The organism is Burkholderia sp. 22088 (assembly GCF_052045915.1).
Lineage (GTDB): Bacteria > Pseudomonadota > Gammaproteobacteria > Burkholderiales > Burkholderiaceae > Burkholderia > Burkholderia cepacia.
The window spans coordinates 56,594-170,812 of the sequence record NZ_JBQEPY010000016.1 but is presented as its reverse complement, the minus strand read 5'-3'; the positions used below and the strand labels follow the sequence as shown (position 1 = coordinate 170,812).

102 protein-coding genes (2 of these 102 only partly in view) are annotated in these 114,219 nt (G+C 67.7%); 51 read left to right on the top strand and 51 right to left on the bottom strand.

Annotated elements, in window-relative coordinates; all coding sequences use genetic code 11:
* The 7 genes from glnH to ACTJLD_RS28480 form a co-directional block, all read left to right on the top strand.
* Positions 1-392: the 3' portion of a glutamine ABC transporter substrate-binding protein GlnH gene (glnH, locus tag ACTJLD_RS28510; RefSeq protein ID WP_027791282.1), read on the top strand. 361 nt of this gene lie to the left of the window's left edge; the window shows 392 of its 753 coding nt (coding positions 362-753); its start codon lies beyond the left edge, outside the window; it ends in the stop codon at positions 390-392.
* A gap of 15 nt (positions 393-407) precedes the next feature.
* Entirely contained in the window at positions 408-1,115 is a 708-nt protein-coding gene (glnP, locus tag ACTJLD_RS28505; protein ID WP_021160890.1) for a glutamine ABC transporter permease GlnP, read from the top strand.
* On the top strand, positions 1,112-1,840 hold the full coding sequence (gene glnQ, locus ACTJLD_RS28500; RefSeq protein WP_440660134.1) for a glutamine ABC transporter ATP-binding protein GlnQ: 729 nt from the start codon (positions 1,112-1,114) through the stop codon (positions 1,838-1,840). Before glnP ends, glnQ begins: the two co-directional genes overlap by 4 nt.
* 20 nt (positions 1,841-1,860) lie before the next feature.
* The gene (locus tag ACTJLD_RS28495) at positions 1,861-2,910 is read left to right on the top strand and encodes a C45 family autoproteolytic acyltransferase/hydolase (RefSeq protein WP_440660193.1); all 1,050 of its coding nucleotides are present in this window, start codon (positions 1,861-1,863) and stop codon (positions 2,908-2,910) included.
* A gap of 15 nt (positions 2,911-2,925) precedes the next feature.
* Complete coding sequence (locus tag ACTJLD_RS28490; RefSeq protein WP_440660132.1) at positions 2,926-4,260, top strand: aspartate aminotransferase family protein; 1,335 nt, start codon at positions 2,926-2,928, stop codon at positions 4,258-4,260.
* A gap of 32 nt (positions 4,261-4,292) precedes the next feature.
* Positions 4,293-4,847: a carboxymuconolactone decarboxylase family protein gene (locus ACTJLD_RS28485; protein WP_440660130.1), complete on the top strand. Its 555-nt coding sequence runs from the start codon at positions 4,293-4,295 to the stop codon at positions 4,845-4,847.
* Positions 4,848-5,007: 160 nt separating this feature from the next.
* Positions 5,008-5,793: an extensin gene (locus ACTJLD_RS28480; protein ID WP_334065906.1), complete on the top strand. Its 786-nt coding sequence runs from the start codon at positions 5,008-5,010 to the stop codon at positions 5,791-5,793.
* Between the two features lie 94 nt (positions 5,794-5,887).
* Here the strand turns inward: ACTJLD_RS28480 and ahpF are convergent, their stop codons facing one another.
* The 5 genes from ahpF to ACTJLD_RS28455 all read right to left on the bottom strand — a co-directional run bounded on the left by ahpF (position 5,888) and on the right by ACTJLD_RS28455 (position 10,079).
* The gene (gene ahpF, locus ACTJLD_RS28475) at positions 5,888-7,486 is read right to left on the bottom strand and encodes an alkyl hydroperoxide reductase subunit F (protein ID WP_440660128.1); all 1,599 of its coding nucleotides are present in this window, start codon (positions 7,484-7,486) and stop codon (positions 5,888-5,890) included.
* A 128-nt stretch (positions 7,487-7,614) separates the two neighbouring features.
* A complete protein-coding gene (gene ahpC, locus ACTJLD_RS28470; protein ID WP_006488685.1) occupies positions 7,615-8,178 on the bottom strand; it encodes an alkyl hydroperoxide reductase subunit C in 564 nt (187 codons plus the stop codon).
* Positions 8,179-8,514: 336 nt separating this feature from the next.
* A complete protein-coding gene (locus ACTJLD_RS28465) occupies positions 8,515-8,880 on the bottom strand; it encodes a type II toxin-antitoxin system VapC family toxin (protein WP_333974240.1) in 366 nt (121 codons plus the stop codon).
* A complete protein-coding gene (locus ACTJLD_RS28460) occupies positions 8,874-9,092 on the bottom strand; it encodes a hypothetical protein (RefSeq protein WP_021160898.1) in 219 nt (72 codons plus the stop codon). Before ACTJLD_RS28460 ends, ACTJLD_RS28465 begins: the two co-directional genes overlap by 7 nt.
* 90 nt (positions 9,093-9,182) lie before the next feature.
* Complete coding sequence (locus tag ACTJLD_RS28455; RefSeq protein ID WP_060219579.1) at positions 9,183-10,079, bottom strand: LysR substrate-binding domain-containing protein; 897 nt, start codon at positions 10,077-10,079, stop codon at positions 9,183-9,185.
* A gap of 177 nt (positions 10,080-10,256) precedes the next feature.
* Here ACTJLD_RS28455 and ACTJLD_RS28450 point away from each other — a divergent pair, with 177 nt between their 5' ends.
* Genes ACTJLD_RS28450 through ACTJLD_RS28440 form a run of 3 tightly spaced genes read left to right on the top strand, consistent with a single transcriptional unit; the run spans position 10,257 to position 13,260 of the window.
* On the top strand, positions 10,257-11,423 hold the full coding sequence (locus tag ACTJLD_RS28450; RefSeq protein WP_440660126.1) for a branched-chain amino acid ABC transporter substrate-binding protein: 1,167 nt from the start codon (positions 10,257-10,259) through the stop codon (positions 11,421-11,423).
* 54 nt (positions 11,424-11,477) lie between these two features.
* Complete coding sequence (locus ACTJLD_RS28445; protein ID WP_021160901.1) at positions 11,478-12,002, top strand: L-2-amino-thiazoline-4-carboxylic acid hydrolase; 525 nt, start codon at positions 11,478-11,480, stop codon at positions 12,000-12,002.
* Complete coding sequence (locus ACTJLD_RS28440; RefSeq protein WP_124838299.1) at positions 11,995-13,260, top strand: Zn-dependent hydrolase; 1,266 nt, start codon at positions 11,995-11,997, stop codon at positions 13,258-13,260. The genes ACTJLD_RS28445 and ACTJLD_RS28440 overlap by 8 nt, the downstream gene beginning before the upstream one ends.
* A gap of 87 nt (positions 13,261-13,347) precedes the next feature.
* On the opposite strand, the gene ACTJLD_RS28435 is transcribed toward ACTJLD_RS28440, so the two are convergent.
* Positions 13,348-13,830, bottom strand: coding sequence for a GNAT family N-acetyltransferase (locus ACTJLD_RS28435; protein ID WP_440660124.1), 483 nt, complete (start codon positions 13,828-13,830; stop codon positions 13,348-13,350).
* Between the two features lie 29 nt (positions 13,831-13,859).
* Positions 13,860-14,696: a c-type cytochrome gene (locus ACTJLD_RS28430; protein WP_440660122.1), complete on the bottom strand. Its 837-nt coding sequence runs from the start codon at positions 14,694-14,696 to the stop codon at positions 13,860-13,862.
* A gap of 303 nt (positions 14,697-14,999) precedes the next feature.
* On the opposite strand from ACTJLD_RS28430, the gene ACTJLD_RS28425 reads away from it, so the two are divergent.
* Complete coding sequence (locus tag ACTJLD_RS28425) at positions 15,000-15,155, top strand: hypothetical protein (RefSeq protein WP_155637429.1); 156 nt, start codon at positions 15,000-15,002, stop codon at positions 15,153-15,155.
* A 46-nt stretch (positions 15,156-15,201) separates the two neighbouring features.
* Here the strand turns inward: ACTJLD_RS28425 and ACTJLD_RS28420 are convergent, their stop codons facing one another.
* The 9 genes from ACTJLD_RS28420 to ACTJLD_RS28380 form a co-directional block, all read right to left on the bottom strand.
* Entirely contained in the window at positions 15,202-16,467 is a 1,266-nt protein-coding gene (locus ACTJLD_RS28420; RefSeq protein WP_440660120.1) for a hypothetical protein, read from the bottom strand.
* A complete protein-coding gene (gene glmS / locus ACTJLD_RS28415; RefSeq protein ID WP_027791295.1) occupies positions 16,464-18,287 on the bottom strand; it encodes a glutamine--fructose-6-phosphate transaminase (isomerizing) in 1,824 nt (607 codons plus the stop codon). The genes ACTJLD_RS28420 and glmS overlap by 4 nt, the downstream gene beginning before the upstream one ends.
* Before the next feature lie 128 nt (positions 18,288-18,415).
* Positions 18,416-18,904 carry a hypothetical protein gene (locus ACTJLD_RS28410; protein ID WP_027791296.1) on the bottom strand — a complete coding sequence of 163 codons (489 nt, stop codon included), beginning with the start codon at positions 18,902-18,904 and terminating at the stop codon, positions 18,416-18,418.
* Positions 18,882-20,153, bottom strand: a complete 1,272-nt coding sequence (gene pgaC / locus ACTJLD_RS28405) for a poly-beta-1,6-N-acetyl-D-glucosamine synthase (RefSeq protein ID WP_440660118.1) — start codon at positions 20,151-20,153, stop codon at positions 18,882-18,884. The genes ACTJLD_RS28410 and pgaC overlap by 23 nt, the downstream gene beginning before the upstream one ends.
* On the bottom strand, positions 20,150-22,240 hold the full coding sequence (pgaB, locus tag ACTJLD_RS28400; protein WP_027791298.1) for a poly-beta-1,6-N-acetyl-D-glucosamine N-deacetylase PgaB: 2,091 nt from the start codon (positions 22,238-22,240) through the stop codon (positions 20,150-20,152). The genes pgaC and pgaB overlap by 4 nt, the downstream gene beginning before the upstream one ends.
* Before the next feature lie 15 nt (positions 22,241-22,255).
* Positions 22,256-24,610 carry a poly-beta-1,6 N-acetyl-D-glucosamine export porin PgaA gene (gene pgaA / locus ACTJLD_RS28395; RefSeq protein ID WP_440660115.1) on the bottom strand — a complete coding sequence of 785 codons (2,355 nt, stop codon included), beginning with the start codon at positions 24,608-24,610 and terminating at the stop codon, positions 22,256-22,258.
* Between the two features lie 105 nt (positions 24,611-24,715).
* Positions 24,716-25,513 (bottom strand): hypothetical protein, encoded by a 798-nt coding sequence (locus ACTJLD_RS28390; RefSeq protein WP_440660113.1) that lies wholly within the window; start codon positions 25,511-25,513, stop codon positions 24,716-24,718.
* Between the two features lie 63 nt (positions 25,514-25,576).
* On the bottom strand, positions 25,577-25,987 hold the full coding sequence (locus tag ACTJLD_RS28385; protein WP_027791301.1) for a hypothetical protein: 411 nt from the start codon (positions 25,985-25,987) through the stop codon (positions 25,577-25,579).
* A gap of 727 nt (positions 25,988-26,714) precedes the next feature.
* Complete coding sequence (locus ACTJLD_RS28380; RefSeq protein ID WP_027791302.1) at positions 26,715-27,713, bottom strand: LysR substrate-binding domain-containing protein; 999 nt, start codon at positions 27,711-27,713, stop codon at positions 26,715-26,717.
* Positions 27,714-28,300: 587 nt separating this feature from the next.
* On the opposite strand from ACTJLD_RS28380, the gene ACTJLD_RS28375 reads away from it, so the two are divergent.
* The 7 genes from ACTJLD_RS28375 to ACTJLD_RS28345 all read left to right on the top strand — a co-directional run bounded on the left by ACTJLD_RS28375 (position 28,301) and on the right by ACTJLD_RS28345 (position 39,539).
* Entirely contained in the window at positions 28,301-29,716 is a 1,416-nt protein-coding gene (locus tag ACTJLD_RS28375; protein WP_021162097.1) for a circularly permuted type 2 ATP-grasp protein, read from the top strand.
* A gap of 64 nt (positions 29,717-29,780) precedes the next feature.
* The gene (locus ACTJLD_RS28370) at positions 29,781-30,722 is read left to right on the top strand and encodes an alpha-E domain-containing protein (protein ID WP_021162096.1); all 942 of its coding nucleotides are present in this window, start codon (positions 29,781-29,783) and stop codon (positions 30,720-30,722) included.
* A gap of 8 nt (positions 30,723-30,730) precedes the next feature.
* Positions 30,731-31,708 (top strand): transglutaminase family protein, encoded by a 978-nt coding sequence (locus ACTJLD_RS28365; protein WP_059696489.1) that lies wholly within the window; start codon positions 30,731-30,733, stop codon positions 31,706-31,708.
* Positions 31,709-31,804: 96 nt separating this feature from the next.
* Positions 31,805-35,218: a transglutaminase family protein gene (locus tag ACTJLD_RS28360; RefSeq protein ID WP_321909490.1), complete on the top strand. Its 3,414-nt coding sequence runs from the start codon at positions 31,805-31,807 to the stop codon at positions 35,216-35,218.
* 214 nt (positions 35,219-35,432) lie between these two features.
* Entirely contained in the window at positions 35,433-38,039 is a 2,607-nt protein-coding gene (locus ACTJLD_RS28355; RefSeq protein WP_124545816.1) for a circularly permuted type 2 ATP-grasp protein, read from the top strand.
* Positions 38,033-39,082: a transglutaminase family protein gene (locus tag ACTJLD_RS28350; protein ID WP_174394264.1), complete on the top strand. Its 1,050-nt coding sequence runs from the start codon at positions 38,033-38,035 to the stop codon at positions 39,080-39,082. The genes ACTJLD_RS28355 and ACTJLD_RS28350 overlap by 7 nt, the downstream gene beginning before the upstream one ends.
* Before the next feature lie 184 nt (positions 39,083-39,266).
* Positions 39,267-39,539, top strand: a complete 273-nt coding sequence (locus ACTJLD_RS28345) for a hypothetical protein (RefSeq protein WP_440660109.1) — start codon at positions 39,267-39,269, stop codon at positions 39,537-39,539.
* Between the two features lie 72 nt (positions 39,540-39,611).
* Here the strand turns inward: ACTJLD_RS28345 and ACTJLD_RS28340 are convergent, their stop codons facing one another.
* Together ACTJLD_RS28340 and pip are read right to left on the bottom strand one after the other, a co-directional pair.
* Entirely contained in the window at positions 39,612-40,382 is a 771-nt protein-coding gene (locus ACTJLD_RS28340) for an alpha/beta fold hydrolase (protein ID WP_196486083.1), read from the bottom strand.
* A 300-nt stretch (positions 40,383-40,682) separates the two neighbouring features.
* Positions 40,683-41,615, bottom strand: a complete 933-nt coding sequence (gene pip / locus ACTJLD_RS28335) for a prolyl aminopeptidase (protein ID WP_440660107.1) — start codon at positions 41,613-41,615, stop codon at positions 40,683-40,685.
* Between the two features lie 289 nt (positions 41,616-41,904).
* Between pip and ACTJLD_RS28330 the strand changes: the two genes are divergently transcribed.
* The 8 genes from ACTJLD_RS28330 to ACTJLD_RS28295 all read left to right on the top strand — a co-directional run bounded on the left by ACTJLD_RS28330 (position 41,905) and on the right by ACTJLD_RS28295 (position 47,439).
* Complete coding sequence (locus ACTJLD_RS28330; protein WP_059696484.1) at positions 41,905-42,153, top strand: response regulator transcription factor; 249 nt, start codon at positions 41,905-41,907, stop codon at positions 42,151-42,153.
* A 7-nt stretch (positions 42,154-42,160) separates the two neighbouring features.
* Positions 42,161-42,316, top strand: coding sequence for a LuxR C-terminal-related transcriptional regulator (locus ACTJLD_RS28325; RefSeq protein ID WP_230942755.1), 156 nt, complete (start codon positions 42,161-42,163; stop codon positions 42,314-42,316).
* Between the two features lie 168 nt (positions 42,317-42,484).
* The gene (locus tag ACTJLD_RS28320) at positions 42,485-42,847 is read left to right on the top strand and encodes a hypothetical protein (protein ID WP_059696483.1); all 363 of its coding nucleotides are present in this window, start codon (positions 42,485-42,487) and stop codon (positions 42,845-42,847) included.
* A 110-nt stretch (positions 42,848-42,957) separates the two neighbouring features.
* Positions 42,958-44,268 (top strand): DUF2589 domain-containing protein, encoded by a 1,311-nt coding sequence (locus tag ACTJLD_RS28315; protein WP_081073670.1) that lies wholly within the window; start codon positions 42,958-42,960, stop codon positions 44,266-44,268.
* Positions 44,269-44,329: 61 nt separating this feature from the next.
* Positions 44,330-45,172 carry a hypothetical protein gene (locus ACTJLD_RS28310; protein WP_440660103.1) on the top strand — a complete coding sequence of 281 codons (843 nt, stop codon included), beginning with the start codon at positions 44,330-44,332 and terminating at the stop codon, positions 45,170-45,172.
* A 4-nt stretch (positions 45,173-45,176) separates the two neighbouring features.
* On the top strand, positions 45,177-45,818 hold the full coding sequence (locus ACTJLD_RS28305; protein ID WP_060194712.1) for a DUF2589 domain-containing protein: 642 nt from the start codon (positions 45,177-45,179) through the stop codon (positions 45,816-45,818).
* A complete protein-coding gene (locus ACTJLD_RS28300; RefSeq protein WP_059696476.1) occupies positions 45,815-46,054 on the top strand; it encodes a hypothetical protein in 240 nt (79 codons plus the stop codon). The genes ACTJLD_RS28305 and ACTJLD_RS28300 overlap by 4 nt, the downstream gene beginning before the upstream one ends.
* A 233-nt stretch (positions 46,055-46,287) precedes the next feature.
* On the top strand, positions 46,288-47,439 hold the full coding sequence (locus tag ACTJLD_RS28295) for an acyltransferase family protein (protein ID WP_027791315.1): 1,152 nt from the start codon (positions 46,288-46,290) through the stop codon (positions 47,437-47,439).
* 25 nt (positions 47,440-47,464) lie between these two features.
* Here the strand turns inward: ACTJLD_RS28295 and ACTJLD_RS28290 are convergent, their stop codons facing one another.
* The 14 genes from ACTJLD_RS28290 to ACTJLD_RS28225 form a co-directional block, all read right to left on the bottom strand.
* Positions 47,465-48,283: a multidrug ABC transporter ATPase gene (locus ACTJLD_RS28290; protein WP_134257695.1), complete on the bottom strand. Its 819-nt coding sequence runs from the start codon at positions 48,281-48,283 to the stop codon at positions 47,465-47,467.
* 112 nt (positions 48,284-48,395) lie between these two features.
* The gene (locus tag ACTJLD_RS28285) at positions 48,396-48,737 is read right to left on the bottom strand and encodes a hypothetical protein (protein ID WP_440660102.1); all 342 of its coding nucleotides are present in this window, start codon (positions 48,735-48,737) and stop codon (positions 48,396-48,398) included.
* Between the two features lie 356 nt (positions 48,738-49,093).
* On the bottom strand, positions 49,094-50,413 hold the full coding sequence (locus ACTJLD_RS28280) for an MFS transporter (protein WP_440660192.1): 1,320 nt from the start codon (positions 50,411-50,413) through the stop codon (positions 49,094-49,096).
* Positions 50,414-50,471: 58 nt separating this feature from the next.
* On the bottom strand, positions 50,472-51,680 hold the full coding sequence (gene tcuB / locus ACTJLD_RS28275; RefSeq protein WP_319000796.1) for a tricarballylate utilization 4Fe-4S protein TcuB: 1,209 nt from the start codon (positions 51,678-51,680) through the stop codon (positions 50,472-50,474).
* Positions 51,667-53,076: an FAD-dependent tricarballylate dehydrogenase TcuA gene (gene tcuA, locus ACTJLD_RS28270; RefSeq protein ID WP_440660100.1), complete on the bottom strand. Its 1,410-nt coding sequence runs from the start codon at positions 53,074-53,076 to the stop codon at positions 51,667-51,669. The genes tcuB and tcuA overlap by 14 nt, the downstream gene beginning before the upstream one ends.
* Positions 53,077-53,139: 63 nt before the next feature.
* Positions 53,140-54,093, bottom strand: coding sequence for a LysR family transcriptional regulator (locus ACTJLD_RS28265; RefSeq protein WP_059485101.1), 954 nt, complete (start codon positions 54,091-54,093; stop codon positions 53,140-53,142).
* Between the two features lie 973 nt (positions 54,094-55,066).
* A complete protein-coding gene (locus ACTJLD_RS28260) occupies positions 55,067-55,531 on the bottom strand; it encodes a lysozyme inhibitor LprI family protein (RefSeq protein ID WP_240439998.1) in 465 nt (154 codons plus the stop codon).
* Positions 55,532-55,775: 244 nt separating this feature from the next.
* Complete coding sequence (locus tag ACTJLD_RS28255; RefSeq protein ID WP_440660098.1) at positions 55,776-56,840, bottom strand: 2-aminoethylphosphonate aminotransferase; 1,065 nt, start codon at positions 56,838-56,840, stop codon at positions 55,776-55,778.
* Positions 56,840-58,021 carry a phosphonopyruvate decarboxylase gene (aepY, locus tag ACTJLD_RS28250; RefSeq protein ID WP_440660097.1) on the bottom strand — a complete coding sequence of 394 codons (1,182 nt, stop codon included), beginning with the start codon at positions 58,019-58,021 and terminating at the stop codon, positions 56,840-56,842. The genes ACTJLD_RS28255 and aepY overlap by 1 nt, the downstream gene beginning before the upstream one ends.
* Positions 58,018-59,703 (bottom strand): phosphoenolpyruvate mutase, encoded by a 1,686-nt coding sequence (gene aepX / locus ACTJLD_RS28245; RefSeq protein WP_060315171.1) that lies wholly within the window; start codon positions 59,701-59,703, stop codon positions 58,018-58,020. Before aepX ends, aepY begins: the two co-directional genes overlap by 4 nt.
* Positions 59,700-60,467, bottom strand: a complete 768-nt coding sequence (locus ACTJLD_RS28240; protein ID WP_027791322.1) for an NTP transferase domain-containing protein — start codon at positions 60,465-60,467, stop codon at positions 59,700-59,702. The genes aepX and ACTJLD_RS28240 overlap by 4 nt, the downstream gene beginning before the upstream one ends.
* A 36-nt stretch (positions 60,468-60,503) precedes the next feature.
* Positions 60,504-61,505 carry an HpnL family protein gene (locus ACTJLD_RS28235; protein WP_027791323.1) on the bottom strand — a complete coding sequence of 334 codons (1,002 nt, stop codon included), beginning with the start codon at positions 61,503-61,505 and terminating at the stop codon, positions 60,504-60,506.
* Positions 61,502-62,311: a HalD/BesD family halogenase gene (locus ACTJLD_RS28230; RefSeq protein WP_059485097.1), complete on the bottom strand. Its 810-nt coding sequence runs from the start codon at positions 62,309-62,311 to the stop codon at positions 61,502-61,504. Before ACTJLD_RS28230 ends, ACTJLD_RS28235 begins: the two co-directional genes overlap by 4 nt.
* A complete protein-coding gene (locus ACTJLD_RS28225) occupies positions 62,308-62,988 on the bottom strand; it encodes a CDP-alcohol phosphatidyltransferase family protein (protein WP_021162080.1) in 681 nt (226 codons plus the stop codon). The genes ACTJLD_RS28230 and ACTJLD_RS28225 overlap by 4 nt, the downstream gene beginning before the upstream one ends.
* Before the next feature lie 654 nt (positions 62,989-63,642).
* On the opposite strand from ACTJLD_RS28225, the gene ACTJLD_RS28220 reads away from it, so the two are divergent.
* On the top strand, positions 63,643-65,157 hold the full coding sequence (locus tag ACTJLD_RS28220) for an acetyl-CoA hydrolase/transferase family protein (RefSeq protein WP_027791325.1): 1,515 nt from the start codon (positions 63,643-63,645) through the stop codon (positions 65,155-65,157).
* A 37-nt stretch (positions 65,158-65,194) separates the two neighbouring features.
* Here ACTJLD_RS28220 and ACTJLD_RS28215 read toward each other — a convergent pair whose 3' ends face one another.
* On the bottom strand, positions 65,195-66,724 hold the full coding sequence (locus ACTJLD_RS28215) for a DHA2 family efflux MFS transporter permease subunit (protein WP_060315168.1): 1,530 nt from the start codon (positions 66,722-66,724) through the stop codon (positions 65,195-65,197).
* Between the two features lie 135 nt (positions 66,725-66,859).
* On the opposite strand from ACTJLD_RS28215, the gene ACTJLD_RS28210 reads away from it, so the two are divergent.
* Positions 66,860-67,300 (top strand): MarR family winged helix-turn-helix transcriptional regulator, encoded by a 441-nt coding sequence (locus ACTJLD_RS28210; protein ID WP_021162076.1) that lies wholly within the window; start codon positions 66,860-66,862, stop codon positions 67,298-67,300.
* Between the two features lie 257 nt (positions 67,301-67,557).
* Here the strand turns inward: ACTJLD_RS28210 and ACTJLD_RS28205 are convergent, their stop codons facing one another.
* Positions 67,558-68,055 carry a DUF2938 domain-containing protein gene (locus ACTJLD_RS28205; RefSeq protein WP_124917854.1) on the bottom strand — a complete coding sequence of 166 codons (498 nt, stop codon included), beginning with the start codon at positions 68,053-68,055 and terminating at the stop codon, positions 67,558-67,560.
* Between the two features lie 140 nt (positions 68,056-68,195).
* Here ACTJLD_RS28205 and ACTJLD_RS28200 point away from each other — a divergent pair, with 140 nt between their 5' ends.
* Both ACTJLD_RS28200 and ACTJLD_RS28195 read left to right on the top strand, forming a co-directional pair.
* Positions 68,196-68,621: a helix-turn-helix domain-containing protein gene (locus tag ACTJLD_RS28200; RefSeq protein ID WP_021162074.1), complete on the top strand. Its 426-nt coding sequence runs from the start codon at positions 68,196-68,198 to the stop codon at positions 68,619-68,621.
* 111 nt (positions 68,622-68,732) lie between these two features.
* Positions 68,733-69,560, top strand: coding sequence for a hypothetical protein (locus tag ACTJLD_RS28195; RefSeq protein ID WP_440660092.1), 828 nt, complete (start codon positions 68,733-68,735; stop codon positions 69,558-69,560).
* Between the two features lies 1 nt (position 69,561).
* On the opposite strand, the gene ACTJLD_RS28190 is transcribed toward ACTJLD_RS28195, so the two are convergent.
* The gene (locus tag ACTJLD_RS28190; protein ID WP_021162072.1) at positions 69,562-70,443 is read right to left on the bottom strand and encodes a helix-hairpin-helix domain-containing protein; all 882 of its coding nucleotides are present in this window, start codon (positions 70,441-70,443) and stop codon (positions 69,562-69,564) included.
* A gap of 180 nt (positions 70,444-70,623) precedes the next feature.
* Entirely contained in the window at positions 70,624-72,165 is a 1,542-nt protein-coding gene (locus ACTJLD_RS28185; RefSeq protein ID WP_440660090.1) for a sigma-70 family RNA polymerase sigma factor, read from the bottom strand.
* A 298-nt stretch (positions 72,166-72,463) separates the two neighbouring features.
* On the opposite strand from ACTJLD_RS28185, the gene ACTJLD_RS28180 reads away from it, so the two are divergent.
* Together ACTJLD_RS28180 and ACTJLD_RS28175 are read left to right on the top strand one after the other, a co-directional pair.
* Entirely contained in the window at positions 72,464-72,919 is a 456-nt protein-coding gene (locus ACTJLD_RS28180) for a hypothetical protein (RefSeq protein ID WP_440660089.1), read from the top strand.
* 33 nt (positions 72,920-72,952) lie between these two features.
* Positions 72,953-73,834, top strand: coding sequence for an SH3 domain-containing protein (locus ACTJLD_RS28175; protein WP_440660088.1), 882 nt, complete (start codon positions 72,953-72,955; stop codon positions 73,832-73,834).
* Positions 73,835-73,974: 140 nt separating this feature from the next.
* On the opposite strand, the gene ilvD is transcribed toward ACTJLD_RS28175, so the two are convergent.
* The 5 genes from ilvD to ACTJLD_RS28150 all read right to left on the bottom strand — a co-directional run bounded on the left by ilvD (position 73,975) and on the right by ACTJLD_RS28150 (position 81,580).
* On the bottom strand, positions 73,975-75,834 hold the full coding sequence (ilvD, locus tag ACTJLD_RS28170; protein ID WP_027791333.1) for a dihydroxy-acid dehydratase: 1,860 nt from the start codon (positions 75,832-75,834) through the stop codon (positions 73,975-73,977).
* A 283-nt stretch (positions 75,835-76,117) separates the two neighbouring features.
* A complete protein-coding gene (locus ACTJLD_RS28165; protein WP_060207533.1) occupies positions 76,118-77,140 on the bottom strand; it encodes an Ldh family oxidoreductase in 1,023 nt (340 codons plus the stop codon).
* Entirely contained in the window at positions 77,133-78,725 is a 1,593-nt protein-coding gene (locus ACTJLD_RS28160) for an aldehyde dehydrogenase (NADP(+)) (protein WP_440660086.1), read from the bottom strand. The genes ACTJLD_RS28165 and ACTJLD_RS28160 overlap by 8 nt, the downstream gene beginning before the upstream one ends.
* Before the next feature lie 75 nt (positions 78,726-78,800).
* Complete coding sequence (locus ACTJLD_RS28155; RefSeq protein WP_440660085.1) at positions 78,801-80,426, bottom strand: APC family permease; 1,626 nt, start codon at positions 80,424-80,426, stop codon at positions 78,801-78,803.
* 233 nt (positions 80,427-80,659) lie between these two features.
* Positions 80,660-81,580, bottom strand: a complete 921-nt coding sequence (locus tag ACTJLD_RS28150; RefSeq protein ID WP_011547925.1) for a dihydrodipicolinate synthase family protein — start codon at positions 81,578-81,580, stop codon at positions 80,660-80,662.
* A gap of 251 nt (positions 81,581-81,831) precedes the next feature.
* Between ACTJLD_RS28150 and ACTJLD_RS28145 the strand changes: the two genes are divergently transcribed.
* The 4 genes from ACTJLD_RS28145 to ACTJLD_RS28130 all read left to right on the top strand — a co-directional run bounded on the left by ACTJLD_RS28145 (position 81,832) and on the right by ACTJLD_RS28130 (position 85,466).
* Positions 81,832-82,764: a 4-hydroxyproline epimerase gene (locus ACTJLD_RS28145; RefSeq protein ID WP_440660190.1), complete on the top strand. Its 933-nt coding sequence runs from the start codon at positions 81,832-81,834 to the stop codon at positions 82,762-82,764.
* Positions 82,761-83,888, top strand: a complete 1,128-nt coding sequence (locus ACTJLD_RS28140; RefSeq protein WP_059696426.1) for an NAD(P)/FAD-dependent oxidoreductase — start codon at positions 82,761-82,763, stop codon at positions 83,886-83,888. The genes ACTJLD_RS28145 and ACTJLD_RS28140 overlap by 4 nt, the downstream gene beginning before the upstream one ends.
* A 79-nt stretch (positions 83,889-83,967) precedes the next feature.
* On the top strand, positions 83,968-84,201 hold the full coding sequence (locus ACTJLD_RS28135; protein WP_226180752.1) for a 2Fe-2S iron-sulfur cluster-binding protein: 234 nt from the start codon (positions 83,968-83,970) through the stop codon (positions 84,199-84,201).
* The gene (locus tag ACTJLD_RS28130) at positions 84,198-85,466 is read left to right on the top strand and encodes an FAD-dependent oxidoreductase (RefSeq protein WP_440660084.1); all 1,269 of its coding nucleotides are present in this window, start codon (positions 84,198-84,200) and stop codon (positions 85,464-85,466) included. The genes ACTJLD_RS28135 and ACTJLD_RS28130 overlap by 4 nt, the downstream gene beginning before the upstream one ends.
* Before the next feature lie 131 nt (positions 85,467-85,597).
* Here the strand turns inward: ACTJLD_RS28130 and ACTJLD_RS28125 are convergent, their stop codons facing one another.
* Positions 85,598-86,542, bottom strand: coding sequence for a LysR family transcriptional regulator (locus ACTJLD_RS28125; RefSeq protein ID WP_059696422.1), 945 nt, complete (start codon positions 86,540-86,542; stop codon positions 85,598-85,600).
* A 164-nt stretch (positions 86,543-86,706) separates the two neighbouring features.
* On the opposite strand from ACTJLD_RS28125, the gene gtdA reads away from it, so the two are divergent.
* From gtdA to ACTJLD_RS28085, 8 genes are all read left to right on the top strand, one after another.
* Entirely contained in the window at positions 86,707-87,750 is a 1,044-nt protein-coding gene (gene gtdA / locus ACTJLD_RS28120) for a gentisate 1,2-dioxygenase (RefSeq protein WP_440660083.1), read from the top strand.
* A gap of 84 nt (positions 87,751-87,834) precedes the next feature.
* Positions 87,835-88,533: a fumarylacetoacetate hydrolase family protein gene (locus tag ACTJLD_RS28115; protein ID WP_059696418.1), complete on the top strand. Its 699-nt coding sequence runs from the start codon at positions 87,835-87,837 to the stop codon at positions 88,531-88,533.
* A gap of 25 nt (positions 88,534-88,558) precedes the next feature.
* Entirely contained in the window at positions 88,559-89,200 is a 642-nt protein-coding gene (maiA, locus tag ACTJLD_RS28110) for a maleylacetoacetate isomerase (RefSeq protein WP_124838343.1), read from the top strand.
* Between the two features lie 19 nt (positions 89,201-89,219).
* Positions 89,220-90,428 (top strand): 3-hydroxybenzoate 6-monooxygenase, encoded by a 1,209-nt coding sequence (locus tag ACTJLD_RS28105; protein ID WP_060085121.1) that lies wholly within the window; start codon positions 89,220-89,222, stop codon positions 90,426-90,428.
* An 80-nt stretch (positions 90,429-90,508) separates the two neighbouring features.
* Positions 90,509-91,870 carry an MFS transporter gene (locus tag ACTJLD_RS28100; RefSeq protein WP_440660082.1) on the top strand — a complete coding sequence of 454 codons (1,362 nt, stop codon included), beginning with the start codon at positions 90,509-90,511 and terminating at the stop codon, positions 91,868-91,870.
* A gap of 96 nt (positions 91,871-91,966) precedes the next feature.
* Positions 91,967-92,317 (top strand): ArsR/SmtB family transcription factor, encoded by a 351-nt coding sequence (locus ACTJLD_RS28095; RefSeq protein ID WP_027791347.1) that lies wholly within the window; start codon positions 91,967-91,969, stop codon positions 92,315-92,317.
* On the top strand, positions 92,307-92,741 hold the full coding sequence (locus ACTJLD_RS28090) for a YeeE/YedE family protein (RefSeq protein WP_021156656.1): 435 nt from the start codon (positions 92,307-92,309) through the stop codon (positions 92,739-92,741). The genes ACTJLD_RS28095 and ACTJLD_RS28090 overlap by 11 nt, the downstream gene beginning before the upstream one ends.
* A 1-nt stretch (position 92,742) precedes the next feature.
* On the top strand, positions 92,743-93,165 hold the full coding sequence (locus ACTJLD_RS28085) for a DUF6691 family protein (RefSeq protein ID WP_059696413.1): 423 nt from the start codon (positions 92,743-92,745) through the stop codon (positions 93,163-93,165).
* 158 nt (positions 93,166-93,323) lie between these two features.
* Here ACTJLD_RS28085 and ACTJLD_RS28080 read toward each other — a convergent pair whose 3' ends face one another.
* Positions 93,324-93,674, bottom strand: a complete 351-nt coding sequence (locus tag ACTJLD_RS28080) for a hypothetical protein (RefSeq protein ID WP_440660081.1) — start codon at positions 93,672-93,674, stop codon at positions 93,324-93,326.
* A gap of 202 nt (positions 93,675-93,876) precedes the next feature.
* On the opposite strand from ACTJLD_RS28080, the gene ACTJLD_RS28075 reads away from it, so the two are divergent.
* Entirely contained in the window at positions 93,877-95,361 is a 1,485-nt protein-coding gene (locus tag ACTJLD_RS28075; RefSeq protein ID WP_440660080.1) for a PLP-dependent aminotransferase family protein, read from the top strand.
* A gap of 81 nt (positions 95,362-95,442) precedes the next feature.
* Here the strand turns inward: ACTJLD_RS28075 and ACTJLD_RS28070 are convergent, their stop codons facing one another.
* The 3 genes from ACTJLD_RS28070 to ACTJLD_RS28060 form a co-directional block, all read right to left on the bottom strand.
* Positions 95,443-95,718: a hypothetical protein gene (locus ACTJLD_RS28070; RefSeq protein WP_027791352.1), complete on the bottom strand. Its 276-nt coding sequence runs from the start codon at positions 95,716-95,718 to the stop codon at positions 95,443-95,445.
* Between the two features lie 97 nt (positions 95,719-95,815).
* Positions 95,816-97,204 carry a cytochrome-c peroxidase gene (locus ACTJLD_RS28065; RefSeq protein ID WP_440660078.1) on the bottom strand — a complete coding sequence of 463 codons (1,389 nt, stop codon included), beginning with the start codon at positions 97,202-97,204 and terminating at the stop codon, positions 95,816-95,818.
* Positions 97,201-98,664 (bottom strand): metallophosphoesterase family protein, encoded by a 1,464-nt coding sequence (locus ACTJLD_RS28060; protein ID WP_134255715.1) that lies wholly within the window; start codon positions 98,662-98,664, stop codon positions 97,201-97,203. The genes ACTJLD_RS28065 and ACTJLD_RS28060 overlap by 4 nt, the downstream gene beginning before the upstream one ends.
* Before the next feature lie 202 nt (positions 98,665-98,866).
* Here ACTJLD_RS28060 and ACTJLD_RS28055 point away from each other — a divergent pair, with 202 nt between their 5' ends.
* Positions 98,867-99,715, top strand: a complete 849-nt coding sequence (locus tag ACTJLD_RS28055) for a methyltransferase domain-containing protein (protein ID WP_440660077.1) — start codon at positions 98,867-98,869, stop codon at positions 99,713-99,715.
* Positions 99,716-99,814: 99 nt separating this feature from the next.
* Here the strand turns inward: ACTJLD_RS28055 and ACTJLD_RS28050 are convergent, their stop codons facing one another.
* The 5 genes from ACTJLD_RS28050 to ACTJLD_RS28030 all read right to left on the bottom strand — a co-directional run bounded on the left by ACTJLD_RS28050 (position 99,815) and on the right by ACTJLD_RS28030 (position 107,539).
* On the bottom strand, positions 99,815-100,126 hold the full coding sequence (locus ACTJLD_RS28050; RefSeq protein WP_440660076.1) for a hypothetical protein: 312 nt from the start codon (positions 100,124-100,126) through the stop codon (positions 99,815-99,817).
* A 58-nt stretch (positions 100,127-100,184) separates the two neighbouring features.
* On the bottom strand, positions 100,185-102,206 hold the full coding sequence (locus ACTJLD_RS28045) for a BCCT family transporter (protein WP_027791357.1): 2,022 nt from the start codon (positions 102,204-102,206) through the stop codon (positions 100,185-100,187).
* Between the two features lie 318 nt (positions 102,207-102,524).
* Positions 102,525-103,712 (bottom strand): porin, encoded by a 1,188-nt coding sequence (locus tag ACTJLD_RS28040; RefSeq protein ID WP_301825567.1) that lies wholly within the window; start codon positions 103,710-103,712, stop codon positions 102,525-102,527.
* Positions 103,713-103,819: 107 nt separating this feature from the next.
* The gene (locus tag ACTJLD_RS28035) at positions 103,820-106,240 is read right to left on the bottom strand and encodes a TIM-barrel domain-containing protein (protein ID WP_440660075.1); all 2,421 of its coding nucleotides are present in this window, start codon (positions 106,238-106,240) and stop codon (positions 103,820-103,822) included.
* Between the two features lie 27 nt (positions 106,241-106,267).
* A complete protein-coding gene (locus ACTJLD_RS28030; protein ID WP_021156644.1) occupies positions 106,268-107,539 on the bottom strand; it encodes an MFS transporter in 1,272 nt (423 codons plus the stop codon).
* 472 nt (positions 107,540-108,011) lie between these two features.
* Between ACTJLD_RS28030 and ACTJLD_RS28025 the strand changes: the two genes are divergently transcribed.
* The 5 genes from ACTJLD_RS28025 to gsiC all read left to right on the top strand — a co-directional run.
* On the top strand, positions 108,012-108,956 hold the full coding sequence (locus ACTJLD_RS28025; protein ID WP_027791360.1) for a MurR/RpiR family transcriptional regulator: 945 nt from the start codon (positions 108,012-108,014) through the stop codon (positions 108,954-108,956).
* Positions 108,953-109,954 carry an isoaspartyl peptidase/L-asparaginase family protein gene (locus ACTJLD_RS28020; RefSeq protein WP_440660074.1) on the top strand — a complete coding sequence of 334 codons (1,002 nt, stop codon included), beginning with the start codon at positions 108,953-108,955 and terminating at the stop codon, positions 109,952-109,954. Before ACTJLD_RS28025 ends, ACTJLD_RS28020 begins: the two co-directional genes overlap by 4 nt.
* A 29-nt stretch (positions 109,955-109,983) precedes the next feature.
* Positions 109,984-111,897, top strand: coding sequence for a dipeptide ABC transporter ATP-binding protein (locus ACTJLD_RS28015; protein WP_175757416.1), 1,914 nt, complete (start codon positions 109,984-109,986; stop codon positions 111,895-111,897).
* 127 nt (positions 111,898-112,024) lie between these two features.
* Positions 112,025-113,587, top strand: coding sequence for a glutathione ABC transporter substrate-binding protein GsiB (gene gsiB, locus ACTJLD_RS28010; protein WP_027791363.1), 1,563 nt, complete (start codon positions 112,025-112,027; stop codon positions 113,585-113,587).
* 79 nt (positions 113,588-113,666) lie between these two features.
* Positions 113,667-114,219 carry the 5' portion of a glutathione ABC transporter permease GsiC gene (gene gsiC, locus ACTJLD_RS28005; RefSeq protein ID WP_042972832.1) on the top strand. It continues 368 nt past the right edge of the window, so only the first 553 of its 921 coding nucleotides appear in the window; its start codon is at positions 113,667-113,669; the stop codon falls past the right edge of the window.

Sequence of the window (114,219 nt, the reverse complement as noted above, 5' to 3'; positions counted from 1 at the left end):
ACACGACGGTCAAGTCGATCGACGACCTGAACGGCAAGGTGATCGCCGCGAAGACGGGCACCGCGACGATCGACTGGATCAAGGCGCACCTGAAGCCGAAGGAGATCCGCCAGTTCCCGAACATCGACCAGGCCTACCTCGCGCTCGAAGCCGGCCGGGTCGACGCGGCGATGCACGACACGCCGAACGTGCTGTTCTTCGTGAACAACGAAGGCAAGGGCAAGGTGAAGGTCGCGGGCCAGCCGGTCAGCGGCGACAAGTACGGGATGGGTTTCCCGAAGGGCAGCCCGCTCGTGCCGAAGGTCAACGCGTCGCTCGTGAAGATCAAGGCCGACGGCCGCTACGCGCAGATCTACAAGAAGTGGTTCGGCGCCGAGCCGCCGAAGATGTAAGCGCGACGGCGCACCATGGCGCGGCCGGGCGGCCGCGCCGGTCTTGAATCGAACGGGGAGCGACAAGTGAATTTCGATTGGTCGGCGATCTGGGCGGCGTTGCCGGACCTGATGGACGGGGTCCGGTTGACGGTGTTCATCGCATTTTTCGGGCTGGTGGGCGGCTTCATCGTCGGGATGATCGCGGGCATGTTCCGCGCATACGGACCGAAGGCGATGAACGTGCTCGCCCAGGTCTATATCGAGTTGATTCGCGGCACGCCGATCGTCGTGCAGGTGATGTTCCTGTACTTCGCGCTGCCGCTGCTCGCGCATATCCGCATCGACGGCCTGACGGCCGCGATCATCGCGATCACGGTGAATTCCGGCGCGTATCTCGCGGAAGTGGTGCGCGGCGCGCTGCTGTCGATCCCGAAGGGGCTGACGGAAGCGGGGCTCGCGATGGGGTTGTCGATGCCGCGCGTGCTGCTGAAGGTGGTCGGGCCGCTGGCGTTCCGGCGGCTGATTCCGCCGCTCGGCAACCAGTGCATCGTGAGCCTGAAGGACACGTCGCTGTTCATCGTGATCGGCGTCGGCGAACTGACGCGCAAGGGGCAGGAAATCATCGCGGGCAATTTCCAGGCGGTCGAGATCTGGAGCGCCGTGGCCGTCATCTACCTGCTGCTGACCGGCGCGATGACGCTGACGCTGCGGCTCGTCGAAAAGAGGATGAGAATTCTATGAGCATGATCGAATTCCAGAACGTGTCGAAGAGTTTTGGCCACGTGCCGGTGCTGAAGCACATCGACCTGAAGATCGACGCGGGCGAAGTGGTCGTCGTGATCGGCCCGTCCGGCTCGGGCAAGTCGACGATGCTGCGCTGTATCAACGCGCTCGAGAAAATCACCGGCGGCGAGCTGCTCGTCGACGGCCAGAGCGTGCGCGGCAATGCGACGACGATCCGCAACATCCGGCTCGAAGCCGGCATGGTGTTCCAGCAGTTCAACCTGTTTCCGCAAATGACCGCGCTCGAGAACGTGATGTTCGGGCCGATCCAGGTGCGCGGCGCGTCACGCGCCGACGCACGCGACCAGGCGATGGCGCTGTTCGACAAGGTCGGCCTCGAATCGCGCGCGAATCATTACCCGTCGGAGCTGTCGGGCGGCCAGCAGCAGCGCGTCGCGATCGCGCGTGCGCTCGCGATCCGGCCGCGGCTGATGCTGTTCGACGAGCCGACGTCGGCGCTCGATCCGGAATTGCGCCACGAAGTGCTGAAAGTGATGCAGGATCTCGCCAACGAAGGGATGACGATGATCGTCGTCACGCACGAGATCGGCTTCGCGAAACGGGTCGGCACGCGCCTGCTGTTCATGGATCAGGGCGGCATTGCCGAGGACGGCCATCCGGTCGACCTGATCGACCGGCCGCCGACCCCGCGCCTGAAGGAATTCCTGAAACACGTGTCCTGAACGAAACCGAAATGGCCGACATGCCGCTTTCCCTTTCCCCCGTCATCGCCGGCGCGCCGTTCGACATCGGCGTGCGCCTCGGCGAGCTCGCCCGTCCCGTGTTCGACGCCTACATGCGGCAGAGCAGCGCGTGGCAGGCCGTGCGCCGCTGGCGCGGCCATCCGTTCGTCGATGCGCTGCGGCAGGCGGCGCTGGCCGCGTACCCCGATCTCGTCGCGGAACTGGACGGGATCGCGGCGGGTGTCGGCTGGCCGGCCGGGGATATCTTCCTGTGGAACTGCCGCGGCGAGCTGATCCACAACGCGCCGGACGGCTGCACGACGCTTGCCGCGCGCGACGCGGCCGGCACGCGCTGGATCGCGCACAACGAGGACGGCGATCCGTTCCTGCGCGAGCGCTGCCTGCTCGTCGACGTGCAGCCCGTGGGCAAGCCGGGCTTCGTCAGTTTCTACTACCCGGGCTCGCTGCCGGGGCACACCTTTGCCGCGAACCGGGCCGGGATCGTGCAGGCGATCAACAACCTGCGGATCAGGCCGCCCGCGCCGGGCGTGCCGCGCATGATCCTGGCGCGCGCCGTGCTCGATGCGGCGTCGCTCGACGAGGCCGCCGACGTGCTGCGCGTGAATGCGCGCGCGAGCGGCTTTCACCATACGCTCGGCGCGACCGGCGACACGCGGCTGCTGAGCATCGAGGCGAGTGCTGCGCGCTGCTCGGTCGTCGACGTGGCGACGCTCGCCGGGCACGCGAATCATCTCGTGCATCCGGGCTGTGGAGCAGAGGCGCAGATCGTCACGCAATCGTCGGCCGACCGCCAGCGCCGCGTCGACGCGCTCGTTCCCGGGATCGACGCGATCGATGAAGCCGCGCTGCTGCGCGTGCTTGGCGATCGCGCACCGGCAGGGCTGCCGATCTACCGCGACGATCCTGCGGACCCGGACGACGAAAATACGCTGGCCACGGCCGTGTTCACGATCGGCGCGGCGTCGATCGACGTCACCATTCACCAACAAGGCACGCAGCGTTTCGCGACGCGCATCGTGCCGTCCGGACGCGCGCACGACGCATCCTGATCCATGAGGCAACGCATGACGACCGTTTTCCATCGCGCTCCGCGCGCCACCTTGCCCGTCGCCGTCGCAGGCGACGGCATCGAGATCATCGATTCGACCGGCAAACGCTATATCGACGCGTGCGGCGGCGCGGCCGTTTCGTGTCTCGGCCACAGCAACCAGCGCGTGATCGACGCGATCAAGCGGCAGGCGCAGCAACTGGCCTACGCGCACACGTCGTTCTTCACGACCGACGCGGCCGAGGAACTTGCCGACCGGCTCGTCGAAGCGGCGCCGGCCGGCCTCGAACACGTGTATTTCGTGTCGGGCGGCTCCGAGGCGGTCGAGGCTGCGCTGAAGCTCGCGCGCCAGTATTTCGTCGAGAAGGGCGAGCCGCAGCGCCGCCATTTCATCGCGCGACGCCAGAGCTATCACGGCAACACGCTCGGCGCGCTCGCGATCGGCGGAAATGCGTGGCGGCGCGAGCCGTTCCTGCCGCTGCTGATCGAGGCGCACCACGTGAGCCCGTGTTTTGCCTATCGCGACCAGCTGGCGGGCGAAACCGACGAAGCGTATGCGCAGCGCCTCGCGGACGAGCTTGAGCAGAAGATCGTCGAGCTCGGCGCGGACAACGTCGCGGCGTTCGTCGCGGAGACGGTGGTGGGCGCAACGGCCGGCGCGGTGCCGCCGGTGCGCACGTACCTGAAGAAGATTCGCGCGGTGTGCGACAAGTACGGCGTGCTGCTGATCCTCGACGAGATCATGTCGGGGATGGGCCGCACGGGCTACCTGTACGCGTGCGACGAAGACGGCGTCGCGCCCGATCTGCTGACGATCGCGAAAGGGCTCGGCGCGGGCTACCAGCCGATCGGCGCGACGCTGGTGAGCGACCGCATCTACCGGACGATCGTCGACGGCTCGGGTTTCTTCCAGCACGGCCACACGTACCTCGGCCATGCGACCGCGTGCGCGGCCGCGCTCGAAGTGCAGCGCGTGATCGCCGAAGAGAAGCTGCTCGACAACGTGAAGGCGCGCGGCGAGCAGTTGCGCGCGTCGCTGCGCGAGCATTACGGCGCGCATCCGCATGTGGGCGACGTGCGCGGCCGCGGGCTGTTCGTCGGCGTCGAGCTCGTGCGCGATCGCGACACGAAGGCGACGTTCGATCCCGCGCTGAAGCTGCACGCGGCGGTCAAGCGCGAAGCGATGCAGCGCGGGTTGATGGTGTATCCGATGGGCGGGACGATCGACGGCGTTCACGGCGATCACATCCTCATTGCGCCGCCTTTCATTTGCACCACGCAGCAGATCGACGCGATCGTCGAGCGGCTGTCGGGCGCGATCGACGCTGCGCTCGCGTCGGCCGGCGCGTGAGCGCATTCGTTGAACGTTCTCCGGAGATCGCCATGACCAACAGATTGCCTCCGTTCGATCCCGCATCGGCCACCGATGAGCAGAAGGCCGTGCTGGCCGACATCCTCAGCGGCCCGCGCGGCAACCTGAACGGGCCGTTTCTCGGCTGGATCGCGAGCCCCGAGCTGGCCCAGCACGCGCAGAAGCTCGGCGCGTTCTGCCGTTATCGCACGGGCCTGCCGCTGCGGTTGTCGGAACTCGCGATTCTCGTGACGGCCGCGCGCTGGCGCTCGCAGGCCGAGTGGCACATCCACCATCCGATCGCGCTCGAAGCGGGGGTGCCGGCCGCGACGGCCGACGCCATTCGGCTCGGCGTCGCGCCCGCATTCGAATCGGACGACGATGCGCTGATTCATGCATTCGCGAGCGAGTTGTACGACACGCGGCGCGTGAGCGACGCGACGTTCGAACGGGCGCAAGCGCGCTTCGGCCACGAAACCGTCGTGAATCTCGTTGCATTGCTCGGCTACTACGCGCTCGTCGCGATGACGCTGAACACGTTCGGCATGCGCGCGGACGGGCAGACCGAATTGCCGTTTCCGGAGTAAGGGCGGCGTTCCGGTCGTGCCGGAGCGGGGTGGCGATACGTCTGACGAACATCGTGACGACCTGCTGCCGGCACAATGCAACCAAATGTATTCATGCGGGATCGGCGGCCGATCGCCGCGTATGATGGCTTGTTCACGTCGACATGATCGGTGAGCAAGCATGACGAGTACCCGCAAGACCTTGATGATCGCCGGTGGGCTCCTGGTAGCCGCGGCCGGCACTGCCTACGTGATGCTCCTGCGCGCGGACCACCGTGCGATCGAAGACGCCGGCATCGGCGATTCGGCCGCACCGGCGGCCGTGGCACCCGCGAACAACGATCACGCGGTGCAGGGCGCCATCGCGCCGCCGGCCCCGGCGGCCCGGGCCGATACCGCATCGAAGCAGGCAGCCGTTTCCCCGCAGCCACCCGCCCCGGCAACGCCCGCACCCGCACCTGCACCCGCGCGTGTCAGTGCCGCACCCGCATCCGTCCCCGCCGTTCCTGTCGTCAGCGAGAAAGCGCAGCCGAGCGCGCCGCCGCCGAAGGTCAATGTCGTGACCATCGACGCGCAGGATTCGACCCCGCCGGCCGCAGCGCCGGCTGCGAAACCTGCCCGGGCGGTTGCCCCCGCGCAGGTCACGGAACGCGCGCCGCGCAAGCGCGACGGTCTCGAACGCCACGCGGCCGCCGCGCCTTCCGCAACGAAATCCGAAACGCCGGAGACGGCCGCGCTCGTGAGGGAATCGGCGAAGCTCGATCCGTCGTTGCCGCCGCCGCCTGCGTCGTCGATGTCGTCGACATCATCGATATCGTCGAGCGCCGGTTCGTACCGGCAGGGCGGTTCGTCGTCGGGCGCGAATCCGGTTGCCGCTGCGATGACCGAGCAACTGGTCAGGCAGTCGAGCAGTGTCAAGCCGCCGTCACCGGCGCCGGTGAACGACGCCCCGACCACGACCAAGTAACCGCGATCGCACTTGGAATAAAAAGGGCCCCGCACGCCGACCAAAGCATGCGGGGCCAAGAGAGACAAACCGTTATGCCGATGTGCGGCGCGCGTTACGCGGCGACCGCTTCCTCGGCCTGCGGTTGCGCGGCGGCAACCGGTGCAACGTCCTGCCGGATCAGGTGGTCGAACGCGCCGAGCGATGCCTTCGCGCCTTCACCCACCGCGATCACGATCTGCTTGAATGGCACCGTCGTCACGTCGCCGGCCGCGAACACGCCCGGCACCGACGTCGCGCCGCGCGCATCGACGACGATCTCGCCGTGCTTCGACAGTTCGACCGTACCTTTCAGCCATTCGGTGTTCGGCACGAGGCCGATCTGCACGAACACGCCTTCCAGATCGATGCGCTGCGTGTCGCCCGAGCGCAGATCCTTGTAGACGAGGCCGTTCAGCTTGCTGCCGTCGCCGGTCAGCTCGATCGTTTGCGCCTGCGTGACGATCGTGACGTTCGGCAGGCTGCGCAGCTTGCGCTGCAGCACTTCGTCCGCGCGCAGTTGCGCGCCGTATTCGATCAGCGTGACGGCCTTCACGATGCCGGCGAGGTCGATCGCGGCCTCGACGCCCGAGTTGCCGCCGCCGACCACCGCGACGCGCTTGCCCTTGAACAGCGGGCCGTCGCAGTGCGGGCAGTACGCGACACCGCGGTTGCGGTATTCGCGCTCGCCGGGCACGTTGATTTCGCGCCAGCGCGCGCCGGTCGCGAGGACGATCGTCTTCGCCTTCAGCACCGCGCCGTTCGCGAGGCGGATCTGGTGCACGTCGCCCGGAATCAGCGCATCGGCACGCTGCACGTCCATGATGTCGACGTCGTACTGCTTCACGTGCTGCTCGAGCGCGGTCGCGAACTTCGGCCCTTCGGTTTCCTGCACCGACACGAAGTTTTCGATTGCCATCGTGTCGAGCACCTGGCCGCCGAAACGCTCGGCGACGACGCCCGTCGCAATGCCCTTGCGTGCCGAGTAGATGGCGGCTGCCGCACCTGCCGGGCCGCCGCCGACGATCAGCGTATCGAACACCGGCTTGTTCTCGAGCGACTTCGCGGCACGTGCGCTGGCACCCGTATCGAGTTTCGCGAGGATTTCCTTCACGCTGCTGCGGCCCTGGCCGAACGACGCGCCGTTCAGGAACATCGTCGGCACGGCCATGATCTGGCGCGACTCGACTTCATCCTGGAACAGCGCGCCGTCGATCGCGACGTGGCGGATGCTCGGGTTGATCAGCGACATCACGTTCAGCGCCTGCACGACTTCCGGGCAGTTCTGGCACGACAGCGAGAAATACGTTTCGAACGCGTAGTCGCCGTCGAGCGCGCGGATCTGTTCGATCACGTCGTCGTCGAGCTTGATCGGGTGGCCGCCGGTCTGCAGCAGCGCGAGCACGAGCGACGTGAATTCATGGCCCATCGGGATGCCGGCGAAGCGGATGCCGGCCGGCTTGCCGGGCTCGCCGATCGAGAACGACGGCTTGCGCTCGGCGTCGTCGCGGCGTTCGGTCACGGTCACGCGATCCGTCAGCGACGCAATCTCGTTCAGCAGCGCCAGCAGTTCCTGCGATTTCGCGCCGTCGTCGAGCGAAGCGACGAGTTCGATCGGGCGCGTGATTTTTTCGAGGTACGCTTTCAGTTGGTTCTTGAGATTGGCATCGAGCATGGCGTTTCGGATTCCGTATTGATGATTCTGGTCGGGCACGTCGTGCCGGAGGAGGGCGCGGGCCGCATGCGGCGGCGGCCCGTCTTCGTGTGTCTCGCGCGCCTCGTGCGAGGCGCGCGGAGCGATCGTCAGATCTTGCCGATCAGGTCGAGCGACGGGGTCAGCGTTTCCGCGCCCGGCGTCCACTTGGCCGGGCACACTTCACCCGGGTGCGCCGCGATGTATTGCGCAGCCTGCACCTTGCGCAGCAGTTCGCCTGCGTCGCGGCCGATGCCGTTGTCGTGGATTTCGCACAGCTTGATCTCGCCTTCCGGGTTGATCACGAACGTGCCGCGCAGTGCCATCCCTTCTTCCTCGATCAGCACGTCGAAGTTGCGCGACAGCGTGAGGGTCGGGTCGCCGATCATCGGGTACTTGATCTTGCCGATCGTGTCCGACGTGTCGTGCCATGCCTTGTGCGTGAAGTGCGTGTCGGTCGACACGCCGTAGATTTCGACACCCAGCTTCTGGAATTCCGCGTAACGGTCGGCGAGGTCGCCCAGCTCGGTCGGGCAGACGAACGTGAAGTCGGCCGGGTAGAACACGACGACGGACCACTTGCCCTTGAAGTTCTCTTCCGAGACGGGCACGAAGTCGCCGTTGTGGTAAGCGGTTGCCTTGAACGGCTTGATTTGGGTGTTGATGATCGGCATCTGGTGAGTTCCTTTGCTTCAGTGGTGAGTGGAGTGTTGCCAGTATCCGGGTTCACCCTGAGCTTGTGAAATTGCTTGTTTCAATCCGGGGCATCGGGAATTTCTATCTGCTTCCGGCCCTTGATTGGGTGGGGCTTGGGGGGCTTGCGAGGCGGTGGGCGGATAGCCGATGAATGCGGGTTGACAGCGGGGCAGTTTGGCGTGACGTGCCGGCGCGAGTAGCTGGCACATTGCGTGCGCAGGATGGTCGTTTCGCGCGTTCGTATCAGGTGCTGCGGGAGGGCCGAGTTCCGGCGCATACAACGGGCTCGGACTCGGAGGTGACTTGGCGCTGACTCAGAGCTTGTAGGGCACGCGAACGCCGGGTTCGGTGGCAGGGAAGTTCTTCGTGTTGCGCGACACGAGCAGTAGACCGTTCACTTGTGCCGATGCCCAGACGATTGCATCGGGAAGGCGTATGCGGCGTTCCTTGCGGATTGTCACGGCACGATTCGCAACCGGGCTGTCCAGTGCGATGACATCGAACGACGACAGCCACGCGCGGATGGGTGCCTCGTCCTGTGCGGACGTGCCGACCAGGACCTCCATCCACGAGATCGTGCTGATCGCCCGATAGTCGTAGCGGCCCAGCTCCGCACGAGCGGATTCCACGCCGCCCAGATAGTCGATCAGGATGTTGGTATCGAAGAGAGCTTTTACCATTCCGAGCGCAGTTCTTCCTGATAGGTGAGCCCGTCGACCTTGCGATCTTTCCAGAGACCGAAGACGTCGTCGGCAAGCCGGTGCTTGTGCAAGGCAATATAGGCATCGATCGCGTCGCGGATGATTGCGGCGCGGGGACGATGTTGAGTCTCGACGATGACGGCCAACTCGTCGAGTTGGCCGTCCGACAGATCGACCAGAATTCGGCTCATGATAGCCTCCGATATATGATATGCATATCATATATACTAAATCTTTCGGCCGCAAGACGGTAGCAAGCGAATCGGCGCAGCGTACCCCGCTCACATCCCCGCCATCTTCCTCAACCACTCCGCCAGCCGCCGCGCCCCGTCCGGCATGTCCGCGTCCTCGCGCGTGCACAGGTAGTAATCGCGCCCGTCGTCGAGCGCGTGATCGAACAGTTTCACGAGCTCGCCATTCGCCAGTTCGCGTTCGACCAGCGGCGCGCGCAGCAATGCCGCGCCGAGATCCGCGCGCGCGGCGCTCAGCGTCAACTGGCCGTCCTCGAACATCGGCCCCACCGCATGCGACACATGCCGCACCCCGGCGCCCTGCAGCCAGTTGACCCACGTGCTGCGATCCTCGTCGTGCACGAGCGGCGCGCGCGAGAGATCGGCCGGCGTGCGGAACGGCCCGTGGCGCTTCAGGAACGACGGGCTGCACATCGGCACCATCGCGCCCGGCAGCAGGCGTTCGCAGCGATAGCCGGGCCAGTCGCCGGTGCCGAAGCGGATCGACAGGTCCGACGCATCGCTGCGGTAGTTGCGGTGATGCGCATACAACACCGTGACGTCGACGTCCGTGTTGTCGGCCAGGAACGCATGCAGCCGCGGAATGAACCAGCCGATGCCGAGCAACGGAATCAGGCTGACGGTGATCTGCCGCAGCGACGAGCGGTCGCGCACGAAGCGCGTCGCGCTGCGCAGCACCGAGAACGCGGCGCTGATCGAGCGGTAGTAATCGCGGCCTTCGTCGGTGAGCGCGAGCAGCCGGCCCTCGCGCACCGTCAGCGGCGTCTGGATGAACGCCTCGAGCAGCTGCAGCTGATGGCTGACCGCCGATGGCGTGATGTCGAGCTCGCCCGCGGCGGCGGTCACCGACCCGAGGCGCGCGAAGGCTTCGAACGCACGCACCGCGCGCAGCGGTGGATCGTGCGGCAATTGTTCGATATTTTTCATGTGTCGAATTTTATCGAAAAATCAGGGTAAGCGACAACACAAAAATATCCTGCATTTACAGTGATATAGGTTAATGTGTCGCCAACGGTATAAGCATCCAACAATTGGATATTTGGGGTTTGGGTGCTCAATATTTAATATTTTTCATGTTTTGATTCGATCCACCGATCCCCGCACATGAAAATCGCTTTCCTCCACGCCAGCCTCGCATTCTCGGCGGCCGCCCTGGTCGCCTCGGTTCCCGCCTTCGCGCAATCCGCGCCGCAGACGGTCCTGATCGGTCTCGCCGCGCCGCTCACCGGCCCGTCCGCGCGGATCGGCAAGGACCTGCAGAACGGCGCGCAACTCGCAATCGACGATGCGAACGCGAAGCATCCGACCATCGGCGGCAAGCCGGTCGTCTACAAGCTCGTTGCGGCCGACGATCAATCGGATCCGCGCACGGCCGTCGCGGTTGCGCAGCAGCTCGTCGACCAGCACGTGATCGGCGTCGTCGGCCACTGGAACACGGGCTGCAGCGTGCCGGCATCGCGCGTCTACCGCGATGCGGGCATCCCGCAGATCGCGCCGGCGTCCACCGGACATCAATACACGCAGCAGGGCTATGCGACGGCGTTCCGCATCATGGGTCACGACGATGCGGGCGGCAACTTCACGGGTGCGTATGCGGTGAAGACGCTGAAGGCGAAGCGTATCGCGGTGATCGACGATCGCACGTCGTTCGGCGCGGGGCTCGCCGACCAGTTCATCAAGGGCGTGCAGGCGAACGGCGGGGCGATCGTCGATCGCCAGTACGTGAACGACAAGACGACCGATTTCAGCGGCGTGCTGACCGCGATCAAGGGCAAGCGCGCGGATCTCGTGTTCTTCGGCGGCCTCGATGCACAAGCCGCGCCGATCGCGCGCCGGATGCGCCAGCTCGGCGTGAACGCGCCGCTGCTCGGCGCGGGCGGCTTCGTGAGCCAGACCTTCCTGTCGCTCGCGGGCAAGGACGGCGACGGCGTGACGGCGCTCGAACCGGGCCTGCCGCTCGACCGGATGCCGGGCGGCAAGGCATTCGACACGCAATACCAGGCGCGCTTCCGTGCGCCGATCGAACTGCATGCGCCGTTCGCGTACGACGCGGCGGCCACGCTGATTGCGGCCGCGCAGAAGACCGGCACGACGCAGCCGGCGAAGCTGGTCGCCGCGGTGCGTGCGATCGACCGGCCCGGCGTGACGGGGCGGATCGCGTTCGACGGCGAAGGCAACCTGAAGGACCCGGCCTTCACGATCTACCAGGTGCGCGGCGGCAAGTGGGCCGTCGTCGACGTGCTCGGCGGCTCGCGCACCGCGACCAAGTAAACAACACGGCGCGACACAGCGCGATACATCGATAAAACGACCCGGACGATCCCCATGACCGAAGCGACCCAGACATCCGCCGCCGCACCCGAGGACACGCGCCTCGGGATCCTCGCGCGGCGCCGCATCGAAGCGGAAATCATCAAGCCGATCTACGAGATCATGAAGCGCGAGTTCGGCGCCGAGCGCGCGCAGGCCGTGATCGCGGAAGCCGTGCGCGGCGCGGCCGTCGACGCCGGCCGCACGTTCGCCGCACAGGAGCCGGGCGGCACGAGCGTGAAGTCGTTCATCGCGCTGCAGGTGCTGTGGGAGAAGGACGATGCGCTCGACGTCGAGGTGCGGCGCGCGGACGATGCGCACTACGACTACGACGTGCATCGCTGCAGCTACGCGGAGATGTATCACGCGATGGGGCTCGGCGAGATCGGGCATCTGCTGAGCTGCGCGCGCGACAGCCATTTCATCCAGGGTTATGCGCCGGACATCGCGCTCACGCGCACGAGCACGATCATGCAGGGCGGCAAGCGCTGCGATTTCCGTTACGCACTGCAATCCGCGCCGGAGAACGGCGATGCGTGACGATCACGGCAGCGTGGATAACGCGAGCGCGCCGCGCGTCGACGGCGATCGCCTGTGGGCGTCGCTCGAGCGGATGGCGCAGATCGGCGCGACGCCGAAGGGTGGCGTCTGCCGTCTTGCGCTGACCGACCTCGATCGCGAGTCGCGCGACCTGTTCGTGCAATGGGCGCAGGACGCCGGCTGCACGGTGCGCGTGGACCGGATGGGCAACGTGTTCGCACGCCGCCCGGGGCGCAATCCCGACGCCGCGCCGGTCATGACGGGCTCGCACGCCGATTCGCAGCCGACGGGCGGCCGCTACGACGGCATCTACGGCGTGCTCGGCGGGCTCGAGGTCGTGCGCGCGCTGAACGACGCGGGCGTCGAGACCGAGCGCCCGATCGACGTCGTGATCTGGACCAACGAGGAAGGCTCGCGTTTTGCGCCGGCGATGGTATCGGCCGGTGTGTTCTCGGGGGTCTATACGCTCGAATACGGGCTGTCGCGCACCGACGGCGCGGGCAGGACGATCGGCGAGGAACTGGCGCGGATCGGCTACGCGGGCACCGAGCCCGTCGGCGGCTATCCGGTGCACGCGGCGTATGAACTGCATATCGAGCAGGGCCCGATTCTCGAACGGGCCGGCAAGACGATCGGCGTCGTGACGGGCGGGCAGGGGCAGCGCTGGTACGAAGTGACGCTTACCGGCGTCGACGCGCACGCGGGCACGACGCCGATGGAGGTCCGCCGCGATGCGCTGGTCGGCGCCGCGCGGATGATCTCGTTCATCGAGGTGCTCGGCCGCCGTTACGCGCCGGACGCACGCGCGACGGTCGGGATGATCGAGGCGCGGCCGAACTCGCGCAACACGGTGCCGGGCGGCTGCTTCTTCACGGTCGAGTTTCGTCATCCGGACGATGCGGTGCTCGACGAACTGGACGCGGCGCTGCGTGCCGAACTTGCGCGTGTGGCCGATGAAACGGGCCTCGGTGCGCAGATCGAGCAGATTTTCACGTATGCGCCGATCCCGTTCGCGCCGCGCTGCATCGACGCCGTGCGTGACGCGGCACGGGCGCTCGGGCTGTCGCACATGGACATCGTGTCCGGCGCGGGTCATGACGCGTGTTATGTCGCGCGCGTTGCGCCGACCGGGATGATCTTCGTGCCGTGCGTCGACGGGTTGAGCCACAACGAGGCCGAAGCGATTACGCCCGAGTGGGCGGCGGCGGGGGCGGATGTGCTGTTGCGTGCGGTGTTGCGGAGCGCGCAAGAGGCCTGAGCCCGAGCGTGACGGCAGCGGCCCGGCGGCAGGGTGTGCGCCGGGCCGCGCCGGTTTCGGCCTGGCGCCGCGAACGCGAAATTCGCGTCAGGCCACCGGCGAATGCCGATCGATGTATCGGCGCATCACGTAAAACGCAGTATCGGTGCGCCCCGGCATCGTGACCAAGGCACCATCGGCCGCAAACCCGAGCTTTTCATAGAACCGGTACGCCACTTCGCGTGCCGTACACCACACGAGCGCGGCCTCGTGCGCTTGCGCATGCCGCACGCATACCTGCACCAGCACGCGCCCGAAGCCCATGCCGCGCACGGCAGGATGAACGGCCATTCCGCGAAGCCGCCACGCGGGCCGTGCCGGATCGTCGTCGCGCGGCTCCTCGCAGAGCGAGGCGACCGCCACGATGTTCGACCGGTTGTCGCGCACGCCGACATGCAGCGTCGTCGGCGCATGGTCGCCAGCCAGTTCGCATGCGTTCAGGTCGCCGTTCAGCAGGATCGCTGCCCGGAGCGGGTGCGTCTGCGCGGCGTCGATCGATGCGATGGTGAACAGCGTGTCGCCTGAAGTCATCAACGTTCCTCGTGCAGTCGGGCCGCGCGTTATCGAGCGGCCTTGCGCCGCGCCATATACGCGAGATACGCGACGATCTGTTCGAGTTCCCGGTCGCTCAACTGGTCGGGCGGAAACGCCGGCATGACGCGGCCCGGCCAGTCGCGCACCGATGCCGGGTTGCGGATGTAGCGGCGCAGCGCGGCCGGCTGGAAGTAGTCGACCGGGTTCATCGGCGTGTTCAGGTCAGGGCCGGCATGGCTGCTGCCCGCGCCGTCGAGCCGGTGGCACGCGAGGCATTGCGTGACGAACAGGTGCTGCCCCGCGCGGGCCGGATCGTCGGCGGGCAACGCGGCATCCACGGCAAGCGACGGCCAGCGCGCGAGCGGCGACGATTCGATCGTGACGCGCACGATCTGGTACGGCCACTGCTCGCCGCGCACCGACGCGGCGTCCGGCCCGAGCCACACCAGATAAAACGGCCCCGCACTGACCTGCTTGCCGGGCAGCTTCGGCCATGGATGGGCCGGGTCCTCGATCGCGAGCCACGGAACGGCACCGGCCGGCGCACGGCGGCGCACGAGATCCAGCGGCAGTTGCGCGGCGAAGCCGTCGGCGGCGCGCGTTTCGAGCACGCCGTCGGCGGGCAGCGGCGTGTCGCCGAGCAGCGCGGCGAACGGCACCGCGCGGAACGTCATCGGCCGGCCGTACGCGATGTCGCGCGGCACACGGATGTCCGTCGCGTCGGGGCGTGCGAGCAGCGTCTGCCGGGTGAGGGTGCGGGCCGAGCCGTCGGTGTCGAGTTCGAGCGTGGACTGGGCCGACGCGCGTTGTCCGAGCAGGCAAACCGTCAGCAGCACGAGCGAAAACCACTGGCGCTTCAGCATTCGTTCTCCGGGAAGGGGCGTTCCGGCGGCGGCAGGAGGCGGGGCGCCGCGGCCGATGGAAGGAATCGGGCGACAGTCTATCCGGTACGCGCGGCGCTGGCGACTGCGGCGCGGGACGGATGACCGGTTCCGCGCGACGGTGTATCGTGCTTCGTCCCGCACCGGGTGCGGCCAGCCGCAACCGACGCCGGGCCGCGGGCGCGAGGATACCGTCGGCGCCGCGCGGCCCGGCGGCATTCAACGAGACCGGACAACACGCATGGACTCCCCGGCAGAGCGGGCGCTTGTCCATATCCGACGATCGTGGCCGCCGGCGCGATCGAACGCATCGCCGTCGACCGCATCGTGACGCCGGCCGTGCTTGGCCGCGCGCGCGACGGCACACTGGACTATCAGACGGCCAAATGGGTGTGGCATTGCATGGCGCGGTTTGGACTGGAGCGCGAAAACGCGGACTGACCGCACCCATCCGGCATGAGCCGCGCGCCACCGGCGCGATGTCGCTTCAATGACTCGAGCAAGGCGCTTCGCGTTTCGGCATCGGCGTGTCACGCGCCGGTTCGAAATCGGCTTCGCGCGTGCCCGACGGCGTCAGCGACACGAAATGCATCGCGTTGCCGCGCGCCGGGAAACCGGCGATGCCCGTCATGCCCCACGGAATCGGCGAACGCTGCACGCCGCCGATCGCGATCTCCGCCGGCCCGAGCGCCAGCGTCAGCAGCCGCCCGTCGCGGATCGGCACGTACGCATGCGTGCCGGACACCCCGATGCCGGATTCGCGCACCGACGCCGGCAGGCAGTCGAGCGTCGCCGTGCGGCGGCCGTCCGGCGCGATCAGCATCGCGATGCCGCGATCGTCCGCCGTCGTCGTGACGACGATGAAGCGGTCGATCTCCGGCACATACGCCGACGCGTAAACGTAGTACTGGATCGCGTCGTTCAGCGTCCCCAGCTTGTCCAGCTTCGCGGTGACCGGGTCGAACATCGCGTATTCGAGTATCGCGTCCGTGCTGCCTTCGATGAACTTCTGCCACACGAGCAGCGCGGCATGCGGCGAGCCCGCGACCACGGGCCACCACTCGCGGCGGTGCGGCGCGACCGCGACGTGGTTCAGCACGCGCCCGGCCGCGTCGTAGGTCTTCACGTAGACACCGTTGCCGGTGCCGAGGTTGTCGACGCCGCCGCCGTCGATCCAGTCGGCGGAATAGAACACGACGAAGCGGTCGGCAGCCGTGGCGACGTGCCCCGAGTGGCCGCCCGATTCGACGTCGTTCGGGTAGGGCTTGACCGGCTTCAGGTCGCGGCGGTACACGCCGTAGCGCTGGCTGACTTCCTGCGGCGCGTTCCAGCCGTCCTCGAACGTGACGAAGATGTCGCCGCGCGCGTTCTGCGCGATCGACACGGGTTCCTGCGCCTCGGGGCGGCTGATGAACGTACGGACGTGCAGCAGGTGCGCCGCGCCGGGCAGCCATTCGCCGACGTACACGTCATGCGGCCAGTTGCCGCTGCGCATCGCGCCGCGCGGCACGATGCCCGAGCTGCTGAAGAACACCCAGCGCTTGCCGCTGCCGGCGTCGGCCACGCCGATGCCGTGCATGAAGCTGCGCGGATCGGCGGTCGGGTGGGGGGACGGGGCGGCCGGCACGGTGACCGTATGCACGGCCGGCGTGGCGGCGAAGGCCGGCGGCGCCGTGACGATGCCGCATGCGCCGCACAGCGCGGCCGCGACGCACCGCGCGACCGCCTGCGCCGGGCGCGCTCGCCACCTCATTCGACGGTCACCGATTTCGCGAGGTTGCGCGGCTTGTCGACGTCGGCGCCGCGCGCGCAGCCGACGTGATACGCGAGCAGTTGCAGCGGGATCACGTTGACGATCGGCGACAGCAGGTCGCTCGATTCGCGCACGCGGATCAGGTGCGTGTCGCGGTCGGCGTCGATGTCGAGTGCGCTGCCCGCCAGCACGTAGAGCCGCCCGCCGCGCGCGCGCACCTCGGCCATGTTGGACTTCAGCTTCTGGAACAGGCGGTCGTCCGGCGCGATCGTGACGACCGGCATCGCGCTCGTGACGAGCGCGAGCGGGCCGTGCTTCAGTTCGCCGGCCGCATAACCTTCGGCGTGGATGTACGACACCTCCTTGAGCTTCAGTGCGCCTTCCAGCGCGATCGGAAAATGAATGCCGCGCCCGAGGAACAGCGCGTTTTCGGTACGCGCGAATTTCGCGGCCCAGCCCATGATCTGCGTTTCGAGCGCGAGCGCGTGGCCGATGCGCTCGGGAAGCGCACGCAACTGTTTCAGGTGCAGCGCGACCTGCGCCGCGTCGAGCCGGCCGCGCAGCTGCGCGAGCGTCAGCGTCAGCACGAACAGCGCGACGAGCTGCGTCGTGAACGCCTTCGTCGACGCGACGCCGAGCTCGATGCCGGCCCGTGTCAGGAACCGCAGCGGCGCGTTGCGTGCGATCGTGCTGGTCGCCACGTTGCAGATCGCCATCGACAGTTCCTGGCCCATGTCGCGTGCCCGTTCGATCGCGCCGATCGTGTCGGCGGTTTCGCCCGATTGCGAGATGCCGACGACGAGCGTGCGCGGATCGGCCACCGTGTCGCGGTAGCGGAATTCGCTGGCGATCTCGACCTGGGCGGGCACGCCCGCGATCGACTCGAGCCAGTATTTCGCGGTCAGGCCCGCGTAGTAGCTGGTGCCGCAGCCGAGCAGCAGCACGCTCCTGACTCTCGACAGTCGCGCGCGCGCGGCGTCGGTCGCGTCGAACAGCGCCGGCGAGATCGTGTCGATGCCGTCGAGCGTGTTGTCGATCGCCTTCGGCTGCTCGAAGATCTCCTTCTGCATGAAGTGCTGGTACGGGCCGAGCGCGGCGTCGCCTTCGCGCGCCTTCACCTGGCACAGCGGGCGCTGGGCGTCGTGCCCGCCCGAGTCGACCACGGCGATGCGCTCCGGCGTGATCAGCGCGACGTCGCCGTCCTCCAGGTAAACGAAGCGGTCGGTCAGGTCGCCGAGCGCCGCGCAATCCGACGCGAGGTAGTTCTGTTCGGCCCCGATGCCGATCACGAGCGGCGAGCCCGCGCGCGCGGCGACGAGGCGCTGCGGCTCGCGCGCGCTCAGCACGGCGATCGCATACGCGCCGTGCAGCCGCTTCACCGCGCGCACGACCGCGTCGAACAGGTCGTCGCGATAGAGGCTGTGGATCAGGTGCGCGATCACCTCGGTATCGGTCTGGCCGCGAAACGTGTAGCCGCGCTCGCGCAACTCCACGCGCAGCGCGTCGTGGTTCTCGATGATGCCGTTGTGCACGACCGCGATCGTGTCGCCGGACATGATCGGATGCGCGTTCATTTCCGACGGTGCGCCGTGTGTCGCCCAGCGCGTATGCGCGATGCAGGTCTGCGCCTCGAGGCCCAGCGTCAGCACGCGGGCCTGCAGGTCGGTCACGCGCCGCAGCGTGCGCTCGCTGCGCAGGCGGCCGTCGTCCTGCACGGCGATGCCGCACGAATCGTAGCCGCGATACTCGAGCCGGCTCAGCGCATTGACCAGTTGCGGCACCTGATTGTTCAGGCCGCTTGCTCCGACGATTCCGCACATGATTCACCTCGTCTGCAAAAAACTGCAAAAGGTTGCCGGCCTGCCGGCACAGCGCGGCAGTGCGGCTTCAGGAGGGGCGCCGCGCGGCACCGATGCGGCCCCGTGCGCGGCGGCGCGGCTCCGCTGACCTACTCGCGGGGCGGCGGCCCCGCGTGGGCGACCCATTCGATGCCTGAAATCGAGCCGTTCGCGTCGTGCGACGCGACGAGAATGCGCGTCGTGCGGCGCGCGCCGCGCCGACGGGCGCTGGCCAGTACGGTCGGCGGCACCGAGCGCACCTTTGCGCTGGCCGAACGCCGCAGCATCTTCGACACGCGCAGCCGGAAGGCCAGCGGATGCACGACGCGCCCGGCGATCAGCCACATGACGATGGCGCCCGCGATGATCGCGATGCTGGTCGCGTAGAACACCATCTGTTCGATCGGCATCTCGGCCGGGTTGAACGGCAGCAGGTAGCGATACGTATAGATGCAGATCGACGCCCATACGGCGCCCACCAGCGCGGGCCGCACGAGACGGAACCAGACGACCTGCGCGAGCCCGGCGACGCGGCCGCGTTCGGTGATCATTTCGCGCGGCGTGCGCAGGGAGAGGTCAATAATCGGCGCGTTCTTCATGTTGAATGCCTCGGTCGGGGCTGACCCACACGGCCCGCTTGCCGCGGCCCCGCAGCACGACGGCCGGCAGGGCGACGACGGTGGTGATCATGCTGATCAGCCAGAAAGCAACGGGGTACCAGATGGTGTCCAGGAAGTACATCAGGAGTTTTTCGTCATACTGACGATCGATCATGCTGCCGATGATCAGTTGCAGGATGCAGGTCGCAACCAGCAACATCCCGTGCCAGTGCGGCACGACCGATACGTGCCAGCTCAGCGGCAGCGGATAGACGACGTCCACCAGCGCGAGCAGCAGGATGAACGACATCGAATAGGCCCACGCGATGCCGATCAGGTACTCGGCGAACAGCGGCCACATCATCATCTGCGTCGGCCGCGCGAGCGTGCCCGCATATTTCAGCAGTACCTGGATGCCGCCTTTCGACCAGCGCAGCCGCTGCCGGTAGAGCCCCATCAGCGTCTCGGGCATCAGGATCCAGCTGAGCGCGTGCGGCTCGTATACGACGCGCCAGTCGCGGCATTGCAGCTTCCAGCTGATGTCGATGTCCTCGGTCAGCATGTCCGCGCTCCAGTAGCCGACGTCGGCGAGCGCGGTCTTGCGGAACATCGTGACGACGCCGGACACCGTGAAGATGCGGCCGTACACCTGCTGCGTGCGCTTGATCAGCCCGACGATCGACGAGAATTCGCCGACCTGCATGCGGCCGAGCAGCGAGGTGCGCGTGCGGATGCGCGGATTGCCGGTCACGGCGCCGACGCCAGGGTCGGTCAGGAAGTGCTCGAGCATCCAGCCGATCGCATCGTGCGCGAGCAGCGAATCGCCGTCGATGCACAGCAGGTATTCCGCGTTCGACATCGCGGCCGCGGTCGTGAGCCCGACCGCCTTGCCTTCGTTGCGCGCGTGATGGATCACGAGCAGCCGCGGGATCTCGACGGCCAGCTCGTTGAGGATCTCGCCGGTGCGATCCTGGCTGCCGTCGTTGACCGCGATGATGTCGTAGTTCGGGTAGTCCATCGCGTTCAGGTGCCGGATCACGCTCTGCGCGTTCGCTGCCTCGTTGAAGCACGGCACGACGATCGAGATCTTCGGGATCCCGCTCGCCGCGATCGTGCGCGTCGACAGCACGCGCCCTTCCTCGAGGAGGAAGTAATGGACGACGCCGCCGATCATCCACAGGTACGACATGAAGAACGGGTAGTAGAAGACGAAATCCTGCAGGCGCTGGATGATGCCGTGGCTGGTCATGGCGTCTTCGTCCCCTGTGTTTTCTGCATCTGCATCAGCGCGTTGATGGAGGTCGGATCGAGGCGCGACTTCAGCGACATCACGTCGCGCATCGTGTCGAGATCCGGCTGGTTGTTCAGGAAGTTGTCCGGGTAGTAGCCGAAGTTCACCGCGCCCTTGCTGCGCAGGCGCCGCATCTGCGCGAGCAGCGCGGTGCCGCCGATGTCCTTGCGCGCGTGCCAGTCGTACGACTGCAGTTCGAACACGGTGCGCCTGGTGCCGAGCTGTTTCGCGCGGACGGCGTCGACGAGCTGGTCCATCCAGCGCTCGGGGTCCTGCGCCTGTTCCATGTACGGCATCGCCATCAGCGCGACGAAGTCGTAGGTGGCGAGGAAATCGTCGTAGTTCTGCGCGAACCACGCTTCCGATTCCGGCTTCAGCACCGGCAGCGCGAAGATGTTGCGCGCCGTCAGCACGTCGCCCGCGTTCTGGTTCGCGAGCACGATCTGTTCCAGCTGGCGCGTCAGGTCGATCAGGTAGCGGCTTTTCTGCCGCGTCCAGCGCTTCATCAGGTCGGGTGTCGCGCGGATCTTGCCGATGTCGGCCGGCAGGCCCCATTGCGCATACGTGCTCAGCGCGTGCCGGCCGGCGTCTTCGTAATCGTCGAGCACGGCGTCGTCGCTGAACAGGATGCCGCTGAACGACGCGTACTTGCCGAGATCCTCGTAGATCTGCTCGATGAACAGCCGCGCTTCGGGGTCGAACGGGCTCAGGCGGTACACGCGCGAGCCGTTCTCGCGCGCCGGCGCGCCGCCGTATGCGCTGACGGCTTCCAGGCCGCGATGCTTGTCCGCCCGCGGCCGGAACGCGAGCACCGGCATCCACGCATACACCTGCACGTTCGAGCGCGTGCTGAGCTGCCAGGCGGCGCGCGAGAACAGGTCGCCGCGCATCGGCAGGTGCCGGTTCGGGAAATACAGCGATTCCGCGACACCCGTGCCCTTCGGGTCGGCGTACGCCTGCAGGTATACCGATTTCGGCTGCATCCGGTAGATGCGCTCGATCAGCTTGCCGAGATTCGCTTCCTGGCGCGCCGGATCGGGATCGTAGACCTGGTCGAGATCGACCTGCACGACGCGCTCGGGAATGTCGACGTCGCCGCGGTTGGAGGCCGGCTCGCGCATCGACCGCTCGAACCCGCCGATGTCGACGTCGTACATCATCAGGATCCGCCGCAACCGGTCGAGCGGCACGTCCGGCGTATTCGGGCCGGCATCGAGGCTGAACTGGATGTCCATGCCGAGCGACGTCGAGATCTTGCGCACGGGCTGGTTTTCCGCGCCGTACGGCCAGACCATCGAGCGTGCGACGATGCCGGTGCGTTCGCGGATCTGCCGCACGCATGTCTGCAGGTCGTCGTGCACGCGCGCTTCGAATTCGGCGTCGGTTTCATAGCGTTTCTGGTCCTGCAGGTAGAGGTGCGACGTGGTCGCCGGCAGTTCGTTGCCTTGCGGATTCGCGACCGCGCCGTGATGAAGGTTGTGCGTGTGGCACCCGAGCTCGACGAATTCCGACTGGCCGACCTTCTTCACCTGGTCCCACGTCATGAAGTAGTCGCGCGGCATCTGGACCTTGTCGCTGATCTTGATCGGCGTATCCAGCGGCGCGTCGATCCAGGCGGTGACGATGCCCATCACGGCCGGATACTTGAAGCGCTCGAGCAGCGGCAGGACTTTCGTGTAGTGGCTGCTGTAGCCGTCGTCGAACGTGAGCAGCACCGCGCGCGGCGGCAGCGGCTTGCCGCCGTGTCGTGACGCTTCGATCTGCCTGACCGTCACGGTGTGGTAGTTGTTGGTCTGCAGCCACGAGAAGATGGCCGTCAGCGTGCCGGTATCGACCGCGTACGGATCGACCATCGTCGACGACGAGAACGTCGCGAGCAGGTTGTCGCGCACGTCATGCATGCAGATCACGCGGAACGTCTTGCCGTCGACCGGATCGGACGGCGGCAGCAGGTCGATCATCCTGGCGTTCGACACGCCGGGGAACAACGAACAGGCCGCAAACGTACCGAGGCATCCGCACATGAAGGTCCGTCTGGATTGCATTGTCCGATCTCCTTGCTAGAACGGCAGGTTGACCGACAGGAAGCCGGTTTCGGAGCGCTCGCGCTGGCCGTCGTACGCATGACTGCTGATTTCGACGCCGTAGGTCAGCGTGATGTCGTGCTTGAACGTCCACGCGTGCTCGAGGCGCGCGGTCCACAGCGGGCTCGTGCCGAAGCCGCGCTCGTTGTAAACACCGCCTGACGCCGACAGGCGCTGCTGCAGCGACATGTCGCCCTTCTTCCACAGCGTCAGCTGGTGCATGACGGTCGCCGCGGCCGCATAGTCGCGGCCCGGGTTGAAGTAGGGGGCGTCCTGCCGCGTGTTGCTGTCGGTGCCGAGGTCCAGCGATACGTTGACGAGCTGGGTGGCGGACGTGTACACGCGCTGCGTGGCGGTCGCGGAAATCTCCTGGTGCAGGTTCGAATCGCTGTAGCGGCTCACGCCGTAGCTCAGCTTGACTTCGCGGCGGTCGCTCTGGCGATACACGACCGAGACGTTCGCGGAGCGGCCCCAGATGTGCGCCGCATACGCCTTCCACGGCAGCGAGTTGTCGTTGGTGTCGAGCCCGGCCCCCACCGTCCAGTAGTCGTTCAGCGCGTACGCGATCGACCCGCGGCCGCCGGTTCGGCCGTCCGCGCCGAACGAGCGCGTGACTTCGCCCAGCACGGTGAGCGGGCCGTGCCGGTAGTCGCCGCCGACGCCCGTGCGCGTGCGGCTGATGTTGCCGCCGTCGGTTTGGGCATGGCCGAAGAACGTATGCGAGAAGACCCGCCAGTTGTCGCCGAACGGTTGCGAATACACATAGCTGTCCGACGTGAAGCTGTTGTCGGCCAGCGCGCTGTTGCCGTGCTCGAAGCTCAGGTCGGTCGTGAACACGGGGCTGCGATACGCCTTGTAGTCGCGCTTGAACCCGCGCACGGCGCCGCTGTCCGGGAACGTGTTGCCGAGGGTCTGGTCGACGTTCCTCGCGCTCGCGTAATCGTCTGCCGTCAGCGATGCGCGGCCGAGCCCCGCGAGCATCTCGACGCTGTCCGGGTGGTCGGTCAGCGACGCGCGATACATCGCGATCGCCTGGCGCGGGTGCGACTGGCCCGAGACGGCGTCGGCATGCGCGGCGCGGACTTCCGCGTTGAACGGCACTTCCTTCTCGAGTTTTTCCAGCGAGGCGATCCCTTCGTCCACCCGGCCCGTGTAGATCAGGTATTGCGCGCGCAGCCGGTAGTAGCGCAGGTAGTCGTCGTTTTCCGGCCCCCAGGTGCGCACGTCCTTGGCCGGCGGCAGCGATTTGCCCATGTCCTCGAGCGCCAGGTTCGCATCGGCCGCGCGTCCCTGGTCGACGTACGACCAGAACAGCCCCTCGCGCAATTCGATCGGGCGCGTGCGTGCGCCGTACTGGAAGCCGCGCGTCGCGATGTCGGCCTGCGGCGCGGTCGCCTGCTTCAGCGCGCGCTGGTATACCGCGTTGGCCTTGCCCGGTTCGCTCAGGTACAGGTACGCGTCGCCGACGGCCGCCAGTGCGTCGATCGAGATCTCCGCGTCCGGCGGGATCGTCTCGAACGTCGCGACGGCCTGCTTCATCTCGCCGCGTGCCGCCAGCGCTACGGTCCGGTCGCCGGCGAGCGCCGTCCTGACCGGCGAATACTCGGGCGTGGACGGCATCCGCTTGTCGAGGTCGTTCGCGGCGGCGAGCGCGTTGTCGATCCCGTCGAAGCGGTCGGGGCTCGTCATCGAGCGCGACTTGTCGCGTCCGCCGCGCACCTGCTGGCGGATCGACAGTTCCTCGAGCCGCGCGAGATCAACCGCGGAGAACACGTCGGGGCGCGCTTTCGCTTCCTCCAGCGCCTTGACCGCGCCGCCGCTCGACGCGAGACCGAACACGTCATTGCGGACCGTGGCCGGATCGGCGGTGCGGAGGTCGGGTATCTGCGCGTTCGGCGCCTGGGCTTCGGGTACCTGGGAGGCTGGCGGCTGCGCGCCGGGGGCCTGCGCGTTCGGCGCCGGCATGCCCGGTGTCGATGGGCTCGACGTCGGCGCCCCCGGTGTTTGCGGATCGGGAGGCTGACCGGGCTGAGAAGCGGCAGGAGTCGACGTGTCGGACATCTGCGCACTCGATGCCTGCGCGATCAGCGTCCGCGCATTCGGCGGTTGCACATCCGGCGCGGGCGAACCCTGTGCCGACACGTCGGGCGGCCTCCGGTCCGGTGCGCCGGCGGACCCGGCGATTTCACTGATGCGGCCCGACTCCGTATCGCCTTCGGCGGAGAAGCAGGGGCCGGACGCGACGAGCAGCAATACCAGTGGCGCATGCAGGAGGATCCGCCGGTTGGACGGAGCGACGGCCGTGCAGGATTGTTGATGATTGTTGGCCACGAGGTGTCCTCCTTTCGAAACGATCACATCGGTGACACGCGTGACGAGGCACGTCGTCGCGTGTCGCGCGGCCGGGCTGCGAGTGCCCGGCAATGCGGCGCCGGCTCACAGCCGGTTACGGATCGCCTGGCCGAGCAAGGCACGCGATTCGCTGTTCGTCGGGTCGATCGCGAGCGCCCGGCTCGCGTTTTGCTCGACACAGTTCCATTCGTCGATCACCGCGCACGAGCGCGCCTTCGCCAGCGCACGCGCGCTTTCCAGTTCCGCGTGCGTGACACTCGCCGTCTGCATGCGCGTGGGGTCGGTGCCGTACGCCCGGGGTTTGGGCGCGAAGTTCATCCGCTTGTCCGTGCCTGCCAGCGTGTCCGCATGCGGCGGCCGATGCGTGGCGCCGTGCCGCGTGGCGGCGCGACCGGAGGCGGTTGCCGGCTGCGTACCGGCCGCGAGTGTCACGGGTGGCGCATGCGACGGCCGCCGGTGCGTCGCGACGGCGCGGGAAGCGGGGTGCGGCGCGGTTTCCGGTGCGACCGCGAGCGTGACGGGCGGCACGGTCGATACCTCGGGTGCAGCCGACGCCGACGCTGCCTGCCATGGCGGCGCGGGTGGTGTGGCCTGCGCGCGTGTCGACGCCGGCACGGGCGCGACGGATGTGCCGGACGACGTGCTCGTGCGGGAGGCCAGGGTCACGATCGCGTTGCGATACTTCCCGACCGCGGTTCCGATTGCGCTGGAGATGTCGTGCGCCACGCTCGGGTGGCCGACTGTCGTGTCTCGCTCGGCATACGCGAAGATGCCGAAGATCGTGGCAAACGCGACGAAGCTGAGTGCTGCGTTCTTTCCCGGGCCCCAGGAGGGTTTCGGCTGGGAGGCGGGCGAGCGGTCCGGTCGTTCGGCAGGAGGCATGCAATGCTCCTTGATTCGATGCGCGGCGGTGAAGGGCGTGATCGGGGCGGGGTCAGGCGGGACTTACCATCGCAACTGCGTGGAGAGTGCCCCCGTTTCCACGATCGCGAACTGGGTGGCGCCCTGGTACGTCCCTTCCACCCGGTAACTTGCGTCGGGCACGCTGAACAGGCAGCGCGACCCGGACGCGTTGAATTCGACGAGCACGCGCCCATGGCGCCGCAGGCGCACCTGCACATTCGCAAGCGGCTGCCCGGTGCTGGCCGAAGCAAACGACACGCCCAGGTTGTACGGCCGGCCGTCGGGAGGCAGCGGCGCCGTGCCGTCGATCCGCGCGTCGCCGCAGATATACGAGATCACGTAGCGTCCGTCGCCGGGACCCGACGCAGGCGTCTGGGCCGTTGCATTCATGCAGAGCGCGGAGAGGGCGGCGCTCAGGAAGGGGCGAGCGTGCTGTCGAATCGAGGAAGGCATTGCAACCTCCGTTCCGGAATCAATGACGAGTATTTATTCCGAGTCAAATTTGCCAGCGTTCTTTTTGCGACACGCTATTGATACACGATGGATTACGAACCAACAATCGCGTGTGGCCCGAATGGGACGGCGGTGAAATATCCTATTTACATAGGATAAGGGCGGATTTGCATGACTCTCTTAATACTGAAGAAAGTCGATATTGCCGAATATGAATATTGCTATTCGGTAGCGATGATCCCGCACGCATTGAATCACGTCTGTCGTATCGGCATTCGTGCCGAAAAATAACGACTGATAAAAGGAATATTTGCGACTGTGTTTGCGGCGAATCGAGGTCGATTCGGGTACAGGTCGAGCGAAATAACAGGGCAGTGTGACGTTGCTGGTATTTTAGATTGTTACGGGTGAATCGAAACTTTTAATTTGTTCTGTAACAGGTTATTTCTGTCCTGATAATAAGACGGAATATATCCGGGTATCGTGTCGGATGTAAAAAAATCAAGCCGTGAATTGCAAACGTTTGCGATTCCACTGATAACGATTACCGGTCTGGCGCGTTATTTTTCAGGCGACGGCGGGATCGCAGTTTGCTGTCGGAAAAGCGGGTCGCGTTCGCCGGGAAGCGACGCGGATGCATGTGCACTCCGCATGGTTGAAATTGGCGGTTGCGTTCGCGTCGTCGCCGGACACGACGCGAACGCGAACGCAAACACAATCGCGAAGATCAGCGGCCGGCGCCCGCGCTGCGCCGTGCGATGCGCGTCGCCGGCGCGGATGCCTGTTCGTCTGCGCCGACGGCACCTTCGACCGCTGCGCGCGGCCGGTTCATGATGTACGTCCACAGTTGCTCGGCCGCGAGCCCGCGCTTGCGGGCCGACCGATACAGGCGGATTTCGAGTTCGGTGATCCAGTCGCCGGAACCCGCGCATACGAGCGTGCCTTCCGCGAGTTCCTTCGCGACGCAGCTTTCCGGCAGCCAGCCGATCCCGTGCCCGGCCACGACCATGCCCTTCAACGCCTCGGACATGTGCGTCTCGAAGCACCGGTGCACCACGTACGGCTCGGTTGCGTTCAGCAGCAGCATCTCGACGATGTTGCCGAGGAACGCGCCCGACGAATACGCGAGCAGCGGCAGCGGTGCGTCGGGTGTGCCCGGCAGCTGGAACACGGGCTTGCCGCGCGCGTCGGGCGTCGATACGGGCAGGATCCGTTCGACGCCGAGGCTGACGAACGGGAAGTGGTTCGGGTCGAGCACGATCGGCAACTGCGGATGGTGATAGCCGAGCAGCAGGTCGCATTCACCTTCGACGAGCTGCTGCACGCCTTCCGGCACGTTCACCGCGTTCACGCGTGCGGTCACGTGGCCGACTTCGCCGTTGAGCTGCTTGAGCCATTCGGGAAACAGCGTGAAGACGAGCGTATGGGCGACCGCGAAACGCACGACCTGATCACTGGCCGCGAACTGGTCGTAGCCGTTCACGAGATTGCGCGCCGCATACATGCTGCGCAGGATGTCAGCGGCGAGCCCGCGGAACATCTGGCCGGCCGGCGTCAGCGTGATCGGGTTGATGCTCCGGTCGACCAGCTTCGCGTCCATCCAGGTTTCGAGTGCGGCAATTCGTCTGCTGAATGCCGACTGCGTGAGGTGCCGGTGACGTGCGGCCCGGGAAAAACTCTTGGTATCCGCAAGGCTCAGGAAATCTTCCAGCCACTTTGCTTCCATTTCGATCTTCGCTTTTTATAGTCGGGCGCCTGAAGGGCGGCACCCCGTGCTGCACCAATTTTCTAGCGTACCGCGCCTCGCATGGGTCGGCCCGATGTTTTTTTTCGATCGGTGTCAGTCGAAATATGCATGGGCGTTTTCGGCGGGATTACGGCTGCATAGCGTTGAGGTGCCGGATCCGGCTAACCGGACAGTTCACAGCATCGAACTGCCGGCGCGCCGCAGACGGTACTTCCCCCAGGGCCGGTTGCGCCGTGTGCGTGCCGGCCCGCCTCCATTGTGGCGGCCCGGTGCCCGGTCGCGCCGTTTTTTTTGTGCAGTGCAGATTGCACATTCGTGACACGCGGGGGAACTATGTTCGGAAGACGCGGCGCAGCATCGGCCGTGCGCGCCTGCGACGCACCGTCGTCGCACGTCGCGTCGGGTGCTGCACCACTGTGGTGCGCAATATCGCCCGGGCGTGCCTGGCGCGGCGCAAAAAGGGGGGATTATCGAGGGAGCCCGCAAGGCACGTTCCTTGCAACGCAGTCGTTACGCCGGTCCGGCATGCGCAATGCCGGGGAAAACGATCGATGGAGAAAAGATCGATGAAGCCATTCGATGAAATGCTGCAATCCGGCGACATGGTAAGGGCGCCTTACGCGCGCCTGAAGCAGTGGCTCGACACGCAGAATCCCGCGAGCCTCGCCCAGAAAGCCCACGACGCGGAAGGCGTGTTCCGCAAGACGGGCATCACGTTCGCCGTCTACGGCGACGCGGAGGCCGCCGAGCGGCTGATTCCGTTCGACATCGTCCCGCGCATCATCTCGGGCACGGAATGGAGCCGGCTTTCGCTCGGCATCGAGCAGCGCGTGATGGCGCTCAACGCGTTCCTCGACGACATCTACCATCGTCAGGAAATCGTGCGCGCCGGCATCGTGCCGAAGCACCTGATCGCGCACAACGAAGCGTTCATCCCGGAGATGATCGACTTCCGGCCGCCCGGCAACGTTTACACGCACATCATCGGCGTCGACATCGTGCGCACCGGCGAGAACGAGTTCTACGTGCTGGAAGACAACGCGCGCACGCCGTCCGGCGTGTCGTACATGCTGGAAAACCGCGAGACGATGATGCAGCTCTTCCCGGAGCTGTTCCAGCAGGTCAAGGTGCGCCCGGTCGAAACCTATCCGCAGATGCTGCGCCAGTCGCTCGCGGCCGTATGCCCGCCGGGCGGCAACGCCGACAACCCGACCGTCGCGGTGCTCACGCCGGGTATCCACAACTCCGCTTACTACGAACATTCGTTCCTCGCCGACCAGATGGGCGTGCATCTCGTCGAAGGCAGCGACCTGCAGGTGATCGACGGCCGCGTCGCGATGCGCACGACCGAAGGTTTCCAGCCGATCGACGTGCTGTACCGCCGCGTCGACGACGCGTTCCTCGATCCGCTCACGTTCCGCCCCGATTCGGTGCTCGGCGTCGCGGGGATCATGGACGTCTACCGCGCGGGCAACATCACGATCGCGAACGCGCCCGGCACGGGCATCGCCGACGACAAGGCGATCTACTCGTACATGCCGGAGATCGTCGAGTTCTACACGGGCCGCAAGGCGCTGCTGGAGAACGTGCCGACCTGGCGCTGCGGCGAGGCCGACAGCCTGAAGTACGTGCTCGACCATCTCGACGAACTGGTCGTGAAGGAAGTGCACGGCTCGGGCGGCTACGGGATGCTGGTCGGGCCGGCCGCGTCGAAAGCGGAGATCGAGGCGTTCGCCGCGAAGCTGCGCGCGCGCCCCGCGAACTACATCGCGCAACCGACGCTCGCGCTGTCCACGACGCCGATCCTGACCGACGCCGGCCTTGCGCCGCGCCACGTCGACCTGCGGCCGTTCGTGCTGGTGTCGGACCGGATCCGCATCACCCCGGGCGGGCTCACGCGGGTCGCGCTGAAGGAGGGATCGCTCGTCGTCAACTCGAGCCAGGGCGGCGGCACCAAGGACACCTGGGTGCTGGCCGACTGAGCCGGATGCTACCGCGCGCGCCGGAGCCGGCGCGCGAACCGAACGAAGACGGAGTGGACACGAGATGCTTCTGGGACGTACTGCAAGCGGTCTCTACTGGATGTACCGCTATATCGAGCGCGCGGAGAATATCGCGCGCATCGTCGATGCCGGGCTGCGGATGGCGCTCACGCGCACGTCCGACGCGCCGGCCGAATGGTCGTCGGTGCTCGTCAGCTCGGGCACGGATGAAGGTTACCGGCAGAAATACGACGCGTATGCGGCCGATACCGTGACCGACTACCTGCTGCGCGACCGCGACAACCCGTCGAGCGTGCTGTCGTGCATCGAGGCCGCGCGCTCGAATGCGCGGATGGTGCGCACGGCGCTCACGCGCGAGGCGTGGGAGAGCGTGAACGGCGCTTGGCTCGCGCTGCGCCGCGCGCTCGCGCAGCCGGTGCCGGAAAGCGAGCTGCCGGCCGTGCTCGACCAGGTGAAGCGCGAAACCGCGCTGATCCTCGGCAGCTTCTACAGCACGATGCTGCGCAACGAGATCTTCGATTTCGCGCAGATCGGCGCGTTCGTCGAGCGCGCCGACAACACCGCGCGGATCATCGACGTGAAATACCACCTGCTGCTGCCGTCGGTGTCGCACGTCGGCACGATCCTCGACAACTACCAGTGGGAGACGATCCTGCGCTGCGTCGCCGCGCATCGTTCGTACCGCTGGGTGTACGACGTGCAGTACAAGCCGATGAACATCGCCGACTACCTGATCCTGAACGGCCGCATGCCGCGTTCGCTGCGCTATTGCTACGGGCGCGTCGTGTCGAGCCTGAACCTGCTCGCAAAGGATTACGGCGTGACACACCCGTGTCACGACACGGCCACGAAGATCCTGCAGATGCTGTCCGATACGTCGGTCGAGCGGATCTTCAAGAGCGGCCTGCACGAATTCCTGACCGACTTCATCGGCCGCAACAACAGCCTCGGGATCGAAATCGCCCAGGCCTACAACTTCGACTGAGACTTGCCATGCGACTCGCCATTCGACACATCTCGCGTTATCAGTTCGACGATCAAGCCACCCATGCGCTGCAACGGCTGCGGCTGCGCCCGCAATCAGGCCCCGGGCAGACGGTGCGCGCGTGGCAGGTCACGATCGACGGCGTCGAGCCGTCGCTGTCGTACGCCGACGGGCTCGGCAACCGCATCGACCTCGTGCGGCACGAGCGCGGCGCGAAGGCCGAGATCGTCGTCATCGCGGCCGGCGTCGTCGAGACGCAGGACCGCGCCGGCATTCTCGGTAATCCTGAAGGCTATGCGCCGCCGTGGATCTTCGAACGCGAGACCGCGCTCACGAAGGCCGGCGACACCGTGCGCGAGCTCACGGAAGCGCTGCCCATCGACCCGCGCGGCCTCGACGCATTGCACTGGCTGATGACGGAAGTGCACGACCGCATCGCGTATGCGCCGAACCTGGCCGCCGACGCGCCCGTCGACGCGGAAACCGCGCTGCAAAGCGGCGAGGGCACGAGCCGCGACCATGCGCATGCGTTCATCGCGGCCGCGCGCGTGCTGAAGATTCCCGCCCGCTATATCTCGGGCTACGTGCTGGCGGACAGCGCGATGCAGCGCATCGCCGACGCGAAGCAGAACGTGGGTGACGACGAGCAGGAAGAAGCGCTCGCGCTGCAGAGCGGCGAGGGCATGCAGCAGGTGCTCGGCGCGTCGCACGCCGCGCAATCGCAGGGGCTGCCGCAGCCGGCGCTCGGTGCACAGCCGCAAGCGGCCGGGCTGATGCAGCAGCCGGCCGGCCATGCGTGGGCCGAGGCCTATGTCGAAGGGCTCGGCTGGGTCGGGTTCGATCCGTTCATGAATCGCTGCCCGGACGAGCGCTACGTGCGCATCGCGGTCGGCCTCGACTATCGCGACGCGCAGCCGGTGACGGGGCTCGGCGCGACGACCGTCGGCGTCGAGATCAGCGTCGTGCAGACACCCGAGCTCGTCTGACCCGACGCGCGTTTTCGCCGAATCCGCCAGGCCGGGCCGCCGCGTCGCGTTCAACGCGACGCGGCGCGCGGCCGGCCCAACCCGAACCGAGCTCCCATGTCCATCCACGTCGCGCTGCATCACACCACCCGCTATCGCTACGACCGGCTCGTCAACCTCGGCCCGCAGGTCGTGCGGCTGCGGCCCGCGCCGCACTGCCGGACGCCGATCCTCGCGTATTCGATGACGGTCGAGCCCGCGCAGCACTTCATCAACTGGCAGCAGGACCCGTTCTCGAACTATCTCGCGCGGCTCGTGTTTCCGGAGCGCACCGAGCACTTCGAGATCACGATCGATCTCGTCGCCGAGATGTCGGTGTACAACCCGTTCGACTTCTTTCTGGAGGCGAGCGCGGAGCAATACCCGTTCAGCTATGACGATGCGCTGAAGACCGAGCTCGCGCCGTATCTCGTGTGCGACCCGCAGACGAGCGCGGCACCGCTGTTCCGCGCGTACGTCGACGGCGTCGATCGCACGCCGGCCGGCACCGTGAACTTCCTCGTCGCGCTGAACCAGCAACTGCAGCGCGACATCGGCTATCTCGTGCGGATGGAGCCGGGCGTGCAGACGCCCGAGCAGACGCTCGAGCTGGCGTCCGGCTCGTGCCGCGACAGCGCGTGGCTGCTCGTGCAGCTGTGCCGCCATCTCGGCATCGCCGCGCGTTTCGTGTCGGGCTACCTGATCCAGCTCACGCCCGACGTGAAGTCGCTCGACGGCCCGAGCGGCACGTCGGTCGACTTCACCGACCTCCACGCATGGTGCGAGGTGTACCTGCCGGGCGCCGGCTGGATCGGCTTCGACCCGACCTCGGGCCTGCTCGCGGGCGAGGGCCACATTCCGCTGGCCTGCACGCCGCAGCCGACGAGCGCCGCGCCGGTCGAGGGGCTGATCGACGAGTGCGAGGTGTCGTTCGAGCACGAGATGACCGTGACGCGCGTGTACGAATCGCCGCGCGTGACGAAGCCGTATACGGATTCGCAATGGGACGCCGTGCTGACGCTCGGTTCGCAGGTCGACGGCGCACTCGCGGCCGGCGACGTGCGGCTCACGCAGGGCGGCGAGCCGACCTTCGTGTCGATCGACGATCGCGACGGTGCCGAGTGGAACACCGACGCGCTCGGCCCGACCAAGCGCGGTTACGCGACCGAACTCGTGCAGCGGCTGCGCGCCGAGTACGGCGACGGCGGCTTCCTGCATTTCGGGCAGGGCAAGTGGTATCCGGGCGAGCAGCTGCCGCGCTGGGCGCTGTCGATCTTCTGGCGTGCCGACGGCCAGCCCGTGTGGCACGACCCGTCGCTGTTCGCCGACGAGCGCGAGCCGTCCGCGTATACGACCGACGACGCGAAGCGCTTCATCGATGCGCTGGCCGCGCGGCTGAACCTGACCGGCGAATTCATCCGGCCCGGCTACGAAGACGTCTGGTACTACCTGTGGCGCGAGCGCCGGCTGCCGGTCAACGTCGACCCGTTCGACTCGCGCCTCGACGACGAGCTCGAACGCGCGCGGTTGCGCAAGGTGTTCGAGCAGCAGCTCGACAGCGTGGTCGGCTACGTGCTGCCGGTCAAGCGCGTGGACACTGCGCCGGGCCTCGACGGGCCGCGCTGGCAGACGGGGCCGTGGTTCTTCCGCGACGAGCGGATGTACCTCGTGCCCGGTGATTCGCCGATGGGTTATCGGCTGCCGCTCGATTCGCTGCCGTGGGCCAGCCGTGCCGACTATCCGTATCTCGTCGAGCGCGATCCGTTCGCGCCGCGCGACGCGCTGCCGGAAGCCGCCGCGATCCGCGCGCGCTACGCGGGCCCGGCCGATGCGCCGCGCTACCTGTCCGGCGTGCATCGCGAGGCGTCCGCGCAGACCGTGATGCAGTGGCGCAACGACGGCGCGGCCGGGAACGGTCGGCCTGCCGCGCGCGACCCGGGTCGCGTTCCCGAGCGCTTCGAGTCGGCTGCGTGGATCACGCGCACCGCGCTGTGCGTCGAAGTGCGCAACGGCATCCTGTACCTGTTCATGCCGCCGCTTGCCGCGCTCGAGGATTATCTCGACCTGCTCGGCGCGATCGAGCTGACCGCGCACGCGCTGGGCGTGAAGCTCGTGCTGGAAGGCTATCCGCCGCCGCGCGACGCGCGGCTGAAGCTGCTGCAGGTGACGCCCGATCCCGGCGTGATCGAGGTGAACATCCATCCGGCCGCCAACTTCGACGAGCTCGTCGACCACACCGAATTCCTGTACGACGCCGCATGGCAGTCGCGGCTGTGCAGCGAGAAATTCATGGTCGACGGCCGCCACGTCGGCACCGGCGGCGGCAACCACTTCGTGCTCGGCGGCGCGACGCCGGCCGACAGCCCGTTCCTGCGCCGCCCGGACCTGCTCGCGAGCCTGATCGCGTACTGGCACAACCATCCGTCGCTGTCCTACCTGTTCTCCGGGCTGTTCATCGGGCCGACGAGCCAGGCGCCGCGCGTCGACGAGGCGCGCAACGACCAGCTCTACGAGCTCGACATCGCGTTCGCCGAGATCCAGCGCAACAAGCTGCTGTTCGGGCAGGACATGCCGCCGTGGCTGGTCGACCGCGTGCTGCGCAACCTGCTGATCGACGTGACGGGCAACACGCACCGCAGCGAATTCTGTATCGACAAGCTGTATTCGCCCGATTCGTCGACCGGCCGGCTCGGCCTGCTCGAACTGCGTGCGTTCGAGATGCCGCCGCATGCACGGATGAGCATCGTGCAGCAATTGCTGCTGCGCGCGCTGGTCGCGCGTTTCTGGGCCGCGCCGTACACGACGCCGCTCACGCGCTGGGGCACCGCGCTGCACGACCGCTTCATGCTGCCCGAGTTTCTTCAGATGGATTTCGACGACGTGCTGGCCGAGCTGCGCGACGCCGGTTTCGCGTTCGATCCGGCGTGGTTCGCGCCGCACTTCGAATTCCGCTTCCCGCTGTTCGGCCAGATCGCGGTGAACGGCATGCAGCTGTCGCTGCGCGGCGCGCTGGAACCGTGGCACGTGATGGGCGAGGAGGGTGCGCCCGGCGGCACGGTGCGCTACGTCGATTCGTCGGTCGAACGGCTCGAAGTGCGCGTGACGGGGCTGAACGACAACCGCCACGTCGTGACCGTCAACGGCCGCGCGTTGCCGCTGCAGCCGACCGGCACCGTCGGCGAATACGTCGCGGGGGTGCGCTACAAGGCGTGGTCGCCGCCGTCCGCGCTGCATCCGACCATCGGCGTGCACGCGCCGCTCACGTTCGACATCGTCGATACGTGGCTGCAGCGCTCGCTCGGCGGCTGCCGCTACCACGTCGCGCATCCGGGCGGGCGCAACTACGCGACGTTCCCGGTCAATGCCTACGAAGCGGAGAGCCGCCGGCTCGCACGCTTCGTCGAGATGGGGCATACGCCGGGGCGGATGGAGGTCGCGCCCGCCGCGCCGAGCCGCGAATTCCCGTTCACGCTCGACCTGCGGCGGCCGTGACCGGACGATGACGAGGCGGACGACGATGCGCGGTGTGCGGTCTCCCGGCAAATGGGGTGATGGCGGCCCCGCCGGAATGCTAGGATGCGGGCAGATTGCGGCCGCACGCCGCGTATCGCCGCCGGCGCGGCGGCGCGCGTGCGCGGCCGCGCCCTGACGACGGAACGACACCGTGCCGCCCATAAACATCGACCATCTCGCCGCCCTCGACGCGATGCCCACGCTTTTCGATACCGGCGCGCAGCCGGATGCCGCGGAACTGGCCGCCGCGCTCGCGGCGCCGGCGGCCGCCGGCCGCTACGACGAACTGCGCGGCAGCGCGGCCGGCCTGAACGCGCCTGCGCTCGCGCCCGCGTGGCGCAGTTTCTTCACATCGATCGGCAGCGACGGCGTGGCCGACCTCGATCGCCGCGCCGACGCGCTGCACCGGCGCATGCGCGAGAACGGCCTGTTCTACCAATTGCACGAGCAGCGCGCCGGCGACGGCGCGGCCGGCCCGTGGTCGCTCGACCTGCTGCCGCTGATCGTCACGCCCGAGGACTGGGTTGCGATCGAGCGCGGCGTGCTCCAGCGCGTGCGGCTGCTCAACGCGACGCTGGCCGACCTGTACGGGCCGCAGACGATCCTCGAGCGCGGGCTGCTGCCGCCCGCGCTCGTCACCGGGCACCCCGGCTACCTGCGCGCGATGCGCGGCGCGAGCGTGCCGGGCGACACCTGGCTGCACGTGGTCGCGTTCGATCTCGCGCGTGGCCCGGACGGGCAGTGGCGGATCGTCGCGCAGCACACGCAGGGCCCGGCCGGCCTCGGCTACCTGCTCGAAAACCGGCTGATCGTGTCGCGGCTCTTTCCGCGCGGGTTTCGCGGGCTGCGCGTGCAGCGGCTCGCGTCCGCGTACCGCGCGCTGCTGCAGAGCATGCAGGCGCTCAGCCCGGCCCGCAAGAACTCGCGGATCGTGCTGCTGACGCCGGGGCCGCACAGCGCGACGTATTTCGAGCACGCGTATCTCGCGCGCTACCTCGGCCTCACGCTCGTCGAAGGCGGCGACCTGACCGCGCGCGACAACCGCGTATTCCTGAAGACGCTGAGCGGCCTCGAACCCGTGCACGGCATCCTGCGGCGTGTCGACGACGCGTGGCTCGATCCGCTCGAACTGCGGCCCGATTCGATGCTCGGCGTGCCGGGGCTGCTGCAGGCCGTGCGCGCGGGCAACGTGCTGCTCGCGAACGCGCCGGGCTCGGGCTTCCTCGAATCGCCGGCGATGCTCGGCTTCATGCCGCGTCTCGCGGAAGGGCTGCTCGGCGAAACGCTGACGCTGCCGGCCGTGCATTCGTGGTGGTGCGGCGAGGCGGCCGCGTGCGACGACGCGTTGCCGCAACTCGCGCGCGCCATCGTGAAGGCATCCTATCCACCCGACGTGCAGCCCGGCGGCCCGCTCGAGCCGGTGATCGGCGCGCGGCTCACGCAGGCGCAGCTGGCCGAGTGGCGCGCACGCATCCTCGCGCGGCCCGAACACTATACGGTGCAGGCCGACCTGCCGCTGTCGCAGGCGCCGACCTGGCCGCGTCAGGACGCGCCCGACGGCCACGGCGGCGCGCGCATCGTGCCGAAGCCGGTGCTGCTGCGCGTCTTCGCGCTCGCCGACGGTGCGCAGCGCTGGCGGCTCCTGCCGGGCGGGCTGTCACGGGTCGGCACGCGCGACACGCTGTTCAATGCGCCGATGCCGCGCGGCGGCAGCACCGTCGATACATGGGTGATGACCGAAGGCATCGTCGATTCGACGACGCTGCTGCAGACGCATCTCGGCCCCGACGACCTCGTCGAACGGCCGCGCGCGATCGCGAGCCGCGCGGCCGAGAACCTGTTCTGGCTCGGCCGTTACACCGAGCGCGCGACCAATCTGATGCGGCTCGCGCGCGCGGCGCTCGAACGGCTGCGCGGCGAGGACGACGTCGACAGCCCCGCGCACCTGGAGCTGCTCGACACGCTGTGCCGCGACACGGGCCTGATCGCGGCCGATGCACCGAACGCCGTCGATGCGCCGCGTGCGTTCCAGCACGCGCTCGCGACGTCGCTGACGCGCGGCGCGGATCGCACGTCGGGCATTGCGTCGTGCCTGTTCGGGATGCGTGGCGCGGCTGCCGCGATCCGCGAACGGCTGTCTAGCGACCAGTGGCGGCTGATCGACGACGCGACCCAGCTGTTCGCGGACAGCGCGGGCCAGCCGGAAGCCGAGGAACAGATCGGCAACGACGCGCTGCAGTTGCTGGAGCGCCTCGGCCTGCTGCTCGGCGCGATCACGGGCGCGCAGACCGACAACATGACGCGCGACGACGGCTGGCGGCTGCTGTCGATCGGCCGGCAGATCGACCGGCTGGACTTCCTGTGCAGCGTGCTGAAGTGCGCGTTCGACGAAGGCGCGGTGCACCGGCAGGACGGCTTCGAGCTCGTGCTGGAGCTGTTCGACAGCACGATCACGTTCCGTTCGCGTTTCCAGCGCGGCTTCGATGTCGCGCCGCTGCTGTCGCTCGTCGTGCTCGATACCGACAATCCGCGCTCGCTCGGCTGGGTCGTGCAGGCGCTGCGGGGCCGGCTGACGAAGGTCGAGCGCAGCGAGGGTTATGCGCTGTCCGAGCTGGCCGAGACGGTTCCGGACGTGCCCGCGTGGTCGCTGCACGAGCTGTGCGAAACCACCGACGGTGGCCGGCACGGCAAGCTGCTCGAAGCGCTCGACACGACGGCGAAGGCGGTCTGGGAACTGTCGAACCGGATCGGCGAGCGCTATTTCAGCCACGTACGCGAGGCGGGCAGGACGTTATGGTGACGACGAAAGGCGCGGGGAAAACCCCGCCGGGTTCCGGCGATGCCCGGAACGCATCGGCATCGGCCGCGGCCGCGAAAGCAACGACCGCCGACGTCGCGCCGGGCCGGTTGCTGCGCGTCACGCACGACACCGAATACCGTTACGCGGCGCGCGTCGAATCGGCGCAGCACCAGGCACGGCTGCAACCGCTCGAGACACCGCGCCAGCAAGTGCTGTCGTTCGCGCTCGACATCGATCCCGAGCCGGAATCGGTCTGTACCGAGATCGATGCATTCGGCAACGCGCGCGCATCGTTCGCGTTGAACCTGCCGCACGACGCGCTGCTCGTGCGCAGCCGCAGCACGGTACGCGTGACGCCGCCCGTGTGGTCGCGCGGTGCGCGCGGCGCGCCGCCGCCCGCCATCGCGCATCCCGACGCGAAACAGGCGACTGCGTGGGAAGCCGTCCGCGACCGCCTGCGGTTTCGTGCAGGGCAGCCTTACGATGCCGCGAGCGAATTCGTGTTCACGTCGCCGCATGTCGCGTGCGATGCCGAACTCGCCGCGTATGCGGCCGCGAGCTTCACGCCGCAACGGCCGCTCGTGCAGGCTGCCTGGGACCTGATGCGGCGCGTGCATGCCGATTTCGCGTATACGCCGAACAGCACCGACATCACGACGTCGGCGCTCGACGCGCTGCGCTTGCGCAAGGGCGTGTGCCAGGATTTCGCGCACGTGATGATCGGCGGGCTGCGCTCGCTCGGGCTGGCTGCGCGTTACGTGAGCGGCTACCTGCTGACGCAGCCGCCCCCCGGGCAGCCGCGGCTGATCGGCGCCGATGCGTCGCATGCGTGGGTCGAGGTGTACGACCCGGCATGGCCCGAGGACAACGGCTGGCTGCAGCTCGATCCGACCAATGATCGCGCGCCGGGCGACGACTACGTGATGCTGTCGATCGGCCGCGACTACGCGGACGTGACGCCGTTGCGCGGTGTGATCCGTGGCGGCGGTGCGGATCAGGAGCTGAAGGTCGGCGTGACGGTGGAGCCGCTCGACACGCCGTAATGTCGCGCGATGCCGCGTGCCCGCGCGCATTGCGGTTTAAGTCTTCGTTAATACTGCACGCCTAGCATGGCCATGCCGGCGAACGGATCTGGCTTGATTCGGGCACCGGCGGCACGCGCGGGTGCGTCGACGTCACGGCGCCGCACCGACGCGCAGCGCCATTCCCTTGCAACGGCGGCGGATCATGATCAAGACCTTCGACTACACGCTCGGCAGCGAGACGATTGCGCTTTGTGCGAGCTTCGGCACGGGGCCGGCGTGGCGCCGCGTGCTCGTGAGCCGTGCGGATTCGATGGAGACGCTGGTGGTGCTCGACGCGCGCGGCCTGTCGGGCTTGCTGAAGGTGGCGACCGAAGCGCCGGAGGGGCTGCTCGACGACGCGATCCGCAAGGTCGGCGACGAGCAGCTCGTCGAGCGGGCGATCAGCGGCAGGGCGATCGTCGAAACCGCGCTGTGAACCCCCGGGCAGGATCAAGCTGCTGACGGCACATCCCGGCGACTTCCGGCGATCGTCGGCAACCGGCGGACATCATCGCGCGAGAAAGTCGAGAAGGACGGACGCAAGCTGTTCCGGCTGCTCTTCGGCGGGATAGTGGCCGGAGTCGCGCAGCACGATCCCGTGCACGTCGGATGCGACCTGCGCCATGGTGGCCCTCGATCCTTCGCCGTACCCGAATTCGCATCCGATGGCGAGGACAGGCATGTCGAGTTTCTTCGCGCCGAACGTCTTGTTGTCGTCGAGATCCACGAACAGGGTGCGGTAGTAGCTGAAGCTCGCACGAAGGGCGCCGGGCTGCGTGAGCGCGGTCGCGTAGACGTCGATGTCCGCTTCGGTGATGGACTCGGGATCGACGGTGCCTACCGTGTCGCGCCGGATGAAGTGACGCACGAACAGTGCTTCACGGCCGCGGACCAGCTCTTCCGAAATGTCCCCCGCCATATTGAAGCCGAAGTGCCAGCTGCCGCCCGTGGCCACGTTCATCGCCTTTTCCTGGCCGAAGCCCGGCAAGCCGCTCTCGATGAACACGAACCGCTCCGTGAGTTGCGGATACAGCGCCGCGAACGCGTAGCCCACCTGGCCGCCCATGTCGTGTCCGACGATGCAGGCCTTTTCGATCTGCAGCGCATGCAGCAACGCGGCGATGTCGCCTGCGACGGTCTTCTTGTCATAGCCTGCCGCGGGCTTGCTGGAGTGGCCGAATCCGCGCAGGTCGGGGGCGATGACCATGCAGTGAGGCGAAAGCAACGGCACGAGCTTTCGCCACGCATGCGACGTTTGCGGCCAGCCGTGCAGCAGCACGACGGCCCGGCCGGCTCCGGCCACTTTCGTGTGAATGCGCAAGCCGTTCACGCGGACGGCAAGCGACTTGACCGCAGGGCGGTCGAGACGCTCGGAACGAGGTTCGGTCGGAGTCAACGCCATGAATCAGCCTTCGAAGTGGAAAGAGTGGCCGGTGTGCGTGCCATCCGGCAAACCGCAGCGACTCGCGATGACGGAACGGCCTCCAACTTCCCTGTCGGCAGACATCCGGCCCGCGCAATGGTTGGAGGCTCGACGCGGATCAATCGGCGCGCGCGCGACGTTGCCCGATGGCGCGCCTTAGTTCGCGAACCGGTCCGTGGCCGCGATCAGCGCCTCCAGGATCCCCGGTTCGTTGTACGCATGCCCGGCGCCGGGCACGATCTCGAACGTCGCATCCGGCCAGGCCTTCGACAGCTCCCATGCGGTGCGAGCAGGCGTCGCGACGTCATAGCGGCCCTGCACGATCACGCCCGGAATGCCGGCGAGGCGATGCGCGTCACGCAGCAGCTGGCCTTCCTCGACGAAACCCTGGTTCACGAAGTAATGATTCTCGATCCGCGCGAACGCGAGTGCGTAGTGGCCGTCCGCGAAGTGCGCGGCGAGTGCGGGGTCGGGCAGCAGCGTGATCGTGCGGCCTTCCCAGATGCTCCACGCGCGCGCCGCTTCGAGCTTCGCGACTTCGTCGTTGCCGGTCAGCCGGCGATGGTAGGCGGCGATCAGGTCGCCGCGCTCCGCTTCGGGAATCGGTGCAAGGAAGGCTTCCCACAGGTCGGGGAACAGCCACGACGCGCCCTCCTGGTAGTACCACAGCACTTCCGCGCGGCGTATCGTGAAGATGCCGCGCACGACCAGCGCACTCACGCGCTCCGGGTGCGTTTCCGCATACGCGATCGACAGCGTGCTGCCCCACGAGCCGCCGAACACGAGCCACTTTTCCGCGCCGACCATCTCGCGCAGGCGCTCGATGTCGGCAACCAGATGCCACGTCGTGTTGTTCTCGAGGCTCGCATGCGGCGTCGAACGCCCGCAGCCGCGCTGGTCGAACAGCAGGATGTCGTAGCGCTCCGGATCGAACAGGCGGCGATGGTCGGCGCTGCAGCCGGCGCCGGGGCCGCCGTGCAGGAACACGGCGGGCTTGCCGGCGGGGTTGCCGCAGCGCTCCCAGTAGATGCGGTGGCCGTCGCCGGTGTCGAGATGGCCGTGGGCGTAGGGTTCGATCGGTGGGTACATGACGTTTCCTGATTGAAAGGTCGGTGGGGTGCCGGGCAACCGGTGCCGAAAGCAGTACGCCATTATGCCCAACTCGCCGAAATGGCGCGCTTCGGTTCCGGCATGCCGCACGATTGCCGTTCCTATCGATCGGCATTGAAAAATCCGTAAAAAAACGCATCGCATCGTTCACGCATTCCGATTCAATATGTCGTTGTGTTTCATGCGCGTGCCACGCATGAAATGCACTCATGACGCTGGCCATGCGTCGCGAATCAACGAGAAATCAAAATAATTCCGGGGATTGTGAATGGTTAGCGATTCTCTGACGAGGAAGGAGCGCGAGATCGTGTCGTTGATCGCGCGGGGGATGCGCTGTACGGAAATTGCCGAGGCATTGGGGGCCGCGCCGATGACGGTGCGCAAGCATCGCTCGAACATCGTGCGCAAGCTCGGGCTGACGGGCACCGCGCAACTCGTCGCGTATGCGGTCGAACACGCGCCGCCGCTCGCGGACGACCTCTCTCCTTGCGAAGATCGCCGCGCTCGGGCCGCGTGAGCGGGATGTGCTGCGCCTGATCGGTGCCGGTCTCGCGAGCAAGGAAATCGCAAGGTTGCTCGATGTCAGCCCGCGCACGGTCAGCAAGCATCGTGAAAACATCATGCACAAATTGTCCATTCACGAACTTGCCCGCCTGATGAAAATCGGCCGCGAATTGTGATTCCGGCGATTCGCTTTTCACTACGCAATCGGAGGTATTGAGCGGCATTCGCATTCGGCGCAATTTGAATGGCGGGCGGATATTGCGTTGCATTCGCCCGCGGACGGGAGAATGCGCGATATTCCGAGGGCGAATTCACCCGGTTTTCTTAATGAAAAGGAGTGAAAAATGGAAAGCGAAAATGTGATTGTCTGGAAGGACGATCGCGCCACACAGGTCGAAGTGGCGCAACTCGTCAATCGATTCGCCGGGGAGATCCTGGTCGACGTCACCGACGCGCAGCAGGTCAAGGAGTGGACGAAGCTGCTCGAACCTCGGGCCGCCGACGATCACGCGGAAGGGGACACCGCGCTGTTCACCTGGCCGTTTCGTCCCGTGCCGAACGCCGCGATCTACGGCGGCGTGGTGGTCACGACCGTCAGCACGTTCGCGCTGCTGACCGGTTTCGCGATCTGGCGGCGCTACAGCGTGGATGCGGAGCTTTCCGCAAACCGCATGCGCTTCCGCCTGCGCCCGCCGCCGCGCCCGTAACCGCCGGCCCGGCCGCCGCCCGCCGAGGGCCGGCGGCCGCATGACGTACCGCACGCGCCGGCGAGACAGCACGGCGGCGCGTGCGGAACCGAAATCACAGGAGATCAATCATGCCAGTTGACAATTCGGCGGCCGAGTCCGCCCGGAGTCTGTTGAACGGTATCGACTACAGCGCCCTGATCGGCGGCCCGTTGCAGGCCGCGATCACCGCGCAGGCGATGGCCGCGAAATCCACCTACGAGTTCATCGACAAGGTCGGCCTCACGACCGACACCGACGGCGTGAAGCAGGCCGTCAACGTCACCTTCCTGTACCAGAAGGACGGGCAGATGGTGAAGCTGATCGTGCCGCTGCTGACGATCGTGCCGGTGCCGCTGATCCTGGTCGACGAAGTGACGATCCAGTTCAAGGCGAACATCAACGCGGCGGCGTCGTCGACGTCGGAAGAGTCGAAGTCCGAAGCGATCGCGGGCGAACTCTCGGCGCAGGGCAAGATCGGCTGGGGGCCGTTCAGCCTGTCGGCGCAGATGAAGGCCAGCTATTCGAGCAAGAAGGATTCGAAGGCGACGCAGGACTCGCGCTATTCGGTCGAGTACACGCAGGACGTGTTCGTGCATGCGTCGCAGGCCGGCGTGCCGGCCGGGCTCGCGACCGTGCTCAACATCCTGTCGAGCGCCGCGACCGGCGCGAGCCGCAACGGTGACATGCAGGTCAGTCCGGCGTTGTCGACCGTGATGTCGGGCGATCCGTCACAGCAGCAGATGCTGCAGGTGCGCCTGCAGAATTCGAACGGGCTGTTCGCCGGTAATACGGAGGTCGCGTTCCAGATCGATCCCGCGCTCGCGGACAAGTTCCGGATGAGCCGCGCGCCGTTCGGTTCGACCATCCCGTTCGATGCAGCCGGCAAGGTCACGTCGTTCAAGACCGACGGCGACGGTTCGTTGTCCGTCCTGTTCTGGGCGGAAGGCGAGGTCGACGCGCAGGCGATCGACCTGACGGTGTCCGCGTCGATCCCCGCGCCGGACAGCGGCAAGGTCGATGCGAAGTCGGTTGTCGTGCCGGTGCGCGTGCTGCACCGGCTGCCGCCGCCGTCGGCGCCGTCACTCAAGAGCGCGCAGGCGACGCTCTCGATTGCCAAGGGAGACTCCGGCAAGGACGTGCTGACCGCGCTTAAGCCGGACGGCACGCCGGCAGTGGGTGTCGAGCTGAAGTTCGCGTTCGACGCCGGCGGTGCGGGGTTCGAGGTCACCGCGAACGGCGACAGCGTGAAAGCCGATCCGCCGCCGAAGACCGACGCCAACGGCAAGGTCGAGATCGATTGCAAGGCGCTCGACGACACCAGCAAGTCGGTCGTGACCGTCAGCGCGACGATCGACGGCGCGGGCGTGTCCACGAGCCTCACGCTGCAGGCCAAGCCCTGATCCGTCCGATGTGACAACCCGCCCGCGCCGGCCTGCCGGCGCGGGTTAGAGGAGAACACCGATGACCAATCTGCGGGATATCGCCGCCGCGTTCCTCGACAGTCTCGCGGGCGCGCAGCACGAAGCGAACCTGTATTCGAAGCGCCTCGCCGTGAAGTATCGCGAGGATCCGTTGCTCAAGTATTTTCCGGTGCCGAACGGCCTGCTCGACGAAGCGGACGTGACGCTGCGCTTCGCGGTGCCGCCGGGCGCCGATGGCGATGAACGGGCATCGCGGCTCGACACGGACACGCTGGCGGCCGATGCGCTGCCGTCGCAGGTCGCCGTCGCCGACCTGGCGACGGAGGCAGGCGCACTGCTGCTGCGCGATCTCGCCGGCGCGCTCGGTCGCATGCGCGGCGCGGCCGGTGGGGGCGCCGATCCGGCGCACGACCGGATCGACGCGTTGCGTTCGTCCCGCGTCGTGCGCGAGCTGGGCGGCAACCTGCACGCGTTGCTCGGCGACGCACTGACGCAGGCCATGCGCGGCACGCCGCCGACGCGCGATGCGCTGCGCGCCGGCCTGCTCGACGTGCTTCACGCATCGCTGGACGACGGCCTGGCGGACGTGTTCGACGCGCACGAGCGCGCGGATGCGGGACACGCGTCGTTCGAGGGCACAGTCGACGCGAGCTGGGACGCACTGCGCGGGCTGATCGAAGCGGCGGCCGAGCGGCAGCGCGGGATCCAGGCGGAGACCGCGCGCGTGCCGTCGCTCGCGGTGACGCTGGACCCGGCCGCGCTGCAGGGTATTCCATCCGAATTCGTGCAGACGCTGACGCTGCGCGCTAAGCTGCGCAACTACAAGTGGGTGCTCGTCGGCGAAGGCGGCCGCGAGCGCGACGAACTGGTTGTCACGGAGTGATGCCATGACCGATTCCATCAGCCCCGTCGTCGATCTGCAGTACCTGTTCGCCGCGCCGATCGAGGCCGTGATCGAGGCGGACTTCATGGCCGCGCGCCAGTTCGTCCGGTACGTCCGCGAGTTCGGCTTCGTGCGGAAGCCGTCCACCAGTTGCGAGCCGAGGGAGCTGGACGACAGCGACTTCGGCGAACTGCGGATGATCACGTTCTTCTACGAACAGGTGCTCGGCAAGGACAAGACCGAATGGCGCCGCGTGCAGGTTCCGGTGCTGTCATTGATCCCGCTGCCGCTGCTCGAAGTGAAGACCGCGACTTTCGATTTCGGCGTGCGCCTGCTGCTTGCCGAGCGCGTGAAGGCGTCGTGCGCGATCCCGCTGCTGCCCGGCGATGCGGACGATGCCGCACCGCGCCAGTATCGCTGGAGCGCCATGCTCGCACGCGGCCGGCCTGAGGCCGGCGGCCAGACGCGCGAGGACGTGTCGCCGTTTCTCGAGGCGAACATCGGCGCGAAGGTCGAGGTCGGGCAGGCCGGCATCCCCGCCGGTATCGGCAACCTGCTGGCGCTGCTGGGCATGAATACCCAGGTCGGCGGCGCGGGCACCCAGGCCACCGGTGAAGGTGGCGATCACTCCAGGAGGGAGTCATGAAGACGAGCGAGAAGATGCTGAACGACGCACCGGGTTTCATGTGCCCGGTCTGCATGCGCGGGCGGGTGAAGTTGTCGCTGGCGGATTTTCTCGGCAACAGCGAGGTCCGCTGCCCGATGTGCGGCACGCCGTTCCAGATGGACAAGACGGGTTGCGCGGAACTGGTGGATCGGCTGCAGGATCTCCAGGTCGCGCAGCAGAACGTCCGGTTGCTGGAGAAGAAAGCCGACCGGTGAACGCGCCGCCGCGATCTTGCCGCGTCCCGTTGATCGTTGCGCCGCAACAGGCGGCCGGCGCTGCGCCACCCGCCCCGGACGTCCAGCCGGGGCGGCTTGCATTGGGGGGGGCGGGATTTTTGAAGCAATTTCATTCGGATATTTTTCATACAAAATCCCGGCGGCATATCGGCGTGCCGAAGCGGGGCGGCGCCGGTCTGCTGCCCATCCACCGTGCCGACGGAAACCAGCCGATGAACCATCGCGTCACGCAGTTGACCGGATTGCGCGCCGTCGCGGTGGCGATGGTCGTGGTCGGACACGCCGAGCACGTGCTGCCCGGCGGCTACACGGGCTGGTACGCGCCGTTGCGGCTGATCGCCGACGGCCGGCTCGGTGTGCTGATCTTCTTCGTCCTCAGCGGCTTCCTGATCACCAACGTGTTGCGCGCCGAATTCGCGCGCACGGGCGGCATCGCGCTGACGTCGTTCTACGTGCGTCGCGCGCTGCGGATCTGGCCGGCCTGCTACGTCTATCTCGCGGCGGTCGCGATCGTGGCCTTTGCCGGCTGGTTCGACGTCGACCGCCGGCAGTGGCTGTATGCGGCGCTGCACCTGTGGAACTACTCGGCGTGGTTCGGGCTGACCGGCGACAACACGTTGCATCCCGACGGTGCGTGGTATCTCGGCCATTTCTGGTCGCTCGCGCTCGAGGAACAGTTCTACTGGTTCTGGCCGCTGCTGTTCGTGTACGGCATGCGCCGCGGCGGAACGCGCTGGCTGGCCGCGCTGATCCTGGTCGTGCCGCTCGTGCGCGCCGTCACGTACTTCGTGGCGCCCGCGCTGCGCGGGCAGCTCGGGATGATGCTTCACACGGGCGTCGATCCGATCCTGATCGGTTGTTATGCGTCGCTCAACCGCGAACGGCTCGAAGCGTGGATTCGCTCGTGGCGCGGCGGGACGCGCATCGTGACGGCGATCATCGTGGTCGTGCTGATCGGCGGCCCGCTCGCCGAACACCGGTTCGGTGGCTTCTGGAACGCGACGTACGGCGTGACGCTCGAGGCGGCGCTGATCGCGATCGTGATCGTCGTGCTGAATTTCCGCAGCGAATTCTGGTGTGCGCGATGGTTGCGTGCGCAGCCTGTCGTGTTCGTCGGCACGATCTCGTTCAGCCTCTATCTGTGGCAGCAGCCGTTCGCGAATCCGGATCTGCCGGTTGCGCATGCGTTTCCGCTTGGGATCGTGTGGGCGCTGATGGCGGCGACGGCCAGTTATTTCCTTGTCGAGAAACCGTTCCTGCGGCTGAAGGATCGGTATACGGCGCGCGAGATGCGGCGGGGGCGGGAGGAAGCGCGGCTCAGGCCGGCGTCGGGCGAGGCGATCGGGGCGAAGGTGGTGGAGTAGGCGGGCGAGGTGGCCCGCTGTCGTTTTACTTGAAGCGCTTCATCGCGGCCGGCGAATACCAGAAGTTCCGGAACATATCGATCCCGTAGGTCTTGCCGTCGTAGTGGACGGTCGTCCGTGCGGTGCGCTTGCCCGTATCCGAGTATTCGCGGTCCTTGCGCTGCGACTTGGTGATGTGTGCGGTGATCGACAGGTCTGCGAAGCCGTGGCTCGAAGTTTTCTCGACGGCGATCGTCATACGGGCATCTTCGCTGGTCGCGTCGCCGACGCCGGGGCCGCAGGCTTCACCTTCGACGCTGACCCATCCGGAGAGATTGGTGCCGAACACCGGACGGATGCGGTTGCCTTCGCGCACCCAAAGCGTCAACTCGTTGCTGGCGTCTGCATCGGGGCAACTCGCCCCGCGAGCGCTGCTCGTGAATACGACGCCGAACGCGCGCACGTCAGGCGACAGCCGGTAGGGTGCCGTGTCGATGCGATAGCTGTTCTCGCCGACCTCCGTCGCGGCATCTTCTTCGATTTGCGATTTTTCGGCCGCAACAACCTTGCCGCCTTCAACGAGCGCGACGACCTGCAACTTGCTGCTTTCGTCCGGGTTCCTGCTCTTCGGCAGCGAATCGAACGCGACGGCCGCGATCGTCGTTCCGGGCGCATTCGGCATGACCTTGCAGGCCGCCGCGACGACGAGTCGATTCGTGTCGCGCGCGGCGATGCGTGCGCTCGCGATGCCGGCCCAGCGGGCGACGGCAGTCACGGTGTCGTCGTCGCAAGGCTGGCTGTCGGCGGCGTGAACGATGGGGGAGGCGGCGAGCGCCAGCAACGGGGCGAAATGGAGGATTCTCACGGTCATGATGGAAAGAGGTTCTTCATGGGTGTCGTGGATGTCGCTTACCGACGGCGGATTCAACCCGTCGATGCAACGAATTGATGAACTCGCTCTGCCGGTGTATCGAAGTCTAGCGTCCCGCGGACGGCTCGTTGAGCCGCCTGGCTACAGCGTTGAGCTTCGCCTGCGAACAGGCCAAATAACCGTTGGCCTTGAGTGCGTGCTGCAGCTCGGCCAAGCGTGCCTGATATGCGGAACGATCGATATGCCACTGTTGTATCTCGCAGAGACTGAAATTGGGATCAATCGTCGCCCAGATTTCAAACACAAGGCAGAACTTCCCGTCATCGCGGATGGCCATTTTGCCGACGATCCCGACTTTCCTGGAACGAGAGACTAAAACCATGCGGTTCGTCTCCGGTTCGCAGCGGACAAGATCCCACTGGCGTTCAATGGTGTCGATCGAGATCATGCCAACACCCCGCTCCACGGTAGGCAGAGTATTGCCTTCAAATATGCGCCTGGCTTCCATGGTTTGAGGCGACCGAAAAAACCCGCCGAATGCGAGCCGCCTGGCGGCCGTGCTCGAAGACATCGGCGTATTCGAACCAGCGCCATTGACGGACGAACACTGGACCCTCAGAAATAGCCCCCCGCATCGGTATGAGAGCGGTGATTCGGACGTTTGACCGACGCCGCTCTTACGGCAAGACGAAGTGGCCTGTGTTGCTGCGCAAGCTGGACCGCATCGCCCGTTCTTGCCGCCGCTGGAAAAACGAAAGTCCGGCGCGAAGCCGGGGTGACCGACTCGCGCCGATGCAATCGCAATCAGGCCGACGATGCCGCCGACGCGTTGCTGTCCGCGCGGCGACGGTACAGCCCGAGCGTCGCGCACAAGCCGCAGAGCGCGGCGAAGCTCAGCCAGTAGCCGGGTGCGGCCTTGTCGTGCAGAACCTGAATCAGATACGTCGATACCGCCGGCGTAAAGCCGCCGAACAGCGCCGTCGCGAGACTGAACGCCAGCGAGAAACCCGCGACGCGCACTTCGACCGGCATCACTTCGGTGAGCGCGGCGACCATCGCGCCGTTATACATGCCGAAGAAGAACGAGAACCACAGCAGCACGATCAGCATGCGCGCAAAGCTCGGCGCATCGGCAAGCCAGGACAGCGCCGGATAAGCCGTGAAGATCGCCAGTACGGAAATGGCGAGCAGCAACGGCTTGCGGCCGATGCGGTCGGAGATCGTGCCGCCGATCGGAAGCCAGATGAAATTCGATGCAGCCACAAGCAGCGTCACGATCAAGCTGTCCGAGGTGGACAGCTTCAGTACCGACTTGCCGAAGGTCGGTGTATAGACCGTGATGAGATAGAAGGTGGTGGTGGTCATGGCCGTCAGCAGCATGCCGCCGATCACGGTGCGCCAGTTGCCGAGCAGCATCGCAAAAATTTCGCGTGCCTGCGGATGATGCCGCCGCGCTTCGAACGCTGCGGTCTCCTGCAGCGAGCGACGCAACACGAACAGGAACGGCACGATCGCACAGCCGATAAAGAACGGCACGCGCCAGCCCCATGCGGCGATCTGCCGTGCGGACAACCACTCGTTCAGACTGTAACCGATGGCCGCCGCCACGACGATGGCCACCTGCTGGCTCGCCGACTGCCAACTCGTGTAGAAACCTTTGTTGCCGGGCGTTGCCATTTCCGCAAGATAGACGGATACGCCGCCGAGTTCGGCTCCTGCGGAAAAACCCTGCAACAGACGCCCGAGCAGCACGAGCGCCGGCGCGAGCAGGCCGATGGTCGCGTACCCGGGCACACAGGCAATCAGAATGGTGCCGCTCGCCATGATCGACAGCGTAACGATCAGCCCGGTGCGCCGTCCGACCTTGTCGATATACGCGCCGAGAAAGATCGCACCGAGCGGACGCATCAGAAAGCCCGCGCCGAACACGGCGAAGGTGAGCATCAGCGACGCGAACTCGCTGGTAGACGGAAAGAAGATCTTCGAGATCGATGTCGCGTAGAAACCGAACAGAAAGAAATCGAACTGTTCGATGAAATTGCCGCTTGTCACACGCAACACGGCGGCGGCCCTTGTCGTGCGCGAAACGCCGGGCGTAGCGGCGATCGGTTCGGTACGGTTCATTGCGTCTCCTGCTTCTTGTCTATAGTGATGGGCGCGCAACGCGCACCCGGGTAACTGGCTAATCCGAACCGAGGCTCAGTGTGTTGCGTTGACGCTTCTCGATCGACGATTTGAGCAGCGCCGCCGATCGGAAGATGCCGTGCGCGAACTTGCCGTAAGGCAGCGTGGCGAACAGCGCCATCACGATGCCGAGATGAATGGCGAGCAGCGACGGCATCGCCGAGGTCGTGCGGAGTGCGAGCAGCGCGAGACCGGATGTGCTCGTCAGAAGCAGGAGCGCGATGAAGCCGCGGTCCATCGGACGCTGACGGGCATCGCCGCGCTCCGGAACGCGTTTCAGGTTCAGCCACAGCAGTCCCGCCGGCCCCGCAATCAGTCCGATGCCGCCTGCGGTTCCCAGCAGCACCGGCACGCTCAGAAACGAATACGGCGCTTCCAGACCGAAGGCGTAGTGATAGAGCGTCGCGACGGCGGTCGCTGCAAAGCACAGAATGAAGCCGTAGAACGTCAGGTGATGGAAACGGCGCCGCGCCAGCGTGAACGTATCGTTCTCTTCGTTGCAGCCGTCGCCGTGGCCGCCGTCCAGGTACTTGAGCGTCAGCGCGTTCCTGGCCGCTTCCGCGACGGCCGGCGCGCTCGCCGTTCCTGCCGACACGTCGCGCCAGAAGCGCGTGACGCCCATACCGAGCGCGAGAATGGCGAACAGGAAAACGATGCCGAACATCGCCGCGAGCAGGTTGTGCGGGAAGATCGCGTAGAAGTTCGCGGGCGCGACATCGCCGGACAAGCCGCCGTGCAATGCCGTACCGAGCAGCAGAAACAGCGCGAGTCCGGCCGCCAGCGCGACCGACACAGTCAAGCCGTTGCGCTTGTACAGCGCGCCGAACGACGCGGGAAACGCGTACTCGGTGTAGGTTTCGAGCCGGACTTCTGCCATCGCTTTCGGCACGTTCACGCCGAACTCGTGCGGCGGCGCGTATTGGCACGCGTGATAGCACGCTCCGCAGTTGTGGCAGAGATTCGCCAGATAGTTGACGTCCGACTTGCCGAATTCCAGGCGGCGCGTCATGGCAGGGAACACGGCGCAGAAGCCCTCGCAGTAGCGGCAGGCGTTGCAGATCTGCATCTGCCGAGCGACTTCGGTTTCGCTGGCGCTCATCGGCACAATGGGAATCACGCGCGCCATGCTGTCGCGTGGCGTTTTTTTCGTATCGACCGAAAAGGCCGTGCGCGTGTGTTCGGACGCGAGCGGTTCAGACTGCTGCACGGGTTGCCTCCGTTGTTTTGAATGCGGCGCGCGCGGCCTGCGTCCCGGCAATGCGCCCAAAGGCCGTACCGATCGACATGCCGACGCCCGCTGTATAGCCCTTGCCGAGAACGTTGCCGGCCATCATTTCGCCGGCCACGAACAGGTTCTCACTGGCGGTGCCGCCGAAGTGAACCTGCGCGCGGTCGTTGGTCTTCAGTCCGAGATACGTGAACGTGATGCCTGGCCGCAACGCATAACCGTAGAACGGCGGCGTCTCGATGCGACGCGCCCAATGCGTCTTGGGCGGCTCGAGCCCTTCGGTGTGGCAGTCGTCGAGTGCGGTGTGATCGAAGGTGCCGTCGCGGCACGAATCGTTGTAGTGCGTGAGCGTTTCCATGAAGCGTGCTTCCGGCAGCCCGAGCTTGCGCGCGAGTTCCGGCAGCGTGTCGGCCTTTTCGCCCGGAAACACCGGCGGCATGAAGCGGCCGATTGCTTTCGAGTCGATGATCGAATAGCCGATCTGCCCCGGCTGATGCGCAACGAGCCGTCCCCAGATTGCATAGCGCTTCGGCCAGAAATCCTCGCCTTCGTCGTAGAAGCGTTCGGCGTCACGATTCACCACGACGCCCAGCGACACGCAGTCGATGCGCGTGCAGATGCCGCCGTCATACAGTGGGGCGCGTGCATCGATGGCGACGCAATGCGACTGCGACGGGTCGCCGATCATGTCGGCACCGACGTCGGCCATATGCTTGATGAGCACGCCTTGGTTGAAGCGCGTGCCGCGAATCAGGAAGTTGTCGGCGGGCCATTCGCCGCGCTCGTTTTGCCCCCACGCTTCGCGCAGCCATTCGCGATTTGATTCAAAGCCGCCTGCCGCCAGCACGCAGGCGCGCGCCTCGAAGCGCTGGCGGCCGCTGCGCGCTGCGATGAAGCGGCTGCCGTCGAGTTCAAGCGAATCGACGGGCGTTTCATAGCGGATATCGACGCCGAGTGCTTCGGCGCTGCGGTAATACGCGTTGACGAGCGCCTTGCCGCCGCCCATGAAGAACGCATTGGTGCGTGCCACGTGCAGCGCACCGGACAGCGGCGGCTGGAAGCGCACGCCGTGTTTCCGCATCCACGGCCGGCACGACGACGACGCGCGGATCGTCAGCCGCGCGAGATGCTCGTTCGTGATGCCGCCGGTGACCTTCAACAGGTCCTGCCAGAATTCCTCTTCCGGATAGGCCTCGACGAGAACGTCCTGGGGCGCATCGTGCATGCAGCGCAGATTGCGCGTGTGTTGCGAGTTGCCGCCGCGCCATTCGCGCGGCGCGGATTCGAGAAGCAGGACCGAGGCGCCCGCTTCGCGCGCCATCAATGCGGCACACAGCGCGGCATTGCCTCCTCCGATTACGAGCACATCGACCATCAGACTTGCCTCCTTTTGGGCAAATCGTAAAGGCCTCGTGTCCGCGCCGCTACCAGCCAGCCGTCAACGGGTGTTCACTTTTTGTGAAGGCTGAGGTTCCCGCAGCCGTGCGCCGGGCCAGCGGCCTTCCCGCACCAGTTGACGAGCGACATCGGCCAGCACCACGCGCGCGGCGAGACCGGCGGGAGACAGTTCGTCATCGGAGATGCTGGCGAGCATGTTGGGCCGCGTGGCGTATTTCTCGGCGACGGGCACGCTCGTCAGTATCACGTTTTCGGGCCTTGCGAGCGCCGCGCCCGGCTGTATCGTCGCGCCGATGCCGGCGCGGACGAAGTCCATCAGGAGCGCGAGGCCGTCGACTTCGGCGACGATGTTCGGCTCGTACTCGGCGCGCCTGAATGCGGACAACAGCAGCGAACGCAGCCCGTGTGTGCCGCTGGGGAGAATCAGCGGAAGCCTGCCGAGATTTTTCAGCCGGACGGATGCGCTCGTCGGCATGCCATCGAGATCGCCCGCGCCGATCAGGAACAGCCGCTCGTCCAGCAGCGGCATCACGCTCCAGCGTTGCGCGGACTCCTCGCGGAACAGCACGGCAAGATCGATCTGACGCGCGCTCAACATGGACGCCAGATAGCCGGAGAGACTTTCGACCATGTGCAGCCGTACGTCGGGATAGCGCGCGCGCATGGCCTGCATGAATGCGACCCCCATCACGCTCGCTGTGCTCGGCGCCATGCCGACGCTGACATGGCCCGACAGGCGGGCCGAGCGTGCAGCAAGCGCGGCGTCGTCGATATGACGCAGCGCGAGTTGCGCTTGACGCCAGAACGCCAAACCTGCGTCGGTCGGGACGACGCCCGACGAGGTGCGTTGCAGCAGACGCGTGGACAGTTCGCCTTCGAGACGGCTGATCTGCTGACTCAATGCCGAGGTCACCACGCCGAGTTCCAGCGCTGCCTTGCCCATGCTTCCATGTTCCACGACGCTGAGGAAATAGCGTAGTTGTCTGAGTTCCATTCCGCGGTCGGTCAGGAGGATCAAGCGGGTATTTTGACAGAACGTCGGCGGACAATCCTCTGCTTCGAGGTCGGGTTTTTACCGCGCGTGCGCCTTTGAAGCAGTCGCTCAGCTCAAGCAACAGGTCCCACAAACACATGGCGGGATTTCATGGAACGTAGCCAACACGAGCCAGGTTGAGCATCCATCCTGGCTCAAGTGCTCGAATTGCAGACTGCGAGTTTTCAAGACCTCCATACCTGAATCTAACTCCTCGTAGCCTTGCCAAAAGATATATCCGCGGCATAGGCGCCACAACGCGTCCTCTGTAGCGTCTGCGACCGGTGTGAAAACAGACTCTCGAATGACCTTCCAACGATTTGGTCAAACGACTGCTCCCGGCGGAAAACTGCCCGATATGCCCGGCCGAGTAGCTGCCCGGGTGCTGGCATACGAATCGCGACCTGAACGACCGAAGTCGACACCTGGCGGCTCACTTAGGTTGCGGTCGCTGGTTTGCCGCAAACGGGACAAACGATACGTTTGGCGTAGCTGACGAGCGTGAGTCCGCAGCAAGTTCCCTCCTGGCTCGGCCCGTGCCCCTCGTCGACAAATTCCCCGGGATATTGAGGCCGCGCGAGCACAAGAAGCGCCCAGGGCGAGGGCGTCGCGGACGCCTCATTGAATCGGTGAACCTCCGCGAGCACGAGTTTGGCCGACTGCCATTCCGGACGTCCCACTTGGGCTTCGCGTGCCTCCAACGCCAACGGCAATCACTTCGACCAGCTGCCGCTCCGGCAGCGAGGTCAGGGCATCCACAAGTTCTCGATTTTGCAAAAAACTCATCGAATTAACGATCCTGTCCAATCAACGAGGTGGTGACGGCAGATGCATCGCTTTCGGGGCGTTGCGGACGGCGCTTTTTTGTTCGTTAAGCGAAACCCTCTCTCTAATATCCGCCGACCTGGTGATGCCGTCTTCATCTGGCGCTGCGCTAATCATGGCTCAATTGCTTGAGCCACGCGTTCAATTCACGCGTACGATCACGTGTTCTGTCGATTTCGCAAGTCAGTAGATCAAGATTGCGATCCGCGCCTGCCTCGTTTATCAGATACCAAGCGGTACACTCTTTATCGAGAAAGCGGACCCATTGACGCTGAGCCTCGACGAATTTCGTCTTGAGTGCCGGATAGTTGACGTACTCGTCACGCGGCCGAGACATCGACTTCAAAACCTTTTGGTAAGTGCGGTTCAACTCGTCATCCGCTTGCTGAAATTCGTCTTGACTACGCTGCAGCAAGCACTCGGGCGCCACGCTGTCAGGTGCGCAACTCTGTGCCTGTGCAGAGGTGAACCACGAAAATGTCAGCGCCATGGCGACCCCGAGCGCTGCGCAACGACGGCCGGATGCCGATGCGTGGATATGCATTCTTGCTCCCACTGCTGTTTTTTCATTCATGTGGCGATCGGAGTAATTCTGGCGTCGATCATGGTCGACAGCGCCGACTGAAGCACATATCGTTGGCTTGCTTTAAACAAGCGCGGCCAATTTTGTAAAAGCCGATTGTCAACGAACGACTCGGTCATGTCGAGTGACTGATAATGGCTGCGGGCTCAACCGTCCGGAGTTTCCGAAAAATCCGCAAAGAATAAAAAAAGCCCTTCCGAGAAGGGCCTTTCATGGACGAAGGTACGAGCGACACTTACCGCGTCAGCGCCGTGAACCCTTCCAGCAACCGATCGACATCAGCCGCCTGAATCGCGCCCATCGTCGAAATCCGGAACAGTTCCTTCGACAGCCCGCCTTGCCCCGCGTAGATCACGAAACCACGCGCCTTCAAGCCGTCATGCAACGTCTCGTACGTCACACCCTGCGGCAGCCGGTACGCGCGCAGCACGACCGACGATTCGCCTTCCGGCAGCACGAGCGGCATCCCGCGCGCCGCCAGCCCGGCCTGCGCCTGATCGGCGAGCGCCTTGTAATGCGCATGACGCGCACGCCAGCCGCCAGCCTCATCAAACTCGCGCAGCGCCTCGACGAGCGCGTAATACGCGTGCACGGAAGGCGTGAACGGCGTATTCCGCTGATCCTGCAGCTTTGCCAGGCGACCGAGATCGAGGTAGTAAGTGCGGCTTGCAGCCTTCGCGAGCGCGCTGCGCCGCACGATCACGAATGCAGCGCCCGGCACGCCGTGCAGGCACTTGTTCGCGGTCGCGGCAACCGCGTCGATGTCGCCGCCGGCGAAGTCGATCGCTTCCGCGCCGAAGCTGCTGACGCCATCGACGAGCATCTTCACACCACGCGCACGGCACACCCCGGCAATCGCGCCGAGATCGTTCAGCCGGCCCGTCGTCGTCTCGTGATGAATCACGGCGACATGCGAGTACCCGCCCGCATCGAGCCGTGCGGCGATCTGCGCGAGATCGGGCGCCTGCATCCACTCATGCTTCAGCACGTCATGCGCGATCCCGTACTGCGTCGCGATCTGCGTGATCCGCTCGCCGTACACGCCGTTCTCGATCACCAGCAGCTTGCCGTTCTGCGGCACGAGGGCCGCGATCATGCTTTCCACGGCGGCCGTGCCCGAACCCGTCATCAGCGCGGCGGTCCATTCGGCCGGATCGAGCTCGTACGCGGCAACGAGGCGCGCACGTGCTTCGTCCTGCAGATCGAAGAATTCGCTTTCGCGATGGCACAGATCGGGTTGCAGCAGGCTGCGGCGCACGCGTTCGGTGAGCGTGACCGGGCCGGGGTTCAACAGCAGCATCAATGGGCTCCTTCAACGTGGGCTTCGGTCTGCGCGGCGCCGATGTGCCGCATCAGACGGGTCTTGACCTCGACCGGCGTGACGGTCGGGCGGGGCAGGCCGTCGGGCACGCCGGCGCGGATCGCCAGGCGCACGAACTGCGCACCGTCGCTTGACCCGGCCAGCGCCGTGTCGAGCACGTCGAGCGTGTCGCCTTCGACCGCCGACGCGTAGCCGCACGCCGCCGCGACACCCGCGAACGACACGTGCTGCGACACCGTTGCCTGGCCGCCCGTCGATTCGTGCGCGCCGTTGTCGAGCAGCACGTGCGTGAGGTTCGCCGGGCCGTAGGTGCCGAGCGTCGCGAACGCGCCCATGCGCATCAGCGCGGCGCCGTCGCCGTCGACCGCAACGACCTTCAGGTCGGGTCGCGCGAGCGCGAGGCCGAGCGCGAGCGGCGTCACGCAGCCCATCGAACCGACCATGTACAACTGGTTCGGGCGATCGTCGATCGCGTAGAGTTCGCGGCCGCAGAAGCCGGTCGATGCGAGCACGACGGTCGAATCGACCGGCGTGTGCGCGATCACGCGCTGCAGCGCGTCCTGGCGGCTCGGCCAGGCTTCGGCCGACGCGGCGCGCGACGACGATTGCGCGACGACATGCGTGCGCGGCCTGGCGGCCGGGTTCGCCTTCAGCTCATACGGCGCGACGCTGCCTTTCTGCATCACGAGCGCGTACGGGCGGCCCGTCGCGTCCATGTGCGCGATCGCGCGGTCGAGTGCCGGGCCGACCTGTTCGGGGTCGGTCGGGAACGTCTCCCACGGGATCTCCATCGTGTCGAGCATCGCGGGCGTGATCGGGCCCATCAGCGCGTGCTGCGGCTCGTCGGATACGCCCGGCTGGCCGCGCCACGTGACGATCAGCAACTGCGGCAGGCGGAACGTCCAGGTCAGCGACGTGAGCGGGCTCACCGCGTTGCCGAGCCCCGAGTTCTGCATCATCGCGATGCCGCGCTTGCCGCCGAGCGTCGCGCCCGCGATCAGCGCGACCGCGTCGCCTTCGTTCGCGGCCGACACGTAATTCAGCGTCGGGTCCTGCAGCACGTAATTGATGAACGGCGTCAGGTACGAGCAGGGCACACCCGCGTACCAGTCGAAACCGCGCTCGCGCGCGGCCTCGACGAACTGTGCCGCTTCGATCATTGCGCGCCCCCGTTGCCGGTGCCCGGTTCGGACAGCGGCGTCTGGCCGTGCGCGAAGTCGCCCGCGCGGCGGAAGTCTTCGAGATCGTTCACACCGCGCCAGTGGCCGTGCACGTACTGCACCTCGATCTTCTCGCCGGCGGCGATCAGTTCGTTGAGCAGCGACGGGATGTCGAGCGTGTCGAAATCGTCGCGCGCCTGCAGCGTCGCGAGCATCGTCTTCAGGCGCTCGACACCGGCACCGCGCACGTTCAGCAGGCCGATCCAGCGGCCGTGCGGCGTGCCCGTGGCGACGTCGCTCGATACGCGTTGCAGGTAGGTTTTCTGGCCGAACAGGCCGCGATCGTCCGCCGCCGAGCACAGCGCGAAATCGCGCACGCTCTGGTTGGTTTCCGTCAGCGACGAATCGACCACCACGCTGAACTCGGCCTCGCTCTCCGCGAGGTCGCGCACGATGTAGCTGCGGAACAGCAGGTCGCCGTACGAGATCACGGTGTCGCCGGTCAGGCGTTCGGCCGCACATGCGAGCGACGCGAGTTCGCCCGTCTGCGCGTGGCGCTCGTTGACCACGAGCTTGATGCCCGACGTGTCGATCGCGTCGGCGCGGTAGCCGCCGACCACGGTGATGTCGTTCACGCCGTGCGTCTTGAAGCCGTCGACGAGCCAGCGCAGCAGCGGCTTGCCGGCGACCGGCAGCATGACCTTCGGCTTGTCTTCGGTCACGGCTTCGAGGCCCTTGCCGCGGCTCGCGGCGAGCACGATCGCCGCGTTCGACGCGCGCGACGACGACGACAGGTAGATGCGCTCGGCCGCCGAGTACTCGTCGGCGTCCTGCAGGCGGAAGATCTCGTTGACCGATGCCACGCGGTCCTCGACGTTGATCAGCGTTTCGCTCTCGTGGATCTCGCGCGCGGTCGCCTGCATCGCGGATGCCGACGCGCGGATCAGGTGGTTCGCCCAGATCACGGTGCTGATGCCGGCCTGGCGGAACACGTCGGTCGGCGTGCTGTAGTACTTGGTCGGCACGATCACGAGCGGCGCCTTGCCGCTCCATTCGCGCGCGAACTGCAGGATCTCGTCCGGGCGCGACAGCTTGCTGTGGATCAGGATCGCGTCGGCGCCGGCTTCCGCGTACGCGTTCGCGCGACGCAGTGCCTCGTCCATCCCCCAGCCTGCGATCAGCGCTTCGACACGCGCGACGATCGAGAAGTCGGGATCGGTCTGCGAATCCTTGCCGGCCTTGATCTTGCCGCAGAACTCGTCGATTTCCGCGAGCGGCTGGCGCTCGCCGCCGATGAAGCTGTTGGTCTTCGGGAACTGCTTGTCCTCGATACAGACGCCGGCGATGCCGCGCTGCTCGAGCTTCTTCACGAGGCGGCGCACGTTGTTGAAGTTGCCGTAGCCGGTGTCGCCGTCGAGCAGGATCGGCAGGTCGCTCGCGTCGGCCATGAATTCGAGCACGTCGACGACCTGCGTCCAGCTCGCTTCGTTGTTGTCGCGCACGCCGAACTGCGCGGAGATCGCGAGGCCCGATGCCCAGATGCCCTTGAAGCCGGCTTCGCGGACGATCCGTGCGGACAGGCCGTTGTGCGCTTCCATCAGGAATTCGAGGTCGCTGCTGACGAGCATGCGGCGCAGGCGTGCGCTGCGCGATTCGGTGAAGTTGGGTTCGCGTGCGTTCATCGTGCGACTCCTGCGGTGGTGCGTTGAATCAGGGGGAGGATTTCTTGGGTGGCGCGGGCGACGTCGTTCGGGAAGTCGATCTCGATCCACGGCGAGCCGGTGACGTCGGCGACGTCGAACGAATGACCGCCTTCGAGCAGCAGGTCGCGCACGGCTTCCTCGTGCGGCATGTTCGCGCGGCCGCTGTCGACGTAGCCCGCGACGATCGTCGCGAGGCGGCGCGCGGTGCCTTCGGTGAAGCGGAAGAAGCCGACCGATTCGCCGATCGTGTCGTATTCGAGGTCGACCGCGAGCTGCTTGCGCAGCTCGACCGGCACGCCGTTCTTCAGGCACAGCTTGACGGGTTCGTCGCCGGCCTCGAAGTCGCGGTCGATCAACAGGCGATCGACCGCCTTGTCGGCATCGGCCACCAGCGCGTGCAGGATGTTCTCGTCATACAGCACGTCGGCGTCCATCAGCAGCACGTCGCCGCCGCGTGTCATCGCGTCGGCGACGGTATGCACGGTCAGCACGCTGCCGAGGTCGTAGCGTTCGTTGATCACGATCTCGGCCTGGCGGCCGAGGCGCTTCAATTCCTGCTCGACCTTCCCGGCCTGGAAGCCGAGCCCGAGCACGATTTCGTCGACGCCCGCGGCATCGAGCACGCGCAGATGGCGCTCGAGCAGCGACACGTCGTCGAAGCGCAGCAGGCACTTCGGGAACTGTGCCTCGGGCGGTTGTTGCAGGCGCAAGCCGAGGCCTGCCGCAAGAATGATGGCTCGCATGGGTTCTCCAACCAAAAAGCCGGCGGATCTGAACGATCAGTCGGCGAGCGGCTGCGGCGCACGGCGCCGCTGCCAGTTTCTTTCACTGAAATGCAGATAGAGCAGGCCGGGCAGGCCGAGCGCGAGTTCGCGCGCGCGCTTCGCGAGCGACAGCGCGAGCGCCGCGTCGGGCGGCAGTCCGACCAGCGGCGCGAGCAGCAGGTAGCCGCCTTCCTGCGCGCCGAGCGAGCCCGGGATCGCGAAGGCCGCGCCACGAATGGCCTGGCCGACGCTCTCGAGCAGCAGCGCGTCGAGCCAGCTCACCGGGTGCCCGAGGAAGTGCAGCGCGAGCCACACTTCCGCGGTGCCGACGATCCAGCCGACGAGACTCAACGCGAACGTCTTCGCGACCTTCGCACGATCGCGGTACAGCGCGCCGACCGCGTCGTCGATCGCGTCGGCGCGGGTCGCCAGCGACGACCAGTCGCGCGGGCCGAGCAGCTTCGACGCGAGGCGCAGGCCGCGGCCGAACAGCCCGCGCCGCTGTGCGACGTAGAACAGCGCGGCGAGGGCGCCGAGCACGCCGGTGGCGATCAGCGCGGGCGTGCGCAGGTGCGCGACCGATTCGTGCGTGGCGTACAGGCTGAACGCGGCGATGCCGATCAGCGCGAACGCCATTTGCGAGAGCGCCTGCATCGTCGTGCTGACGGTGACGGCGGCCGCCGCGTCGGCCATCCGCGTGCCGCGCTGCGCGAGGTGGCGCACCATCAGCACGGGGCCGCCGATCTGCCCGGCGGGCAGCAGGCTGTTCACCGATTCGCCGACCCAGCGCGCGCGCAGCGCGTTGCGGAGTTCGGCGCCGGGCTGGCCGTGGCGGAACATCACGGAGATCGCCATCGCGTCGATCACGAGCGGCACGACGTGGAACGCCGCGACGAGCGCGAGCCCCCAGCCGGCCGCGAGGAACGTGGACGCGACCGCGCCGACGCCCTGCCAGGCGAGGAGTGCGACGAAGAGTGCGGTCCCGAGGGACAGCAGGATCAGGCCGGCGCGTGTCATGACCCGGTCGGGCGTCGCGTCGCCAGTTGCTTGAACACCTGGCGGAAGCCGAAATACGCGATCGCGTCCTTCATGTTCGAGATGAAGCGCTTCCACGGGCGCATGCCGGGGTTCGTCACGTATTCGAAGGTGAGCGACACGCGCATCTCGTTCTGGCCCAGCGGCGTGATGCGGTGGCGCAGCTTGTCGCCGTCGAACAGCACGATGCCGCCGTCGGCGATCTGGACGGAGCCCGGTTCGTCGGCCACGTCCGGATTGCGCGTGTGCAGCTCGTAGTCGAGCCGGCACGACGATTCGTCGATCACGCCGATCAGCAGCGTATAGCGGCGGCCGTCGTAGTACGACGTGTCGTAATGCCAGCCGATGTGGTCGCCGGGCTTCGTGTAGTAATACAGCGCATACGCGTGCGGGTCGTCGTCCGGCGACAGCATCAGCTTGTCGCCCGTGACCTTTTCCAGGAAGGAGATGAGCGCCTTCGAGCGATACAGTTCGGCGATGTACGGCGCCTGCTCGTCGATCGTATGGCGGCTGACGCTGCCGCCCTGCTTGTGGCCGGGCAGGTAATTGCGGTTCAGGCCGGCCTGCATCGCGCGGGCGGCCGCCGCGAGCTTCGCGTGCGCGTCGGCCGGCAGGAAGGCGTCGAGGTACAGGAACGAGCCCTGACGCGTGTAGTCGCCGCGCAGGCGGTCGAGGTCGAGCGAACCGACGCAGTCGGCCACGGTGCGATCGGGATCGGCGGCGGCCGCGCGCGCAGGCGCAGGGCGTGCCGGGCTCAGCACGGAGTCGTCGCGCGTGCTAGGAGTCATTTGGAAGCCTGGATTTCAGTTGGATTCTGCGCGACGTTGCCGCGCCGGACGATGCGCCACCAGTCGATCACGACCCATGCGGCGAAGAGCGGGGCGCCGATCGACGCCGCGAGCAGGAACGGTTCGACGCCGTCGAAGAGCGTCACGAGCGGCAGCAGGTACAGCACGTCTTCGGTTTCGAAGCCGCCGGCGAACGCCTGCTTGGTGCCGGCCTTGCCGGCGATCGATTCGATCCGCATGCGCAGGAAGAAGATCAGCGCGACGGCGGCGCCGGCCACCGCGCCGAGCAGCACCGGCGACGCGGCCATCTGGCCGCCCTGGGCGACGATGCCGAGGCCCATGCTGACGAACAGCGCGATCGTGACGAGCGCGTCCGCCGCGAGGTCGTAAAAATGACCGATCTTGCTGGATTTCCCGCTGATGCGGGCGAGCTCGCCGTCGGTGTGGTCGACGAAGTTCGACAGCACGATCAGGAACGCGCCGGCATTGCTCCAGCCGAAGCCGCCGTGCGCGAGGCACCAGGCGCCGGCGAGGCCGATCAGCAGACGAACGGTGGTGAGGTGATTCGGGGTGACGGGCGTGTCGACGAGCGGTCGGACAAGCGAGCGCGCGAGCCGCGCATCCCAGGTGCGTGGCAGGGGCGGTTCGGAACGTGTGGCGGTTTTTCTTTGGTCCATCGGCGAAATATATACGGAATTGTAATTTGTTGCTTTTTATTCGATCAATGTCCTGACATGAGCGAGTGTTACCGCGTCTTGCAACGATCGGCCGACCGAAAAGCGCGTGCGCGAAAGGGCGGCCGAACGGGGCGGCGGGATCCGTATTCCAGTGTGGTTCGCGTCGCGCGCCTGTCAAGGACGGACGGGCCTCACAGGCCGGTGCGGCGGTGTTTTTCGCGCTTCCCGGCGCGCGACGCGCGGCGCGTGCGAGCTTGACGTGCGTCAGGCCGGGACAACCCGCATCGGGTGACAATTGGCCGCGCCGGATGCGGCATCGACCATTGCCGATCGACGGGCGATGAATCGCAATGAAAATCCGTCGATTGATGCGTGCGGATTGGTGATCGTCGACCGGTCGTTGTGTCCGATGCTTTCGTGCACCTTTCATGTGCATTCGAATTGAACGGGGCGCCTGTCACAGAACGGCCGTTCGATACGCGGCAAATCCGGCAACGATCTTTTTCATACGGCGGACATTTCGCGGCGACCGCCTCTGAGATACTCCGACCATGCCTGTGGTGCCGGCCGCCCGTCGCGGCCACAAGGGCTTCATGTCGCTCAGGAGACACCCCCAGCGACGTCAACGACAGACCAAAGCATCAGAATCCAGCCATGTCTTCATCACGCATCCTCGCTCCCGCCCTGCGTTCGCTCGTCCGTACCGCCGACGAAGCCGCCGCGCTGATCCGTCCCGGCATGACCGTCGCCATGAGCGGCTTCACGGGGTCGGGCTATCCGAAGGCCGTTCCGGCCGCGCTCGCCGCCCACATCGACGCGGCGCACGCGCGCGGCGAGGACTTCCGGATCAACGTGCTGACGGGCGCGTCGACCGCACCGGAACTCGACGGCGCGCTCGCCCGCACCAACGGCATCTCGATGCGCCTGCCGTACCAGTCCGACCCGACGCTGCGCGACAAGATCAACGGCGGCGAAGTCGACTACCAGGACGTCCACCTGAGCCACGTCGCGCAATACGCATGGTTCGGGCTGTACGGCGATCTCGATGTCGCGATCGTCGAAGTCGCGGGCATCCGCGAGGACGGGCTGCTGATTCCGTCCGCCTCGATCGGCAACAACAAGACGTGGCTCGAACGCGCGAAGCACGTGATCCTCGAAGTCAACTCGCGCCAGCCGCTCGGCCTCGACGGGATGCACGACGTCTATTACGGCACCGCGCTGCCGCCGCACCGCAAGCCGATTCCGCTGACGAAAAGCGACGACCGGATCGGCGAGCCGTACCTGCGCTGCCCGGCCGACAAGATCGTCGCGATCGTCGAGACGGATGCACCGGATCGCAGCAACGCGTTCTCCGCGCCGGACGCCACCTCGAAGCAGATTGCGCACCAGCTGATCGATTTCCTGCGCCATGAAGTGAAGCGCGGCCGCCTGCCGGAAAACCTGCTGCCGCTGCAGTCGGGCGTCGGCAACATCACGAACGCGGTGCTCGCGGAGCTCAGCTCGGCCGGCTTCTCGAACCTGACCGCGTACACCGAAGTGATCCAGGACGGCATGCTCGACCTGCTCCAGGACGGCACGCTGAGCTTCGCGTCGGCCACCGCGCTGTCGCTGAGCCCGGCCGCCGTGCAGCGCTTCGCCGACGAAATCGCGACGTTCCGCGAGAAGATCGTGCTGCGCCCGCAGGAGATCAGCAACCATCCGGAACTCGTGCGCCGTCTCGGCTGCATCGCGATGAACGGGATGATCGAGGCCGACATCTACGGCAACGTGAACTCGACGCACGTGATGGGCACGAAGATCCAGAACGGCATCGGCGGCTCGGGCGACTTCGCGCGCAACGGCTACCTGTCGTGCTTCATGTCGGCGAGTACCGCGAAGGGCGGCGCGATTTCGCGGATCGTGCCGATGGCGAGCCACGTCGACCATACCGAGCACGACGTCGCGGTGGTCGTCACCGAGCAGGGCCTTGCCGACCTGCGCGGCCTGTCGCCGAAGCAGCGTGCACGCAAGGTCATCGCGACCTGCGCGCATCCCGACTACCGGCCGATGCTCGAGGATTATTTCGAGCGTGCGTCGCGCGAGAGCTTCGGCAAGCACACGCCGCACCTGCTCGCCGAGGCGCTGTCGTGGCACGAGCGGTACGTGCGTACGGGGACGATGAAGGCCTGACGGTTCGGCCTGCGACGGGCGCGCGCCCGTCGCATCGTCAATCCATCGCCGCATGCGCGATCTCCACGCTCGCCGTTTTCTGCGGCGGGCGGATCAGCAGCAACAGCGGAATCATCAGCAGCGTCGCGACGAACATCAGCTTGAAATCGTTCAGGTAGGCGATCATCGATGCCTGCTGGTTGATCGTGCGGTCGAGCAGCGCGAAGTCGAGATGGCTGCCGGCCATCGCCTGCACGGCCGGGTTGAACGGCGTGATCTGCGCGGCGAGATCGGCGTGCGACACCTGCGTGTTGCGCGTCATCAGCGTCTGCACGATCGAGATGCCGATACTGCTGCCGATGTTGCGCATCAGGCTGTAGGTGGCCGTGCCGTCCGCACGCAGGTCGGGCGGCAACGTCGAGAACGACAGCGCGCTCAGCGGCACGAACACGAGCCCCAGCCCGAAGCCCTGCACCACGCCCGGCCACACGATGTCCGCTTCGGACAGCACGACCGTGTACTGCATCATCTGCCATAGCGCGAGCGCGGAAATCGACAGCCCCGCGAGCAGCAGCATCCGCGCATCCACGTATTTCAGCAGCCTGCCGACGAACAGCATCGCGATCATCGTGCCGGCGCCGCTCGGCGCGGTGACGAGGCCCGTTGTCGCGACCGGGTAGCCCATCAGGTTCTGCAGCATCGGCGGCAGCAGCGCGCGCGTCGCGTACAGCACCGCGCCGACCACGAAGATGAACAGCGTGCCCGTCGCGAAGTTCGGGTCGCGCAGCAGTTCCGACTTGAAGAACGACGCCTTGCCGACGGTCGCGGTATGCACGAGGAAGAACGCGAAGCTAAGCGCCGCGACGATCGCCTCGATGCGGATCTCATACGAGCCGAACCAGTCGAGCTGTTCGCCGCGGTCGAGCATCGCCTGGAACGCGCCGATCGCGAGCGCCAGCGTCGCGAAGCCGAACGCGTCGAATTTCACATGCGGGCGCGGCGCGCGGGCGGGCAGGAAGGTCATCACGCCGGCCAGCGCGAATGCGCCGATCGGCACGTTGATGAAGAACACCCAGCGCCAGTTGTAGCTGTCGGTGAGCCAGCCGCCGAGCGTCGGGCCGAGGATCGGGCCGACCATCACGCCCATCCCCCAGATCGCCATTGCCTGGCCCTGCTTCTCGCGCGGGTTGATGTCGAGCAGGATCGACTGCGACAGCGGCACCAGCGCGGCGCCGAACACGCCCTGCAGCAGGCGGGCGCCGACGATCTGCACGAGTGTCTCGGACAGCCCGCACAGCGCGGATGCGACCGTGAAGCCCGCGATCGACACGATCAGCAGCCGTTTCACGCTGAGCCGGTCGGACAGCCAGCCGGTGAGCGGTGTCGCGATCGCCGCCGCGACGATGTAGGAGGTCAGCACCCACGTGATCTCGTCCTGCGACGCGGACAGCGTGCCTTGCATGTGCGGCAGCGCGACGTTCGCGATCGTGCTGTCGAGGGTCTGGATCAGCGTGGCGAGCATGATCGACAGGGTCAGCATCGGCCGGTTCAGGGCGGGCGAGGCGGGGGCGTCGGCGGCGGGGTTCAAGCGGGTGTCTCCGTGGGGCGGTCGCCGTGGGCGGCGATCCGGTATCGCTGGAATTATAAGCACGCTTATTATAGATCCGCTTATCGCCGGGCCGGGAGCGATGGGGGGCTGTCGGCTTGACCCTATAATCCCGGCATGGACAAGACCTACGAGAACCGGATCGGCTACCTGATTTCCGACGTGGCCCGCCTGAACGGGCGCCTGTTCGACCGGCGCGCGAAGCGCATCGGGCTGACGCGCGCGCAAAGCCGCGTGATCGCATACCTGACGTGGAAGGGCGAGATGAATCAGGCACGGCTCGCCGAATGGCTCGAGATCGCGCCGATCTCGCTTACCCGGTTGCTCGACCGGATGGAAAGTTATGGCTGGATCGAACGCGTCGCGAACGACGACGATCGCCGTGCGTTCGTGATCCGGCTGACCGACAAGTCGCGCGAGATCTTTCCGCAGATGCTCGAAGTGGGTGACACCGTCGTCGACGACGGTTTGCGCGGCTTCACGCCCGACGAGCGCGATACGCTGGTGCGGCTGCTCGGGCGCGTGCGCCACAACCTGATCGACTGCGGCGGGGAGTGATGGGCAGCGTCATCCGGGCCGGCCGGATGAACGGGTTGACCGCTACGGGAATACCGGGTGGCCGTGCGCAGGCGTGCCACGTTGGCCCGTATGACGGCATGGGCGTGGTCATTGCCGTTGCCGTTATGTCGGCGCGGCCATCACTCGGCTCGCGCAGGACAAAGCGCCCGCCACACTTCGACGAAGCGCTTGTGCGGGCGTCGACGTCGGCTCCGTGAGCCGGCGCTACCCGTCACGGCGTCGGCAAGACGGTGTGCTCAACGGGGCAGCGCTGCCAGCGTGAACGCCGCCAGATAAAGCCCCACACCATACGACAGATGCGCGATGACACTGCGCCGGCGCGCGACGCCCGGGTGCGGCGTGCGCGACGCCGCGATGCCGAGGCCGAACGCGGGCTGCATCACGAAGAACGGCGCGACCACGCTGGCGAGGCCGGCGACGAGCGCGGGGAGCGGTGTCGGTGTGCCGATCCATGCCGTGCCCGCGATCGCGACGGGCAGCGCCGCGTACGCGATGCCGATCGCGTAATGCGCGATCCAGCCGAGCGTGCGTTCTCCCGACACGGGCGGCGCGGCGGCGATCGACACGTGCCGGAACCGGCCTTGCATCATGTGACCGATCCAGCGGCCGACCAGCGCATAGTCGAGCGACGGAATGCCGAATGCACGTCGGCGCAACAGCGCCCACAGATCCATCACGAGCGTCGCGCCCGTGCCGATCAGCAACAGGTTGAGCAGGACGTCGGGCAGGCTCATCGCGAACCACCGGCGCGGAGGGCGACGGTTGCGCGGCGCAGCGGGATACAGCGTGGATTCGGCGGTTTCATGGCAGTCAGGGCTTGTCTTTATGGAGTCGAGCGCCTATCTTGCAACCTCAAGTTCACTTGAGGTCAAGCATGAGTCGGCTGGACATTGCGGATGTGGCGCGGCGCTCGGGATTGCCCGCGTCGACGCTGCGCTACTACGAGGAAAAGGGGCTGATCGTCCCGATCGGCCGCCACGGGCTGCGGCGGCAATACGACGAGTCGGTGCTGGAGCGGCTGGCACTGATCGCGCTGGGCCGCGAGGCCGGTTTTTCGCTCGACGACATCCTCGCGATGGTGGACACGGACGGCCTGCCTGCGATCGATCGCGCGAAGCTCGACAGCAAGGCCGACGAACTCGACCGCACGATCCGCCGTCTCGGCGCCGTGCGCGATGCGCTGCGGCACGCGGCCGTGTGCCCGGCGGCGAACCATCTCGAATGCCCGTCGTTCCAGAAGCTGCTGCGCATTGCCGCGCATCGCAATCCGGCGCGTCGCGCGAAGGCGGACGGCGCATAGGTAGCGCGCCCGCGCGACGTGCGGGTGCATCAGCAGTCCGGCGGCAGGGTGGCGGCGGTGCCGATCCCGGCCGGAATTCGAAAACGAAAACAGGAACAACGGGGTTGACGCGTGTCGTTATTGCTTGCGCCATTGCTGGTGCTTTATGTGCTTCCGGCCGCGTACGCGGCATCGAAAGTCGGGCCGCACTACGGATTTCTCGCGGGGTGCGCGACGATGGCGGTCGTGCTGGCGATGCAGACAGCCCTGCTGACGTGGGGAACCGCCTGGGTGAAGCGACGGCGTGGGGGTATCGGGCAGCCCGAGACGGCCGCGCAGGCCGTACCGGCCGACAGTCCGGACGACGAACCGGCTGACGACGCTGAAGACGCCGGCGATGCCGGCGACGCGCCCGACGTACCGCTTCGATACGGCGAGCATGCACGATTCAAGCAAGTGGATCCGATGGCTGGCGACGCGCGGTCCGACGTCGCGCGCTATTTCTACGACAACGCGAAGCGGACGATCGAATCGTATGTGGACGTCGAGACGGGGCACGGCGATTCGGGCGCGTCGATGGTGTCGATGGCCGAACTTGCCGTCGAGGATGGGGGGCCGGCCGCGCCACCTGACCAAACGCTGACCGTGTTCGTGTCGAACGACGGCGCATGGTCGGGGTTCCGCGTGGGCGACGACAGCTTCCGCTTCCGTCACGGCGCGATCACGAGATTGCGGCTCACGCGGGTGATACCGATACGCTGGAAGGGCGGCTACACGGTGACGTTGTGGTTCGACGTGCCGAACCGGAAAAGCGGCGCCGATTACGTGTCGTATTCGACCTGGTTCGATCTCGCGGTGGAATATTCCGGTCGCCGCTCACGTGCGCTCACTCATGCCTGTCGCGAGATCGCGTCCGTGCTCGGCGTGGCGTTCGACGTCGACGAAACCTCCGACGACTGACTCAGCCCGCGTAGTACACGCGGCACTCCTGCTCGCGCCCGCGCACGATGCGCTTGCCGACGAGCGAGCCGACCGTTTCGGTGAAGACGGTGCGCTGGTGTTCGCGCTGCCCGGCGTCGTAGAAATAGAGCGAGACCCAGTCGGTCGGGCGGGAGGCCTCCGGCGTGCGCATCGCGGCAAGCAGGCACAGCGCCGTGAAATGCCAGCCGCCCTTGGTCATGTGCATGACGGGCGACGGCACGTAACCGTCCACGTTCAGGCGCCGGTGCGCGAGCGTCGGCAACACGCCGGCCGCGGCCTTGTTGCGGTACAGGCGGTCGATGTAGAGCAGCAGTTCGACCGGGGGCTCGGTGCCGGGGCCGGCGTCCTGCACGTGGCCCTGCCAGCGCCGGCGGCGGCTCAGCACGTCGTCGAGCGCGGTGCGGATGCCGGCTGCGCGCCGCGGTCCGACGCCCGAGATCGTTTCGAGCTGGCCGTTGCGGGCCGCGCGTTCGAGCTCCTCGAGCGTATCGATGTGAAGCAGGTCGTGAATGCGTAACGCGAGCGCGTGGCCGATACCCGGCACCGCTTCGAATGCGGAGGTGCGTACGGCGTCGCCGCACAGCCGGTCGAGCTGCCGCCAGCGCCCGGTCACCAGCAGCTCGGCAATCGCCTGGGCGACGCCCGTGCCGATCTCGGGCAACGTACCGAGCGCATCGACGCCGCCGGACTCGAACAGCGTGCGGATGTCGAGGTCGAGCGCTTCGACCGTCCCGGCCGACGCGCGGTACGCGGCGACCCGGTAAGGATTCGCGCCCTGGTCAGCCAGCCGTTGCGCCGCCTCGCGCAGGCAGGCCGCGATATGCCGGTTTTCCTCGTACGTTTGGCTGGCGCTCGTCTGCATCGCGAGGGACCCGGGGAAGCACAAACGGAATGGACACGGCGAACGATGCGCCGGTCGGCTTTTCATCATTGTCGCGACACGCGTTGAAGAAAACTTGACGCACGTCAATAGCAAACGTAGCACAGGTGCGAGGTGCACGGTCGTGCCGGTAGGGGCACGACCGTGCGTCGCGTGATGCGGTCACGCGTCGAGAAACGACTGCGCGTTCTCGGCCTCGGCGGCCGTGCGCAACGCGGCGAGCGCCCGTTTCTCGATCTGGCGCACGCGTTCGCGCGACATGCCGGCGTCGTGCGCGATCGCATCGTAGGTATCGGGCTCGGCGCCGCCGAGGCCGAACCGCCGGCGCAGCACGTCGGCCTCGGCCGGCGTGACCGACCGGAGCAGCGACCGCACACACTCGCGCATGCGCGTGTCCGCCAGTTGCTCGAACGGGCTGGCCGACGCCTGGTCCTCGATCAGCTCCACGAGGCCGGTGTCCGCGTCGGGCAGCGGCGCATCGAGCGACACGGGCTCGGCAGGCAGCGCGAGCACCGCACGCAGCTTGTCCTCGTCGAGGCCGGTTTCGGCCGCGAGTTCGGCCGGCGTCGCCCGGCGCCCCGTGCGCTGGTGAAAACGCAGCGCATGCCGTTGCACACGCTGATACTGGTCGCCCACGTGCACGGGCACGCGGATCGTGCGTGCGCGATCCGCGACCGCGCGCGCGATCGCCTGGCGGATCCACCAGGTCGCATAGGTCGAGAACTTGAACCCGCGCCGGTATTCGAATTTCTCGATCGCGCGCATCAGGCCGAGGCTGCCGTCCTGCACGAGATCGGGCAGGTCGACGCCGCGGTTCATGTACTTGCGCGCGATCGACAGCACGAGCCGCAGGTTCGCCTCGAGCATCGCGCGCGTGGCGTCGCGCACTTTCTGCTGGCCGTCGGCGAGCGCTGCGGCGAGTGCCCGCCGCGCGACCGCGTCGAAGCTGGCGGCTTCGCCTGCTTCGGTGCCGTGCGGCGCGGACGCGAGCGTGTCCACGACGCGGCTCGCGTCGTCGACCGCCGGTGCGAGCCACGCGATCGAGCCGAGCAGGGCGGCCATGCGGTTACGCGCGTCACGGTATTCGTCCGAACGGACGCCATGCGCGTGCAACGCGCCGCGCAGGGCCGCGACGGCCGTCTGCAGTGCGTCGTAGCTGGCCGGCGCGGGCGTGTCGGGGGCGTCGCCGTCGCCGTCGGAAGCCCCGGCGCCGCCGGTCGTCGCCGTCGCGCGGTGACGCGCAAGCAACGAGTCGACCGCCGCCGGATAGCCGGCGATCGCATGCAGGATCTGGTGACGGCCCGTCTCGAGTTCGCGGGCAAGCACGATTTCGCCTTCGCGCGTGAGCAGCGGCACCGCCTGCATGCGCCGCATGTAGAGCGCGAGCGGGTCGGTCGACGCGCTCGTGCCGCGTGCGAGGTCGCCGAGCATCGCGCGGCCTTCGTCGAGCGCATCGCGATCAACATCGACCGGCGACGAACCGGCGAACGGCGCAGGCGCGGCCGGCTCGTCGAGCACGGCGATGCCGATGTCGGCGAGTGCGGCGCGCACGACGTCGAGCGCGTCGGGGCTGTCGCTTTCGGGCGGCAGCGCGTCGACGAGGTCGGCGTGGGTCAGATAACCCTGTTCGCCGGCGAGCGCCAGCAACTGGATGATCGGATCGAGCGGCGTGTCCGCCCGGGGAGTGGGGCGTGGCGTAGTCATGTCGATGGCGGCGTGAGCCGCGCTCCTGTCTGGGCGGGCCGAAGCCCGCCGGTTTCGGGCCGCCGGTTGCTCGCGAACCCCGTCCGCGCCGGCCAGCCTGACATCGTTCAAGTTGAGGGCATTTGCGCGAACTTCAACGCGAGCGCGGCAGACCCATCAGCACGCGGCGTGCCTGCGCGCGCGTCTGGTGCTGGAAACAAAAAGTAACCGATCATACCGGGCGGAAATCTGCAGGGGACGTAAGCTAGAGTCAGGCGCGCAGCCTGGCTGCGCAGCGCAGATTCCGCCGGAGCAAGAAATGACCCTGATTCCCGCCGCGAGGTGTGCGGTATTCGCGTTGACCACGCTGGCCCTCGGCGGCTGTTATTACACGAGTCCGTACGGCTATGCGCCGTATTACGCGCCGGCGCCGGCCACGCTGACGCAGCGCGAGATACCCGTCACGCCGGCTTCACCGGGTAGCGCCGCATCGAGCCAGGGCTCGACGGCGGTCGCGCCGCCCGTGGCCGACCCGGCTCCCGTCTACGTCGCGCCGGCCTATCCGCCGCCGTATCCCTATCCGTATCCGTACTATGCCCCCGCGTATTACCCGGGCTGGTACGGCTGGGGAGCGCCGGCGATCTCGGTCGGCTTCTGGGGCGGCTGGGGCGGTGGCTACTGGCGCGGACGCGGCGGGTACTGGCATCGTCCGTGGGGTGGCGGCCACTGGGGCGGCGGCCACTCGGGTGGCGGCTGGGGCGGGCATCGGCACTGACCGGCGCGCGGCGGCACCGCGCGGGAGAGCATCATGAGGAATTCGATTGTCCGAAGTCTGTACGTCGTCCTGCTCGGCCTCGCGGCCGCGCCGGGCGTCGCCGACGCGCAGAGCAGCGCCTACACGAACTCGCCGGCCGAACTGTTTGCGGGGCCGGCGCCCGACTATCCGGTGGTGGCGCAGATTCCGCCCGACACGGCGCTGGACGTCTTCGGCTGCCTGAGCGACTACTCGTGGTGCGACGTCGCGCTGCCGGGCGTGCGCGGCTGGATCGATGCGCAGTTGCTCGAGTATCCGTACCAAGGCAGCTACGTGCCGTTGCTCGAATACGGCGCGATCATCGGGGTTCCGGTGACAGGATTCGCGATCGCCGCGTACTGGGATCGTTATTACCGGCACCGTCCGTGGTATCACGACCGCGATCGCTGGGCGCATCGTCCGGAACCGCGGCTCGGCCCCGGGGGCATGCCGCCGGGACAAGGCCGTCCGCAACCGGGCGGGCCGATGCAGGTTGCACCGGGCGGCCCGCCGCCCGTGCACGACGCGCGGCCGTCGGCTGCACGCGGCGGCTGGAACGGCGCGATCCGCACACCGCCGCCGGCAGCACCGGCGCCTTCACCGATGCCGGGCGGGGCGGGCAACGCGCGTCCGGCCGGCCCGCCGCCGGCCGTGCTGCGCCCGCCGCCCGCACCGGGAGGCGAGGCGCGTCCGATGCCGCCGGCGATGCACCAGGGAGGCGAGGCGCGTCCGATGCCGCCGGCGATGCACCAGGGAGGCGAGGCGCGTCCGGTGCCGCCGCCGGTGCGTCAGGGAGGCGGGGGCGGCGGCGGTTATGCGCGGCCGCAAGGTGGTGGAAACGGTGGCGGTAACCACGGTGGTGGCGGAGGCGGTGGCCCCGAGGATTTCCGTCACTGATGTCGCCGGCGCTGGGGATTCCCGGGCGCCGGACGAAAAAAAACCGCTCCGGAGAGCGGCTTCCACAGCGGCGCGGGCGGGTTGTCCTGCCCCCAGCCCGACCGGCTGCGCGTGGCGGGCAGCCGGCCGTACTACTCGCGTCAGTCGTCGAGCAACGACAGGTCGCGCACGGCACCCTTGTCGGCGGACATGACCAGCTTCGCGTAGGCCTTCAGCGCCGCGGACACCTTGCGCGGACGCGGCTGCGCAGGCTTCCAGCCCTTCGCGTTCTGCTCTTCGCGGCGGCGCGCCAGCTCTTCGTCGGACACGAGCACGTTGATCGTGCGGTTCGGGATGTCGATGCGGATCTTGTCGCCGTCGCGCACGAGGCCGATCGCGCCGCCCGCCGCGGCTTCCGGCGAGCAGTGGCCGATCGACAGGCCCGACGTGCCGCCCGAGAAGCGGCCGTCCGTCAGCAGCGCGCATGCCTTGCCGAGCCCCTTCGACTTGATGTAGCTGGTCGGGTAGAGCATCTCCTGCATGCCGGGGCCGCCTTTCGGGCCTTCGTAGCGGACGATCACGATATCGCCGGCCTTGACCTTGTCGTTGAGGATGTTCTCGACAGCTTCATCCTGCGATTCGGTCACGTGAGCCGAGCCTTCGAACACGTGGATGCTCTCGTCGACGCCGGCCGTCTTCACCACGCAGCCGTCGAGCGCGATGTTGCCCGTCAGCACGGCGAGGCCGCCTTCCTTCGAGAACGCATGCTCGTACGAGCGGATGCAGCCTTCGGCGCGGTCGAGGTCGAGGCTCGGCCAGCGCGTGTCCTGGCTGAACGCGACCTGCGTCGGGATGCCGGCCGGGCCGGCCAGGTAGAACGTGCGGACCGCATCGTCCTGCGTGCGGACGATGTCCCACTGGTCGAGCGCATCCTTCAGCGACGGTGCGTGCACGGTCGGCACGTCGGTGTGCAGCTTGCCGGCGCGGTCGAGCTCGCCCAGGATCGCCATGATGCCGCCTGCGCGGTGCACGTCCTCGATGTGGTACTTGTTCGTGTTCGGCGCGACCTTGCACAGCTGCGGCACGACGCGCGACAGGCGGTCGATGTCCTTCATCGTGAAGTCGATGCCGGCTTCCTGCGCGATCGCCAGCAGGTGCAGGATCGTGTTGGTCGAACCGCCCATCGCGATGTCGAGCGTCATGGCGTTCTCGAACGCCTTGAAGCCCACCGAGCGCGGCAGCACGCGTTCGTCGTCCTGCTCGTAGTGCTGGCGGGCGAGCTCGACGATCCGGCGGCCGGCGCGTTTGAACAGCTGCTCGCGATCGGCGTGCGTGGCCACCACCGTGCCGTTGCCGGGCAGCGACAGGCCGAGCGCTTCGGTCAGGCAGTTCATCGAGTTCGCGGTGAACATGCCCGAGCACGAACCGCAGGTCGGGCAGGCCGAGCGTTCGACTTCAGCGACGTCGGCGTCCGAATACGACGGATCGGCCGCGATCACCATCGCGTCGACGAGGTCGAGCTTCTTCAGTTCGACGGTCTTGGTGACCGGGTTCGCGAGGCGCGTCTTGCCGGCTTCCATCGGGCCGCCCGACACGAAGATCACCGGGATGTTCAGGCGCATCGCGGCCATCAGCATCCCCGGCGTGATCTTGTCGCAGTTCGAGATGCAGACCATCGCGTCCGCGCAGTGCGCGTTCACCATGTATTCGACCGAATCCGCGATGATGTCGCGGCTCGGCAGCGAATACAGCATGCCGTCATGGCCCATTGCGATGCCGTCGTCGACCGCGATCGTGTTGAATTCCTTCGCGACGCCGCCGGCAGCCTCGATCTCCCGCGCGACGAGCTGGCCGAGATCCTTCAGGTGCACGTGCCCGGGCACGAACTGGGTGAACGAGTTGACGACCGCGATGATCGGCTTCGAGAAATCGTCGTCTTTCATGCCGGTGGCGCGCCAGAGCGAGCGCGCACCCGCCATGTTGCGGCCGGCGGTGGAAGTTTTGGAACGGTAAGTGGGCATTGTCGTTGCTGAAGAAATATCGCGGGAAAAGGGTGGAGGCACGGGGAATAAGGGCCTCTCTCGCGCCCGTGCGAACAACCTCTTGAGCTGCGCCCTGGGCAAACCCGGCGATTATCCCACAGCCGCCGCGGGCGTGGCGCCCGCGGGGCCGGCAACCGGCGCCGCAGGTGTGCCCGGCGCAAAACGTGCCGAAGGCCGCGGGACGGCCGCGCGACCGGGCGGGAAGCCGACCGGGCCGCGCATCGATCGGTGATCGCCGCGCGATCCGGCCCCGAGCGGGCGATCAGTCGAGCAGCGTCAGGATCTCGTCGTACAGCGCCTTCGGAATCCGCACGCCGTTCGCGATGCTGCGCGCGCGGGCGTCGAAGCGCCGTTGCGACGGCAGCCGCGCGCCCTGCGCGACGATCGATTCGAACATCCGCTCGCCGCGCGCGAGCCCGGTATCGAGATCGTCGCCGAGGAACACCTTCGGGTCGAAGGCGATCACGAGTTCGCCATGGCACGGCGTCGCGCCGACGCCTTCGTCGAAGTCCATCGACTCGCGGCTCGTCATGTCGCCGATCAGCGCGCCGCCGAGCAACTCGACCATCGCCGCGAGCGCCGACCCCTTGTGACCACCGAACGTGCGCATCGCGCCCTGCAGCGCGGCCTTCGGATCGGTGGTCGGCCGGCCCTCGGCGTCGATCGCCCATTCCGGGGGGATCGCCTTGCCTTGCTTCGCATGCAGCTCGATGTCGCCGCGTGCGATCGCGCTCGTCGCGAAGTCGAACACGAACGGCACGCCGCCCGGGCGCGGCCACGCGAACGCGATCGGGTTCGTGCCGAACACGGGCTCCCTGCCGCCTTCCGGCGCGACCCAGCTATGGCTCGGATTCATCGCGATGCCGACCAGCCCCTCGGCCGCGATCGCCTCGACTTCCGGCCACAGCGCGGAGAAGTGGTAGCAATGGTTGATCGTCATCGCGGCGATCCCGTGCTGTTTCGCCATCTCGACGAGCACGGGCAGGCCCGTTTCGAAACTCAGCAGCGAGAAGCCGCGATGCGCGTCGACCGCGACGATCGACGACGACAGCCGGCGCAGCGTCGGCACGGCTTGCGGATCAACCTTGCCCTTCTTCAGCGAACGCACGCACACGAGCAGCCGATACACGCCATGCGAATGGCATTCGTCGCGCTGGCCCTGCGTGATCACGTTGGCGATGGCCCGGGCATGGGCGTCGGACATGCCGTGGTGCGTCAGCACGCGCAGCGCGAGCGCGTGGACTTCATCGAGCGACAGGACGACTTCGGCGATTTGCTCAGACATGGTTCGCCTCCCGCGGCGCGGGCACGCCGTCGATGCGTTGCGGCACGTTCAGCGGATTGCCGTTACGGATCGCGTCCGGCAACAGCGCATCCGGCAGGTCCTGATACGACACCGGGCGCAGGAAGCGCTCGATCGCTCGCGCGCCGACGGACGTCGTGCGCGTGTCGGACGTCGCCGGGAACGGGCCGCCGTGCACCATCGCGTGGCCGACCTCGACGCCCGTGCCGAAACCGTTGACGAGAATGCGGCCGGCCTTGCGCTCGAAGGTCGGGCGCAGCGCGGTGAACAGGGCGGCGTCGCCGTCGGCGAGATGCGCGGCGATCGTCAGCTGGCCTTCGAGCGACTTCAGCACGCGATGCAGCGTGTCGGCGTCCGGGCAGCGCACGATCAGCGAAGCGGGGCCGAAGACTTCTTCGCGCAGTTCGGGATGCGCGACGAACGCATCGGCCGAGGTCGCCAGCAGGGCGGCGCGGGCCTGCAGCCGGTCGCCTTCCGTGCCTTGCGCGAGCAACTCGACCGCAGCGTGAGCGCGCAGCGCCGCGACACCGCCTTCGTAGCTGGCGTGAATGTGCGGCGTCAGCATCGTTTGCGCGGGCGCTGCACGCACCGCGGCGGCGGCCGTTTCCTCGAACGCGCGCAAGGCGGGGCCGTCGACCGCGAGCACGAGGCCCGGATTCGTGCAGAACTGGCCGGCGCCGAGCGTGAGCGACGCGACGAACTGCGGCGCGATCGTGTCGTGGCGCGCGTCGAGCGCGGCGGGAAACAGCAGCACGGGGTTGATCGAGCTCATTTCCGCATAGACGGGAATCGGCTCGGGGCGTGCGGCGGCGATGTGCATCAGCGCGACGCCGCCGCGCCGCGAGCCGGTGAAACCGACGGCCTTGATGCGCGGATCGGCGACGAGCGCCTGGCCGATCTCGCGCGATGCGTCGAACAGCAGCGAGAACACGCCGGCGGGCATTCCGCATTCGCGCGCGGCCTGCTGGATCGCGCGGCCGACGAGTTCCGACGTGCCGGGGTGCGCCGAATGCGCCTTGACGATCACCGGGCAGCCGGCCGCGAGCGCCGACGCCGTATCGCCGCCGGCGACCGAGAACGCGAGCGGGAAATTCGACGCGCCGAACACGGCGACGGGCCCGACCGCGATGTTGCGCAGGCGCAGGTCGACGCGCGGCAGCGGCTTGCGTTCGGGGCGCGCCGGATCGATCCGCGCGTCGAGAAAGCCGCCGTCGCGCACGAGCGACGCGAACAGCGCGAGCTGGCCGACCGTACGGCCGCGCTCGCCTTCGATGCGGGCGCGCGGCAGGCCCGTCTCGACGACGCAGCGCTCGATCAGGTCGTCGCCGAGCGCCATGATGTGGCGGCCGATCGCGTCGAGAAACGCGGCCCGAGCTTCGAGCGACGTTTCGCGATAGATGTCGAACGCGTCGTCGGCGAGCGCGCAGGCCGTCTCCAGGTCGTGCAGGCTCGCGCCGCCGAAGGCGGGCTCGAGCCGTTCGCCGGTGGCGGCGGCGATCGCGTGGAGGGTGCCGTTCTGTCCGGCGACGGCGGACTGGCCGATCAGGAGCTGACCTGTGAGTTGCATGGTTTTCCTCGAAAAATGCAGGGGCCGGGCGTGGGGCGCCCGGCCGAAGGGATCATGGGAAACGGCGGGGGCGCGTCAGTCCTCGTCGTCGTCGAGCTGCAGCTTGTCGGAACGGACGCCTGTATTCGCCCCCCAGTAGTAGATGACGAGCGCGACGGCCGCGACCACAACCGTGTCGTACGGATGGGCGAGCCGGCCCGTGCCGCCGAAGCCGCCGAGATACGACAGCACGATCATCGCGGCATAAAACGCGATCAGCCACGCGGACGAGCGCACCTGCTCGGCGAGGCTCAGGTGTGCGGTCGGCACCCAGCGGCGGCACGCGAGGTAGATGACGAACATCACGATCTGCAGGCCGAGCAGCCAGGACACGGTGCTCCAGCCCGACCAGTAGACGATCAGCGCGGCGATCACGAACGATGCGGGGCCGGTGATGCCGAACGCGCTCGCGCGGAACGGCCGCGGCAGGTCGGGCGCGGTGCGGCGCAGTGCGGCGACCGAGACCGGCGCGACCGCATAGCTCAGCACCAGCGCGGCGGACACGATGTTGATCAGCGCTTCCCACGACGGGAACGGCATCGTCCAGAAGATCGCGAGGCCGAATGTGAGCCACAGGCCTGCGCGCGGGATGCCCGACGCTTCGTCGACGCGCGTGAACACCTTGAAGAAGGTGCCCGTCTTCGCCCAGCCGTAGACGACGCGCGGCGTCGCGTTCATGTAGATGTTGCCGCAGCCGCTCGGCGAGATCATCGCGTCGGCGACGACCATCACCGCGAGCCAGCCGACGCCGAGCGCGAGCGCGATGTCGCGATACGGCAGCGAGAACGCCTTGCTCACGTCGTGCCAGCCGCCGGCGAGCATCGTGGTCGGGATGCTGCCGATGAACGCGAGCTGCAGCAGCACGTAGATCAGCGTCGACAGCAGGATCGACAGGATCAGCGCGATCGGGATCGTGCGCTGCGGATTGCGCACCTCGCTCGCGACCGACACGATCGGCGTGAGCCCGAGATACGCGAAGATGATGCCGCCGGCGGACACGGCCATCTCTATGCCCGGCATGCCGAACGGCGCGAAGCCGTGCACGGTCAGGTTCGCCGGCTTGAAGAACGTGAACAGCACCGCGATCACCGACAGCGGCACGATGAACTTGAAGATGCTGATGATGTTGTTCGCTTTCGCGAACGTCTTCACGCTCGAATAGTTCAGGTAAAAGAAGAAGCACAGCAGCGCGGCCTGCACGAGCCAGCCGATCGTCGTCGGGTCGCTCGATCCTTCCACCGTCAGGCCCGGAAACCACGCGGCCGCGTACTGGCGCGCGGCGACGACCTCGATCGCGATCAGGCTCGAAAAGGCGATCAGCGTGATGAAGCCCATCAGGTAGCCGAGCAGCGGGCCGTGCGAGAACACCGGGTAGCGGACCACGCCGCCCGCGCGCGGCAGCGCGGCGCCGAGTTCGCAGTAGACGATGCCGAGCAGCAGTACCGCGAAGCCGCCGAGCAGCCACGAGAAGATGCCGGCCGGGCCCGCGATCGTCGAGACGTGACTCGCGGCGAACAGCCACCCCGAACCGAAAATGGCGCCGAGACCGATGAACGTGAGATCGGTCAGCGACAGCTGTTTCTTGAACTTGCCGTGACCCGCGTCGGGGTGCGCGGAACGGGAAAGCGGGACAGACGGGTGTGCGTTGCCTTGGCCTGGCATGGGCTTGTCTCCTGGGGGGAATATCGGCACAGGCTCGAGGTGCGTCGCGCTCCGACGGAGCAGCGGCGCAGGCCTGCCGGCCGGCGTCGCCCGGTTCGAACGACCGGGGCGGGCGGCGGGGCGTTCACGCGCGGCGCGGGTTGGCGCCGGTACGAACGGGCCCGCAGGCCATGCCGGACCGGAGACGGCGGCGCGCAGGCGCAGGGCCGGCGCACCGCCGCACGGGGAGTCGGTCAGAGACCGACGTCGGGCAGCGCCGGGCGCGTTTCGAGCGCCTTTGCGACGATGGCCTTCACTTCCGCGAGCGTGTCGCCCTGCAGCGCGAGGCGCGGCGGGCGCGTGATCGCGCTGCCGCGGCCGACCAGCTCTTCGCACAGCTTGATGCACTGCACGAGGTCGGGGCGCGCGTCGAGGTGCAGCAGCGGCATGAACCAGCGGTACAGCGCGAGCGCTTCGTCGAAACGCTTTTGCTTCGCGAGGCGGAACAGCGTCTCGCCTTCCTTCGGGAACGCATTCGACATGCCCGACACCCAGCCTTCGGCGCCGACGGCGATGCTCTCGACCACGACGTCGTCGAGGCCCGCGAACAGCACGAAGCGATCGCCGACCGCGTTGCGCAGGTCGATGAAGCGGCGCGTATCGCCCGACGAATCCTTGAAGCAGACGATGTTCTCGCAATCCTGCAGCGCGATCAGCACGTCGGGCGTCACGTCGTTCTTGTAGATCGGCGGGTTGTTGTAGACCATCACCGGCAGGTCGGTACTCGTCGCGACCGCGCGGAAGTGCGCGGCGGTTTCGTGCGGCTTGGCCGAGTAGACCAGCGCGGGCATCACCATCACGCCGTCGACGCCGACGCGCTGCGCTTCGCGCACCGTGTTGCGCGCGAATTCGGTCGTGAATTCGGCGATCCCGGCGATCACCGGAATCTTGCCGCCCGCCGCGTCGCGTGCGGCCTCGATCACCTGGAGCTTTTCGCTCGTCGACAGCGACGTGTTCTCGCCGACCGTGCCGCAGACCACGAGGCCCGACACGCCGTCGTTCACCAGGTTCTTCACCACACGGTGCGTGGCGTCGATGTCGAGGGAAAAGTCAGGCTTGAACTGGGTGCTGACGGCCGGGAAAACCCCGGTCCATTGAATGGCTTTGCGGCTCACTGAAATCTCCTACGTTCGTATCGGTCGGCCGACGGGTGTGTCGGTGTGGCAACCAGTATCGCCGCGCAAATGCCCATCACGCTTGAGTCGTATCGCGGAGCAAAATGACGAAATCGGCACAGCGGCCGGACGGCGCGGGAAGGGCGCTTCGCACTATGCCGATTTCGTCGTCGTCCTCATCGAAAAGCCACAAGCGGACGGACGCGCGACGGAGGAAGCTATGCTCCTTTCCCCACTTCGGACGGCTCATGATGAAGCGCATCCAGATCATCGATTCGCACACGGGCGGCGAACCCACTCGGCTCGTCGTGTCCGGTTTCCCCGCGCTCGGCAGCGGCACGATGGCCGAGCGCCGCGACGTGCTCGCGCGCGAGCACGACCGCTACCGCACCGCATGCATCCTCGAGCCGCGCGGCAGCGACGTGCTGGTCGGCGCGCTGCTGTGCGAGCCCGTGTCGCCCGATGCGGCGGCCGGCGTGATCTTCTTCAACAATAGCGGCTATCTCGGGATGTGCGGGCACGGCACGATCGGCGTCGTGCGCACGCTGCACCACATGGGGCGCATCGCGCCCGGCGTGCACCGGATCGAAACGCCGGTCGGTACCGTCGAGGCGACGCTGCACGACGACCTGTCGGTCAGCGTGCGCAACGTGCCCGCGTATCGCCATGCGAAGGGCGTCGCGCTCGACGTGCCGGGTTACGGCTCCGTGAAGGGCGACATCGCGTGGGGCGGCAACTGGTTCTTCCTGATCAGCGACCACGGGCAGCGCGTCGCCGGCGACAACGTCGCGGCGCTCACCGCGTATGCGTCGGCCGTGCGCGAAGGGCTCGAACGCGCGGGCATCACCGGCGCGAACGGCGGCGAGATCGACCATATCGAGCTGTTCGCTGACGATCCCGATCACGACAGCCGCAGCTTCGTGCTGTGCCCGGGCCTCGCGTACGACCGTTCGCCGTGCGGCACCGGCACGAGCGCGAAGCTCGCGTGCCTCGCGGCCGACGGCAAGCTCGCGCCGGGCGCCGTGTGGCGGCAGGCGAGCGTGATCGGCAGCGTGTTCCACGCGAGCTTCGAAGAAGCCGACGGCGGGATCGTGCCGACGATCCGCGGCAGTGCGCACCTGAGCGCGGAAGCGACGCTCCTGATCGAGGAAGACGATCCGTTCGGCTGGGGTATCGCGCCGTGAGCGACGCGAAGACGGATGTCGTCGTGATCGGCGCCGGCATCGTCGGCGCCGCGTGCGCGCACGAACTCGCGCAGCGCGGGCTGCGCGTGCTCGTCGTCGACGACGCGAGCGGCGGGGCGACCGGCGCGGGCATGGGGCACCTCGTCGCGATGGACGACAACGCGGCCGAACTCGCGCTGAGCCATTACTCGATCGAACTGTGGCGCGCGTTGAGCGGCGAGATGCCCGAAGGCTGCGCGTACCGCAACTGCGGCACGCTGTGGCTCGCGGCCGATGCGCACGAGATGGATCTCGCGCGCGCGAAGCAGGCGGCGCTCGCCGCGCACGGCGTGGCCGGCGAACTGATCGACGCGGCGGCGCTCGCGCAACTGGAGCCGATGTTGCGCGCGGGCCTCGGCGGCGCGCTGAAGATTCCCGGTGACGCGATCCTCTATGCGCCCGTCACCGCGAACTGGCTGCTGCAGCGCGCGCCGCGTATCACGTTGCGGCGCGACCGGGCCGTCGCGGTCGACGGCCCGAGCGTGACGCTCGCGAGCGGCGACACGCTGCGCGCGGAGCGGGTGGTCGTGGCGAACGGCGTTGCGGCGCGCACGCTGCTGCCCGAACTGCCGCTGCGCCCGAAAAAGGGCCATCTGCTGATTACCGACCGCTATCCGGGCCAGGTGTCGCACCAGCTCGTCGAGCTGGGTTATGCGGCGAGCGCGCATGCGAGCGACGGCACGTCGGTCGCGTTCAACGTGCAGCCGCGGCCGACCGGCCAGTTGCTGATCGGCTCGTCGCGCCAGTTCGACACCGAGGACGCGCAAGTCGAGCCGCCCGTGCTCGCGCGCATGCTGCGTCGCGCGGTGGGCTATCTGCCGGACCTGGCCGACCTGAACGGCATCCGCGCGTGGACGGGGTTCCGTTCCGCGAGCCCCGACGGCCTGCCGCTGCTCGGCGAGCACCCGGCACGGCCGGGCGTGTGGCTCGCGGTCGGGCATGAAGGGCTCGGCGTGACGACCGCGCCGGGCAGCGCGCGGCTCGTCGCCGCGCTGATGGCCGGCGAGCGGCCGCCCATCGATATCGAACCGTATTTGCCGGGACGCTTCCTGACCGCGTCCCCTGTAGCCGGAGCGCTGACATGAAACGACCCCCACGCTCACTTCGTTCGCTGCCCCCCGGGGGGGCGGTCAGCCTCCTTGGGGCGGCCCGGCGGAGGCTGACATGATCATTCATCTGGACGGCCGCGCGCTGACGGTGGCCGACGGCGCGACCGTCGCGGCCGCCATTGCGGCGAGCGGCGACGACACGACGCGCGTGTCGTGCACGGGCGCGGTGCGCGCGCCGTTTTGCGGGATGGGCATCTGCCAGGAGTGCCGGATGACGATCGACGGGCGGCGCCGGCTGGCTTGCCAGACGTTGTGCCGCGACGGGATGCAGGTGGAGCGTACGCGATGAAACAGGAACGACTGAGCGTCGACATCGCGATCGTCGGCGCGGGCCCGGCCGGGCTGTCGGCCGCGCGGGCGGCCGCACGAAGCGGTGCGACGGTGGCGATCGTCGACGACAACCCGCGCGCGGGCGGGCAGATCTGGCGACAGGGCGCAGCGGCCACGCCCGCGCCGGTCGCCAGCGAGCGGCTCGCCGTATTGCGGCAGCCGAACGTCACGCATCTCGCGGCAACGCGCATCGTCGCCGAAACGCAGCCGGGCACGCTGCTGCTCGAAGACGACGAACGCGGGCTGCTGCTGGATTTCCGGACACTGATTCTCTGCTGCGGCGCACGCGAACTGCTGCTGCCGTTTCCGGGCTGGACGCTGCCGGGCGTCACCGGTGCGGGCGGCCTGCAGGCGCTGGTCAAGTACGGCCTCGACGTGCGCGGACAGCGCACGGTGATCGCGGGCAGCGGGCCGCTGCTGCTGGCGAGCGCGGCGACGGCCCGTCAGGCCGGTGCGCGCGTGTCGCACGTGCTCGAACAGGCAGGTTGGGGCGATGTGGCCGGCTTCGGCGCCGGGCTGTGGCGCTGGCCGTCGAAGCTCGCGCAGGCCGCGAAACTCGTCACGGCTGCCTACCGGGCCGATGCCCACGTCGTCGAGGCGTTCGGCGACAAGCGGCTCGAACGCGTGCGGATCCGGCACGGCGATCGCGAGTTCGACGTCGACTGCGACCGGCTCGCGTGCGGTTTCGGCCTCGTGCCGAATACGGTGCTGCCGAGCCATCTCGGCTGCCGGATCGACAACGGCGCGGTCGCGGTCGATGCACACCAGCGTACGAGCCGCGACGGGGTGTTTGCGGCCGGCGAGTGCACGGGCGTCGGCGGCAGCGAATTGGCGATGATCGAAGGCGAGATTGCCGGCCATGCGGCAACCGGGCAGACGGCGCCGCTGGCTGCGCTCGTCGCGCGGCGCGCGCACTGGCAGGCGTTTGCGGACGCCGTGCGCGAACGGTTTGCGATCCGCGAGCCGGTCCGCCGGCTGGCGCGGCCCGATACGCTGCTGTGTCGCTGTGAAGACGTGCGTTTCGAGGCAGTCGCGCAAGCGCCGGGCTGGACGGCGGCGAAACTGCAGTCGCGTTGCGGGATGGGCGCATGCCAGGGCCGCGTGTGCGGTGCGGCTGCACAGGCGTTGTTCGGCTGGACGCCGCCGGTGCCGCGCACGCCGCTCGTGCCAGCGCGGGTCGGCACGCTGATGCTGGACGGTACGGCCTCCTGCGACGGCGCGTGACGGATCGCGGAATCGCGGCATCACGGAATCGCGGCATCACGGAATCGCAGCATCGCGGAATCGCGGCATCGCAGCATCGCAGCATCGCAGCATCGCAGCATCGCGGCCCGGTTGACACCGGGTCGCGTCATTCATTCCGCCGTCACTTTCTCCCATCCCCCGACCTGCGGTGCGGCACAGGCGCGCAGGCACTCGATCGTCGCGGCCACCGCCGCGCGATTCGCACTGTCGGGGTGCCAGTACATCGACACCGCGCCCTGGCCTTCGAGCTGCATCGGCAGGATCCGGATCGCGTTCAATTGCTCGAAGCGCTGCGCGGCACGATACGACGCGACACCGAGCAGGTCGGTGTTGTTCAGCAGCGTGAGGTTGAGGATCGACGAATTCGATTCGACACAGTGGGGCGGCCGAACGCGGCCGGCGGCCGTCAGCGCGGCCTCGAGCGCGTTGTGCACGGGCGTGCCCGACGGCCACACGATCCACGAACAGGCGAGCACGTCGTCCCAGCCGACCGACGCCGCACCGGCGAGCGCGTGACCGGGCCGCGCGACGAACACGACCGGATCGACATACAGCGCTTCGGCATGCAGCAGCGGATCGACGGATGTCGACCCCGAGCGGCCCACGACGATATCCAGTTCGCTGCGCGCGAGCTGCGGCATCAGCTGGTTCATCGTGCTTTCGGTGAGCCGCACCTGCGCGCGCGGCATCCGTTTGAGCAGTTGCGACACCGCGAGCGGCACCGTGTCGGCCGCCGCGACGCCTGACGTGCCGATCGTCACGAGGCCGCTGCCGCCTTCGCGCAGCGCGGCCATGTCGTCGCGCGCGACGTCGAGCTGCGCTTCGACGCGGCGCGCATGCTCGATCAGCGCTTCGCCGTAGGCGGTCGGCCGCAGCCCGCGCGCATGCCGTTCGAACAGCGGCAGCCCGACGTCCTCTTCCAGTTCCTTCAGCCATTTCGACAGCGCGGGCTGCGTGGTCGCGAGCGCCACCGCCGACTGGCTCAGGTTGCCGGTGCCGGCAAGGCTCAACAGTACCTGCAGATGCCGCAGCCGCAGCCGGTGGGTCCAGTCCATCGCATGCCTCGTCGCGAGAAGGTATATCCAGAATGATATGGATTAGATGATTTGACCATTTTACCGGGTATGCCTGGGTCGAATATAAATCTGCTGACGGACTGCAGCACGGTCCCCGACCCGACATAGCGCCGACGCCGATCGGCCGACTCCCAGGAGACATCATGACGACCCATCCGGACGCGTCGCGCGCCGCCTACTACGCACGGATCGCCGAGCAACGCCTGGCGCCGCTGTGGGAATCGCTGCACAACCTCGTGCCGAAATCCCCGCAGCCGGCCGCGCAGGCCGCGATCTGGAAGTACGCGCAGGTGCGCGATCTCGTGATGCAGGCCGGCAGCGTGATCAGCGCGGAAGAAGCCGTGCGCCGCGTGCTGGTGCTGGAGAACCCCGGGCTGCCCGGCAAGTCGAGCATGACGCCGAGCCTGTACGCGGGGTTGCAGCTGATCCTGCCCGGCGAGATCGCGCCGAGCCACCGGCATACGCAGTCGGCGCTGCGCTTCATCGTCGAAGGGCGCGGCGCGTGGACGGCCGTGAACGGCGAGCGCACGACGATGCATCCGGGCGACTTCATCATCACGCCGTCGTGGGCATGGCACGACCACGGCAACCCGTCGGCGGAAGCGGGCGGCGAGCCGGTCGTGTGGCTCGACGGGCTCGACATTCCGCTCGTCGCGCACCTCGACGCGGGCTTCGCGGAGAACTACCCGGAAGTCGTGCAGCCCGTGAATCGCCCGGAAGGCGACAGCCTCGCCCGCTTCGGTCACAACATGGTGCCGGTGCGGCATCGCGCGAGCGATCCGACGTCGCCGGTGTTCAGCTATCCGTACGCACGCACCCGCGAGGCGCTCGACGTGCTGTACCGGAACGGCGAGCTCGATGCGTGGGACGGCGTGAAGCTGCGCTATGTGAACCCCGCGACGGGCGGCTGGCCGATGCCGACGATCGCCACCTTCATGCAGTTCCTGCCCGCCGGTTTCGACGGCCGCACGTACCGCAGCACCGACGCGACGATCTACTGCGTCGTCGAGGGCAGCGGCACCGCGTTCATCGGCGGCAACGCATTCGGATTCGAGCCGCACGACATCTTCGTCGTGCCGTCGTGGGCGCCGGTGCGGCTGTCGGCGTCGTCCGACAGCGTGCTGTTCAGCTATTCCGACCGGCCCGTGCTGTCCGCGCTGAACCTGCTGCGCGAAGCGCGCGACTGACGCCGGCGGCGTTCAAGGATTCCGTTTTCCGCGCGCCGCCGCCGCGGTGCGCCTCCTTCATTCACTTTCTGGCTGGAGCCATTGATGACTTTCGTTTTTCCTCCCGAAGCGCCCGTGGCGCTCCCCGTTGCCGGCAGTGATGCCCGGTTCGCGGTACGCCGCGTCTATTGTGTCGGCCGCAACTACGCGGCCCATGCGCGTGAAATGGGCTTCGATCCCGATCGCGAGCCGCCGTTCTTCTTCTGCAAGCCGGCCGATTCGGTCGTGCCGGTCGGGTACGGCGAAACGCTCGATCTCGCGTATCCGTCGCAGACGCAGAACTATCACTACGAAGCCGAACTCGTCGCGGTGATCGGCAAGGGCGGGGCGGACATTCCGCTCGAACGCGCGCTCGAACACGTGTGGGGCTATGCGGTCGGCCTCGACATGACGCGCCGCGACCTGCAGATGAAGATGCGCGAAATGGGCCGGCCGTGGGAGATCGGCAAGGCGTTCGACCGCTCGGCGCCGATCGGCCCCGTGCATCCGGCGAGCGACGTCGGTCATTTCGAACAGGGCGGCCTGTGGCTGACCGTCAACGGCACGACGAAGCAGAAGAGCGACGTGTCGCACCTGATCTGGTCGGTCGCGGAAACGGTGGCCGACCTGTCGAGGTTCTTCCGCCTCGAACCGGGCGACGTGATCTTCACGGGCACGCCGGAAGGTGTCGGCGCGGTGGTGGCGGGCGACGTGATGAAGGTCGGCGTCGAGCGGCTCGGCGAACTGGCCGTGCGCGTGGTCTGACGCATCTTCCCCGAAAGGCGACATCGTGCAACTGCATAGCTTCTTCAACAGCTCGACCTCCTACCGGGTGCGCATCGCGCTCGCGCTGAAAGGGCTGCCCTACGACACGCTGCCGGTGAACATCCGCACCGGCGAGCATCGCGACGCGGCTTACGTCGCGAACGTGAACCCGTCCGCAGCGGTGCCGGCGCTGGTCGACGGCGATTTCGGTCTCGGCCAGTCGCTCGCGATCCTCGATTACCTCGACCAGATCCAGCCGACGCCACGACTGATTCCGCTCGAACTGCGGCATCGTGCGCGCGTGCTGGAACTCGCGGCGCTGATCGCCTGCGACATCCATCCGGTCAACAACCTGCGCGTGCTGCGCTATCTCGACAGCGAGCTGCAGGTCACGGCCCAGCAGAAGACCGCGTGGTACCGGCACTGGGTCGCGGAAGGGATGGCCGGCGTCGAGCGGCTGCTCGCGCGCGCGGACGAGGGCCCGTGGTGCTTCGGCGACGCGCCGACGCTGGCCGACGTGTGCCTCGTGCCGCAGGTCGCGAACGCGCTGCGGATGGATTGCGACCTGAGCGCGTATCCCCGCAGCCTCGCGGTGTACGAATACGCACGGCACGAGCCGGCGTTCGACGCGGCGCAGCCGCAGCGGCAACCGGATTACGTCGCGTAACACGAAGCAGGAGACAAGGATGGGCGAGACACAAGACAACGGCCGACGCGTGCTGGTGATCGGCGGCGGCATCGGCGGGCTCGCGGCAGCGCTCGCGCTCGCGCGCCAGGGCATCCGCGTGAAGCTGCTCGAACAGGCGGAGCAGATCGGCGAGATCGGCGCGGGGATTCAGCTCGCCGCGAACGCGTTCAACGCGCTCGATGCGCTGGGTGTCGGCGAGGCCGCGCGCAGCCGGGCCGTGTTCACCGACTGGCTGCAACTGATGGATGCGATCGATGCGCGCGAGGTTGCGCGCATCGATACGGGCGCCGCGTACCGCGAGCGCTTCGGCAATCCGTATGCGGTGATTCATCGAGCGGACATTCACCTGTCGATCTACGAGGCGGTCAAGGACCATCCGCTGATCGAGTTCCGGACGAGCACGCAGGTGTGCGGGTTCGAGCAGGACGGCAACGGCGTGACCGTGACCGACCAGCACGGCGAACGTTATCGCGCCGATGCGGTGATCGGCTGCGACGGCGTGAAATCCGCGATCCGCCAGGCGCTGATCGGCGATGCGCATCGCGTGACGGGCCACGTCGTGTATCGCGCGGTGGTCGACGTCGACAACATGCCGAAGGATCTGCAGATCAATGCGCCGGTCGTGTGGGCCGGTCCGCATTGCCATCTCGTCCACTATCCGCTGCGCGGCGGGCGGCAGTACAACCTCGTCGTCACGTTCCACAGCCGCGAGCAGGAAACCTGGGGCGTGCGCGAGGGCAGCAAGGAAGAGGTGCTGTCGTACTTCGACGGCATTCATCCGCTGCCGAAGCAGATGCTCGATCGGCCGACGTCGTGGAAGCGCTGGGCGACCGCGGACCGCGATCCGGTCGAGCGCTGGAGCGAGGGCCGCGCGACGGTGCTCGGCGACGCCGCGCATCCGATGACGCAATACATTGCGCAGGGCGCGTGCCAGGCGCTCGAGGACGCGGTGACGCTCGGCGCGGCCGTCGCGCAGGCCGACGGCGATTTCGAGGCCGCGTTCGCGCTGTACGAACGCGTGCGGATTCCGCGCACCGCGCGCGTGCTGTATTCGGCGCGCGAGATGGGGCGGATCTATCACGCGAAGGGCGTCGAGCGGCTGGTGCGCAACGGGCTCTGGGTCGGCCGTACGCAGGCGCAGTTCTACGACGCGCTCGACTGGTTGCACGGCTGGCGCGCGGAGGACTGCCTGACGCCGGCTGCGTGACGCAGCTCGGCGAGCCCGATTCCGGCGGCGCGCAATTCAACGACACGACGCGCGACCGCCTTCCTGGAGGAGACATCACCATGACCGATACGCTGTCCATCGACGTCAGCGAATGGATCGACCGGCATCGCGTTGCGCCGTTTCAGGCCGCGATCGTCGTCCTGTGCTTCCTGATCGTCGCGATCGACGGTTTCGATACCGCTTCGATCGGTTTCATCGCCCCCGTCATTCGCGCGGAATGGGGCCTGTCGCCCGCGCAGCTCGCCCCGGTGTTCGGCGCGGGGCTCGCGGGGCTGATGGCCGGCGCGCTCGTGTTCGGGCCGTTCGGCGACCGGTTCGGCCGCAAGCGCCTGCTGCTCGCATGCGTCGCGTGCTTCGGCATCGCGAGTGCCGCGTCGGCGAGCGCGGGCGGCCTGACCGAGCTGATCGCGTGGCGTTTCGTGACCGGGCTCGGGCTCGGCGGCGCGATGCCCAATGCGATCACGCTGACGTCCGAGTACTGCCCGGCCCGGCGCCGTTCGCTGCTGGTGACGACGATGTTCTGCGGCTTCACGATCGGCTCCGCGCTCGGCGGGCTCGCGGCCGCCGCGCTGATCGAGCACCACGGCTGGCGCGCGGTGCTCGTCGTCGGCGGCGCGGCGCCACTGCTGCTCCTGCCGGTGCTCGCATGGCGGCTGCCGGAATCGGTGCGCTATCTCGTCAATCGGCACGCGCCTTCCGCGCGGATCGCGGCGATGCTGGGCCGCATCGCGCCGGATCCCCGGCTTTCGAACGCGTCGTTCACCGCGCCCGCCGGCAAGCCGGCCGGATCGCCGCTTGGCCGCCTGTTCGGCCCCGACCTGTTGCGCGGCACGCTGCTGCTGTGGCTCACGTTCTTCATGAGCCTGCTCGTCATCTACCTGCTGTCCAGCTGGCTGCCGACGCTGCTGCGCACGACCGGCGCGACGCTGCGGACGGCCGCGCACGTGACCGCGATGTTCCAGGTCGGCGGCACGCTCGGCGCGATCGTCCTCGGCTGGCTGATGGACCGTTTCGACCCGCATCGCGTCCTGGCCTGCAGCTACGCGGCGGCCGGTGTGTTCGTCGCCGCGATCGGCGTGGTTGCCGCGTCGCGGTGGGGCGCCGCGCTCGCCGTGTTCGCGGCCGGTTTCTGCGTGTCGGGTTCACAGGTCGGCGCCAATGCGCTGTCGGCCGCGTTCTATCCGACCGAGTGCCGCACCACCGGTGTGAGCTGGGCGAACGGGATCGGCCGTGGCGGCTCGGTCGTCGGATCGATGGCGGGCGGTGCGATGCTGGCGATGGGCGTGCCGTTGTCGACCGCGTTTGCGGTCGTCGCGGCACCGTGCGTGATCGCCGCGATCGCGGTGCTCGCGCTCGGCGCGGTTCGTGCCGGTGCGGCGCGCGTGCCCGCCGCGAAGACGATGGCGGGCGAACGGGCCTGAGCGAAGGAGGGCGCCAGGCCGTCCGTCGGCAGACGGGGAGACGCAACATTATATAAATCAATATAATATTGATTATTTAATTGTCTCCCAGTGCCGATGAACGACGATCTTTCCGCCGGGTTTCCGGAACCCGACCAGATGCGCGCGGCCGCCGAATCGGCCTGCGCGCTGCTCAAGGTGCTGTCGAATCCCGACCGGTTGATGCTGCTCTGCGAGCTGTCCCAGGGTGAGCGCTGCGTGAGCGATCTCGAGGCAGCGCTGGACATCCGCCAGCCGACGCTGTCCCAGCAGCTCGGCGTGTTGCGCGACAACGCGCTGGTCCGCACGCGCCGCGACGGCAAGAACATCCATTACTCGCTCGACAGCCCCGCCGCGATCGCGGTGATGGGCGTGCTGTACGAACAGTTCTGCGGCCCGGCCGCGAAGGGGCGGCGCGATGCAGCTTGATGCGCTTCATTTCACGCCGTGGCTGTCGCTGGCCGGCGGCGTGCTGATCGGGCTCGCCGCCGCGTGGCTCGTCGCGTTCAACGGCCGGATCGCGGGCATCAGCGGCATCGTCGGCGGCTTGCTCACAGCACGCGCCGGCGAACGCGGCTGGCGCGCCGCGTTCGTCGCCGGGCTGGTCGCGGCACCGCTTGCGATGCGCGTCGCCGGGAACAGCCTGACGCCGCAGGTCGATGCGGGCTGGTTCGAACTGGTGGCGGCCGGGCTGCTGGTCGGGATCGGCACGCGGTACGCGGGAGGCTGCACGAGCGGCCACGGCGTGTGCGGGATGTCGCGCGGCGCGCTGCGTTCGGTGGTCGCGACGGCGGTCTTCATGGTCGCGGGCTTCGCGACCGTATTCGTGCGACGGCACGTGCTGGGAGGCTGACATGCAGGCAGGATTCGCGTTTCTGGCGGGGCTGCTGTTCGGCGTCGGCCTCATCGTGTCGGGCATGGCCAATCCGCAGAAGGTGCTCGGTTTTCTCGACCTGGCGGGCCGCTGGGATCCATCGCTTGCGTTCGTGATGGCCGGCGCGACCGGGGTGGCCGTGTTCGCGTTCGCATGGGCGAAGCGCCGGACGCGGTCATGGCTCGGCCTGCCGATGCAGTTGCCGGCCCTGCGGGCGATCACCGTGCGCCTGGTTGCCGGAAGTGCCGTGTTCGGCATCGGCTGGGGGATCGCCGGGTTCTGCCCGGGGCCCGCGATCGTGTCGATCGGCTTCGGGTCGGCGAAGGGGATCGGGTTCGTCGTCGCGATGCTGGCCGGGATGGCGGTATTCGAGTGGTTCGAAAGGCGCAGAAGCGTGCGGTGATGCCGTGACCGCCGCATGCCGGAGGCGCACTGCGGCGGTTGCGCCGGTCAAGGTCGGTCGATCCGCATGAGCGCGGCGCTACCGGGGCGCGCCGGATCTCCATCGGCTGATGCGGCGCGGCGTGACGCCCCTCCATGACACCACGGCAAGTTTCCATGTCACGAATGCTCGTGTACACGACGGCCGCCGCGCATCCTCCCGGACAGCCGGCGCAGGATCGCGCGCCATGCCATGAGCCAGCCGCTCCGGCTTGCCGGTTCCACGACGGCCGTGCTGACCGCGCCCGCGCCACCGGCCGACAGCGCCACGTGGCCGGCCGTCTCGAGCGTCAGGCATTCACCTTCGTCGAGCAAGCGGCGGATGTGCCGCGGCGCGTCGGGCAGCCAGTCGAGCCCGCCGTGGCGCAGCGTGACCGCAAGCGCGCCGTCCAGCACGATCAACTGGCTGCCCTTGTCGAACCACGCAAAGTGGCTTTGCCCGGCGTCGAGCCGGATGTGATGCGTTCGCATGGCGATTCCCTTTGCGGTTGCGCGGCCTCGCGACGGCGAGGCGACAGCGTGCAGTCAGGTTAGGGAAACGGGCACCGGCACGACAGATTCAGGGGACGGGAATCTGTTGCGGTGCAGACGACGATTTTGCGCCGCTGTATCGGTGGGTTTCTCCGGAATCTGTATCTGGCGTGCCATCGGCCGCGCGGGCACGATCGCCTGCATGACGCCTTTCACCGATTCATCCCGCCCACCGTTGCCGATGGACGGCGAGCCGCTTTACGAGCGGCTCGCCGAGCATTACCGCCGCATCATCGCGGCCGGCACGCTGTCGCCCGGCGACCGGATGCCGTCGGTGCGGGCGTTCATGGCACAGCACGGCGTGAGTCTGTCGACCGCGATTCAGGCGTTCCGGCGGCTCGAGGATACGGGCTGGTGCGAGGCGAAGCCGCGCTCCGGCTACTTCGTGCGGCGCCGCGCGGCTGTCGCGCTCGAAACGCTGCCGGAAAGCGACGGGCCGCCGCTGAGCGTCGAGCCGCCGTTCGCGGGCCTGCACGAACGCGTGTCGCGTGTGATCGACCGCGCCAACGCGACGCCCGATGCGCTGAATCTCGGCGGCGCGTCCGCGCTGGCCACGCTGTATCCGGCCGAGCCCCTGCAGGCGCTCGCGATCCGGTTGTTGCGGCGCAAGCCCACCTTGCTGACCGATGCGGGGCCCGTCGGCGGTTCGCCCGAGTTCCGGCAGACGATGGCCAAGCGCGCGTTGTCGTACGGCGTGACGGTGACGCCGGACGACGTGATGTCGACGAGCGGCGGCGTCGATGCCGTGAATCTCGCGTTGCGTGCGGTCGCGCGCCCCGGCGACACGATCGCGATCGAATCGCCTGCGTTCTTCGGCCTGATCCAGTTGCTCGAAAGCCTCGGCTTGCGCGCCCTCGAAATCCCGGCCAGCCCGACGACCGGCCTGTCGATCGAGGCGCTCGAAGTGGCGCTGACCGCGTATCCGGACATTCGTGCCGTGGTGGTCGTGCCGAACCTGCAGAACCCGCTCGGCTGCGTGATGCCCGACGGGCGCAAGGCCGCGCTCGTCTCGCTCTGTTCGCGGCACGGCGTGGCCGTGATCGAGGACGAGCCTTATCGCGAACTCGTCGAGGCGCCGCAGGCGGTCAAGCCGGTCAAGGCATGGGACCGCGACGGCACGGTGATCTACTGCCCGTCGTTCAACAAGGTGCTGGCCCCCGGGATGCGGCTCGGCTGGATAAGCGCGGGGCGCTGGCACGCGCGCGTGAAGATGCTGAAATTCGCGCACAGCCGGCACAATGCCGCGTTACTGCAGGCCGTTGCGGCCGAATTCGTCGGTTCGGGCGCGTTCGATTGCCATCTGCGCCGGTTCCGCGAACAGCTGCGCGTGCAGCGCGACGTGACGATCGACGCGATTGCACGGCACTTCCCGGCCGGAACCCGGATGAACCAGCCGCCGGGCGGGATGCTGCTGTGGATCGCGTTGCCGGACGGCGTGCGCTCCGAGGCGCTGTTCGATGCCGCGCTGGCGCACGGGGTCAGGATCGCGCCCGGGGCGATCTTCTCGAATTCCGACCGCTTCGACGCCTATATCCGGCTCGCTTGCACGCGCGTGTTCGATGCGGCGCACGAAGCGGCGTTCGAAACGCTCGGCCGCCTCGTGCGGGAAGCCATGGCGCCCAGGTAGGCGCGGTGGCCGCCGGCCGGGCTTGCGAAACCGCAAGCGCACTGGCTTTCCGGGCCATCGACGCAGCCAGCCGCCGCCATTTCATCGGCTGGCCGAGTGTGTGGCGAGGTGCTGGCGGATCAGCGACAGGTAACGATCGCCGACCGAGAAATCGCGCGCGGCGCGCGGCCGTTCGGCCTGGCGCAGCGTGGCCGGTGCGCTCATGCCCAGATAACGGCAAACGGCGGACGGGAAGGGCTTGCGTGTATGCCCGAGCTGGCGAGCCGCGCGCTCGACGCGGGCGTCGCCGACCTGGGCGCGGAGCCATGCCAGCACCTGGCGATCGGCGTCGTTGACGATACGAACGAGTTGTTCCATCACGCACCTCACTGTTCATAAATACAGTGCTGTAAATATAACCAGTGTTTTGGGCGACCGCAAGCGGGTGCACGCGCGGCTGGCCGTTCGGCCAGGATCAGCGAGCCGGCGCGGCGGTGCGCGTGACCGGGGCAACAGCGGCCGCAGGGGAGGCGGTGCCCCCCGTATAGCGCGCGTCGGTCAGCGTGCCGAGGAACGCGACGATGTCGTCGATCTCCGCGTCGGTCAGCGCGGGCGGCGTGCCGGGCCGGCGGTTCATCGGCGTCGAATTGACGTTGATGTTGCCGCGATAGGCGGCCGGCACATCGTCGAACGTTCCGGCCCCGTGATACCAGAAGCCCGGGTCGGTCGAGCGCGTGTTGTAGAACGCGACCGCGTCGCGCAGCGTCGTGAACACGCCGTTGTGCATGAACGTCTGCTTGAGCGCGACGTTGCGCAGCCCCGGTGTGCGCAGGTAGCCGCACCATTGCGTCGGCTCGGGCCAGCGCAGCCGCCGGGCGGTGTCGCACAGCCCGTTGTCGAAATGACGCGGATCGCGGTTCGCCGGCAGCGCGCGGTTGCGCGGCACCGCGATCGCGTCGTAGCCGAAATCGGTGAAGAGCGAACGCTCCGGTCGGCTCGACGTCTCCGACAGCGTGTGGCAACTCGTGCAGTTGCCCTTGTCCGGATTCCGGAACAGCGCGAGGCCGCGCATCTCGGCCGGCGCGAGCGGCTTGCGCGTGCGCAGGAACGCGTCGAAACGCGACGTGAACGGCGCCATCTCGTCGCTCTGCAGATAGGCCTCGACGGCCAGGCCCAGCGCCCGCACCAGTTGCCCGGGGTCGCGCCGCACCGACGCGCCGAAGCGCGCGGCGAGATCGGGCGCGAGTTCGGTTGCGTCGACCTTGCGCAGCAGCGCGGCCGGCGACCGGTTGTTCATCTCGTTCGGATCGAACAGCGGCCCGCGGATCTGCTCGGCGAGCGTATCCGCGCGGCCGTCGCTGAACAGGCCGCCGAACGGCGACGGTGCGGGCGCGTCGTCGTCCTGGTAGAAGTGGCGGCGCGGCACGTAGCGCACATAGAGCAGCGACGGTGCGTTGCGCTGGCTGAAACGCCCGGGACGGCTGCCTTCCGGCACGCCGGGCCCCGCGAGCGAGGCGGCCGACAGCGTCGGCGCGAACGCGCGGCCCGGGTCGTGGCAGCCCGCGCACGACATGCCGCGCGGCTCGGACAGCCGTGAATCGAAGAAGATCCGGCCGCCGAGCGCGACGAGCGTCGGGTCGGGCGCGAAGCGCGCGGTCGCCGCATCGATCTTGCCCGTCACCTGCGGCGTGCCGTTGCCGATCGTGTCGACGACTCGCGACGGCGGCGCACCGGGAAGCAGGACGGTTTCGGCCGGCGCGGCGTGCGCCGCGAGCGTCAGGCCCGCGAGCACGGCAGCGGCCAGCGTGCGCATCGTCTGCCGGCCGCGCGCATGGCGGCCGTCACATCGAACTCCTTCACTCACGGCGCGATGAACCCCGTCTTGTCGCAGGCGAGCGTCCTGCCCGACTGGTTGCACGACGCGAGCAGCTTGCCGGCCGCCGAATACGCGTGGAAGACCCAGCCGGTCGCCGGGGCGGCCCGGCGTTCCATCATCAGGAAGCCGAAGCTGTTGTTGTGCGACAGCCGCTCGATCACGGCGCCCGGTGCCGGTGTCAGGCCGGCCGGGAACGGGTCGGGCAGCGCGACGTCGAGATTGTCGCCGCCGTTGCCGGACACGATCGTCGCCGGGTGCCCGGACGAGAAGTTGATCGCCTGGAAATCGTGCACGTGCCCGTGCAGCGCCACGTGCACGCCGGGCGGGTAGTACGCCTGGGCGTTGAGGCTCGACATCACCGACTGCAGCGCGAGGTTGCCGGGCGCGGGCGTGCTGCCGGCGATCGGCGCGAACGCGAGGATCGGATGGTGGTTCGTGAAGATCGTCGTCGTCATGCCGGCCGTCGACGCGAGCGCGGCGACCGTCTGGAACTGCTTCTGGTAGATGCCGAACTGCGCGTCGGTCGTCTTGAGCGGCGTGCGACCGACCTTCGCGGTGTCGAACACGATCACCTGCGAGCCGCCGCCGAGCGATACCGCATAGGGTTCCGAATAGTTCGCGTTGTTGTCGTTGGCCGGATCGTCGCACGAGCGCGCGGCCGAATACGGGCGCGGATCGAGGAAGCGGAACCAGCCCTGGCCCGCGCGTGCGCATTCCTCGTGGTTGCCGCGCACGACGACCCACGGGGCCTTCGCGAGCAACGGCGCGGCCGGGCGGAACAGGTCGGCCTGCCACGTATCCCAGCCGTAGCCCCACGGGCTGTCCTTGCAGCCGGCGATGTCCGGCGGGCATGCGTTTTCGCGGTAGTGGTAGTCGCCGATGTGCATCACCAGGTCGGGCGACAGCTTCGCGACGCTGGCCGCGATCGTGTCGAGCGGCCAGACCGTCGCGTCGTTGCACGCCTGCCATGCGTTGTCGGCCTTCTTCATGCGGCAGCCGGTATCGGCGATGATCGCGATGCGTTGCGGCTGCGCCTTCGGCAGCGGCAGCGTGCGGCCCGCGACGCTCGCCGCCAGCGCGCCGGCCGGCAGCGTCGCCTCGCAGACGGACACCGGGAAGCTCGACGGCTTCGAATCGGACGGATCGCTGGCGGTCGGCCGCTGGGCGATGGTCGCGGCGCCCGCGCGCAGGGACATGCGCGACAGCTTGCCGTCGACGCTCAGTTGCGGGCACAACGGATCGCTGGCCGACGCGGGGGTGTAGTTCGTGATGACGCGCGCGATCGCCTGGTTCGTATCGCCGATCTCGACCCATGCGGCCTGGACGTTGACCGACGCACTCGCCGGATCGTCCGGCGAATCGATGTGGTTCGAGCACGCGGACAGCGCGGCGAAAGCAACAAGGGGAGCGCAGCGGACGAGCAGGGCGCGCGGGAGGAGTCGTCGCATGGGAGGCACCGTAGGAAAGTCGTCGACGATACGCAACATGAATGTAAGAAATATGAAAAAACGGGGCGCGACGGAGGGTTCGCACGCGGGCCGGGCGTCGACGTTGCGGCGGCGGGTCGCGGCCACGGGGGGGCTTGACTTCAAGCCGGCTTGAAGCAGCAAAGTGCGATGCACGATCAATGAACCGGAAAGGGAATCGACGATGGAAACCAGACGTCCCAATGACGAACAATCCGCGCTTTGGAACGGCCCGTCGGGGCGCGCCTGGGTCGAGACGCAGGCGCTGATCGACCGGATGTTCGAGCCGTTGGAGCGGTTGCTCGTGGAGGCGGTTGCCGCGTCGTCCGCGCGCAGCGTGCTCGACGTCGGCTGCGGCACGGGCGCGGTCACGGTTGCGATCGCGCGGCGGCTCGGCGCGCATGCGCAATGCACGGGTATCGATATCTCGGCCCGGATGATCGACGCCGCGCAGGCGCGTGCCGAACGCAGCGGCGTCCACGCCCGCTTCGTGCGTGCCGATGTGCAGACGCACGCGTTCGAGCCCGCGAGCGTCGACCTGATCGTGTCGCGCCTCGGCGTGATGTTCTTCGACGATCCGGTTCGCGCGTTCGCGAATCTGCGGCAGGCGGCGCGGCCGGATGCGCAGATGCGGTTCGTCGCATGGCGCAGCGCGGCAGACAATCCGTTCATGACGATCGCCGAGCGGGCCGCGGCGCCGTTGCTGCCGAACCTGCCCGCACGGCGGCCCGGCGCGCCGGGGCAGTTCGGCTTCGGCGACCGGCAGCGGATCGCGTCGGTGCTGGCGGACAGCGGCTGGGCGGACGCGGCGATCGAGCCGGTCGAACTGGCATGCGCGCTGCCCGCGTCCGCGCTGGACGACTACATCACCCGGCTAGGCCCGGTCGGGCTGGCGTTGCTGGAAGTGGACGACGCAACGCGGCGGCGCGTGGTCGACACGATGCGTGCCGCATTCGAGCCTTACGTCGACGGCGCGGATGTACGCTTCGACGCGGCTTGCTGGCTCGTGACGGCGCGTGCACCGTCCGTGTGACACGTTGCGGCGAGGAAGCGGATCGGGGAAGGGGCGGCCGCTTCGCCCCGCGCGTCATCGTTCGCGCGGGACGTGGCCGGGCCGCATGACATACGCGCGTCAGCGTCGCCGCGCGCGCAGCATCAGCCACGCGCAACCGCCGGCGACCAATGCGAGACCGAGCAGGACGGCTTCGACGCCGAGCGCGAACCCGGGCGGCATGTCTCCGGTGTCCGGCATCCGCGACAGGTTGATGCCCATCGCGACGGCGCCGCCGGCGAGCAGCGCCGCGCAGACGATCCAGTAGACCTTGCCGCGCGGCGCCGCGGCGCGGATCCGCCACAGCGCGATGCCGGCTCCGCCGAGATAGAGCACGGCGAGCGTGCCGAGCGCGATGACGTCGGAGGCGCGGCTTTGCAGGAGCCCGGTCATCGTGCGGCTCCGTCGGGCGTGGCAGGCCGCCGCGGCGCGATAAAGACGGCGGGCAGGGTCATTCGGCCTCCGTCGCATGCCCCGGCGCGCGGCTCAGCAGATGCGTGCGCTTGTCGGCCGCGAGCGACACGTAGCGTTCGTACTGGCGCAACACGTCGGCAATCACTTCGTCGCCGCGCAGGTATTCGACGTCGTAGCCGAGCCGCCCGTCCTCGAAGAACGTGACGATCCCGTACACGTGGGCCCGTGCCGCTTCCGGCCCGGCCGTCTCGCGCACGAGGAACGCGGCCGCCGATTTCACCGTCACGCGCACGCCGTACACGAAATCGCGGTGGTCGGCGGTCGGCACGGTCAGGCGCACGGCGTCGTCGCTGTCGCGCTGCACGTGCGCATCGACGCCGCCCGCGCGCAACTCGTCGGCGACTTTGCGCAGCGCCGGCTCGACCGTTTCGGCGACGAACTGGCGTGCTTCGGCTTCGGTCGTCTGCCGCAGGATGTGCGTCAGGCGGTGGCGCCAGTGCTGGCCGGTCCAGAAGCTCGTCGCGGGCGCGACGTCCTGCGAATAGTGCACGCGGTCGGCCGCGAGCCCGCGCCACAGCCCGTAGCAGAGCGCGATCATGATGATCGCGACCGGCAGCGCGGCGATCAGCGTCATCGCCTGCAATGCGCCGAGCCCGCCTGCGACGAGCAGCACCGCGGCCGTCACGCCGAGCAGCGCGGCCCAGAACAGCCGTTGCCAGACGGGCGAGTGCGCGTGGCCGCGCGTCGCGATCTGGTCGATCACGAACGCGCCCGAATCGGCGGACGTGACGAAGAACACCGCGATCAGCACGATCGCGGCGATCGACAGCCCTTGCGACAGCGGCAGGAAATCGAAGAAGCGGAACAGCAGCGCGTCGACATTGGTGGCCGTCTGCGCGAGCGCGCCGGCCGCGCCGTGCGTATCGAGCCAGATCGCGCTGTTGCCGAACACGGTCATCCACACGAGGTTGAACGCGGTCGGCACGAGCAGCACGCCGATCACGAACTGGCGGATCGTGCGGCCGCGCGAGATGCGTGCGATGAACATGCCGACGAACGGCGACCACGACACCCACCATGCCCAGTAGAGGATCGTCCAGCCGCCGAACCAGCCTTCCTCGCGCGGCGACGCATACGCGTACGTGCGGAACGACAGGTCGACGAGGCTCGACAGGTACTGGCCGATGTTGTCGCCGAGCGCGCGCAACAGGAACGCCGTCGGGCCCGTGACGGCCACGAACGCGAGCAGCAGGAACGCGAGCAGCAGGTTCAGTTCGGACAGCCGACGCACACCCTTGTCGAGGCCGCTTGCGGCCGACAGCCCTGCGAGGATCACGACGAGCGCGACGAGCCCGATGCGAAATGCATTGCTGCCCGTATCCCAGCCGGCGACCGTATGCAGGCCCGCGCTGATCTGCATCACCCCGTAGCCGAGCGTCGTCGCGATGCCGGCGACCGTGCCGACCAGCGCGAACGCGTCGACCGTGTGGCCGATCCAGCCATTGATGCGCTCGCGCAGCACCGGATACAGCCCCGAGCGGAGCGTCAGCGGCAGGTTGTAGCGGAAGCCGAAGTACGCGAGCACGAGCCCCATCAGCCCGTAGATCGCCCACGCGTGGAAGCCCCAGTGGAAGAAGGTCATCAGCATCGCCTCGCGGGCAGCGGCGGGCGTGCCGGGGTCGACGGTCGGCGGCTTCAGGAAGTGCTGCATCGGCTCGCCGACGCCGAAGTACATGAGGCCGATGCCCATGCCGGCCGCGAACAGCATCGCTGTCCACGACACGAAGCTGAATTCGGGTTCGGCATCGTCGGGGCCGAGCCGGATGTTGCCGAAGTCGCTCGCGGCGATCAGCACGAGAAACACGAGGAAGCCGGTGACGGCGAGCACGTAGAACCAGTCGAAGCGCGCGACGACCCATTGCTGGCCGGCGGAGAACAGCGCGCCGGCTTCGCTCGGGAGCAGTGCGCACACGACGAGCAGTGCGCCGATGACTGCGAGCGCGGGCAGGACGACCTGCGGCTTGAATGTCGTGCGGGGCGAGGGGCGGGAATCTGGCATGGCTGGCATCCAGTTGTGGGCGCAACGAGGCGCGACGCCGCCCGGCGCGCGTGTCGCGCGTCGGACCCTGATACGGCGTGCGTCGAGTGTACCGCGGTGTCAGGACTGCAAGAAGGGGTATGCAGGAGGGTTGAACCTGACGAATTGTAAGGTATCGGGGGGCGAGAAAACCCGTGCAGTTTGCGCGGCGTGCGGACGGGGCGTTGAAAACGCCCCGAAGCGGCCGCGTATCGGGTGCCCGGACAGCACGCGAGGCATCCGCGAAATACGTGTCGCCCCGGGGCAAGGGCAGCGCGCCGAAGGCGCTGCCGCGATGGCTCAGAACGTGACGGCGATGCCGGCCATGCCGACGAACTGGCCGTGCGTCGTCGAAGGCGTGAGCTGCTGCGAATCGCCGACGATCGGCGCCGCGTCGATCACGTGGCCGGCACCTTGCGCACCGAGCGTCCGGCCGCTCGAATGCGTGTACGCCTGCAGCGCATAGAGTGTCGTGCGCTTCGACAGGCTGTAAGACTCCTTCAGCGAATACTGCTGGTAGCGGGCCGCGCTGTCGATGCCGTTCGCCTTCGATGCGAGCGTATACGCGAACGCGCCGGCCACCGAGAATGCCGGCGTGAAGCGGTATGCGGCGAGCGCGCCGTAGGTGTTGAACACGGCCGTGTCCGTGAACGCGGAGCCGTTGCCGGGCAGGTACTTCACGTTCGAATAGTTGACGCCCATCGTCAGGTTGCCGAGCGTGTAGTTGCCGGCCGCCGCGACCTGCTCGACGGCCTTCGCGGTCAGGTAGCCCTGGTTCAGCACGGACACCGCGAAGCTGCCCGACGCGGCGGTCGCCGGATTCAGGAAGCCTGCCGACGAGCCCGAGCTGTTGATGCGCAGGTAGCCGGCCGCGACGCCGATCGGCCCGTTCGCATAACGCAGTGCGGCGCTGAACGTGTTGCCCTTGCCGGTCGCGCCGGCAATGCCGCCGAATGCGTACATCGCGCTCGCGGTCAGTCCGGCGAAGGTCGGCGACGTATAGGTAACCGAATTGTTCACGCGGATCGTCGTGTCGAGGCCGTCGATGTCGCCCGGGTGCGCGCCCGTCGCACCGGTCAGCCAGCTGCTCGACGCGTACGGGCCGACGAACAGGAAGTAGGGCGTGTACTGGCGGCCGGCCGTCATCGTGCCGTAGCGATCGTTGCGCAGGCCGACGAAGGCCTGGCGATTGAATATCAGGCCGGCGGCGGATTGCGCGCCGTTGTTCAGGTTGAAGCCGGACTGCAGGTCGAAGATCGCATGCGTGCCGCCGCCCAGATCCTCGTCGCCGCGCAGCCCGAACTTCGACGCATACAGGTTGCCGTCGCGCATGTAGAGGTTCGAATGGCCCTGCTGGTTGTTCACGTACGCGAGCGAATCGTCGACGACGCCGTACAGCGTCACGCTGCTCTGCGCATGGGCGGCGGTCGCGCCGAGCGATGCGGTTGACAAAATCAGGATTGCATAGCGGTTGACGGATGCTTTCACTGTCGATCTCCAGGTATCTTCATCTTTTCAAGGTGGGCGGGAGGCTCGATCGCCTCCTCAGTGGCGGGCGGCGGGCCGCATGAACGGCCCGCCCGATCGGGTTTGCTTCAGTTGTCGAAGGCGACGACGATGCGGCGCCATGTACCGCTCTGCGCATCCTGTTCGACGCGTGCGCCGCGCACGGCGACCGCGCCTTGCACCGACGCGGGCAGCAGGATCTCGACGCGGTCGGCCGGGCGTGCCGGGCGGCCGTCCCAGCGCACCGACACGCCGAGTACGCCCGACGCCTCGCGGCCGGTTTCGACGCGCCACAGCCCGTATTCGCCGTCGCGCCATGCTTCCGTCTCGCCGTCGTCCTCGATGCATTCGCCGTACGCGACGCCGTCCTCGATGCGCGGCGCGACGACGAAGCCGCGCGTGTCGGCACGTGCGCCGAAATGCTGTTCCGCGACGTTCAGCGGCAGCACGCGGCCCTCGCGCAGCAGCATCACCGGCGTGTCGAGCGGGGCGGGCAGCGTTACGCTCGCGCCGCCGTCGAACGACCGCGCGCTCGCACAGCACATCCAGCGCGCGCCCGACGGCAGGTAGACGGTGCGCTCAGTCAGGCCCGGATCGACGACCGGCGCGACGAGCAGCGCGTCGCCGAGCATCATGTCGTCGCATGCGTCGTAGCAGCGCGCGTCACCGGGGAAATCGGCGAAGGTCGGCCGCAGCACGGGCTCGTAGCGCGTCGTCGACAGCCACAGCAGGTGATAGAGGTAGGGCAGCAGCCGGTAGCGCTGCTTGATCAGCGATGCGACCTGCGCGGTGATCTCCGGGTACATCCACGGTTCGTTGACGGTGCCGTCGTCGTTCCACGAATGGATGCTGAAGCGCGGCATGAAGATGCCGAACTGCACCCAGCGCAACAGCAGTTCGGGCGACGGCGCGGGCCCGGAGAAGCCGCCGATGTCGTGGCCGATGTTCGACACGCCCGACAGCGCGAGCCCGAGACCCATCTTCAGGTTGTAGCGCAGCGTTTCCCACGACGTGTAGTTGTCGCCGGACCAGGTCTGCACATAACGCTGCATGCCGGCACCGCCGGAGCGCGACACGAGGAACGGGCGCTGCGCCGGTGCATGCGCACGCTGCGCTTCGCGCGACGCGCGCATCATCAGCATCGTCTGCAGCACCTTCGCCTCGCGCGCGGGAAACGGCTGGCCGAAGCCGTGCGCGATCGCGTCGGGCGACCAGATCTCGTATTCGTTGTTGTCGTTCCAGGTCGACTCGATCCCGTATTCGAGCAGCGCCGACGTGACCTGCTCGCGCCACCAGCGGTACGCGTCCGGCTGCGTGAAGTCGAGATACGCGCCGACCTCGTCCCAGAACTGCACCCAGGCCGGCTCGCCGGACGCCGAGCGGATCAGCAGCCCGCGCGTTGCGGCGTCTTCGAAGGCGGGATGGTCGCGCAGCAGGCACGGCTTGATGTTCGCGCACAGGCGGATGCCGTGGTCGCGGTAATGCTGCACGAAGCCCTTCGCGTCGGGAAACTTGTCGCGGTTCCAGTTGAACACGTAGCGCTTCGCGCCGATCGACGTATAGCCCGACGACAGGTGGAACGAATCGCACAGGATGTCGTGCGTGTCGCACTGTTCGACGAACTGGTTCATCTGCTGCTGCGCGTCCGGCGCATCGGTGTAGCTCATCGTCGAGCCCGAGTAGCCGAGCCCCCATTTCGGCGTGCGCGCGGGGCGCCCCGTGAGCCACGTGAAGCGCCGCGCGGCCGCGAGCGGCGTGTCGGGCGACGCGATGAAGTAGTAGTCGAGATCGCCATGCTCGGCGACGAAGTAGCGGTACGGGCCGTGATAGTTGTCGAGCTCGCGGCCCATGTCGAACGCGCAGTCCGACAGCGTGTCGTAGAACAGCCCGAAGCCCTGGCAGGCGTCCGGCGACCACGTGATGTAGAACGGGATGTGCTTGTACAGCGGGTCCGTGTGCTTCGCGCTGTAGCCCATCGCGTCGATGTTGCGCATCTCGAAGCGCGCGCCGGTGCGGTCGAGCTCGCCCGCGCGTTCGCCGAGGCCGAACACCTTGTCGCCGCGTTCGCGCGCGACGTAGTGATATGCGCGGTCGTCCCACCAGCCGAAGTTGTAGGCCTGCGTCGGGCGGTCGGCAAGCGCGACTCGCCACGTACCGTCCGCGCCACGCATCGACCACGTGCAGTGGCCGCCTTGCCGGCTCACGGCGAGGCGGATCTGCGCGGTTTCGATGTACACGCCGTCGTCGTCTTCCAGGAGCGTATGGGAGGGCAGCGCGAAGCCGCTCAGGTCGAGGCGGTCGCGCCCTTCGAGCGGCACGTCGTCGAGGCCCGGCGCGATCGTCCACGTGCGCGGGTTGCGCGCCGTGGCGTCGGGCAGCACGCGTACGCGCACGATGTCGTCCTCGAGCACGAAGATCTCGAGGGTCGCGCCCGTATCGGACGCGAGCAGCACACGGTTCGCGTGCTGGCCGGCGACGCGGAACACGGGCGGATGAAGAAGCGAAGTCATGAATGCGGTTCCAGTTAGGGGCGAAGGTCAGGCGTGCCGTGCGAGCAGGCGTTCCTGCTTCGACTGCCCGCGGATCAGCACCGCGAGCAGCGTGACGCCGATGATGTCGAACAGGCCGAGGCACGCGAACAGCGGCGCATAGCCGATCTTGTCGGCGAGCGCGCCGACCAGCAGCGAGAAACCGAGCCCGCCGATCCACGCGGCCATTCCGGCAAAGCCGCTCGCGGTGCCGACTTCCTCGGAATCGAACACGTCGGCCGACAGCGTGTTGACGAGCGCGGAGATCATCTGGTGCGCGAAGCCGCCGACGCAGAACAGCGCGATGGCCGTGTACGGCGACGACACGAGCCCGATCATCGCGGGCCCGAGCATCAGCACCGCGCCGAGCGCGACGCCGGCGACGCGCGACCACACGAGCGGCAGCCTGAACCGCTTCGCGAGATACGGCGACAGGTAGCCGCCCGCGATGCCGCCGGCGTCGGCCGCGAGAAACGGCATCCACGCGAAGATCGCGATCTGCGTGAGCGGCATGTGGCGCTCGGTCGCGAGGTACAGCGGAATCCAGAAGCTGAAGGTCTGCCACGCAGGCTCGGCGAAGAAGCGCGGCAGCGCGATGGCCCAGAAGCGCCGCGCGGTGACGACGTCGCGAATGCGGCGCTTCGACACGGGCGGCATCGTCGCCTGGCCGTCGCGGATCAGCGCGCGCTCCTGCGGCGTGATGCGAGGATGGTCGGCGGGCGACCGGTATTGCGTGTACCAGAGCGCGGCCCACAGGAAACCGAGCGCGCCGGTGGCCATGAACGCGGCCTGCCAGCCGAACCGCATCGACAGGAACACGACGAGCGGCGGCGCGATCGCGGCGCCGAGCGACGTGCCCGCGTTGAAATAGCCGACCGCGACGGATTTTTCGCGATCGGGAAACCATTCCGCAACCGCCTTCATCCCCGACGGAATCGCGGCGGCTTCGAACAGGCCCAGGAGGCCGCGCAGGATGCCGAGCGACAGCCAGCCCGATGCGAAGCCGTGCGCGACGCCGACCACCGACCACAGCATCGCGAACAGCGCGAACCCGAGGCGCAGGCCGATCAGGTCGACGATGAAACCGCACACGGGCTGCATGATCGTGTAACCGATCTGGAACGCGCCGACGATGTACGAATACTGCTGCGTCGAGATCGCGAACACGTGCTTCAGCTCGGGGGCGAGCACCGCGAGGGAATTCCGTGCGAGGTAGTTGAGGATCGTGCCGAGACATACGAGCACGATGATCCACCAGCGCAACGCCTTGACTGTCTTCACTGCTGTCTCCTGTCGGGCAGGGCCGGCGCGCGGCGCCGGACCGATCCATGACGACCATCCGTTGGGGATGGCCTGTTTCGCTTTATTCGTACGATGTCCGATCTTGATGGATGCCAGTTTTCCCGGTTTGACGCGGAATGATGGCGTTCAAGCGAACACTTCGCCGTTGTCGGAGGCTGAAGTTATCGGACGACTGATCATTTTCGAACATCCTATGTTCGAATTCGAATCCGGTCAACGCGAAATTGCATTCGAACGAACTTGCTTGGGGTTTTCCCCATGGGCGGGCGCAGGCGACGCACGTGCGGACCTGCGGCGATCACATGCCAAAGGCCCGTGCGGCGGGGCTGTGCGGGCGTCGGGCGATCGCGGGGCGGGGGAACGGGACGCCACAACCCGGATGAAAATTTATTTCTTTTCGTAATTGGGATTGTGTAAATTCATTTCCATCATTCTTTCAACAACCCTTCGCATGACGCCTCTCGCCCCGCACGATGCCAGTCACGACGAACCCGCGATCGCCGAACGGATCGCGTCGGCGATGCCGCTGATGACGCCGATCCACCGGCGCATGGGTGAGTTCGTGCTCGCGAATCCGTTCCGCGCGGCGACGATGCGCATCGACGAACTCGCGCAGGCCGTGAATGCGTCGATCGCGACCGCGAACCGTTTCGCGAAGGCGCTCGGTTTCGACGGCTATCCGGCGATGCGCGCGGCGCTCGTGCGCGGCTTCGAGGCGACGCTCGGGCCGGTCGAGCGGCTGCGTTCCGCGCAGGAGCAGGAGTCCGGGGTGCGCGGTGCGGCATGGATCGACGCGGTATTCGACCAGGCCGTCGCGAACATCGAGAACACGCGCGCGCAACTGGACGCGGCCGATGTCGAGGCCGCGGTCGAGGCGATCGTCGGCGCGCGGCGCGTGCTGATCCTCGGCGCGGGGTCGAGCGCGTTCCTCGCCGGGCTGATGGAGCACGGGCTGTCCGTCTGCCACGACAACGTGCAGTCGCTCGCGCTGCTCGGCGGCCCGTCGCACGCGGCACGGCGGCTCTATACGGCCGACTCGCGCGATCTCGTGATCGCGCTCGCGTTTCCGCGCTACGTGAAGGACACGATCGAACTGGCCCGCCGCGCGGCGGCGCGCGGTGCACGCGTACTCGGTATCTCCGACGGCCCGCAATCGCCGCTGGCGCCGATCGCGTCGCTGAACCTGTACGTCAAGGCCGAACGGCGCTTCGCGGCCACGTCGGAAGCCGCCGTGCTCACGATGATCGAGGCGCTGATCGACGCGGTCGCGCTGCGCACGCACCGGTCCGCGAAATCCGCCGCCGAGATGACCGAATTCCTGCTGCCGTGGCTCATGCAGCCGCAAGCGACGCAGCCGGCCGCCAACCCTTCTTCCCACCGTCCGAAAAAAACATGACTTCACCCGCGATCGTTGCGATTCACGGCGGCGCAGGCACGATCCTGCGCGATGCGATGGATTCCGATACCGAACGTCAGTACCGTGCCGAGCTGACCGCGATCCTGACGGCCGCCCAGCAGGTGCTGGCCGACGGCGGCAGCGCGCTCGACGCCGTCACCGTCGCGGTGCGGATGCTCGAGGACTGTCCGTTGTTCAACGCCGGGCGCGGTGCCGTCTATACGGCCGAAGGCAAGCACGAACTCGACGCGGCGGTCATGGATGGCGCGACGCTCGGCGCGGGTGCGATCTGCTGCGCGACGCGCGTGCGCAATCCGGTGCTCGCCGCGCGGCGCGTGATGGAGGCGAGCGAACACGTGCTGTTCGCCGGCGCGGGGGCCGATGCGTTCGCGGCCGCACAGGGGCTCGAACTCGCGGAGCCCGGCTATTTCGACACCGAAGCGCGTCACGCGCAGTGGGTCAAGGCGCGCGCGGCAGCCGGCGCGATGCTCGACCATGACGCGGCGACGTTCGCGTTCGGCAAATCACCGTCGCAGCCGCAGCCGGCCGAGCCGCTCGATCCGGACCGCAAGCACGGCACGGTCGGCGCGGTCGCGTGCGACCGGCACGGCCACATCGCGGCGGCGACGTCGACGGGCGGCATCACGAACAAGCAGCCGGGGCGCGTCGGCGATTCGCCGATCATCGGCGCAGGCTGCTACGCGGACGATGCGACCTGCGCGGTGTCGTCGACGGGCACCGGCGAGATGTTCATCCGGCTCGCGACCGCGCATGACGTTGCCGCGCAGATCGCGTATCGCGGCGCGTCGCTCGCCGATGCCGCGCACGACGTCGTGATGAACAAGCTGCCGCGCCTCGCGGGCCGCGGCGGGATCATCGCGGTCGACGCGCAGGGCAACGTCGCGATGCCGTTCAACACCGAAGGGATGTATCGCGGTTACGCGCGCGTCGGTGAAGCGCCGGTGGTCGGCATCTACCGCGACGACGACACGGCCTGATCCCGGCCAGCACGAAGAGGAAATCCACGATGACTTCGAGCCGTAACCCGTCTGGCCTGGTGCTGCCCGAGCAGCGCGTGGTGGCCGTCGACGACCTGTCGGTCACGTTCCGCCGCGAAGGCGCGACGTTCGACGCGGTGCGCAACGTGTCGTTTCACGTCGATCGCGGCGAGACGCTCGCGATCGTCGGCGAATCGGGCTCGGGCAAGTCGGTCACGTCGCTCGCGCTGATGCGGCTCGTCGAGCACGGCGGCGGCGCGATCACGAACGGCCGGATCGCGTTCCGCCGGCGCGGCGGCGCGCTCGTCGATCTTGCGCAGGCAAGCGGTGCGACGATGCGCGGCATTCGCGGCGCGGACATCGCGATGATCTTCCAGGAGCCGATGACGTCGCTGAACCCGGTGTTTACGGTCGGCGACCAGATCAGCGAGGCGATCGCGCTGCATCAGTCGAAGAGTGCATCGGAAGCGCGCGCGGAGACGCTGCGGCTGCTCGAACTCGTGCGCATTCCGGAGGCGCGCCGCGTGTTCGCGCGCTATCCGCATCAGTTGTCGGGCGGGATGCGGCAGCGCGTGATGATCGCGATGGCGCTGTCGTGCCGGCCCGCGCTGCTGATCGCCGACGAGCCGACGACCGCGCTCGACGTGACGATCCAGGCGCAGATCCTGCAACTGGTGCGCGGGCTGCAGGACGAAATGAACATGGGCGTGATCTTCATCACGCACGACATGGGCGTGGTGGCCGAAGTGGCCGACCGCGTGCTCGTGATGTATCGCGGCGAGAAGGTCGAGGAGGGCGAATCGGATCGCATCTTCGCGGCGCCCGCGCATCGCTATACGCGTGCGTTGCTCGCGGCCGTGCCGAAGCTCGGCTCGATGCAGGGCACCGACGTGCCCGAGAAATTCCCGCTGCTGAAGGTGGAGGGTGCAAACACGGCAGCACCGGCGGCATCTCCGGCGCCCGCTCCGGCGGCGAAGAACGATGCACAGCGGGGCTTCGATCAATCCGCGTCGCCGATCCTGCGCGTGCGCGATCTCGTGACGCGCTTCCCGGTGAAGAGCGGCGTGTTCGGCCGCGTGTCGCAATACGTGCATGCGGTCGAGCGTGTGAGCTTCGAGTTGCGCGCGGGCGAGACGCTCGCGCTGGTCGGCGAATCGGGCTGCGGCAAGTCGACCACCGGCCGCTCGCTGCTGCGCCTCGTCGAATCGCAGAGCGGCTCGATCGAGTTCGACGGCCGCGACATCAGCGCGCTGAAAGGCCCCGACCTGCAGGCGCTGCGCCGGAACATCCAGTTCATCTTCCAGGACCCGTTCGCATCGCTGAACCCGCGCCTGACCGTGGGTTTCTCGATCATGGAGCCGCTGCTCGTGCACGGTGTCGCGAGCGGCCGCGAAGCGCAGGCGCGGGTCGACTGGCTGCTCGACAAGGTCGGCCTGCCGCCCGAGGCCGCGCGTCGTTATCCGCATGAATTCTCGGGCGGCCAGCGCCAGCGGATCGCGATCGCGCGTGCGCTCGCGCTGAACCCGAAGGTCGTGATCGCCGACGAATCGGTGTCGGCGCTCGACGTGTCGGTGCAGGCGCAGATCGTCAACCTGATGCTCGACCTGCAGCGCGAACTCGGCGTCGCGTACCTGTTCATCTCGCACGACATGGCCGTCGTGGAGCGCATCAGCCATCGTGTCGCGGTGATGTATCTCGGCCAGATCGTCGAGATCGGCCCGCGCCGCGCGGTGTTCGAGGCGCCGCAGCATCCGTATACGAAGAAGCTGATGAGCGCGGTGCCGGTGGCCGACCCCGCGCGCCGGCACGCCCCGCGCCAGCTCGCGGCGGACGAAATCCCGAGCCCGATCCGCGCGGCCGGCGACGAGCCGGTTGTCGCGCCGCTCGTCGCGGTCGGCCCGGATCACTACGTCGCGACGCACCGCGTCGGCGGCGCGTACTGAACGCGCGCAGGTTGCCATGGACCGCAGCTGCGCACGAGCGAGGCAACGACGCATTTTCCCCGAGCGGGCGCCGTCCCGCCGCGACTCTCACCACGCGTTATCGAATCACCCACAGGAGCCCAGCAAGATGAACAAGCCGTATTCGTTCCCGATGTTCCGTCCACGCGCACTGCTCGCAGCGGGTGCCGGCGCGCTCGCGCTGTCGGCCGCGGTGCCCGCGTTCGCGCAGCAGACCGCGGTGATGGCGGTGGATTCGACGTTCACGACGATGGACCCGTACGACGCGAACGACACGGTGTCGCAGGCCGTCGTCAAGTCGTTCTACCAGGGGCTGTTCGGCTTCGACAAGGACATGAAGCTCGTCAACGTGCTGGCAACCGGCTACGACGCGAGCCCGGATGCGAAGACCTACACGATCAAGCTGCGCCAGGGCGTGAAGTTCCACGACGGCACCGATTTCAACGCAGCGGCCGTGAAGGCGAACTTCGACCGCGTGACCGATCCCGCGAACCACCTGAAGCGCTACAACATGTTCCGCGTGATCGAGAAGACCGAAGTGGTCGATCCGTACACGGTGAAGATCACGCTGCGCGAGCCGTTCTCCGCGCTGATCAACACGCTCGCGCACCCGTCGGCCGTGATGATCTCGCCGGCCGCGCTGAAGAAGTGGGGCCGCGACATCGCGCTGCATCCGGTCGGCACCGGGCCGTTCGAGTTCGTCGAATGGAAGCAGACCGACGACCTGAAGGTGAAGAAGTTCGCCGGCTACTGGAAGAAGGGCTACCCGAAGATCGACGCGATCGACTGGAAGCCGGTGGTCGACAACAACACGCGCGCGGCGCTGATCAAGACGGGCGAGGCCGATTTCGCGTTCCGCATTCCGTTCGAGCAGGCTGCCGACCTGAAGGGCAACCCGAAGGTCGACGTCGTGGAGCGGCCGTCGATCGTGCAGCGCTACGTGTCGCTGAACCTGCAGCAGAAGCCGTTCGACAACCCGAAGGTGCGCCAGGCGCTGAACTATGCGGTGAACAAGGAAGCGCTCGCGAAGGTCGCGTTCGCCGGCTTCGCGACGCCGTCCACCGGCGTGGTGCCGCAGGGCGTCGACTACGCGACGAAGCCGGGCCCGTGGCCGTACGACCCGGCGAAGGCGCGCGCGCTGCTGAAGGAGGCCGGTTACCCGAACGGCTTCGAGACGACGCTGTGGTCCGCCTATAACAACTCGACGTCGCAGAAGGCGATCCAGTTCGTGCAGCAGCAGCTCGCGCAGGTCGGCGTGAAGGTGCAGGTGCAGGCGCTGGAAGCCGGCGAGCGCGTCGCGAAGGTCGAGAGCGCGCCGGATCCGGCGAAGGCGCCGGTGCGGATGTACTACATCGGCTGGTCGTCGTCGACCGGCGAGGCGAACTGGGCGATCACGCCGCTGCTCGCCGGCTCGTCGGCGCCGCCGAAGCTCCTGAATACCGCGTACTACAAGAACGACACGGTCGACGGCGATCTCTCGAAGGCACTGGAGACGGTCGACCGCACGAAGAAGGCCGAGCTCTACGCCGATGCGCAGAAGCAGATCTGGGCCGATGCGCCGTGGATCTTCCTCGTGCAGGAGAAGATCGTGTATGCGCGCAGCAAGCGGCTTCAGGGTGCGTACGTGATGCCGGACGGCTCGTTCAACTTCGACGAAATCTCGCTGAAATGACAGTGGTGATGACGGCGGTTCGTCCGCCACGCGGTGCCGGCGGCGCAAGCCGCCGGCACGCTGATTCGATCGGTGCCCCATGCTGAATTTTCTCGTCAAACGCCTGTTCGGCCTGCTGCCCACGCTCGCGATCGTCGCGGTGCTGGTGTTCCTGTTCGTCCACCTGCTGCCGGGCGACCCGGCGCGGCTCGCGGCCGGGCCCGAAGCCGACGACGCGACGGTCGCGCTGGTGCGCACCGATCTCGGCCTCGACCAGCCGCTGCCCGCGCAGTTCGTGAACTTCTTCGTGAAGATCGCGCACGGCGATTTCGGCCTGTCGACCCGCAGCAAGCGGCCGGTTTCGACCGAGATCGGCGAGCGCTTCATGCCGACGCTGATGCTGACGCTCGTCAGCATGGCGTGGGCGACGGCCTTCGGCATGGCGATCGGCATCGCGTCGGCCGTGTGGCGCAACCGCTGGCCGGACCGCCTCGGCATGACGCTCGCGGTGTCGGGCATCTCGTTTCCCGCGTTCGCGCTCGGCATGCTGCTGATGGAGATTTTCTCGGTGAAGCTCGGCTGGCTGCCCGTCGTGCCGGACGGTTCGTGGCGAAGCTACGTGCTGCCGTCGCTGACGCTCGGCGCCGCGGTCG

Excerpts from the sequence above, each read along its gene's own strand:
- ACTJLD_RS28465 (WP_333974240.1), bottom strand. The coding sequence starts at position 8,880 with ATGGTAAAAGCTCTCTTCGATACCAACATCCTGATCGACTATCTGGGC.
- ACTJLD_RS28460 (WP_021160898.1), bottom strand. The coding sequence starts at position 9,092 with ATGAGCCGAATTCTGGTCGATCTGTCGGACGGCCAACTCGACGAGTTG.
- ACTJLD_RS28375 (WP_021162097.1), top strand. The coding sequence starts at position 28,301 with ATGAAGCCATTCGATGAAATGCTGCAATCCGGCGACATGGTAAGGGCG.
- ACTJLD_RS28025 (WP_027791360.1), top strand. The coding sequence starts at position 108,012 with ATGACGCCTCTCGCCCCGCACGATGCCAGTCACGACGAACCCGCGATC.
- ACTJLD_RS28355 (WP_124545816.1), top strand. The coding sequence starts at position 35,433 with ATGCCCACGCTTTTCGATACCGGCGCGCAGCCGGATGCCGCGGAACTG.
- ACTJLD_RS28445 (WP_021160901.1), top strand. The coding sequence starts at position 11,478 with ATGACCGAAGCGACCCAGACATCCGCCGCCGCACCCGAGGACACGCGC.
- ACTJLD_RS28045 (WP_027791357.1), bottom strand. The coding sequence starts at position 102,206 with ATGCCAGATTCCCGCCCCTCGCCCCGCACGACATTCAAGCCGCAGGTC.
- pip (WP_440660107.1), bottom strand. The coding sequence starts at position 41,615 with ATGTACCCACCGATCGAACCCTACGCCCACGGCCATCTCGACACCGGC.
- ACTJLD_RS28225 (WP_021162080.1), bottom strand. The coding sequence starts at position 62,988 with ATGGACCAAAGAAAAACCGCCACACGTTCCGAACCGCCCCTGCCACGC.
- gsiB (WP_027791363.1), top strand. The coding sequence starts at position 112,025 with ATGAACAAGCCGTATTCGTTCCCGATGTTCCGTCCACGCGCACTGCTC.
- ACTJLD_RS28320 (WP_059696483.1), top strand. The coding sequence starts at position 42,485 with ATGGAAAGCGAAAATGTGATTGTCTGGAAGGACGATCGCGCCACACAG.
- ACTJLD_RS28260 (WP_240439998.1), bottom strand. The coding sequence starts at position 55,531 with ATGAATGAAAAAACAGCAGTGGGAGCAAGAATGCATATCCACGCATCG.
- glnQ (WP_440660134.1), top strand. The coding sequence starts at position 1,112 with ATGAGCATGATCGAATTCCAGAACGTGTCGAAGAGTTTTGGCCACGTG.
- ACTJLD_RS28430 (WP_440660122.1), bottom strand. The coding sequence starts at position 14,696 with ATGCTGAAGCGCCAGTGGTTTTCGCTCGTGCTGCTGACGGTTTGCCTG.
- ACTJLD_RS28315 (WP_081073670.1), top strand. The coding sequence starts at position 42,958 with ATGCCAGTTGACAATTCGGCGGCCGAGTCCGCCCGGAGTCTGTTGAAC.
- ACTJLD_RS28420 (WP_440660120.1), bottom strand. The coding sequence starts at position 16,467 with ATGAGGTGGCGAGCGCGCCCGGCGCAGGCGGTCGCGCGGTGCGTCGCG.
- ACTJLD_RS28135 (WP_226180752.1), top strand. The coding sequence starts at position 83,968 with ATGATCATTCATCTGGACGGCCGCGCGCTGACGGTGGCCGACGGCGCG.
- glnP (WP_021160890.1), top strand. The coding sequence starts at position 408 with ATGGCGCGGCCGGGCGGCCGCGCCGGTCTTGAATCGAACGGGGAGCGA.
- ACTJLD_RS28035 (WP_440660075.1), bottom strand. The coding sequence starts at position 106,240 with ATGACTTCGCTTCTTCATCCGCCCGTGTTCCGCGTCGCCGGCCAGCAC.
- ACTJLD_RS28100 (WP_440660082.1), top strand. The coding sequence starts at position 90,509 with ATGACCGATACGCTGTCCATCGACGTCAGCGAATGGATCGACCGGCAT.
- ACTJLD_RS28350 (WP_174394264.1), top strand. The coding sequence starts at position 38,033 with ATGGTGACGACGAAAGGCGCGGGGAAAACCCCGCCGGGTTCCGGCGAT.
- ACTJLD_RS28380 (WP_027791302.1), bottom strand. The coding sequence starts at position 27,713 with ATGGAAGCAAAGTGGCTGGAAGATTTCCTGAGCCTTGCGGATACCAAG.
- ACTJLD_RS28360 (WP_321909490.1), top strand. The coding sequence starts at position 31,805 with ATGTCCATCCACGTCGCGCTGCATCACACCACCCGCTATCGCTACGAC.
- ilvD (WP_027791333.1), bottom strand. The coding sequence starts at position 75,834 with ATGCCCACTTACCGTTCCAAAACTTCCACCGCCGGCCGCAACATGGCG.
- ACTJLD_RS28185 (WP_440660090.1), bottom strand. The coding sequence starts at position 72,165 with ATGACTACGCCACGCCCCACTCCCCGGGCGGACACGCCGCTCGATCCG.
- ACTJLD_RS28495 (WP_440660193.1), top strand. The coding sequence starts at position 1,861 with ATGCCGCTTTCCCTTTCCCCCGTCATCGCCGGCGCGCCGTTCGACATC.
- ACTJLD_RS28060 (WP_134255715.1), bottom strand. The coding sequence starts at position 98,664 with ATGCGACGACTCCTCCCGCGCGCCCTGCTCGTCCGCTGCGCTCCCCTT.
- ACTJLD_RS28105 (WP_060085121.1), top strand. The coding sequence starts at position 89,220 with ATGGGCGAGACACAAGACAACGGCCGACGCGTGCTGGTGATCGGCGGC.
- aepX (WP_060315171.1), bottom strand. The coding sequence starts at position 59,703 with ATGAACGCACGCGAACCCAACTTCACCGAATCGCGCAGCGCACGCCTG.
- ACTJLD_RS28200 (WP_021162074.1), top strand. The coding sequence starts at position 68,196 with ATGAGTCGGCTGGACATTGCGGATGTGGCGCGGCGCTCGGGATTGCCC.
- ACTJLD_RS28130 (WP_440660084.1), top strand. The coding sequence starts at position 84,198 with ATGAAACAGGAACGACTGAGCGTCGACATCGCGATCGTCGGCGCGGGC.
- ACTJLD_RS28490 (WP_440660132.1), top strand. The coding sequence starts at position 2,926 with ATGACGACCGTTTTCCATCGCGCTCCGCGCGCCACCTTGCCCGTCGCC.
- ACTJLD_RS28155 (WP_440660085.1), bottom strand. The coding sequence starts at position 80,426 with ATGCCAGGCCAAGGCAACGCACACCCGTCTGTCCCGCTTTCCCGTTCC.
- ACTJLD_RS28485 (WP_440660130.1), top strand. The coding sequence starts at position 4,293 with ATGACCAACAGATTGCCTCCGTTCGATCCCGCATCGGCCACCGATGAG.
- ACTJLD_RS28440 (WP_124838299.1), top strand. The coding sequence starts at position 11,995 with ATGCGTGACGATCACGGCAGCGTGGATAACGCGAGCGCGCCGCGCGTC.
- ACTJLD_RS28450 (WP_440660126.1), top strand. The coding sequence starts at position 10,257 with ATGAAAATCGCTTTCCTCCACGCCAGCCTCGCATTCTCGGCGGCCGCC.
- ACTJLD_RS28235 (WP_027791323.1), bottom strand. The coding sequence starts at position 61,505 with ATGACACGCGCCGGCCTGATCCTGCTGTCCCTCGGGACCGCACTCTTC.
- ACTJLD_RS28210 (WP_021162076.1), top strand. The coding sequence starts at position 66,860 with ATGGACAAGACCTACGAGAACCGGATCGGCTACCTGATTTCCGACGTG.
- ACTJLD_RS28280 (WP_440660192.1), bottom strand. The coding sequence starts at position 50,413 with ATGAACCGTACCGAACCGATCGCCGCTACGCCCGGCGTTTCGCGCACG.
- ACTJLD_RS28455 (WP_060219579.1), bottom strand. The coding sequence starts at position 10,079 with ATGAAAAATATCGAACAATTGCCGCACGATCCACCGCTGCGCGCGGTG.
- ACTJLD_RS28230 (WP_059485097.1), bottom strand. The coding sequence starts at position 62,311 with ATGACTCCTAGCACGCGCGACGACTCCGTGCTGAGCCCGGCACGCCCT.
- ACTJLD_RS28365 (WP_059696489.1), top strand. The coding sequence starts at position 30,731 with ATGCGACTCGCCATTCGACACATCTCGCGTTATCAGTTCGACGATCAA.
- ACTJLD_RS28330 (WP_059696484.1), top strand. The coding sequence starts at position 41,905 with ATGGTTAGCGATTCTCTGACGAGGAAGGAGCGCGAGATCGTGTCGTTG.
- ACTJLD_RS28175 (WP_440660088.1), top strand. The coding sequence starts at position 72,953 with ATGAGGAATTCGATTGTCCGAAGTCTGTACGTCGTCCTGCTCGGCCTC.
- ACTJLD_RS28345 (WP_440660109.1), top strand. The coding sequence starts at position 39,267 with ATGATCAAGACCTTCGACTACACGCTCGGCAGCGAGACGATTGCGCTT.
- ACTJLD_RS28435 (WP_440660124.1), bottom strand. The coding sequence starts at position 13,830 with ATGACTTCAGGCGACACGCTGTTCACCATCGCATCGATCGACGCCGCG.
- ACTJLD_RS28165 (WP_060207533.1), bottom strand. The coding sequence starts at position 77,140 with ATGTCTGAGCAAATCGCCGAAGTCGTCCTGTCGCTCGATGAAGTCCAC.
- ACTJLD_RS28080 (WP_440660081.1), bottom strand. The coding sequence starts at position 93,674 with ATGCGAACGCATCACATCCGGCTCGACGCCGGGCAAAGCCACTTTGCG.
- ACTJLD_RS28180 (WP_440660089.1), top strand. The coding sequence starts at position 72,464 with ATGACCCTGATTCCCGCCGCGAGGTGTGCGGTATTCGCGTTGACCACG.
- pgaC (WP_440660118.1), bottom strand. The coding sequence starts at position 20,153 with ATGACCAGCCACGGCATCATCCAGCGCCTGCAGGATTTCGTCTTCTAC.
- ACTJLD_RS28305 (WP_060194712.1), top strand. The coding sequence starts at position 45,177 with ATGACCGATTCCATCAGCCCCGTCGTCGATCTGCAGTACCTGTTCGCC.
- ACTJLD_RS28285 (WP_440660102.1), bottom strand. The coding sequence starts at position 48,737 with ATGATCTCGATCGACACCATTGAACGCCAGTGGGATCTTGTCCGCTGC.
- ACTJLD_RS28085 (WP_059696413.1), top strand. The coding sequence starts at position 92,743 with ATGCAGGCAGGATTCGCGTTTCTGGCGGGGCTGCTGTTCGGCGTCGGC.
- ACTJLD_RS28390 (WP_440660113.1), bottom strand. The coding sequence starts at position 25,513 with ATGCCTCCTGCCGAACGACCGGACCGCTCGCCCGCCTCCCAGCCGAAA.
- ACTJLD_RS28095 (WP_027791347.1), top strand. The coding sequence starts at position 91,967 with ATGAACGACGATCTTTCCGCCGGGTTTCCGGAACCCGACCAGATGCGC.
- ACTJLD_RS28020 (WP_440660074.1), top strand. The coding sequence starts at position 108,953 with ATGACTTCACCCGCGATCGTTGCGATTCACGGCGGCGCAGGCACGATC.
- ACTJLD_RS28410 (WP_027791296.1), bottom strand. The coding sequence starts at position 18,904 with ATGAAGAACGCGCCGATTATTGACCTCTCCCTGCGCACGCCGCGCGAA.
- ACTJLD_RS28265 (WP_059485101.1), bottom strand. The coding sequence starts at position 54,093 with ATGGAACTCAGACAACTACGCTATTTCCTCAGCGTCGTGGAACATGGA.
- tcuA (WP_440660100.1), bottom strand. The coding sequence starts at position 53,076 with ATGGTCGATGTGCTCGTAATCGGAGGAGGCAATGCCGCGCTGTGTGCC.
- ahpF (WP_440660128.1), bottom strand. The coding sequence starts at position 7,486 with ATGCTCGATGCCAATCTCAAGAACCAACTGAAAGCGTACCTCGAAAAA.
- aepY (WP_440660097.1), bottom strand. The coding sequence starts at position 58,021 with ATGATCGAAGCGGCACAGTTCGTCGAGGCCGCGCGCGAGCGCGGTTTC.
- ACTJLD_RS28480 (WP_334065906.1), top strand. The coding sequence starts at position 5,008 with ATGACGAGTACCCGCAAGACCTTGATGATCGCCGGTGGGCTCCTGGTA.
- ACTJLD_RS28295 (WP_027791315.1), top strand. The coding sequence starts at position 46,288 with ATGAACCATCGCGTCACGCAGTTGACCGGATTGCGCGCCGTCGCGGTG.
- ACTJLD_RS28220 (WP_027791325.1), top strand. The coding sequence starts at position 63,643 with ATGTCTTCATCACGCATCCTCGCTCCCGCCCTGCGTTCGCTCGTCCGT.
- ACTJLD_RS28050 (WP_440660076.1), bottom strand. The coding sequence starts at position 100,126 with ATGACCGGGCTCCTGCAAAGCCGCGCCTCCGACGTCATCGCGCTCGGC.
- ACTJLD_RS28125 (WP_059696422.1), bottom strand. The coding sequence starts at position 86,542 with ATGGACTGGACCCACCGGCTGCGGCTGCGGCATCTGCAGGTACTGTTG.
- ACTJLD_RS28190 (WP_021162072.1), bottom strand. The coding sequence starts at position 70,443 with ATGCAGACGAGCGCCAGCCAAACGTACGAGGAAAACCGGCATATCGCG.
- ACTJLD_RS28240 (WP_027791322.1), bottom strand. The coding sequence starts at position 60,467 with ATGCGAGCCATCATTCTTGCGGCAGGCCTCGGCTTGCGCCTGCAACAA.
- ACTJLD_RS28160 (WP_440660086.1), bottom strand. The coding sequence starts at position 78,725 with ATGCAACTCACAGGTCAGCTCCTGATCGGCCAGTCCGCCGTCGCCGGA.
- ACTJLD_RS28255 (WP_440660098.1), bottom strand. The coding sequence starts at position 56,840 with ATGCTGCTGTTGAACCCCGGCCCGGTCACGCTCACCGAACGCGTGCGC.
- ACTJLD_RS28310 (WP_440660103.1), top strand. The coding sequence starts at position 44,330 with ATGACCAATCTGCGGGATATCGCCGCCGCGTTCCTCGACAGTCTCGCG.
- ACTJLD_RS28115 (WP_059696418.1), top strand. The coding sequence starts at position 87,835 with ATGACTTTCGTTTTTCCTCCCGAAGCGCCCGTGGCGCTCCCCGTTGCC.
- ACTJLD_RS28300 (WP_059696476.1), top strand. The coding sequence starts at position 45,815 with ATGAAGACGAGCGAGAAGATGCTGAACGACGCACCGGGTTTCATGTGC.
- glmS (WP_027791295.1), bottom strand. The coding sequence starts at position 18,287 with ATGTGCGGAATCGTCGGAGCAAGCGGCCTGAACAATCAGGTGCCGCAA.
- gtdA (WP_440660083.1), top strand. The coding sequence starts at position 86,707 with ATGACGACCCATCCGGACGCGTCGCGCGCCGCCTACTACGCACGGATC.
- ACTJLD_RS28090 (WP_021156656.1), top strand. The coding sequence starts at position 92,307 with ATGCAGCTTGATGCGCTTCATTTCACGCCGTGGCTGTCGCTGGCCGGC.
- ACTJLD_RS28385 (WP_027791301.1), bottom strand. The coding sequence starts at position 25,987 with ATGCCTTCCTCGATTCGACAGCACGCTCGCCCCTTCCTGAGCGCCGCC.
- ahpC (WP_006488685.1), bottom strand. The coding sequence starts at position 8,178 with ATGCCGATCATCAACACCCAAATCAAGCCGTTCAAGGCAACCGCTTAC.
- ACTJLD_RS28055 (WP_440660077.1), top strand. The coding sequence starts at position 98,867 with ATGGAAACCAGACGTCCCAATGACGAACAATCCGCGCTTTGGAACGGC.
- ACTJLD_RS28070 (WP_027791352.1), bottom strand. The coding sequence starts at position 95,718 with ATGGAACAACTCGTTCGTATCGTCAACGACGCCGATCGCCAGGTGCTG.
- ACTJLD_RS28075 (WP_440660080.1), top strand. The coding sequence starts at position 93,877 with ATGACGCCTTTCACCGATTCATCCCGCCCACCGTTGCCGATGGACGGC.
- ACTJLD_RS28015 (WP_175757416.1), top strand. The coding sequence starts at position 109,984 with ATGACTTCGAGCCGTAACCCGTCTGGCCTGGTGCTGCCCGAGCAGCGC.
- ACTJLD_RS28370 (WP_021162096.1), top strand. The coding sequence starts at position 29,781 with ATGCTTCTGGGACGTACTGCAAGCGGTCTCTACTGGATGTACCGCTAT.
- ACTJLD_RS28145 (WP_440660190.1), top strand. The coding sequence starts at position 81,832 with ATGAAGCGCATCCAGATCATCGATTCGCACACGGGCGGCGAACCCACT.
- pgaB (WP_027791298.1), bottom strand. The coding sequence starts at position 22,240 with ATGCAATCCAGACGGACCTTCATGTGCGGATGCCTCGGTACGTTTGCG.
- ACTJLD_RS28205 (WP_124917854.1), bottom strand. The coding sequence starts at position 68,055 with ATGAGCCTGCCCGACGTCCTGCTCAACCTGTTGCTGATCGGCACGGGC.